This window comes from Rhodococcus qingshengii JCM 15477, from assembly GCF_023221595.1.
Classification (GTDB): domain Bacteria; phylum Actinomycetota; class Actinomycetes; order Mycobacteriales; family Mycobacteriaceae; genus Rhodococcus_F; species Rhodococcus_F qingshengii.
Genome location: NZ_CP096563.1, coordinates 4,681,030 through 4,792,173, shown reverse-complemented (window position 1 = coordinate 4,792,173; position 111,144 = coordinate 4,681,030). Strand labels below are relative to the sequence as shown.

The following is a 111,144-nucleotide window of genomic DNA, read 5'->3' as shown; positions in this document are numbered from 1 at the left end:
GGCGAAGACCCCCACCTCTCACGTCAGCTGTCCAACCGGCATATCCAGCTGATCGCCATCGGTGGTGCCATCGGCACCGGACTGTTCATGGGATCGGGCAAGACGATCTCGCTCGCCGGGCCTTCCGTGATCTTCGTGTACATGATCATCGGATTCATGCTCTTCTTCGTCATGCGGGCGATGGGGGAGCTGCTGCTCTCGAACATGGCGTACAAGTCGTTCTCCGACTTCGCCGCGGATCTGCTGGGCCCCTGGGCGGGATTCTTCACCGGCTGGACCTACTGGTTCTGCTGGATCGTCACCGGCATCGCGGACGTCATCGCGATTTCCGGGTACTTCAAGTACTGGTGGCCAGGGCTCGCGGCGTGGATTCCTGCTTTGCTGACGATCGCGGCGCTGCTGCTCCTCAATCTCCCGACCGTTCGCGCCTTCGGTGAAACCGAGTTCTGGTTCGCGCTGATCAAGATCATCGCCATCGTCAGCCTGATCGTCGTCGGCATCGTCATGGTCGTCTCCGGGTTCACGGCGCCGAACGGTGCCACCTCCGGTATCGACAACCTCTGGAACGACGGCGGGATGTTCCCGACCGGATTCATGGGCTTCGTCGCCGGCTTCCAGATCGCCGTGTTCGCCTTCGTGGGTATCGAGCTCGTCGGCACGACGGCAGCCGAGGCGAAAGACCCGGAGAAGAATCTGCCGAAGGCCATCAACTCCATCCCCATTCGTGTCCTGCTGTTCTACGTCGTTGCACTGACCGTGATCATCGCGGTGACTCCGTGGCGTGAAATCAGCGCAGACAAGAGTCCGTTCGTCGCCATGTTCACACTCGCCGGCCTCGGCATCGCTGCTTCTGTCATCAACTTCGTCGTGCTGACCTCCGCTGCATCTTCGGCCAACTCGGGTATCTACTCCACCTCGCGCATGGTGTTCGGCCTTGCGCAGGAGGGCGACGCACCGAGGGCCCTCGGCAAGCTGAACTCACGCAAGGTCCCCGCGAACGCCCTGATGTTCTCGTGCATCTTCCTGCTGGCGTCGTTGATCCTGCTGTTCTCGGGCGATTCCGTGATCGAGGCCTTCACCGTCGTCACGACCATTTCGGCGCTGCTGTTCATGTTCGTGTGGACGATCATCCTGGCGAGCTACATGGTGTACCGGAAGCGTCGTCCGCACCTGCACGAGGCGTCGAAGTTCAAGATGCCCGGCGGCATCGTGATGTGCTGGGTCGTGCTCGCGTTCTTCGTCTTCATCCTCTGGGCACTGACAACCAAGGACGACACCCTGCAGGCACTTCTCGTCACGCCGATCTGGTTCGTGGTTCTGGGCATCGCGTGGGCGATCATCCGGCGTCGACCCGCTCACCGGGCACGATACGACGCATTCAAGTCAGAACTGGACGCCAGCCGACAGAACGGCGAGAAATAATTTTGGTCAAGATCGGGTAACGGTGGCGGCCGCCTTGATCAAACTGTTACATTCTTCGGCAGACAGAGGAGCGGGCTTCATCAGAAGGACGCTGCACGCCGACGACTGACGGAGTACACACTGTGGGAAACCACCACCGCACGGGCAATGACGATGTTGTCTTCGAGATCGATCCCGAGGCAGCAAGCGGCCGCCACCGCACCCCGTCGGCTGGCCCTGGTGCCGGTGTCAAGGCAGGTGTCGTAGCTGCGGCTACCGGTGCACTCCTCGTCGGTGCAGGCCAGATGGGCGCAGGAACCGCTGCTGCGGCGCCGGCAACACAGACCATCGCCGGCATCGAAATCCCGCAGGGTCTGCTCCCCGAGGGCGTTGTCGTTCCGGCTGAATTGGCGGCACTTCCGGCTCTCGACATCCCCGAGCTTCCCGATTTTGCTGCCGACCTCAACACGCAGGCACAGCAGTTCCTCGCTGGGATCAACCCCGGCACCTCAGCTCGTACCGTGCAGCCGGTGTCCGGAACGCTGACCTCCACCTTCGGTTCGCGCTGGGGAGCACACCACGGTGGCCTCGACATCGCGGCTCCGATCGGTACGCCGATTCTGGCTGCAGCCGACGGCCAGGTCATCGACGCCGGCCCGGCGTCAGGTTTCGGCCTCTGGGTCCGCGTCCAGCACGACGACGGCACGGTCACCACGTACGGCCACGTCAACGACTACCAGGTCAACGTCGGCCAGCGCGTCAACGCCGGCCAGCAGATCGCCACCGTGGGTAACCGTGGCCAGTCCACCGGCCCGCACCTGCACTTCGAGGTTGCCGAGAACGGCGCAAAGGTCGATCCCGCAGCGTGGCTGCAGGCTCGCGGCGTAGCTGTCACCTGGGTCGACAACTCGTAGAAGAAACTTTCGGAGAACTGCGGTGGCGCCGGGAAATTCTTCCCGGTGCCACCGCAGTTCTCGTTTGTCGGTGACACCGGACGGATAGCCTTCAGTGACGTTGATCGTCGAAGGGGGAATGCGCAATGGGTGCAGAGGTCACGGCGCGAGAATTCACCAGAGCCGACCGTAGGCTCTTTCGTAAGAAGGTGCGCTCGTGCGTCGACGCCATGAAGCAGATGCTCGACGGTGGTGACTTCCGAGACGCCGTCGACAAGCCCGCTCCGCTGTTGGGCATGGAGATCGAGTTCAACCTCGTGACCGGCGAGATGACGCCCGCGATGTCCAACCGTGAAGTGCTCGAATCCATCGACGACTCTGCGGTTTTCCAAACCGAGCTCGGACAGTTCAACGTCGAGATGAACGTCGAGCCCGGCCCACTCACCGGTGATGCGACTTTCGAATTGGAGAAGAAACTGCGGGCGTCCCTCGACGTCGCAGACGCGCGAATCCACGCGCACGACGCCGAGATGGTGATGATCGGGATGCTGCCGACCCTGCAGCTCGAGCATCTCGATCGTGAGTGGATCACCGCCAACCAGCGCTACGAATTGCTCAACGAGCAAATTTTTGCCGCGCGAGGAGAGGACATCGAACTCGACGTCGAAGGTGTCGCGCTACCCGGTGGCGACGTGGAAATCCTTCGGGCCGACACCAATTCGGTGGTGCCGGAGGCGGCTTGTACGTCCATGCAGTTGCACCTGCGCGTCGCGCCGGAAGAATTCGCAGCGCACTGGAATGCCGCGCAGTGTCTGGCCGGAGTACAGGTGGCGCTTGCGGCCAATTCTCCTTTCCTGGCAGGGAAGGCGCTTTGGCACGAATCACGCATTCCGATCTTCGAACAGGCAACGGACACCCGAACTTTCGAGCTCAAGAACCAAGGTGTGCGACCGCGAGTGTGGTTCGGTGAGCGGTGGATCCATTCGGTTCTCGACCTGTTCGAGGAGAATTCACGGTACTTCCCGGCGCTGCTCCCTGATGTCTCGGACACCGATCCACTGGAAGTGCTCGCGGCGGGCGGGGTTCCGGAGTTGAGCGAGCTTCAGATGCACAACGGCACGGTCTATCGCTGGAATCGGCCTGTCTACGACTGCTCGGATGGCAAGCCGCACTTGCGTATCGAGAATCGGGTGCTGCCGGCCGGGCCGACCGTCGTCGACATCATGGCCAATGCGGCCTTCTACTACGGAACCGTTCGCGCATTGGTGAACGCGGAGCGGCCACTGTGGTCGCACCTGTCGTTCCATGCGGCCGAAGAGAACCTGCACATCGGCGCCAAGTACGGACTCGACGCCACCCTGTACTGGCCGGAGATCGGTTGGGTCGGTGCCGACGAGTTGGTCCTGCGAAGGCTGCTGCCGTTGGCGGACGAGGGTTTGGCCGACTTCGGATTGTCCGCCGCGGCCCGCGATCGGTACCTCGGCGTGATCGAAGGGCGGTGCATGAATCGGCAGACCGGTGCCGCCTGGCAACGCGAGCAAGTGGCGCACGCGGAGGCCTCGGGCGCGGACCGCTCGACTGCGCTCACCGGAATGCTCCGCGGTTACGTGGAGAACATGCGGACGGGAGATCCTGTTCACACCTGGTCCTGATTGCTCTGCTAATTCTCCTATCCGTCAACAGTTTCGGGGACCTAAGTCCCCGAAATGAAGAGGGGGCGACCCCAAAAAAGCCGGACAAGTGGGATGGTTAGAGTGAAAGTGGCTCGGTTACTTCTTCAGGAAGGTGGGCACATGAGTTCACGCGAACATAACAGTGTTGTTGTCGGAGTCGAGGGTTCGGACACTGCGTCCACAGCGCTCCGCGAGGCCGCGAAAATCGCCGCCCAGCGCGAATTGCGACTCGACATCATCCACGCTCTCGACTTCGCGCCTTACGGTTTCGGCGGACCGTACGTCGACGCGGGTGGGGTGTACGAATGGGTCGAAGAGGCCGGAAAAGCGATCTTGGCGGAGGCGGAACAGTTCGCCCGTGAGATCGATCCGAAACTCGAAGTTCACACCGAAATCGCCATCGGCAGCGCAACTCAGTGGCTGATCGAGAGTTCGGCACAAGCCAGGCGGGTAGTCGTCGGAGCGTCGGCGTCGGGCAAGGCGGCGACAGCAGTCCTCGGCAATACCGCGGTCGGTGTGGCCAGTCACGGCAAGTGTCCGGTCATCGTCGTTCGGGACCGCGATGGTGCGGTGCCCTCGGAAGGACCCGTAGTGGTCGGCGTCGACGGCAGCGCGTTGAGCGCCCAGGCCGTCGGTGCGGCTTTCGAGGAAGCGTCGTTCCGCGGAGTCGAGTTGGTGGCGTTGCACGTGTGGAGTGACCTCGGCAGTGCGGCATTCGAAGACCCGAGGGCCGCTGCGCTTGCCCCGCAGTCTCTCGAAGAGGAAGAGCACGCGGTACTCAGCGAGAGCTTGGCCGGATGGTCCGAGCAATACCCGGACGTGAAGGTCCGGCGCGAGGTATACCTCGACAACCCACGCGGACGGCTGTTGGACTGGTCGGCAAAAGCGCAGCTCGTAGTAGTCGGAAGCCGTGGTCGCGGTGGATTCCGCGGCATGTTGCTCGGCTCGACCAGCAACACCCTGATCGCTTCGGCCAAGTGCCCCGTCATGGTGGTTCGCCCCGAAGAATCCTGACCCTCGACAGGCTCTCCCACTACCCCGTTCATTTCGGTCATCGAATATGAACGGGGTAGTCACATGAATGCGGACTCAGGTTCCGTAGTGTTCGATGTGAGTAAGTGTTCGATGGGAGTACCACTGCTCGTGTGCGCATCGCACACGGCAGCAATCGTCAGGATTGGGGTTACAACGTGCGTATCGGTATGGGTTTGAACTACAGCGGCGGGTTCGCCGAAACCGTCGAAGAGGTCGGTGACCTGGAGAAGGCGGGCCTCGACATCGCCTTCGTCCCGGAGGCGTATTCCTTCGACGCCGTCAGCCAGCTCGGTTACCTGGCGGCCAAGACGTCGACCATCGAACTCGCTTCCGGAATCTTTCAGATCTACACCCGTACCCCTTCGTTGACCGCCATGACGGCGGCGGGCCTGGACTTCGTCTCCAACGGTCGCTTCGTGATGGGACTGGGCGCTTCCGGACCGCAGGTGATCGAGGGGTTCCACGGCGTCAAGTACGACGCTCCGCTGGGACGCACACGTGAGGTCGTCGAGATCTGCCGTCAGGTATGGCGCCGCGAGAAGGTCGAGTACCAGGGCAAGTACTACCAGGTTCCCCTCCCCGCCGAGAAGGGCACCGGACTCGGAAAGCCGCTCAAGCTGATCAATCATCCTGTGCGTGAGCGCATCCCGATCCTGATCGCTTCGCTCGGACCCAAGAACGTCGAGCTGACGGCGGAAATCGCCGAAGGCTGGGAACCTATCTTCTTCCATCCGGAGAAGGCAGCAAGCGTGTGGGGTGAGCCGATCGCCAAGGGCAAGGCCAAGCGCGATCCGAGCCTCGGTGAGCTTCAGGTGTACGCGTCGCCGGCACTGGCCATCGGTGACGACGTCGACCACATGCTCGACTGGGTACGCCCGAGCCTTGCGCTCTACATCGGTGGCATGGGCGCCAAGGGCAAGAACTTCTACAACGATCTCGCGGTGCGCTACGGCTACGAAGAGGCCGCCGAGAAGATCCAGGATCTCTACCTCGCGGGCAAGAAGGACGAAGCCGCAGCAGCAGTGCCGGACGAACTGGTTCGCGCAGTGTCGTTGATCGGTCCCGAGAGCTACGTCAAGGAACGCGTCGCAGCCTTCGCCGAAGCCGGTGTCACGACGCTCAACGTCACGCCGTTGGCGGCCGACCGCAACGGCCGAGTGCAGCTGATCGAGAAGTTCCGCAAGATTTGTGACTGACCCTGCTGTGCGCCTTTATTAACCGCCGGCGGTTAATAAAGGCGCACAGCAGAGCAGGTGGTTCAGGATCTCCTGCGTACGAAACCCGATTTTGGGCGCTTGTTGACAGGACTTTTTTCACTTCTGACCGGTCGGGTTCTTCACCTAACGTGGATCGAGTAGCCAGGGTTTGCGTGCGAATCCGGCACCGGTGGCCTCGTTGACGCCCGAAAGGGATGTTGGCGGGGCCGTTGCCGCAGTCCACCCGAACACCCAATGTCCGATTTGGGACTCGCGTCGGCTGATGAATCCTTTTTGCCGTCATTGGGCAATAGTGTGAGGGCGAAGAGATTCTGTGGTCGATTGTGGAGGGACGAACATGAGTGCAACCAAACCCGTCGTCGTAGCGGTAGACGGTTCGGAATCGGCGTCGTCGGCTGTCGTCTGGGCGGCGAGGACCGCGGTGGCGCTCGGTCGACCGCTCCACATCGCGACGGTGGTGCACATCCCAGCCTTCTACTACTCCGAGCCTTACCTCGCCGAGAGCTTCAAGGACGAACTGCGGCGCACTGCCACCGCTCGTCTGGACAGCGCACAGATCCTCGCGCGGCAAAGCATCGACGACGACCTCGAGATCGTCACCGAACTACTCGACGGCAGCGTCTCCGATCGCCTGATCGAATTGTCCAAGGGCGCGTACATCATTGCGCTCGGCCCTCGCGGGCACGGCGAATTCACCGGATTGGTCGTCGGTTCTGCGACGGTCTCGGTTGTCTCGCACGGCGAATCTCCGGTTGCAGTTGTCCGAGGACGGACGCTCGACGGTCGACCGCCGACCGAGGGCCCCGTCGTCGTCGGTGTCGATGGATCCGAAAGCAGCATCGAGGCAGTCGAGCACGCTTTCGAGCAGGCCTCCGCGCGGGGCGCCACCTTGATTGCCGTCAACGTGTGGAGCGACGTGAGTGTGCAGCCCTCGTTGGGCGCCACCCCCGACGACCCACTGTGGAGCAGCATCCAGACGGGTGAGGAAGTTGTCCTCGCCGAGCAATTGGCCGGATTCACCGAGCGTTACCCGGACGTCGTCGTCGAAAGAGTCGTCGCGCGTGACCGTCCGGTCCGAGTCCTGAGCGAATACGCGGAGACGGCGCAGTTGATAGTCGTCGGCAGTCGCGGGCGCGGCGGATTCGCAGGAATGCTCCTCGGATCGACCAGTCGGGCGCTCCTGCACACCGCGGATTGCCCGGTTCTCATCGTCCGGCACGTCAACAAGTGAAGAGAATGCATTCCATGAGTTCTGAGTCCACCGTCTCCGGTACCGTTCGACGTGAGATGTCTTTTGGAGGGGTTCGATGACAACGCGGATATTCCTGGTCGACGATCACGAGATCGTCAGACGCGGATTGTTCGACCTACTCGGTGGGGTCGAGGACTTCGTGGTGGTGGGCGAGGCGGCGTCCGTGGGGGAAGCGCTGGCTGCGGTACCGCAGAGCAACGCCGACGTCGCTGTTCTGGACGTACGCCTGCCTGACGGCAACGGCGTCGAACTGTGCCGAGAACTCCGCTCGATGCTTCCCGACCTCCGCTGCCTGATGCTCACGTCGTACGCCGACGACGAGGCGTTGCTCGACGCGATCATGGCGGGCGCCTCGGGATTCGTCCTTAAGCAGATTCTCGGAACCGACTTGGTCGCTGCAGTCCGCACAGTCGGGCGCGGCGGTTCACTGCTCGACAGTCGTGCAACCGAGGCGCTGATGCAGCGGATCCGCAGCGACCGTACAGCAGATCCGTTGGCCGAACTTTCCGATCAGGAGCGAGCAGTCTTCGACCTCATCGGAGAAGGGCTCACCAACCGGGAGATCGGCGCGCGATTGTTCCTCGCAGAGAAGACGGTCAAGAACTACGTGACGCGTCTGCTCTCGAAGCTGGGCATGCAGCGTCGTACTCAGGCTGCGGTGCTGGCGACCGAAATCCGTAGCGGCAGTCGCTAGGATCTAACGACCGGATTTCGGTCGATTCGAGTTGGTGCGACCGAGCGGTACTCGCCAGAGCAGGCGTGCACCGCTCGGATCGTGATTGACGATCGTGCACGTACCGCCGCAATGTTCGGCGCGGCGCTCCAGATTGTGCAGTCCACTCTTGTGGAAGTCGGAGGGGAGTCCGACGCCGTCGTCCTCGATCGTGATCGCAAATTCGACGTCCGCGGTGACAGCGATGGTGATGTGGCGTGCGTGTGCATGCCGAAGGACGTTGCTCAACCCCTCACGCAGCACGGCTTCGGCGTGCTGGTGGATCCCGGGATTCACCAGAGTGTCGATGGCGCCGGAGAATTGGACGCTCGGGGTCACAGCGGACTGTGCGGTGGCGTCGCCGATGACATCGAGGAGGCGCCGGCGCAGGCTCGACGAATCGGTGGCTGTGGGAGTCTGCAGATCGAAGATGGTTGTCCGAATCTCGCGGACTGTCTTGTCGAGCTGTTCGAGAGATCGTTTGACAATCGCGCGCGCCGACTCCGGGAGGGTCTCGTCCGGAAGCGTGCTCTGCAGGCTCATTCCGCTCGCGAACAGTCGCTGGATGACGTTGTCGTGCAGGTCTCGTGCGATGCGGTCGCGGTCGGCGAGAACGGACAACAGGCGTTGCGCCTTTTGTTTCTCGTCGAACTCGATTGCAACGGAGCCGAGTTCGGCCATCGACTCGATCCGGGTCAGTTCGTCGTGATCCCAGTGTGTGTTGGTGGAATTCGACGCCACGATGACCGCGCCGACTACACCCGAGGCGACGCACATCGGTGCCACGACCGCACTCCCAGCCGACGGCACCAGTTCGGTGAGTGCGCCTAAAGTGGTGAGTACCTGTAGCTTTCGAGTGCTCCGCACCACGTCGAACGGATAAGTGGTCGCCGGGATTCTGACTCCACGTGACGTGGTCCGGGCGCTGGCCGCGGCGTGAACCTGTGCGTAGCCGTTCTCGCAGATCACCACGATCACGTCGTCGACGCCGGTCAGGTCCCGAACGCGACTGGCAAGAAGTTGCAGGCCGTCCTCGAGCGAGTCACCGGCCAGCAACCGCGAGCGGATGGCAGATGTTGCGGTGAGCCATCTTTCACGAGTTCGTGACTGCTCGAACAGTCGGGCGTTTTCCACAGCGATACCGGCTGCGATGGCGAGGGCTTCGAGAATGACCTCGTCTTCCTGGGTGAACTCGGCCTGTCCCCGTTTCTCGGTCAGGTAGATGCTTCCGAACACCTTTCCCCGCATCATGATCGGCGCTCCGAGGAAGCTCTCCATCGGTGGATGATTTGCGGGGAATCCCACCGATTCGGGATGGTCGCCGAGATGGGCCACACGCAAAGTCTGCGGGTGATTCATCAGAACACCCAGCACGCCATGACCTTCGGGGAAATGTCCCATGGTCGCGCGTTGGGACCCGGAGATTCCCTCGTACACGAATTCCGAGAGCCCGCCCCCCGGCGCCGCGACCCCCAGGGCGCCGTAGCGGCAATCCAGAACCGTTGTCGCAGAGGTGATGATCCGTTGAAGCGTCAGGTCGAGGTCCAGGCCGGAGCCGACCACCAGGACCGCCTCGAGCAGGCGGTGGAGTGTCGGTATGTCGGCATTGGAATCGCCCAGGCGGTCGAGCAACTCGCCGAACGTACGTGCCGGACTGTGACCCGAAGCTTCGACCATGGTCGAAGCATATCGCCTCACCGAACGTCAGCTCTCCTGGCGGCGACCTTCCCACCACGACGACCAGTGATGCTTGATCTCGTCGAACTCGTCATCGCTCAGGTCGTAGGTGGTCAGCAGGATGGACATGCCTCCGTCGGGCCGCTGCGCCGTCACCGACTGGGTGGCGACAGACAGCAGGCCAGGGCCGAGATCCTCGACTGTCAACCCGAATTGGTGGTCGGTGACGTAGTCGACGACGCCTTCGAAATAGTCGCCGGGAGCGATTGTCACCGCGTACCGACTTCCCGCTTCCAATTCGATTTCGGTGAACCCGAGGACGCTTGCCACGTTCTCACCGGGGAGCAGAAGGCCGTCGAGATAAATGGTTTTACGCTCGGCCAGTCCGTGGTGCTCCACTGCGAATCGGAGCAGCTGGAGGAATGTCGTCCAGCCCTCGGTGATGTCGTCGTACCAGTCGTCGTCGGCAGATTTGGCCGGCCGATCGATGCGGACGACCGTCTTGCCGTCCTGTTCGCGAAGTGAGAAACGGTCACCGTTTCCGAGTTTCAGCGTCAACGCTTCGGGGTCGGCCTCAGCGGTGGAGTAGATCTGGTTGATTTCGTCGTCGAGTCCGTCGTACTCCCAGCCGAACCAACGTCGAATCAGCGACGGGTCGCGCAGCGCGGGCCAGAGTACGGACGGGGCTGCGACGACGGACACTTCGATCACGGTTTCGCTCACGCGGAAGACGCTACCGATTTCAGCCCTTCATGGCGACGGTCAGTAGAAATGCAACGTCTTCGAGCGCTTCGACGCTGTGCCGGTCGGCCGGGACGGTCAGGAAATCACCCGTGGATCCTTTCCACTGGTCGCTCCCACATACAAGATTCAGCTTCCCGCTCAGGACCAACAATGTGGCTTCGCCCGGACTGTCGTGTTCGGCGAGGCTCTTGCCGGCGCTCAGCGCGATCACCGTCTGTCGCAGGCTGCGCTGGTGGCCACCGTAGACGGTTTGTGAACTGCGACCGCTGGTCGCCGAGCCCGCCAGTTTCAACTGTTGGCGAGCGAGAGCGGTCAGTGACTTCTTGTCCATCGAAGACCTCTCGGAAGCGGTGAATGTCCTTCTTGGAGTATGACCGACTCACTCGCGAGGTGCCTCGTTATCGGCGGAAGTCGGTCAGCGCGTGTACTCCAACCAGCGGAAGCGCAGGCCGCTCTTCTCCGAGGTCTGCCAGGGCTCGTCGGATTTCAGGTTCCATTCGGGGCCGATCTCGGGAGCAAAAGCATCACCGGCGATGTCGAGGTCGATCTCGGTCACCAGTAGATGCGTTGCGAATGGCAGTGCAGCCGAATAAATTTGCCCGCCGCCGACGACGAAGACGTCACCGTCCGGCAACGCCAGGGCGTCGTCCAGCCTGTGGACTACCTCGGCGCCTTCGGCGTGCCATTGCGGATCGCGTGTGACGACGATGTTCCGACGCCCGCTGAACGGACGGAACTTCGATGGAATGGAGTCCCAGGTGCGCCGCCCCATGATTACCGGATGGCCCATGGTGACGCGTTTGAAGTAAGCCATGTCCTCGGACACGCGCCACGGGATCGAGTTGTCGGCGCCGATGACGCCGCCGTGGGCCTGCGCCCAGATGAGGGTGACTGTGCGATCGGTCATCGTCAGACCGCTACCGGGGCTTTGATCGCGGGGTGGTGCTGGTAGTCGACGATCTCCACGTCCTCGAAGGTGTAGTCGAAGATGGAGTCGCGCTTGTTCAGCTTCAGGGTCGGCAACGGCAGCGGTTCGCGGCCGAGCTGCTCGGTCACCTGGTCGACGTGATTGTCGTAGATGTGGCAGTCGCCGCCGGTCCAGACGAACTCGCCGACGTCGAGTCCGGCCTGCTGGGCCATCATGTGGGTGAGTAGCGCGTAGCTGGCGATGTTGAACGGAACGCCGAGGAACATGTCGGCGCTGCGCTGGTAGAGCTGGCAGGAGAGCTTGCCGTCGGCGACGTAGAACTGGAAGAAAGCGTGGCACGGCGCCAGGGCCATCTGCGGAATGTCGGCGACGTTCCACGCCGAAACGATGATCCGCCGCGAATCGGGGTTGGAGCGCAGAGTCTCGACGGTCTGCGCGATCTGGTCGATGTGCTCGCCCGAAGGGGTGGGCCAGCTACGCCACTGGACGCCGTAGACGGGGCCGAGTTCACCGTTCTCGTCGGCCCACTCGTCCCAGATGGAGACGCCGTGCTCGTGCAGCCACGCCACGTTGGAGTCGCCGCGCAGGAACCACAGGAGTTCGTTGACTATCGACTTGAGGTGGACCTTCTTGGTGGTGACGAGCGGAAAGCCGTCGGCAAGATCGAAACGCATCTGGTGACCGAAGATGCTGCGGGTGCCGGTTCCGGTTCGATCGGATTTGGCGGTACCCGTCTCCATGACGAGCCGGAGGAGGTCTTCGTAAGCAGTGGAGACAGTCACGGGAATCAGTCTAGGGCCTGCCCTGCTGTGCGCCTTTATTAACCTCCGGCGGTTAATAAGGGCGCACGGCAATATAGCCTCGGCACATGCGCGAACTCTTGGTGATCGGTATCGGTGCTGGTGATCCCGACCAGGTGACGGTTCAGGCGATCAAGGCTATGAACAGGGCCGATACCTTCTTCATCATCGGAAAGGGTGACGAGAAGCAGGCCCTGGTCGACTTGCGCACCGGCATTCTCGACGAGCACGTTCACCTCGACTACAAGGTGGTCGAGATCACGGACCCGCCGCGGGACCGAACCCCCACCGATTACGAGGGGGTTGTCGAGGACTGGCACGAGCGTCGGGCCGCGAAATTCGAAGCGGAATTCGCGGCCGAACCTGGCGTCGGCGCGATTCTCGTCTGGGGTGACCCTTCCCTCTACGACAGCACTCTGCGGATCGTCGAGCGTGTGCTCGCTCGCGGGAGAGTTTCGTTCGACTACTCCGTCATCCCGGGAATCACCAGCGTGCAGTCGCTGGCTGCACAACACCGGATCGTCCTGAACCGAATCGGCGAACCCATCCACATCACGACCGGCCGCAAACTGGCCGAGGGATTGCCCGACGGCGTGGACAATGCCGTCGTGATGCTCGACGCGCATTGCACCTTCACTCAGGTAAGCGAAAACGACGCCGAGATCTGGTGGGGCGCGTACCTCGGGACCCCGGACGAGGAGTTGATTTCCGGCAAACTGCGTGACGTCGAAGATCAGATCGTCGCTCGCCGGGCGGAGTTGCGTGAGAAGCACGGTTGGATCATGGATACGTACCTCGTTCGGCGCTGACAACCGACCCTGAATTTGCCGCCTCGATCCTGCCCTCTTGATCCCGAACGACGGTCTGCGCACCTATGATCTGCGCATGACATCGTTCGGGCAGGACCGACTGCAGTCGATTCTGCCCGCGCCGCGTGGCCGTGAAAAATCAGCTGTGAAGTCGGCTTTCGACCTTCTGGTTCAGTGGTATCGGCGTCCTGATCAATTCGACAGTTTCAATCGATACCTCGCCACGAAGGGCCTGGAGCTAGCTGTCCGATTGCTGGTCATCGGCTCGCTGACGACGGTCATCATTGCGATGACTCTGCTGCGCTTCAGCGACGCGGGCGTGCACAACCACGTCACCAGCGTCGTCAACGCCGTTATCATCGCCGTCACGATTGCGGTGATCGTGCTCTTCTGCCTTCTGCCCGAAATCACGCGTCGGTGGTCGTACTTCTTTGTCGCCTACTGCGAGGTCGGCGTATTCGTCGGTGTGTTCTTGAACAACGACCCTTTCATCGGGTTGATCCAGTGTGTGCTCTTCGTACTGATCGGTGGTTACATCGCGTACTTTCACAACGCGAGACTCCAGGCGGTTCACATCGCGCTGTCCATCGTGGTTCTGGCAGTGGTCGGCCGAAAGGTCGCGGTCTACGCGGATCCTGCGTTGGCCACCGCACTGTGTCTGATCATCGCCACCGGGATCGTGGTCATCCCGTTCGCCTGCCAGTTCGTCCTCTCACTTCTCGGCTCCGACGCGGACAGTTCGGATGTGGATCCGTTGACAGGGCTTCTGAATCGGCGCGGGCTGCAGCGAGCTGTTGTCGAAATGGGGGCGACGGGGCATGCGTCGAGCAAGTCGTCGTATGTCGTCGCGATTGTCGATGTCGATTCGTTCAAGAGCGTCAACGACTCACAGGGGCACGAGGAAGGCGATCTCGTACTTCGCCAGATTGCTGATCGACTGCGGTGGTGCGGCGGCGAGAAGGCGCTCTTCGCCAGATTCGGTGGGGACGAGTTCGTGTTGGTAGACACGATAGACGTCGGCGCAGCGCCTGCGTTCGAAGACAATCTGCGAAGGCACTTGCGAATCGACGATCGTGATCCGGTAGTGACCACCAGCGTCGGAGTCGCGATCACCTCTGCCGAATGGTCGTCGATTATTTCCGACGAGGAGTTGACGGAACTGTTTCGAGTAGCCGATGCCTCGATGTACCGCGCGAAGGCCGCCGGCGGCGATCAGGTTGTGATGTGGGACGGCAAACAGTGAAAATTGTCTGATTGCGGGGAGTTGACTGGATTATTCTGACCCTATGGAATCTGCCGAGAGTGTTGAGCGTTCGGACGCCGTGGCGTCTCGACGACCGCTCTCGGGTCCCGCGTTCCGGCTGATCTCTTCTCAACTTGTCGATTGGTATCGGCGTCCGGACCAATTCGACACCTTCAATCGCTATCTCGCGGACAAAGGGTTGACCGTCGCCTCGCGGTTTCTCGTCGTCTGCTCGTTGGTGCTGGTCACCGTGATCATGTTCCTCACTCGCTTCAGTCCACAGGGACCGACCACTGCGCACGCGCGCACCGCGAACGCAGTCATCATGGTCATAACCGTGATGATGGCCGTCGCCCTCTCGACGAGGCGCAATCTCTCCCGTTCCTGGTCTTACGCCTTTGTGCTCTACTCGGAAGTGGGAATAGCGGCCGCAATGCTGCTGTACTCCAATCCACTTGCAGCACTGGCACACGCCGTGATGTTCTCGGTGATCGGCGGATACATCGCGTTCTTCCACAATGCTCGAATGCAGAGCCTTCACATGTTGTGGGTATTCGTCGTGGTCATCGGCATCGTGACACGTACGGCCGTGGTCGAAAACGATGTGGATGTTCCGGTTCTGGTCGCGTTGGTAGTACTGGTCGGCGCGGCAATCTACGTGATTCCCTTTGCCTGTCAGTTCATTTTCTCGATCCTCGGCACCGACGCGTTGAACTCGCAATTGGACCCACTGACGGGACTGCTCAACAGGAGGGGACTGGCCGACGAAGTACGACTGTTGCTGGAGCGGTCGTACACGCACTCGGCGCTCTTGGTAGTCGCCGCCGTCGACATCAATCGATTCAAGGCCATCAACGACGAGTACGGACATACCGTCGGTGACGCTGTGATCGAAAAAGTCGGATCGAGGCTGGTCGAATGCGCCGGCCCGGCGGCCTTGATCGCACGGATAGGCGGCGACGAGTTCGTCATCGTCGATTCGGTCGATCAACACTCGTTCCATCGACTCGAACATGAGCTACTCCGTTCGACGATCACCTCGCCCGATCATCCCGAGGTGGCGACGAGCGTCGGAATCGCGAAGATTGCAGGGCCTTTCGAATCAGCGGATGATGCGCTGGTCGCCTACCCGACTCTGCTGCGGCGAGCGGATCGGGCGATGTACTCCGCGAAGGCACGCGGTGGGCATTCGGTGGTGCTGCAGACGGAAACGGACTGAGCGCGCTGTGAGTGTCCGTGGTCGGCGTTAGTCTGTTGCCATGCCTGAACTACCCGAGGTGGAAGCGCTGGCAGGGTTCCTTCGTCAGCACGCGGTCGGCGCAGTGGTGGGACGCGTCGACATCGCTGCATTGAGTGTGCTCAAGACCTTCGATCCGCCGATCACTGCTCTGCAGGGGCGTGACGTCACGGGCGCCGCCCGCTTCGGGAAGCATCTGGCTCTGGATTGCGACGGGTTGTGGTTGGTCACGCATCTCTCCCGTGCCGGCTGGATGCGCTGGCTGGACAATCCATCGGCGACGCCGCCGAAGCCGGGGAAGGGGCCGTTGGCGCTGCGCGTTCATTTCTTCACACCCGAAGGGTTGACGCCGGCATTCGATCTCACCGAAGCCGGTACCAAGAAACGCCTCGCCGTCTGGGTCGTGAACGATCCGCAGGAGGTTCCGGGCATCGCCCGGTTGGGGCCGGACGCGATGGCTGTGACCGAAGCCGAGTTCGCACAGATTCTGGGCGGAACGTCGGCGCGGATCAAGAACTCGATAGTCGAGCAGTCGTTGATCGCCGGTATCGGGAACGCCTACTCGGACGAGATCCTCCACACCGCGAAACTCTCGCCTTTCGCGACCTCGTCGCGGCTGACGCCGGATCAGATTTCGACGCTGTATGCCGTGATGCGATCCACGCTGGCCGACGCGATCGAGCGTTCGGAAGGTCAGGACGCGGCCCGGCTCAAGGGTGAGAAACGCTCGGGGATGCGAGTGCATGCTCGTACCGGACTTCCGTGCCCGGTATGCGGTGACGTCGTACGCGAAGTGTCGTTCGCGGAGCGCTCTTTTCAATACTGCGCGACGTGCCAGACCGGCGGTAAACCGTTGGCGGACAGGCGAATGTCGAAACTGCTCAAGTAGCGAACTGCGCTGCGAGTAGTTCGACGAACTCGCGGGCGAGCGCCGACGAATGGGTGGGTTCGGTGATTGCGTGGACGATCCGATGCGGCGCATCGGTGATCGGAATACAGACCAATTCGGGGTGCAGGGCGCTCATGGACTGGGGGAGCAAACCTACGCCCAGGCCGTTGGCGGTCAGTGAACAGATCAGGTCTACCGAGTTGGCTTCAAGTGTTTTTCCCCGAGGGACCTGTGATTCGGCGAAGGCTTGGTCGGTTTGGACACGGGCCTCGCTGCCGGAGGCGAAGTCCACGAGAGTGTGATCGCGTAGGTCTTCGAGCCTGATCGACGAAGCCTGGGCAAAGGGATGGTCAGGAGCAACGAACGCTGCGGTGGGTTCACTCCACAGCGGTGCGGCGGCAAAGCTCTTGGGTAGGCGACCTGCGGCCAATCCGACAATGCCGACGTCGATTGCACCGGACCGGACTCCCTCGATAACTACTTCACTGCCGTACGGTCGCGCGGTGATGTTGATTGCAGGGTGGCGCCGTGTCAGATCTGCCAGCGCGCGGCCGACGTCGACGCGCCCCGCCGAGGTGATGGTGCCGACCGTCAACCGCACTTGCTCGTTGCTCCGTGCGGAGACATCACTGACGAGTCTCGACACGGCGCCGAGTACCTCGCGGGAGCGGGCGACAAAAACCTCGCCTGCAGCAGTCAGGCCGACGTTTCGGCTGTTCCGGTTGAACAATTCGACTCCCAGTTCCTTTTCGAGGTCTCTGATCTGGGCACTCAAGGCGGACTGGGAAACGTGCAACCGCGACGCTGCTCGGCTGAAGTGTCTGTCTTCCGCGACTGCCAGGGCGTAGCGGATGTGGCGTAGTTCCATTGCACCAATCTATCGTTTCTGGAGATAGATTATGCATATCTATCTATTGGACGCGCGTCGGTGTAGGCGGTCATGCTTGACGACATGATTTCAAGCGACGCGCGTCCGAGGCTCGGACTACCGATAGTGCTGCTGATGGCTGCGGCGACGGGCCTGTGCGCGGGCGGTAACTATTTCAACCAGCCACTCCTCGATTCCATCGCAGATCACCTGAATGTGTCGGCCTCCGCAGCGGCCGCGACGGTGACCATCGCGCAGGTCGCGTATGCACTCGGATTGATACTTCTGGTTCCGGTGGGCGACATGGTGGACCGACGCAAGCTGACGGTAGGGCTCATGCTGCTGGCGGCGACCGGTCAAGCGGTCAGCGGATTTGCGCCCAACTTTGCCACGCTGGCAGTGGGAATCGCTGTCGCTGGAGTCTTTTCGGTCGCCGCCCAGGTGCTCATTCCGTTTGCCGCCTCACTGGCCGAACCTGAGAGGTCCGGTCAGGTGGTCGGCACGATCATGAGCGGACTGCTGATCGGAATCCTGCTGGCGCGCAGCGTTGCCGGCGTCCTCTCCGGACTGGGAGGTTGGTCGACGGTATACAAGGTTGCGGCGGTACTGATGGTGGTGATGGCCGTGGCATTGTGGCGATCTCTGCCTTCCGATTCCGCAGATCGCCCGAAGGCAAGCTACCGCGCAACGCTCGCTTCGGTAGGGAAGTTGGCTGCGACCTTGCCGCGCCTGAGAACCCGATCGGCCATGGGCGGACTGGCTTTTGCTGCTGTCAGCACCGTCTTCACGACAATGGCCTTTCTTCTGTCCGGCGAATTCGGCTACAGCGACACTCAAATCGGCTTGGTCGGACTACTCGGTGTGGCGGGAGCTTTGATGGCGACGGTGGCGGGCAGGCTGGCCGATCGGGGATTGGGTCAGCTGGCGACCGGCGGCGCCATCGCGATTCTCTTGGTGTCGTGGCTTCCCTTTGTCGCCGGTGCCACCCACGTGGTGTGGTTTCTCGTTGCCATCGTCCTTGCCGACCTCGCGCTGCAGGGAGTGCACGTCAGCAACCAGAACGTGATCTACGCCCTTGTCCCCGAAGCGCGTTCGCGTGTGAATTCCGTGTACATGACCACCTACTTCGTCGGTGCTGCCGTGGGCTCGGCGGTGGGGTCAGTGGTGTGGAAGTCGTACGGCTGGAACGGAGTATGCATCGCCGGGTTGGTCTTCTCCGTTGCAACGGCGATGGTGTGGGTGCATGATCGCCGACTGGAGACGGCTGAACTGCGAATCCCGGAATCCCCTGTTGCAGTGGGGTAGGCACCCACACCTTCTCGGCTCCAGCACCTTTCAGATTTCGGCACCGTCCACCAGGATCTTGCCGACGCGTTCGGGATAGAACGACACGTGGTCGTCGATCCCGGACGCTTCGGCGGTAGTGAACGGATAGAACCACGCCAGATCCTCGATCGGAGCGAGTTCGGTTGTGCCGGTGAACGACAGATACGACGCAGTGCCCTTGTAGGGGCAGGCCGTGGTGGTCGGGGACAGCGCAAAGTACTCGCTGTGAACGTCGATTCTCGGAATGTAGTACCGCGTGGGCAGTCCGGTTTCGAAGAGCAGTCTGGGTCGTCTCGTCTCGGCGACCAGTACGTCGCCGACAAAAACCCGGACGTGGCGGGACGAGGGGAGTGCGTCGATACGTACGTATGGATCGCGGGCGTGGACAAAGACCTGTTGATCCTCCTCGTACCAGGCGTCCATGCGATCCCAATAGAATGCGACGTACTCACTCAGATCCAGGGAACCGTCGAACTGTTCAGGGTAGGTCCAGACGGCGTCCTCGGCCCGGCGATCCCCGATCTCGATCGTCCAATAGGTGGCGTCACCTTTCCACGGGCAATGGGTGGTCGTCGACGTCGGGACGAGGAATTCGGTACGAACGTCCGCGAGGGGGATGTAGTACATCGGCAGGCGGCCGCGTTCGAAAAGGTATACCGAACGAGTGGTGTCTGCGACGGCGTGACCAGCGAAGAAGGCTCGAATTCGGCGGGGGTTCGGCTCCAGTGCGATCCGCCCGTTGGAAGCTGTGATCTGTGTGTCTTCTGCGTGAGTCAGTGCTGTGGACATTCGCGAATGCTCCTGAGCTCGGCAGGGTGGTCCTTCCCATCCTGCGCCCGGCAGCAGTTATTTGACAGGTTGGAGTCGAAATACGCGGATCTGGCGCCCGAATGCTCGATCGGCGTAGGTTTCGTACGGCGGCCACGTGGTGGTCGCGAGCTCCCACAGCTTCTTACGCGTGGCGCCCTCCGCCAGACTCGCACCGACCGGTATTTCGACGCCCTTCACTGTCACGATCGCGGTGGGGTTTGCCATCAAATTGAGTGTCCATGCTGGATGCGTATCCTGCCCCCAGTTCGAACCGACGACGACAAACGCATCGCCGTCGGGTGCGTACAGGAGTGGCGTGGTTCGAGAACGGCCGGTCTTACGGCCCGTCGTGGTGAGCAGTAGCTGAGTCACGGTGTTCTCTCCGACCAGCGAGAGCTTGCCTCCCGACACTCTCTGCACTGCTCGATCGAGCGGAACCAGATCCTTGCCGAGATCCGAGAACCATTGTGTACGGCCGACATTGCGCATCAATGACCGGTAGATATTGCGCATCGGACCCCTCGCATTCTCGGCACTGTTTCGAGGCTGGTGCACCTCGACTCGAAAGAGTCTGCCACGTCTGGTCACAGATACCTGAGTCCCAAGGTCCCGAAAGGAATGAAGCGGTCAGCCGAATTCGGTTTTGGTGGAGTAGAATTGGGGCATACCGCCGAAACCGTTCGTTTGTGCGCGTTGGACGGTCGTTGGAAGATCAACCCTCCGAGGTCAAGACATCAGGCTCTAGCCACTCGACGCCGAGCAGTTCGGACAGCGACCGCAGACCGGATCGATCACCACCTTTCAGACCTGTGACCGAATTGAGATTGCGCAACATGACCGTGGCGACGTCCTCTTCCTTGGTGCCCACGCCGAAGGGTATGACCCACGGGCACGTCTGGTAGTCGCGATGCGACCGACCGAACGTCTGTTCTGCCGCGATCCCTGAGTATCGCGGTTGATGAAAGATTCCCGTCCGTGGCAACGGGGACGCGTGAGTGCCGTCCGGGAGTGCTTCGTTGGCATGGAGCGAGATCGAGGTCGTGACATTGAAGACGATGACCGGTGCGTCCCCGCGTTGAAACCGCAGACGTTGACCCTCCTTGTCCGGCACCGCACCGAACAGTTTTGCCACCGAGATCCCGGCGTCTTCGATCATCTCGACCAGTGGATCACCTGCCGTGGAGACGAATTCGACGGCCACCAACACCTGCTTGCCTGCCTTGACCTGCGCCTGCGCCCACTGGGCCGTCGACTCGGCGCGGATCATGCCCGCTTTCTGTCGGTAGCGCAGAACCAGCGCACGGCCGCGCGCGATGTTGCGACTCTTGCGGGCCAATCCCATTTCGTAGGCGTACTCGGCCCACTCCGTCTCGTACTCGGCGCGCTGGGCATGGGTGAGGTCGATCGGCATACCGTCGAGCGGAACAGGTCCCCACGGAGTCGGTCGATGAATCATCAAGGGCGGTTTGCTGTTCGACATCCACCCACGCACGGTCTCGAGCGCGCGAGATTGCAGCGTAGGTGATTCCTTCGCCTCTGCGCTCCACGTCCACTTCCCGTAGGACTTGTCCAGCGGAAGGCCGGACTCGACCAGCCTGGCGCCCAGGTCGGACCAGTACTCCGAAGGTTCTGAATGCAGCTGCGCGAAAAGCGGTGCCAGGTAACGCTGGTCGGCCGGCGTGTGTCCCGGTGTTGCCGTCACGGACAGGACGAACGGCGCTTGCTCGTGAGCATTCGAAAAGCGCGCGACCTTCTCGAATGCCGCCGTGCGCTGTGTGTCGTTGCTGTACAGCTGGGCCTCGTCGGCAATCACCACACCGAACGTGTACTTGGGGCGGCCGTTTCGCGCGATCAGCTTCTTCAATTGGTCAGGCGACATGATCAACCAGCGGAATCCACCGTCGCCCACCGAGGCGATGGAATAGCGCCAATGCGGAATGGTGATCTGTGCGGGTCGATCGACGAGGACGAGGATGTTGGTTTCGCCGCGCTCCTCGGCAATCGTCTTGGCAGACATCACTGCGATCAGCGTCTTACCCAGGCCTGCATTGTCTGCCAACAGAAATCCGCGTTTGCCGGCGCGAGCGGCATCGACGACGGCTGCAGCCCCCGAAACCTGCTCGGGCCGAGGAATTTTGGGTGCAGCAACGGGACGTTCACCGGTGCTGTCATTGATGTCGTCCTCTACCCACTGCTGATAAGAGAAGGGGAGTGCCTTGAATGGAGCGAGTTCTACGGGCAACTCCGTACCGACCCACGCGTAGCTCTTCCATTTCTTGACGAACTGCGCACCAGGCGCCGGCGTCCGAAAGGGAACGTCGAGGAGCCAGACTCTCTCACCAGGGCCGGCAGTCGGCACATCCGGCATCGTCGCGCGTGAGCTCTTCTTTGCGACAGTCTTCTTCGGGGCGGTCTTTCTGGTCGTGTTCCTCTTGGGTGCAGCCTTCTTTGCGGCAGCCTTGCGTGCCGTGGTTGCTTTGCGTGGTGGCATCAGGCGGTTTCTGCTGTGAGGAATTCACGCAGCGTGAGCGCAGGCCGGCCGACAAGGTCCTCCACGGTGCCCGTGATCAGCGCCAATTCACCCTGCGCGATTGCGGTGTACGTCGACACCCATGCGTCGAGTTCCCAAGCGGGTGCGTTGTACGACGCCCGCGATTCGTAAGCTTCCTCGAGCGTTTCCTCGACGTACGTGGTTCGCTTGCCGGTGACTTCGGTGATGATGCTCGCGGCCTCGGAGAGCGTCAGTGCCTCCCGTCCGGTCAGGTTGTACGTCTGTCCGACATGAGAATCCAGATCCTGCAGAACCGACACAGCGACGGCAGCAATGTCGGAGCGCGCTACCGCGCCGACGAGACCGTCCCCTGCGGGTCCGCGGATCACACCGTCTTCACCGGCGAGAGCGGGTAGGAAATCGAGGTAGAAGCTGTCGCGCAGGAAGGTGAATGCGAGCCCGGAAGCGCGGATATGTTCTTCGGTGACCCAGTGATCGCGAGCGAGCGTGAACGTCGCGTCCGGAGCAGCGCCGAGGAAAGACGTGTACACGATGTGCCTGACCCCGGCCTCCGCTGCGGCGTCGATGAAGGTGCGGTGCTGATCCAGACGATCTGCGCTTTCGGCCGCCGAGACCATGAAGAGGGTGTCGATTCCGGCCAGAGCCGCGAGAGCGCGCTTCTGATCCCCGTACGTGGTCTCGGCCGAATCGGCACCGGGGAGCTGCGGTAATCGGTTGACCGACCGTGCGATCAGCCGCTGTGGGACACCGGCGTCGGCCAACGACCGGGCCACCAGTCCGCCGATATGACCGGTCGCGCCGGTGACGGCGATCCTCGCAGACCGTGAATCTACGGACATGGTGCCCCTCCTTCGGTCGGTGTGCATCCCATCTTGCCGGAACCCACTCCCACGTCAGGTCACGACGCGACGATTACACCGCGAGCCACCGACAGAGCGTCGGACAAAGCTGTCCTGGTGTTGTCGTCGAGGGACAGCAGGGGCCGGCGGGGAAGGCCGGCGTCGATGCCGAGAGATTCCAACCCGGCTTTGACCGTCGACGGCAGTCCGCGACTGACGAGGACCTTCAGTAGCGGCTCGATCTGTTCGAACACAGCGGCGGCACCCGACCGATCACCGGATTCGAGTAGACGCCAGAAGTGCACCACCTGTTCGGGGGCCAGACACGGGGCTGCCGTGCACCATCCGCTTGCACCGGCAGAGAAAGATTGCAGTGCAAGAGGATTGCTGCCGTTGAAGAAGGGGATCGTGCCACCGCTCAGTTCGTTGATGCGGTTCATCCGGGTGATGTCGCCGGTGGATTCCTTGATCATCGTGACGCCGTCGACGGTGGAGACGAGATCGACGAGAAATTCCGGCGACATGTCGATCCCGGTGGTGGCCGGATTGTTGTAGATCATCGTGGGAATGTCGACGGAATCGGCCACCGCGGTGACGTGTTCACGAATCTCCTGCTCACCCAGATGCCAGTACGACGTGGGGAGGATCATCATTGCGTCGGCTCCGGCGTCTGCCGCGATCGATGCTCGGCGGAGTGCTCCCGCCGTCGTCAGATCCGACACTCCGACGACGGTGGGGACTCGGCGGTCGACGTAGTCGACAGTCTCCCGAGCGACCGTCTCCCACTCTGCATCGTCGAGATAGGCGCTCTCGCCGGTACTGCCGAGTGGGGCTATCGCGTCGACACCACTGCTGATCATGCTGTCGAGGAGCGTGTGTAGCGGCTTGGGGTCGAATGCTCCGGTGTCCCGGTCGAACGGGGTGATGGGATAGGCGACGATTCCCTTGATGGTGCTGCTCATGAGGCTCTCAGTTCTGTTGGTGGGAAACAAAAGTCAGTTGGTCAGTGTGTCGGGATGATTGCGGAGAGCGCGACGGGCGTAGTAAGCGAAGTTCGCCTCGCTGCGCCGAGGAGTCAGTGTCCAATCGTGTGCCTCCTTCGCCAGGCGAGGCGGTAGCGGCTTGATGTCTCCGGCAGCCATCGCCAGCAACTGCAGTCTGGCCGCTCGCTCGATCAGATGCCCGAGAGAGCATGCCTCTTCGACCGTGTTGCCGACGACGAGTTGGCCGTGGTGGGCGAGCAGAATTGCCCGCTTGTCGCCGAGTGCAGCCGAAATGATCTCGCCCTCCTCGTTTCCCACGGGAACCCCGGGCCAGTCGGCGAGAAATGCGCAGTCGTCGTAGAGCGGCGCGATGTCCATTTGGGAGACGACGAGGGGAATCTCGAGCATCGACAGCGCCGTCGCATGTAGTGGGTGTGTGTGGACGATGCAGTTGACGTCGGGTCGTGCGCGGTAGATCCAACTGTGGAACCTGTTGGCGGGGTTCGGCATGCCCTCCCCGTCGAGGACTTCGAGATCCTCGTTGACGAGCAGGAGGTTGTCCTCGGTGATCTCGTCGAACCCGAGGCCGAGTCGCTGTGTGACAAACGTTCCTGGCTGCCCACCGCGGGCGGAGATCTGTCCGGCAAGGCCGGAGTCGTGGCCGGCGTCCGACAGTGCCCGGCAGGTCAGTGCGATCTTCTGTCGAAGAGTCCAACTACCTGTCGTTACTTCGGTGAGCATCTTCGTCTCGGCGGTGGCCATGAGTTCCTGCTTGCTCGCATGCATCGTGTCGGTCATGGGGTGTGCCTTTCTCGGGACCCGGAAATCAATGACATTCAGTCACCTATAAGACACAAAGTGTCATATAGGACGGAAATGCGCAACCCTCGATTCCTGCATCGCTGATCGCCGCAGGTCAATGTATTGGTAGGGTGATGACACAAAGTCTCGTGAGGGGAACCGAATGGCAGCGTTTTTGCGAACACATCGGCGTCGCGCCGGTCTGACGCTCGAGGGCCTGGCCGAGCAGACCGGTCTGACGAAGAGCTATCTCTCCAAGGTCGAGCGGGGTATCAGTACCCCGTCGATCGCGGTGGCACTCAAGATTGCGCGTGTGCTCGACGCCGATGTGGGGCAACTGTTCTCGGACAGTATGGAGGGAAATGCCATGACGATCGTGCGCGCGAAGGACCGCGTGATCGACCCGGCCAACTCCGTGCAGTCTTCCGTCTACGATCCGATCGCGCCCTCACTGGTCGGAAAGGCCATGCAGCCGTTCGTGGTTCATCCGGCCTCGGTGATGGGTCCCAAGTTCATGGACCACACGGGAGAGGAGTTCGTGTTCGTGCATTCCGGATCCGTAGAATTCGAAATCCCCGGGCAGACGATGCACCTCGATGCCGGCGACAGCTTGTACTTCGACGCGAATACGCCGCACCGGATGCGGTCGGTGTCGGCGGATCGTGCGGTGGTGCTGGTTGTCGTCTACGACAAGCCTTCGGCTGGATCACCCAGCGGTGACTCGCTGGAAACGCACTGCGGGGTGGGCAGATGACGCTGGGGATCGACACGACACTGACGCTTCTCGCGGCCGGTCTGATCTTCCTTCTCTCCCTGTGCCTGGGAATCTGGAAATACCGACAGATGGCCACTTCGGACAATCACCTCGCCCATCCGTATGTCGACATCGCACACCGCGCTGCCCTGATGTACTCGTTTGCGACGCTGCTGATCGCGGTGTTCGTCGAACTCAGTGCGTGGCCGACGTGGATCAACCTGACCAGTGCCGCAGTGGTCGTGTTCTTCTTTCTCGCAGCGATATTCAGCTACATCGCTCACGGTGCGATGAAGGACACCGACAATCAGTTCGAGTCCGCCGGTCCGCCCCTGCACCTCGGGATGTTTCTGCTGATCCTCGGTGAGGTGGGCGGATTTGCCGTCCTACTCGCAGGTTTCGTGAAAGGTCAGTTCTTCTGATCGGGCTTCAGCGCCTGTGCTCGTAGCCGATCCAAGCCCGTCGACGCTCACCCATCGGGTCGTTCTCCACTCGGGACGTCTCGTCGAAGATCATTGTTTGCCGCTCCGGTACGGAGTAGGCGGGCCAATCCCGGTCCGGCACTCCGTGGCGGGCGAAATGGATCCAGTGGCGCTGCATGGTGGAGGTCACCGCAGTCAGTCCGCGGCGCCCACCGACCGCGGTCAAGGCCGCGGTGAGTGCATCCGAACGCCCGAAGACCGCAAGCAATTCGGTGGCGTGGGTAGCGCCCATGCCGACGAGTCTGAGCAGGCGAGGCGCAAAATCGTAGCGGTAACTGTAGGTAGGAGCTACCTGGCAATGACCCTGTGCGCAGAGTATCGCGGGCTCCCAGAACGTGATGTCGCCGCCGAGATCTGCGGCAGCAAACCGGTGCGGATACGTGGGATACGCCGCGAGCGCACGTGCTTTCACTTCAGGGGTGGTGTGGGAGAACATCTTCTCGATCCGAACCGGGTCGGTAGGCAAGATGTCGAGAACGCGCGGGAAGATTCTTCCCTCGTGGAGATTCGAACCGACGAGCAGCGGAACGGGGTGGGCGCGTCCGGCGGCGAACACGTCGAGCGGGTGTTCGGGAAGGACGTCGTCACCCACCACGGGGGCAAATGCCCGCGTTCCGGGTTCTTCGTCCGCGCCGCGGCGCGCAAGTTCTTCGCCGGCAGCGACCAGGTCCTTCACCGAAGCGGAGCGCAGCCACGATCCCGGATCGGTATCCGGAGCCTGTGCGATCTCGAGGAACTCGCGTGCCCAACGGTGCGCTCGCTCTTTTCCGTATGCCGAAGCAGCCGGCGGACTTTGAGCGATGGCCCGGGCGAACAGCCCTCGTGCCGCCGGCGTTGCCATCAGAGTGGTGACCGCGTTGGCGCCGGACGATTCACCGAAGACGGTGACGGCGTTCGGGTCGCCGCCGAAAGCGGCGATGTTGCGTTGGACCCACGTCATCGCGGCGATCTGATCGCGCAATCCGAGGTTCGTCTCGAATGATCTTTCCGCAGTGGAATATTCACTGAAATCGAGGTAGCCCAACGCGCCGAGGCGATATTGGATCGAGACGTAGACGATGTCGCCACGTTCGACCAGGCTCGTTCCGCGGTACATGGGCGTCGACGGATTCCCGCCGTTGTACGCGCCGCCGTGAATGAAAACCATGACCGGTCGCAACGAATCCGACGGTACCTGCGGGGCCACGACATTGACGAAGAGTGAGTTCTCGTCGAAATTGCTCTTGCGCTGCGGAGACGGAGAGCCGAATGCTTCCGCCGGGCGGACACCATTCCAAGCCTCGACCGGCTGCGGTGCGCGAAATCTCCGAGGACCGGTCGGGGCCGCCGCGTAGGGGATTGCTCGCCAGGTGCGCAGTCCTCGATCGAGGCGCCCGCGTACGACCCCGGAATCGAGAGTGATCTCGAGGGGGCTCGTCACGGTAGGGAGATGTCGGTGCCGTGGCTACGGTAACCGCTGTATCCCGCCCAGGCCAAGCGTTGTTCACGTCTGGGATCGTTCTCGACGCGGACGATCTCGTCGAAGATCATGGTCCGACGCTCCTGCCCCTCGTAGCGCGGCCACGATCCGCGCGGCGAGCCGTGCTCGGCGAAGTGAAGCCAGTGTCCCTGAACAGATTCGGTGACTGCGCGCAGTCCGCGTCGACCGCCGGGAAGGGTGAGGCCGCGCCCGACAAGGGTGTCACCGATGCCGAAGACTGCAAACATCTCGAATCCGTGTGTGGCGTCGAGGCCGAGCCAGCGCATCATCGTCGGCGCGAAGTCGAATCGGTAGGCGTACGTCGGCGCCGATTGTGCGTGCGCTTGCATCAACTCCACGGACGGGTGCCAGAACGTGACGTCTCCGCCGACGTCGATCGCGGACTGCTCGTCCGGGTAGCCGGGATAGGTTGCGAGGATGCGCTTCCCGGCCTCGGGATCGGTGAGGGCAAACATGGTGTCGATGCGCGACGGGTTGGTCGGAAGTGCGTCGAGCACCTTCGGGAACAGCGTCCCCTCCCGTCTGTTGGTGCCGATGATCATCGGCACCTGGTGTGCCGATCCTTCTTTGAATGCGTCCAAGGGGGAGCGGGGGAGGAAGTCGCCGTCGACGACCGGTCCGAAGGGATGTAGTCCAGGTGTGTTCGCGAGTACCTCGGCGCCCAGTCTGCTTCCGGCTCTGCCCAATTCGACGGCTGTCGCCGAGGTCAGGGCCTTCGCGGGTGGTAGGCCTGAATTGAGGATCTCGACGAAACGCGCGCCCCAGGCATGCGATCGCTGCGTGCTCGAGACCAGATCCGGAGCCGAACTCTCGGCGATAGCGCGGGCAAAGAGTCCCTTGGCGGCCGGAGTCGCCATCAGGGTGGTGACGGCGGTGGCTCCGGCGGATTCACCGAAAATCGTGACTTTTTCAGGATCCCCACCGAAGGCGGCGATGTTGCGTTGCACCCACTGCAGGGCCGCGACCTGATCGCGCAGTCCGAGGTTGGAGTCGAATACGCGCTCGGATGTGGAGAACGGGGTGAAATCGAGGTAGCCCAGAGCGCCGAGTCGGTAGTTGATCGAGACGTAGACGACGTCGCCGCGTTCGACGAGGGACACGCCCGAGTACAAGCCGGTGGCCGAGGTCCCGATGGTGTTTGCCCCACCGTGGATGAAAACCATGACGGGACGCGGAGTATTGCCGGTGTTCGCGGGGGCGAGCACGTTGAGCGTCAGGCAGTCCTCGCTGCTCGGCTGGTACTTCCCGGGCGCGAGCAACAGCCCCTTCTTGTGTTGGACAGACGCGTCGCCGAACCTGGTCGCGTCGCGTTCTCCGATCCACGGCGTGACCGGCTGTGGTCGCGTCAGACGCAGTGTTCCGACCGGCGGCCGGGCGTAGGGAATTCCGCGCCAGGCACGAAGTTTTCCCACCCGGCGGCCGCGCAGGGTGCCGTCGGCCGTGGTCACAAGTATGTCGGACGCCATGTCGCGACTATACGTACTTCGGGAGCGCGTCAGCGGCGAGCCTCCAGCAATCGAAGCCAGACTTCACTGACCGTCGGATACGAGGGCACCGCATGCCAGAGAGTTTCCAGTGGTACGGCGCCGACGACCGCGATTGTCGCCGCATGCACCAGCTCGGATACTTCGGGCCCGGCGAAGGTAGCGCCGAGGATCACGTCGGTGGCCTTGTCGATCACCAACTTCGCGCGCCCCGAGTAGTCGTCGCGCAGCAGCGAAGATCCCGCGACGGCGAGTTCGATCTCCACGACTTCGACGTCGTAGCCGTCGTCGCGAGCTTTCTTCTCGGTGCGTCCCACCCAGGCGATTTCGGGTGAGGTGAACACCACCTGGGGGACCTGTCCGTTGTCCGCCGACGCCGTGTACCGAGGTCCCCTGAGTCCGCGGCTCTCGGCCCGCGCGGCGATGACGTCTCCGCAGACTCTCGCCTGATACTTGCCCATGTGGGTGAGGGGAGAACGACCGTTGATGTCGCCGACGGCGTAGAGCCACTCACCTTGGGCACAGAGGTGATCGTCAGTGGTGACGTACTTGCCGTCCTCGAGGCCGATGACGGACAAGCCGAGATCGGCCGATGTCGGCCCGCGGCCCGCCGCGACGATGACCTCGTCGACTTCGATCACGCCGGACGATGTCTCGATGCTGACGGGTCCACCGTGGATGTGACCTTCGCCGGTGTCCTTGGCATCGGGGCGTGAGACCGAGTTGACGGCAGTGCTCAGTCGAACGTCCACACCGCGGGCGCCGAGTGCTTCGGCCACCATCGTTCCGGCAAACGGTTCTGCTGATTTCAACAGAGCATCGCCCCTCACGAGCAACGTCACGTGAGCGCCGAACGACGACAACCACGTTGCGCACTCCGTTGCGACCACTCCGCCGCCGATGACCGCCACTCGCGACGGAACCTCGTGCAGGTTGGTGGCGTCGCGCGAGGTCCACGGGAGTGCCTCGCGCAATCCCGGTGTCTTCGGGACGGTGGCGGTCGTTCCCGTGGCGAGTACGACGGCCTGGCGGGCACGGAGCTTACGGGTCCCGTCGACGGTCACTGCTCGCTCGCCGTCGATGACCCCGTGGCCTTTGATCACGGTGATGCCCGCGGAGGTTGCCCAGTCGACCTGGGACGAGTCGTCGTGGTTGTGGGTGAACGAGTCGCGCCGTTTCAGAATGGCATCGACGTCCAGCGGTCCGGCCGGGATCCCGGGCAAGGCGTCGGCCGCCTCGAGGACCTGCCCCGGGCGCAGTAGTGCCTTGCTGGGCATACAGGCCCAATACGAGCATTCACCGCCGACCAGTTCGTGTTCCACGATTGCGGCGGTGCGATTACTTCCGGCGATGGCGTACGCGGCGGCGTTCTCGCCGGCGGGCCCACCGCCGATCACGATGACATCGAATTCGTCGGTCATGCCTCCACGGTATGTCGGATCGGTCCGAGTTCGCTCGGTTACCGCCGGGTACGAGAACTCGATGATGGTTACAGTTGCACCCATGACGCGGCAGAAGATTTTGATCACCGGTGCGAGTTCGGGTCTGGGTGAGGAGATGGCCAGGAGATTCGCCGCGGCCGGTCGCGACCTCGCGTTGTGTGCCCGGCGGACGGATCGTCTCGACACGCTGCGTGGGGAGCTGGTGGCGCAGTACCCGTCGATCAGCGTCGCCGTGCGCGAACTCGATGTGACCGAACACGATTCCGTCGTCCGGGTTTTCGGTGAGCTGCGCGACGAGTTGGGTGGCCTGGACCGGGTGATCGTCAACGCCGGGCTCGGCAAGGGCGCGAAGATCGGAACCGGAAAAGCGCACGCGAATCTCGCAACAGCGCAGACGAATTTTGTCGGTGCGCTGTCGCAGTGTGAAGCTGCGCTCGAGATCTTTCGCGCGCAGGACGCCGGACACCTGGTTCTCGTGTCTTCGATCAGCGCGGATCGGGGGCTACCCGGGCCCAAGGCGGCCTATTCGGCGAGCAAGGCGGGAGTAGCGGCGCTGGGTGAGGCGCTCAGTATCGAGTTGGCGCGCACACCTATTCGGGTCACCACGCTGCTGCCGGGCTTCATCAAGACCGACATGTCCGCCGGCGCCGGCGACGACGCAGCGCTCATGGCCAGTTTGGACGAAGGCGTCAGTGCCATGGTCGACGCCATCGAGAAGGAAACCACCCGAGCGGCGCTACCCGGCCTCAAGTGGCAAGGGATAGATGCGGCCCAACGATTCCTGCCCAACTCCGTGACAGCGAGGTTTGTCTGATGAGCATCCACATCTCGAACGGTAAGCCCCGCGTAGTGATCGTCGGTGGCGGCTTCGGTGGACTGTACGCAGCGAGACGGCTCAAGAAGGCCGACGTCGAGGTGGTTCTGATCGACCGAGGGACCAGCCACGTCTTCCAGCCCCTGCTCTACCAGTGCGCCACGGGTCTGCTCTCCGAAGGGCAGATCGCAAGTCCGCTGCGGCATCTGCTCGAGGACAACAAGAACACGAACGTCGTTCTGGGCGAGGCCAAGTCGGTGGACGCGGACGCCGGGATACTGACTGCCAGTCGCTTCGACGGGTCGACCTTCGAACTGCCGTACGACTACCTGATCGTGGCGGCCGGAATGCGCCAGTCCTACCACGGCCAGGACGAGTTCATCAAATGGGCGCCCGGCATGAAAACCCTCGACGACGCTTTGGCGATCAGGCGCAGTCTCATTGCTGCGTTCGAGATGGCCGAATCGCTCCCGACTGCGGAAGAACGTCGACCGTGGCTGACATTCGCCGTGGCGGGCGGCGGACCCACCGGCGTCGAATTAGCCGGACAGATCCGCGAATTGGCGATGCACGCGCTCACCAACGAGTTCCGGTCCATCGACCCGGACGAGGCAAGGGTACTGCTCTTCCACGGCGACGATCGGGTGCTCCCTTCGTTCAGTCGCAAGCTCTCGGCCGCCGCCAAACGTACTCTCGACGGGATCGGCGTCGAGACTCACCTCGGCGTGCACGTCACCGACGTGTGCGAGACCAGCATCGAGACGACGGACAAGAAGACAAAAGAGAAGCGGCAGTACGAGACCCGCACGATTCTGTGGACCGCGGGCGTCGAAGCGGTGCCGTTCGCCGAGGCACTGGCCACGGCGCTGGGTGTGAAGCAGGTCGGCGGTGGCCGCATCGAGGTGGAAGCCGATCTGACCGTTCCCGGCCACCCGAACGTCTACGTGGTGGGCGACCTCATGTCGCGGGACAAACTTGCCGGGGTGGCCGAGGTCGCGATGCAGGGTGGTCGGCACGCCGGTGCCCGGATCGCTGCAACCGTGGAAAACGGAGTGCCCAGCCGAAAACCGTTCAAGTACCGCGATCTTGGAACCGCGGCCTACATTTCGCGACGCCACGCGTTGCTTCAGGCAGGGCCGGTCCAGTTGTCCGGGTTCATCGGATGGGTGTCCTGGGGAATCATCCACATCGCGTTCCTCGCCGGTTTCCGCAACCGCGCCAGCACGGTGCTCAACTGGGGCGCAACCCTGGCGTCGAAAACGCGTCGGGAACGGGCAATCACGTACGGCGACCCCGAAACCGCGCGGCAGCCGTACAACTGAGGGTTACTCAGTCTTGAACACGGGGTTTCCGGCGGCGTCGATCATCCACCACAGGCTGCCGACGCTCTGTCCGAGCATGTCTCCGGGAACCTTGTCGTCGAGGTACCGATAGACGGGCTTGCCGTTGACGGTGATCTGGAAAGATCCTTCAGGCCCGTCGACAGTGTCGATGACAGCGTCGATTCCTTCGACGATCGGCGAATCCGTGACCGAGGTGACCGCCGGCCAGTAACGCAGGCACGCTTCGTCGCACGACCCGGCTTGTGAGTTCTCCTCGTCCGGGTTGTAGACGTAGACGGTCATGCCTTCGCCGTCGACGGCGATCGTCCCGAGTGGGGAGTCGGCGGTCTTCAGCAGGGGTGCATCAGCGGCGGCGGGTGGCGACAGCGACGTCGCAATGGCAGTGACGTTGTCTGCGCTGTCCCCGGAATCGAGGGCGTCGGGCGAGCAACCGGTGAGGATCAGGGCGGTACTCGCAATCGTCGCGAACAACCACTGTCTGCGCATGACGTCTCCGTTCTGGGCGGGAGTGCTCGGGACAAGCAATCGGGGATACCCGTTGCGGACGAGCTGAAAACGCCGGGCGTCCGGATTCCTCGACAATAGCTCTGTTACAGAGCTATTGTGAGGTTGTGGATGGAAGCGGAGCAAATCTTGCGGATGACGTCCTGGAGACGCTCGGACAATTGCGCCGGGGCACGAGGAAGGCGTCGGGGCGGCCGTTTGCGGAACGACCGCTCGCCGGCGCCCAGATCGAACTCGTCAGGCTGCTACGACGCAACCCGGGTCTGTCGGTGGCCGAGGCTGCCGGGCGATTGGGTGTCGCGGCAAACACGGTGTCCACCTTGGTGCGGCAGCTCGTCGACGATGGAGTGATCGAACGCGTTGCCGACGAGGCCGACCGCCGCGTCGCGCGATTGGTGCTCGCGGACGAGGCGCGCGCCCGCGTCGAGGTGTGGCGTGATCGCCGGAGTGTGATTGTCGGTCAGGCATTGTCGACTCTGACCGCAGAGGACAGGGCAAGTATCGAGGCTGCTCTACCGGCCCTGTCTCGATTGGCGAGCGCTCTGGCAGCAGCCGGATCAGAAGGTGACGGGTAGTGAGATGCTGACACAGTGGTGGAAGAGCCGAGCGGCAGGTTCACCCGACCCCGGCGCACACGCGGTCGAGATCGACTCGGTTACATACAAGTTCGGCGACCACCGCGCGGTGGACAACCTGAGTCTGGTCATCAATGCGGGGGAGTGTTTCGGCCTGCTCGGTCCCAACGGCGCAGGAAAGACTACGACGATCAGGTTGCTCAACACGTTACTTCCTCTGCAAGACGGTGACATTCGGATTCTCGGTCGCTCAGTTCGTACCGAGGCGATGACCATTCGGCGCTACCTCGGGTACGTGCCACAACAGCTCTCGATCGAAAGCGCATTGACCGCACGCGAGAACGTGACCTGGTTCGCGCGACTGTACGACGTTCCGCGGTCCGAACGACGCGAGCGCGTCGACCAGGCGCTCGAGATGGTGGACCTACTCGATTCAGGTGATCGTCTGGCGTCGGGTTTCTCCGGCGGTATGGTGCGACGTCTCGAACTTGCGCAGGCGCTGGTGAACCGACCGTCGTTGCTGGTGCTCGACGAACCGACGGTGGGGCTGGATCCCATTGCCCGCGAATCCGTCTGGCAGCGAGTGGCGGAGATGCAGAAGCAGTACGGCATGACTGTGCTGCTCACGACGCACTACATGGAAGAAGCGGAGGAGTTGTGTGATCGTGTTGCGTTGATGCATCACGGTGAACTTCGTGCGGTGGGCGAGCCGAGCGCGTTGGCCGCCGAACTGGGGCCGGAGGTCACTCTCGAAGACGTGTTCCGTCACTACACCGGCGACGATCTCACCGGCGACAAGTCAGGAGGTCTCCACGATGTCCGCAGTGCCCGTCGCACAGCGCGCCGCTTGGGCTGATCCCACTACCAACAGTTTTGCTCGATTGCTCTCGAGAATTTACACATTCTGCCTCGTGGAAGTTCAGAAGTTGCGGCACGACCGATCTGAATTGGTCACGCGCGCAATCCAGCCGATCCTCTGGTTGGTGATCTTCGGTCAGACGTTCAGTCATATCCGAGCGATCCCGACTGGCGACGTACCGTATCTCGACTTTCTCGCGCCGGGCATCATTGCGCAGTCCGCGCTTTTTGTTGCGATCTTCTACGGAATCCAGATCATCTGGGAGCGTGACGCGGGAGTCCTCACCAAACTCATGGTGACGCCGACGCCACGAGCCGCGCTGGTCACCGGAAAGGCATTTGCGGCCGGTATCCGTGCGGTCGCCCAGGCCGTGGTCGTAGTCGTTGTAGCGGCGCTGCTGGGCGTGAGCATGACGTGGAACCCGATCAAGTTGCTCGGCGTCGTGGCTGTCGTTGTCCTCGGCTCGGCGTTCTTCGCCTGTCTGTCGGTTGCGATCGCGGGGATCGTGCTCAAACGAGATCGATTGATGGGCATCGGCCAGGCGATCACCATGCCGTTGTTCTTCGCGTCCAACGCTCTGTACCCGGTCGAACTCATGCCGACGTGGGTTCAGTGGCTCAGTCGCATCAATCCGCTGAGTTACGAGGTGTCAGCGCTGCGCGGTCTGCTGATCGGAATGCCGACCGACTACCTCGTCGACTTCGGCGTGCTGATCGGGGCCGCGCTGCTCGGAATCATCACAGCTTCGGCACTATTGGGCCGCTTGACTCGCTGATCTGACTCGCTGAACTTCGCTCCGGACTAGTCGCGAGTGAACGGTGGGGTGTAGGTGCTGCAATCCGGAGGGACGGCCGGGAGTCCTTCGGACGAGCGAAGTTTCTCCGCAATCGATGAGAGCAAGTCCTGCGATTCAGGGGAGAGATCGACCGCTTTTATGGCCAGAGAACGTAATTCGCTGTCGTGGAACTCCTCGACAACCGAACGGTCTTCTTCCGGAATCAGTTCGGGATCTTGGCGAGGTGTCGGGCCGAAGAAGTACTCTGCTGCCACGCCGAAGTAATCGGCCAATGCCAAAACGACTTGCTCCGATGGATTCGTGCGCACACCGCTCCGGAGTTGCGAGAGGTACGGTGTCGAAATCTTGCATCCACGTTGCGAAAGGGCTTCCACAACTTGTGCGTTGGTGAGTCTCGGTGCTGTGGCCGGGTACAAGGCGTTCAAACGGTCCTTGAATGAATCGGTCACAATTCCTCCCTCGAGCGTGACCCAGCGTCACAGCTACTTCGCAGTTTTCACATAGTAGACGACACGGTTATTCTGGACTCTGGTCGAAAGTCCTTTCACCTGCGGATATTTGGCGCAGAAAAATTCCAAAGACTTTGTAAAGTATGTGATTTTCGCCGCGTACTGACCGTTCGTTTTGCCAAGGTGTACGGCGGTAGCGTATAAGCCGAACGGTGGTGGTTACGCCATTGTGCTGCAGGTTCTTTCAGCCGGTCCTATCCATTTTGTGTCGATGCATTCCTGCTCGGTCTGTAACGTGCGAAGCGCTGCCGCCGGGCACCGGGCGTCGTCGTGCCGGCGGTTGGCGCGCCGCGTGTTCGGGACTTCTTCTCGGTGCTCTGCTCGACGCTCGCGCGCAGTGGTGGGCCCGTATTTTGCTGCACTCGAGAGTGAGCGCTCAGGTGTGTCCACCTGCGAAAGTGACGCGCATTGAAAGCGGCCGATTGGTATGTCATCGACGTTGGAACACAGTGCTTCTCGTCGGTCCCCATTTTTCATGCGGTGACATAAGGTTCATGCGGTGACATAGCGCCGCCCGGGCGTGTTGCTGCGGCGGACCGGGCTCGAAGCGCAGCCGGCCGGCCGGACATGTCGAGCGTCGACTCTGCGTCTTTCGGATCGGAATTGCCCGCTGCGCCAGTAGTAGTCGACGTCGTCGCAGTCAGGTGCATGTCAGAACCATGTGGAGGATTACACGTCTTGCACACGGAGGGCGACAGTCCAGGCGGCAATTCTGTCGCACAGATCTACCATCCAGTCCCCGCCGTGCGCTGCTCAACCTGCGGCATGTGTGCCTCGGCCTCGGAAGCGCTTTATGGCACGGGGGTTGCTGACCGGCGCATACTGGTTACAACACAGTGTGTTCGAAGGGCAGGACTGACATGGTCAGTGTCGAGAAGTGGGCGATGTGGGATTCCGCCGTGGAGGTGGACGTCACCGAGGGCGCTGCGCTGCCTACTGCGCACGCGTTGATCGCAGCTGCCATCGACGAAACCGAAGCGGTCTGCGACCTTCGCCGGGGAGACGCCGAGATTCACGCCGTCAACCTCGCTCAGGGAACTCCGGTCAAAGTGACACGACGTATGTCGGCTCTGCTGCGGTCGGCGCTGTGGGCTGCCCGTATGACCGGCGGTGCAGTCAATCCGCTTGCCGACAACTACTCCGAGGACGAATCCATCCCTCCGGTGCACCCGACCCCGACGTTCGAGGACGTACAGCTCGACGGAGACGTGGTGTACGCGCCCTGGGGTGCGTCGTTCGACATCACCGGAGTTGCCAAGGCCGACACCGTCGATCGCGCCGCGCAGATCGTCGCCGCCGAATTACAATGCGGCGTTGCTGTGCGGATCGGCGACGTGATCGCCACGGCCGGCCATGCACCGGCTGGTGGCTGGCAGATTCCGGTGCCGGACAGCGAAGAAGTCGAACTGATCAACGGAACCGCGATGGCGACGGCGCGGGCGCTGGAGCTGCCCTCCTGGGAGCCGAACCAGGAGCGGCCCTCCACGGAATGGGCACAGGTCTCGGTGATTGCTGACGACGCGGTGTGGGCGTACGCCGCGAGCGAAGCTGCGTTGATCCGGGGGATAAGCGCCATCAAATGGGTTGAACAGCAAGAGCTTCGGGCTCGGCTCGTCGACCGATCCGGACGCGTGTACACAACGGAAAGTTGGTTCGGCCCGGCGGCCGCGTGAGTCAGGCCCGTCCGCGCTCTCTGCGGTACCACTGCACCAGAGCATCTGTGGATGTGTCGCCGAGGTCGCCGGGTGCTGCTTCGGAAGAGAGCGCAGGCCCCAGTTCCATGGCTTGTGTCTTGCCGAGTTCGACGCCCCACTGATCGAACGGATTGACACCCCAGACAGCACCTTCGACAAATACCTGGTGCTCGTAAAGTGCGATCAGCTGACCGACGACCGAGGGGGTCAGCTCCTTCGCCAAGATAGTGCTCGACGGTCGGTTGCCTGGCATCACCTTGTGTGGCACCAGCTCCGGAGCAGTGCCCTCTGACGCGATTTCTTCGGCAGTCTTCCCGAACGCGAGAACCTTTGTCTGAGCGAAGAAGTTACTCATGAGCAGATCGTGCATTGATCCCGTGCCGTCCGCAGTAGGCAGATCGTCGGTGGATTCCGCGAACCCGATGAAATCGGCAGGCACCAGCCAGGTGCCCTGATGCAGGAGTTGGTAGAAGGCGTGTTGGCCGTTGGTTCCGGGCTCGCCCCAGAAGATCTCACCGGTGGACGTGGTCACCGGTGAGCCGTCGGCGCGAACCGATTTGCCGTTGGACTCCATGGTCAGCTGCTGCAGGTAGGCGGGAAAGCGCAGCAAGTCGTTGGAGTAGGGCAGAACTGCGCGGGACTGTGCGCCGAAGAAGTTGGAGTACCAGAGCCCGATGAGGCCGAGGAGGACCGGCGCGTTCTGCTCGAGCGGTTGGTTTCGGAAGTGCGTGTCGATCTGGTGGAAACCGTCGAGGAACTCCGCAAAGCGAACGGGTCCGACGGCACACATGACCGACAAGCCGATCGCCGAGTCGACGGAGTAGCGCCCGCCGACCCAATCCCAGAACCCGAACATGTTCGCGGTGTCGATGCCGAACTCCGCCACGCGGTCACCGTGGGTGGAGACTGCGACGAAATGCTTGGCTACGGCCGAGACGTCTTCGCTGCCCAGACCGGCGAACAGCCAACGCTTTGCCGCTGTCGCGTTGGTGAGGGTCTCGAGGGTGGAGAACGTCTTGGATGCGACGATGAAGAGCGTCGTCTCCGGATCGAGGTCGTCGAGCTGTCCGACCAGATCGACAGGGTCGATGTTGGAGACGAACCGGACGCTGATTCCGGCGTCGGCGTAATGCCGTAATGCGCGGTAGACCATCACCGGCCCGAGGTCGGAACCGCCGATGCCGATGTTGACGATGGTGCGGATGCGCTTGCCGGTAGCTCCGGTCCACTCGCCGCTGCGCACACGATCGGCAAAAGCGCCCATCGCGTCCAGAACTTCGTGAACGTCGGCGACGACGTCTTGACCGTCGACGGTCAGCGCAGAATCCTTGGGCAGACGCAGCGCTGTGTGTAGTACGGCGCGGTCTTCGGAAGTGTTGATGTGATCGCCCGCGAACATCGCGTCGCGTCGTGCCTCGACGCCGGCCTCGCGGGCCAGGTCGACGAGCAGCGCGAGAGTCTCGCGGCTGACGCGATGCTTGCTGTAGTCGATGTGAAGATCACCGGCGTCGATCGTCAGCTCTCGCCCGCGGGCTGGATCGTCCTGGAAGAGTTCTCGCAGGTGAACGCCTTCGATGTCGGCGTAATGAGCGCGCAGTTTCTGCCAGGCTGAGGTTCCGGTGATGTCAGTGCTCACGATCATCGACTTTAGTGGCACAAGCTGGAAACTTCCGCGTGAGTCTCGCTCGCGGGCAGACGGACGCGGCTCCGACGAGCATCATGGAACCCATGGACACATTCGAATTCATTCGATCAGTTCCCACCCAGTTGTTCGTCGGCGGTCGGTTCGTGCCCGCGGAGAACAACGCGACCTTCCCGGTGGCGGATCCGGCGACCGGGAAATCGTTGACCGATGTCGCCGATGCGAGCCCCGCGGACGCGCTGCGCGCTCTCGACGAAGCCGTCGCCGTCTCGTCGAAGTGGGCGAGCACACCTGCGCGCGAGCGTGGTGAAATCCTGCGAGCCGTTTTCGAGAAGATCACCGAGCGAGCCGAGGACGTGGCGCTGCTGATGACCCTCGAAATGGGCAAGGCACTCGCCGAAAGTCGCGCCGAGGTGAAGTACGGGGCGGAGTTCTTCCGGTGGTTCAGCGAGGAGGCCGTTCGCATCGGCGGGCGCTACACGCCGGCGCCGGCGGGCAACGGCCGGATCCTTGTCACCAAGGCGCCGGTCGGACCGTGTCTGGCCATCACTCCCTGGAATTTCCCGTTGGCGATGGGTACCCGCAAGATCGGCCCGGCGTTGGCCGCCGGCTGCACGATCATCGTCAAGCCCGCCTCGGAGACCCCGTTGACGATGTTGTTGCTTGCTCAGCTCATGGCCGAAGCCGGGTTGCCCGACGGAGTCCTCTCGGTGTTGCCGACATCGAAATCCGGTGAAGTGACCGGCCCTCTCATCGACGACCCTCGACTGCGCAAGCTCACCTTCACCGGGTCCACCGGCGTCGGCAAGATGCTGGTGGAGAAGTCCGCGAAGCGATTGCTCCGCACGTCGATGGAATTGGGTGGCAACGCACCCTTCGTGGTGTTCGACGACGCGGACGTCGACAAGGCAGTCGAGGGCGCGGTACTGGCGAAGCTTCGCAACGGAGGCGAAGCATGCACCGCCGCCAACCGGTTCCACGTCGCCAACGCCGTGCGTGAAGAGTTCACGACCAAGCTGACCGAGAAGATGGCGACTTTCACGATGGGACCCGGTACCGACCCGGAGACGAAGCTCGGCCCGCTGATCAACCAGAATCAACTCGACACGGTCGCGGAGTTGGTTGCAGATGCGGTGGATGCCGGGGCGAAGGTGCGACTGGGCGGCGAAGCGCCGGGTGGTGAAGGGTACTTCTATCCAGCCACGGTGTTGGCAGACGTTCCGGCCAGCGCGCGGATTCTGAAAGAAGAGGTGTTCGGACCCGTCGCCGCGATCACCGGCTTCGACACCGAAGCCGAGGGAATCGCAGCCGCCAACGACACCGAGTTCGGACTGGCCGCGTACATCTTCACAAGGGATCTCGACCGTGCGCTTCGGGTTTCCGATGCACTGGAATCAGGAATGATCGGCGTCAACCGCGGAGTGATCTCGGACGCGGCAGCGCCGTTCGGTGGCGTGAAGGAATCCGGATTCGGCCGCGAGGGCGGGACCGAGGGGATCGAGGAATACCTGAACACGAAGTACATCGCGCTCGAGAGCTGATACACACGCGAACGGCCACATCGGGACTGCCAGAGGCATCCGATGTGGCCGTTCGCAAGTGAACAGGTCGTGCGCTAGTGGCCCAGGCGTCCGCGGCCCAGGCGCAGGAGCAGCATCGCGAGGGTGTGGCCTTCCTGGCCCAGCTCGTTGAATCGTTCGAGGACCTTCATCTCGCGGCTGTGCACCAGACGCGGACCACCCGATGCCATCCGGGTACGGCCGATGATCTGGGAGACCTCGGAGCGACGTTTGATGGCCGCGAGGATCTCGGCGTCGAGACGGTCGATTTCTTTCCGTAGTTCGTCGATCTCCGCCTCACTCTGGGGGATCTCGACGTCTGTCGGAGCAGTTTTTACAGTATCGACAGTATTTCCATGGGGGGCTGCAGCCTGGGTGCTCATTGCTATTCGTCTCCTCTTCCTACTGCGTGGATCGTGGTCTCGGCTCGGGTCGTTACCGATCCAGGCACACTGACGAAAATGCCCCGGATCCGATTCGGACCAGGGGCGGGTGAGCTGTTCAGATCACGTGCACCGAGGTCCGGGGCACGTAAAGTAACGCCACAGCGGGCCGACGGGGTCGGCCGTGTTGTCGCGAACGGAAATGCTGAACATAGCGTCCAGTTTGCCATGCTCGACACAGGTAATCCAAGTGCCTCTACCAGCAGGTGGACGCACTGACGACCGTGTCGGTGGACGCCGGTAGCGTGGACAGGCGATGAACACGTACCCAGCACTCGGTGAGCACGACGGACATTCCCAGCACGACGGGGGCGGCGCGCGGGGACACGACGCGGGTTCGGACGCCCTCCTCGAGGGTCTCAACCCGCAACAGCGCGAGGCCGTGGTCCATGCCGGTTCGCCGTTGCTGATAGTCGCGGGAGCCGGCTCGGGCAAGACTGCAGTGCTGACGCGTCGCATCGCCTATCTGTTGGCCGAACGGGGTGTCACCCCCGGTCAGATCCTGGCCATCACGTTCACCAACAAGGCTGCGGCCGAGATGCGCGAGCGTGTGGCAGCTCTTGTCGGACCGCGTGCCAACGCCATGTGGGTATCGACGTTCCACTCCAGTTGCGTGCGGATCCTGCGAGCACAGGCGGCGCTCCTACCCGGTTTGAACTCGAATTTCTCGATCTACGATTCCGACGATTCGCGTCGACTGCTGACGATGATCTCGAAGGACCTCGAGCTCGACACCAAACGATTCTCCGCGCGCCTTCTCGCCACTCACATCTCCAACCTGAAGAACGAACTCGTCGGACCGGAAGAGGCGGTTGTCGCAGCCGATCAGGATCCGGCCGAACTTCCGCGACTGATCGCCAAGGTCTACGGCCACTACCAACAGCGGCTGCGTGCGGCGAACGCACTCGACTTCGACGATCTCATCGGTGAGACCGTCGCGCTTCTTCAGGCGTTTCCACAGATCGCCGAGTACTACCGCCGCCGCTTCCGTCACGTGCTCGTCGACGAGTACCAGGACACCAACCACGCGCAATACATGCTTGTGCGTGAACTGGTCGGTGGAGCCGGCGAGTCCGACCACGCCGTTGCCCCGGCCGAACTGTGCGTCGTCGGTGACGCCGATCAATCGATCTACGCATTCCGCGGAGCCACTATCCGCAACATCGAAGAGTTCGAACGCGACTACCCGGATGCTCGGACCATCCTTCTCGAACAGAACTACCGTTCGACGCAGAACATTCTGTCTGCGGCCAACTCCGTGATTTCCAAGAACACCGGTCGACGAGAAAAGCGTCTGTGGACCGATTCGGGTGAAGGCGAACTGATCGTCGGCTACGTTGCAGACAACGAGCACGACGAAGCATCGTTTGTCGCCTCGGAGATCGATCGGCTGGTGGACCAGGGCGAGACCAAGTTCGCCGACATCGCGGTGTTCTACCGGACCAACAACTCCTCGCGCGCGCTCGAGGAGATCTTCATTCGACTCGGAGTGCCGTACAAGGTGGTCGGCGGCGTTCGCTTCTACGAGCGCAAGGAAGTTCGGGACATCGTCGCGTATCTGCGCGTCCTCGCCAACGAGGACGACACCGTGAGCCTGCGACGCATTCTCAACACGCCCCGACGCGGTATCGGTGATCGAGCCGAAGCCTGCGTCGCCGTGCACTCCGAGCATCGCAACATCAGCTTCGCCGCCGCTCTCCGTGACGGCGCGGAAGGCAAAGTGGCGCTGCTCAATACGCGGTCACAGAAGGCCATCGCGTCGTTCCTCGAGATGATGGACGGGCTGCGGGCCCTGCTACCGACAGCGGCCGCCGACGAGGACGAACCGTTCGAGCTCGGTGACATCGGTGAGGTTGCCGAGGCGGTGCTCGAGCGCACCGGCTACCGCGCCGAGCTTGCGGCGAGCAGCGATCCGCAGGATGGCGCGCGACTCGACAACTTGAACGAACTCGTCAGCGTGGCAAGGGAATTCAGTTCCGACGCGCGAAACGCGGCCGGGCTGATCGATCCGGACGACGAGGAAACCGCAGCAATGCGTGAAGGTGAACCCGATCCGGGTTCGCTTGCCGCCTTCCTCGAACGGGTATCGCTTGTCGCCGACGCCGATCAACTGCCGGACTCCGACGACGGCGTCGTGACCATGATGACGCTTCACACCGCTAAGGGCCTCGAGTTCCCGGTCGTCTTCGTCACCGGTTGGGAGGACGGGCAGTTCCCGCACATGCGCGCCCTCGGCGATCCGGCGGAGCTGTCCGAAGAGCGTCGACTTGCTTACGTCGGCATCACCCGTGCCAGGCAGCGCCTGTACCTGACGCGCGCGATCATGCGTTCGGCGTGGGGGCAACCGATCCAGAACCCGGCGTCGCGGTTCATCCAGGAGATCCCGGAGGACCTGATCAACTGGCGCCGTGAGGATCCGGGCACCGGTGGCGGATTCGGAAGCGGCAGGCCGGGTTACGGCAGCGGAAGCCGCTACGGCAGCCAGGGCGGCCAGGGATACGGCGGCGGGCAGAACTACGGGGGAGGGTCCGGCAAGGCCGCGTCGACTCCCAGTTTCGGTGCCGCGCGTGGCCGCAACAACGTTCTGGTCCTCGCCACGGGTGACCGCGTCAGTCACGACAAGTACGGTCTGGGCACCGTGTTGGAAACCAAGGGCACTGGCCCCACCGCGACGGTCACCATCGACTTCGGTAGCGCGGGCAAGGTGCGGTTGATGCTCATCGGCGGTGTGCCGATGGTCAAGCTGTAGAAGACAGGCAAAAACTTCCGGCCCGTACCTGGAAAGGTGCGGGCCGGAAGTTTTTCATCAGAAGCGTTGGGCTTGCGATCAGTCCTGCTCGACGCCGAGGCTGATGCCGCGTGAGGCGAGCCAGGGGAGGGGATCGATCTTGTTCTCGCCGGCGAGATGAACCTCGAAGTGAAGGTGCGGGCCGGTGGAGAAGCCGCGGTTGCCGACAGTGGCGATCTGGTCGCCGGCCATGACCTGCTGACCAACCGTGACGGTGGACGTGTCGATGTGGCCGTAGACGGTGATCGTTCCGTCTGCGTGCTGTAGGCGTACCCACATGCCGAACCCGGAAGCCGGACCTGAATCGATGACCTTGCCGTCGGCGACGGCGACGATGGGCGTCCCGATCGGGGCGGCGATGTCGACGCCGGCGTGCAGGGTGCCCCAGCGGGTGCCGAAGTTGGACGTGAACGTGCCCACTGCCGGCAGGACGAACAGCGGGCGACGGGCAGCGGCTTCGCGTGCTGCGCGCTCGTCACTGAAACGCTGGCCCTTGGCAAGCAGGTTGCTGAACTGGGAGAGGTCGGTCGGCGCTGCGACGTTGAGGACCTGCGGAGCGTCGGCCTCGGTGGTGGCTGCCGTGGAGGTGGCCGGAGCGAACTGAGCGGCCTGCGGTTCTGCGGTGGTACCGATCGCGGAGGACTCGTTGGCGAGTGCAACTTCCGAGTGGTCGGCGGCAGAAGAGGAACCGTCGTTGACAACTGCCTGGCCCGCGGCGACAACCGCGCCGGCTGCAACTGCCAGAACGGCGGCGCGGCCCTTGAGAGCGGAGGGAGGGGTGGGGAGTCGGTGAGCACCGCTGCGGCGAACCGGAGATTCGACATCGACTGTCGGTGCGGAGGTGGCGTAAGTGGGGGTGCTGATCACGTCGGACTCGACGAACTCGTGAGAGTCGGAATCTGACGACGTGGAGGATGAATTTCGAGTGAACATATCGGTAGAGATCTCAGAACTTTTGGTCTCGGTGTAACGCCTGGCCGAGTGCGTTGGATAAGTGGTCGTGACCTCGTCTGGAGCTGAGTTCGAGAACCTACTAGCGGTGAACTGGCTGCGGTGATGCATATGCCGGTTCTCTCCTCGAGTTCGTGATCAGCCCGTGACTTAGACCGACTGACGGTAACGAAATGATTGCGATGGGCGCAAGCCGTAGCGGAAACCTGTCCGATTATGTGACGTGCCTCACAGCTTGACCTGGGAATATGTCGATCCGGGCAAAACGGACGAATCATCTCGTTTCGTGATCACGCGTGTCACAACCGGATCACCGGTCCATTCAGGCACTACCGTCGATCGAGTGTCCACAACACCTGGAACTACGTCGCAGGCGCGTTTCGACGACCCCGGAGTGAAGTCAGGGGCGCCACTCGCGGCGGTAATCGGACTGCTCGGTGCCGTCGGAGTGGCAGCCAGTCCCGTCGTCGGAGTCGGGAGTGGCCGCGGGGTCGACACGACGGGGGCTCTTGCTTCCGCCGCTCTCTTCGCTGCCGTCTGCACGATCGTCGTGCCGCTGGTTGCGGTGCTCACCTCAGGGCGCAGGCCCGCCTTCGCAGGCGGACTCCTGGCAGGTATCGGCGCGGTGTCCCTCGGCGCGGCGATCCTCGACGTTCAGTTGTTCGTCGACGCAATCGATGCAAACCGCTTGGACCTTTTCCGTCCGATTTCGGCGGGTTCGATCGATGCGGGTCCGGGCGCTTATCTCGCGCTCGCGGGCCACGGACTTCTTGTGGCGTCTGGTGTCCTCGGCTTCATGGTCGTCCATCGTGAATCGGAGCGGGACGGATACGGCAGCGCTCGCGCCGCGGAATTCGACGGGCGATCGGTTGGCGGGCGGATCGGTGGGTGGCCGACAGCGCTGCTGATTCTGGCCGCGGTGGTGTTCGTGCTCTCCCTGTTCGGTCCTTCCTTCAGTTCGCAGGATCCGATCTTTCTGGTCAAACCGCTCGTCGACTCGGCGGCGGCCACCGCCGTCGGTACGGGATTGGTCGGCGTCGCGGTACTCGTTGCGGTCGCGGCGGCATTGACGTCCATCTCGCTACCGGTGGGCTGCGGCGCCCTGATCGGTGTCGGTCTCGGCGCACTCGCAGTCAGTGGAACCAGGGTGATGGCTGGGTTCGCGGCCGGCGATCGGATCGGCGTCGGTTCGGGATCGGTGGTCGGGGCACTGGCCGCCGTGGTCATCGCCGTGATCGGAGTTTCAGCTCCCTACCTCGCTTCCAGGCGTGAAACAGATGCGATTCCCGCTGAAAGTGTGGTTCGCGCACCCGCGAAGACGACAAAGGGTGCGCTGAAAGCGGCGATGGTGGCTCAGTCCCGGGCGGCGCAAGCGCGGGTGAACAGACTTCACCGCGTTGCCGGTATCGGCGCAGTTGTCACCGCAGCAGTGGCAGCCCTGGGGGTGGCACTTCCGGTCCTGTCGTTGCCGGAGAACATCCCCGAACCGTCCATGCTCTCGTCTCGAGTTGTCCTGCTCGCGGCTGCTGTACTGCTGGTCGCCGGTCTGGGCTTGTTCGCCCCGGGCCGCGCCGCGGTGGTGCGGCCGGCCGTCGGCGTGTTGTGGACCACGGTCGTGATGGGAGTCGCCGCTGTCATGCAGTCGGCTGTCATCGCCACGGACGTACCGGGCGTCGGGTTGGGGGCCGGCGCCTTCGTGCTCTGCGGCGCGGCTTTCCTCGCTGCGGCGACGGGACTGCTCGTCTGGCTGGCGGGAAGCGCCGAGCGTGAGGATGTCGACACGTCGGTAGGTGGCGGTTCGAGAGGGCTGGTGCTTCTCGTCGGTGGGATCGGCGCCGTCGCTGTCCTGATCGGAACCGCGCTTCCCCTCTATCAGGGCGACGCCTATGCGGCGGCCTCAGTTCTGGAGTGGCCGTGGGGAATTGACGTCTGGGGTCAACTGCTCGTCGGCGTCACCGTCGTGATCGCCGCTGTGATCGCAGCGTCCGCGCGGCCGTCGCGGGGCGCGGCATTGCTGATCGGATCTGCCGTGGCAGCTCTGGTGTACGTCGGTGAGTGGCCACTCACGTCATCGCGCATATCGGACGCAACCGTGGGGGTGGGTGCGATCACAGCGGCCACGGGCATAGTGTTGCTTCTCGTTGCAGCGTTCTCGAGCGCAAGAATCAGTGAGACTGATGCTTGACAAATTCGGTGTGGCCACCTTGCCGAATCGGTGAGGCGTGCCTCATCGGGCAATTGCGCGTGACTTGGGCCACATAGCATCAATGCGGGCGCAAACCGAACGCGGCAACTGGTTAAAGTCCAGAACAGACCCGCTCCTACCCCTCGAGCGGGTGACAACGCAGACGAGACGGTGAGCAGATGGATCTCTTCGAATACCAGGCGAAGGAACTCTTCGCCAAGCACGGAGTGCCGACTTCGGCTGGACGTGTTACAGACACAGTCGCCGGCGCACGCGAGATTGCCGAAGAAATCGGTAAGCCCGTGATGGTGAAGGCACAGGTCAAGGTAGGCGGCCGCGGCAAGGCCGGTGGCGTCAAGTACTCGCCCGACGTGGATGCCGCAGTGGCAAACGCCGAGGCAATCCTGGGCCTGGACATCAAGGGCCATGTCGTCAAGAAGCTGCTGGTCGCAGAGGCAAGTGACATTGCCGAGGAGTACTACATCTCCTTCCTGCTCGACCGCACCAACCGCACCTACCTGGCCATGTGCTCGGTAGAGGGTGGCGTCGAGATCGAGGTCACCGCCGAGGAGAACCCCGACGCTCTCGCCAAGATCCCCGTCGACGCAGTCAAGGGCGTCGACCTCGCGTTCGCGCGCAGCATCGCCGAGGCAGGAAAGCTGCCCGCAGAGGTGCTCGACGCAGCGGCCGTGACGATCCAGAAGCTGTGGGAGGTCTTCATCGGCGAAGACGCACTCCTCGTCGAGGTCAACCCCCTCGTTCGTACGCCTGACGATCAGATCCTCGCCCTCGACGGCAAGGTCACCCTCGACGAGAACGCAGCGTTCCGTCAGCCCGGCCACGAGGCATTCGAGGATCGCGACGCTACCGATCCCCTCGAGCTCAAGGCCAAGGAAAACGACCTCAACTACGTCAAGCTCGACGGTGAGGTCGGAATCATCGGCAACGGCGCAGGCCTGGTCATGTCCACGCTGGACGTCGTCGCATACGCCGGCGAGAACCACGGTGGCGTCAAGCCCGCCAACTTCCTCGACATCGGCGGCGGAGCTTCCGCTGCAGTCATGGCTGCCGGCCTGGATGTCATCCTCAACGATGCACAGGTCAAGAGCGTGTTCGTCAACGTCTTCGGCGGCATCACCGCGTGTGACGCAGTTGCCAACGGCATCGTCGGCGCACTGAAGACCCTGGGTGACGAGGCCAACAAGCCGCTCGTCGTTCGCCTGGACGGAAACAACGTCGAAGAGGGTCGTCGCATCCTCGCCGAGGCCAACCACCCGCTGGTCACGGTCGTCGCAACCATGGACGAGGCCGCCGACAAGGCCGCCGAACTCGCTCACGCAGCGAAGTAAGGGACTCACAGAACAATGGCAATCTTCCTCACCAAGGATTCAAAGGTCATCGTCCAGGGCATCACCGGCGGCGAGGGCACCAAGCACACCGCTCTGATGCTCAAGGCCGGCACCCAGGTCGTCGGCGGCGTCAACGCTCGCAAGGCCGGCACCACGGTCTCGCACGTTGCAGCTGACGGTTCCCCTGTCGAGCTCCCCGTCTTCGCGACGGTCGAAGAGGCAATCAAGGAGACCGGCGCAGACGTCTCCATCGCATTCGTTCCCCCGGCCTTCTCGAAGGACGCCATCGTCGAGGCCATCGACGCGGAGATCCCGCTCCTCGTGGTCATCACCGAGGGCATCCCGGTTCAGGACTCCGCTTACGCTTGGGCGTACAACGAGTCCAAGGGCAAGAAGACGCGCATCATCGGACCGAACTGCCCCGGCATCATCACCCCGGGTGAGGCCCTCGTCGGCATCACGCCCGCCAACATTGCAGGCACCGGCCCCATCGGCCTGGTCTCCAAGTCGGGCACCCTGACCTACCAGATGATGTACGAACTCCGTGACTTCGGCTTCTCCACCGCCATCGGCATCGGCGGCGACCCGGTCATCGGAACCACCCACATCGACGCCATCGAGGCGTTCGAGAAGGATCCCGAGACCAAGGTCATCGTGATGATCGGTGAAATCGGTGGCGACGCGGAAGAGCGTGCAGCCGATTACATCAAGGCCAACGTCACCAAGCCGGTCGTCGGCTACGTGGCAGGCTTCACCGCTCCCGAAGGCAAGACCATGGGCCACGCCGGCGCCATCGTCTCCGGTTCCTCGGGAACTGCTCAGGCAAAGCAGGAAGCTCTCGAAGCTGCAGGCGTGAAGGTCGGCAAGACGCCGTCCGCCACCGCTGCTCTCGCTCGCGAGATTCTTCAGTCCCTGTAAGGGGCTTCGCACCCGTGCGTGGTTAGGGAGTCTCCGGACTCCTTAACCACGCACAGTGGTATCGACCCACATCGACCCGGCAGGTTCCAACTGCCCCGCACCGGATGTGATGGATGCGACGATCGAATCGAGATCGTCGGCGTCACCGGCGGCGAGCGTCATCACCGCCTTCGATCCATACGTAGTTCCGAGCACCGAGACGCCCCGCGCTCTCAGCTCCGCTTCCACCCGACCGGCCTCTGAGTGCCGGATCGCCAAAGTGCGCAGGATCTTTCTCTCCCTGGCCACAAGCTCGGCCGAATCGAGAGCCACCGAGACCGCTCCCGAATATGCGCGGACCAATCCACCGGCGCCGAGCTTGATTCCGCCGAAATAGCGCGTGACGACAACAATCACATCGACCAGATCTCGAGACTTGAGAACTTGAAGCATCGGCACCCCGGCAGTGCCGCCCGGTTCACCGTCGTCGTGTGCACGTTCGACGCGTGAGTTCGCCTCGTATCCGATCACGAAAGCCGAACAATGATGGCGCGCATCGGGATACAGCGATTTCTGCTCCGCGACGAACTCCGTGGCGGCTTCGGCGTCGTCTACTCGGTGAAGCGCGGCGATGAATCGTGAGTGCTTCACCTCGGTTTCGACGACGTGGTCGGCGCCGGGCGCGAGGGTGAAGGGCATCTGCCCATTGTCTCCTGTCGGTGTTAGCGTGCGAAGTCGAGACACATACGCTGGTAACCATCGAAGACCGTCTACGAGGAGAAGTCATGACGTTCACGCCGCAAGGGCCCAGCTTCGGGCCACCGAATCAGCCGGCAGCGGGCGGTGGAACCAAGAATCTCGGATTCATCCTGCTCATCGCCGTCGCGGCACTCGGCCTGATCAATTTCCTGCTCGGTTTTGCGCCCTTCACGTCGATCAGTGGAAGCAGCAGCGGCATCGGTAGCGGCCTGGATACCAGTTCGAGTTTCTTCGAATCGAGCATCTACGGCCTCGGATTCGTTTTCGCCGGCGGTGTGGTTGCAGGCGTCTCGCTGCTCCCGAAGCAGTCGTATGCAGGCATTGCCGCAGCGCTCACCCTCACGGGTTTCTTCGCTTTGGTGTTCGCCGCGTTCTCCGTCGGTACCAGCGACTACGTCGACATCAGCCTCGGTTGGGGCCTGATCATCGTGCTGATCCTCTCGTTCGTGCAGACCGTCGTCGCAGTCGCCGCGTTGTTGTTCGAGATCGGAATCCTGAAGGCGCCCGCGCCCCGACCGGTAGCTCAGCAGTACGGTCAGCAGCAGCCTTACGGCCAGGCGCCGGGGCAGGCGCCAGGTCAGCCACAGGGATACGGACAGGCTCAGTACGGCCAGCCTCAGCAGGCTCAGCAGCCGGGCCAGTACCAGCAGAATCCGCAGTACGGGCAGGCGCAGCAGCAGGGATACGGGGGAGCGCACGCCGCCCCCGTCGACCCGACCGCTTCGCAGCCGCCTTACGGCCAGACTGCGTCTCCCTACGGGCAGAACCCGGTGCAAAATCCCGGACAGACCGACTCGTCGGCCGCGACGACGTCGTCTTACTATCCGCTGACCTCTCAGCCCGGTGGCCAGCCGAACCCGAGTTACTCGTCGGATCAGTTCACCGCTCCACGCGGTTACGGCCAGCCGTACAACCAGCAGCAGACTGGCTCGACCGAGCAGCCGACGGGCTTCGAGCCGCCTACCTTCGAAGCGCCGACGCCGTCTGCGGAACCTGACCAGGGCAGCAGCGATTCCGCGGCCGAGACCAAGGTCTTCGGCTCGCAGAACCCCGACGAGCGTCAGCAGTAGTACTTCTTCGTTTCACGAACATGAATGTGGCCTCCGACCCGCTGCGGGTGGAGGCCACATTCCGTGAGCCCGACGGCGCGCCTGAGTGCGCGGCGCACTGTCGAGTGAAACCCTCGAGGGGATGAGTTCTTTGATTGATGGCACCCGGTCCCGTCCCACGTCCTCACGACCCGGACGTGGTCGTACTGGCAGCGGCCGCGTCGGCGGCGGTCGCCCGGGACCGAACCCGGACCTGGCGCGCAAGCTGCTGACCGTCGCCTTCCGACCGTCGGGCCTGACGCTGCTGCTGATCGCGGCTGTCGTCGTGGTCACTTTGGTATCGGCGAGCAGCGACCTGACCGGAACCTTCGGCGCCATTGCCACCACCTGGTTGGTCATCCACCAGGTGCCGGCGACTATCAGCGGCGTCCAACTCGGTGTACTGCCATTGCTTCCGACGGCCGTCATGATGTGGGTGGTCGCACGCCGATGCGCGTCGACTGCGGTGCACACCGACTCCCGTGACGACACCCTCCGCCTGGTGGGGGCGGCGGTAGCCGGGCCGTTGACTATCACGGCAATCGCTCTCGCCGTTGTCGCCGACGCCTCCGCGGCAATTCCGCTGTCGAGCCCCAACACGTTGGCCGCTTTCGGCTGGGTCGCCGGGATTCACCTGATCGCCGCGTCCGTCGGTGTTGCTGCTGCGCACTGGGATCGCGTCGTCGCCGAGATTCCGCCGTGGGCATCTGCCGCTGTTCGTCCGGCCGCGGCCGCGTCGGCAGCGCTGCTGGCTGCGGGCGCCGTGGCCGTCGTGGTGTCGCTACTCGTGTCGTGGTCGACGGTCGGTGACCTACTCGCACGCGGCAACGGGTTTGTCGGCGTACTGGGATTGACGGTGTTGTCGCTGCTCTACCTGCCGAACCTCGTGGTCGGTGCAGCCGCGGTGATGACGGGATCGACGGCCGATTTCGGAAACGTCTCCATCAGCGTGTTCGGCAACATCGGTGGAGATCTGCCACCCTTGCCCCTTCTCGGAGCGGTTCCGGAAGGCGTCGCCGGCGGAATCTGGCCGGTGCTGTTGATCGTTCCGGCTGCGGTGGGTGTGATGCTCGGCCGTGATTGCGCTCGACGCATCGCCGGGCAGGACAGTGTGCTCGCAGTGCTGACGGCAGCTGCCGGTGCCGGCGTCGTCATGGCTCTGCTTGCCCTTGCTGCGGGGGGAGACCTCGGGCAGTTCGGCACCGTCGAGGTCCTGTGGTGGGGCTTCGGTCTTCTGACTTTTGCGTGGCTGGGATTGTTCGGAACCGTCTCGGCGCTGTTCGCGATGTGGTTCTCACACCGCGGACACATGAAGGACGAGGTTGCGCCGCCGACGGCTGAACCGGCTCGAGAATCCGAGCCCGAACTTGCGATCACGGCCGCGGCCACAACGGATGGCGAGGACGACGAAAACGCCGACGAAGTGCTCGCCCAGGAATCTGCGGTGGTAGTGACCAAGGTCGTCGAAGCCGAAATTGTCGAAGAATCAGGCGAACCCGTGCAGGTAGTGACAGAGGAAACCGTCGAGATCGAAGTAGTCGACGCGGAGGTTGTCGCGGCACCCGAGGCGGACCCCACAGCCGGGGCCGAGCCGGAGACCGACCTGCCCTCGAAGCCGCAGGAGTCCAGCGACTAGGCTGTCATGCGGCCGATACTCCGGCCGCATCATCTTCCAGTTCTCAGGAGTAGTGCGCTGACTGCCTCGGCCGACAATCCGCAGCCGACAATGCCCGACAGGGTCCAATTTCGCGACTCTGTCGCGCGGGTAGTCGTACTCGCTTCCGGCGCGGGAACCCTGCTGACTTCGCTGATCGACGCTTCGCATGCCGAGGGATACCCCGCCGAGATCGTTGCCGTCGGTGTAGATCGTGACTGCCTCGCCGCCGAGCACGCTGCGGATTCGAAGATCCCGTCCTTCAAGGTCTCGATCAAGACCTACGAAAATCGTGCCGCCTGGGACGAGGCGCTGACAGCAGCAGTGGCCGAGTACGAACCCGATCTCGTGGTCAGTGCAGGCTTCATGAAAATCCTCGGCCCCAGCTTTCTCGAGCGTTTCGGCGGCCGAATCATCAACACTCATCCCGCGTTGCTGCCTGCCTTTCCCGGCGCGCACGCGGTTCCCGACGCTCTGGCGTACGGCGTGAAGGTCACCGGTTCCACGGTGCATCTCGTCGACGGCGGAGTTGATACCGGGCCGATCTTGGCGCAGGAAGCTGTGCCGGTGCATGACGACGACACCGAGTCTTCGTTGCATGAACGCATCAAAATTGTGGAGCGACGGTTGTTGGCGGACGTCATCGCCGCTGTTGCTACGCGCGGAGTGGTTTCCGATGGACGAAAGGCCGTGATCCCCAGTGAGTGAACGCAAGGCTGTGCGCCGTGCACTTGTCAGCGTCTACGACAAGAGTGGTCTGATCGAGCTGGCCACGGGCCTGCACGAGGCCGGTGTCGAGTTGGTCTCGACCGGTTCGACCGCGTCGAAGATCGCCGACGCCGGAATCCCCGTGACCCCGGTCGAGGCTCTGACCGGATTCCCGGAATGCCTCGAAGGCCGTGTGAAGACGCTGCATCCGCGCGTCCACGCCGGCGTTCTCGCCGATACCCGCAAGCCGGATCACCTCGCTCAGCTCGAGGAACTCGGCATCGCGACCTTCGAATTGGTTGTCGTGAACCTGTACCCCTTCACCGAGACGGTTGCCTCGGGCGCTAGCCCGGACGAGTGCGTCGAGCAGATCGACATCGGCGGCCCGTCGATGGTGCGTGCTGCAGCCAAGAACCATCCGTCGGTTGCCGTCGTGGTCGATCCGGCTCGGTACGCCGACGTCCTGACTGCCGTTGCCGGTGGCGGATTCACCTTGCGTGAGCGCACTGTGCTTGCGGCGCAGGCTTTCCAGCACACTGCGTCGTACGACGTCGCTGTTGCGAGCTGGATGACGAGCACGATCGCCGCTGACGAAGACGGTTCGCTGTTCCCGGCCTGGGTCGGTGCTACCTGGAACCGCAGCGCTGTTCTTCGCTACGGCGAGAACCCGCAGCAGGACGCTGCGCTGTACGAAAACCCGGCTGCGCCTGCAGGTTTGGCTCAGGCGGAGCAGTTGCACGGCAAGGAGATGTCGTACAACAACTACACGGACTCCGACGCAGCGTGGCGCGCAGCGTACGACTTCACTGATCCGGCCGTCGCAATCATCAAGCACGCCAACCCGTGTGGCATCGCCATCGGCACCGACATCGCCGACGCCCACCGCAAGGCGCATGCATGCGATCCGGTCAGTGCTTTCGGTGGTGTGATCGCTGCCAACCGCGAGGTCACCGTCGAACTGGCCGAGCAGATCGCCGACATCTTCACCGAGGTCGTCATCGCGCCCTCGTACGAAGACGGAGCTGTCGAGGTTCTGCAGCGTAAGAAGAACATTCGTGTTCTGAAGGCAGCCGCTCCGACCGCTACCGGAATCGAACTGCGTCCGATCTCCGGCGGTACGTTGCTCCAGCAGCGCGACGTCCTGGACGCCGACGGCGACAACCCGGCCAACTGGACCCTCGCCAACGGTGAGGCTGCCGATGCCGAGACTCTCGCTGACCTCGAATTTGCTTGGCGCGCCAGCCGTTCGGTGAAGTCCAACGCGATCCTGCTGGCCTCCGGCGGCGCGTCCGTCGGCGTCGGTATGGGCCAGGTCAACCGCGTCGATGCAGCGCATCTGGCTGTTCAGCGAGCCGGTGACCGCGTCGTAGGTTCGGTTGCAGCTTCGGACGCGTTCTTCCCGTTCCCTGACGGTCTGCAGGTGCTGCTCAATGCCGGCGTCAAGGCTGTTGTGCAGCCGGGTGGTTCGGTTCGCGACAACGAAGTGATTGCCGCAGCCAAGGAAGCCGGTGTCACTCTCTATCTGACCGGTGCGCGCCACTTCGCGCACTGACCCCTGCGTCGGTAGCGGGCCTCGACTCCTCAACGGGAGTTCGGGGCCCGTTCTGCATTCAGGCCGCCCGGGTCTTTCAGGCGGCGCTGCTGTGGGTGCCCTGGAGTTCGCGCGGTGAGCCGGTGATGACGACGCGTGAGGCTCCGCGACTGCGGATCTCGCTGATCAATGCGCCGAGGGTAGCTTCGTGGGCCGCATCGGAGTGTGAAAGATCCAGGGTGACGGCGTATCCGGTGAGGTCACCGGGCAGATCGACATACGGCGGCGCGATGGACAGTTGGTTGACTCGAAGTTTCATGTGGTGCTCCTGCGTGTGAAAGGTAAAAGAAAAGGCACCCGAGGCGTTTGCCCTGGGTGCCCGAGAACGAATCCGGTGAAACTGGGGATCATTCTCGGGGTACACCGCGCTTGTTGCCCATGTGCTTGGCCGACATTGCGGCCGAAAAAATGTGCTTGTCTGCGGTGCAGCTGCGCCACGAAGGTACGGATACGACGTGCGGGTGTAGCGACATGATGTCCGTTCCTTTCTGTGTGGCGTTGCTGGTTAATGGATGACCGTACAGCACGGATCGAGGGTTCGCACCAATAAAAAGCGCCGCGAACGTAAACTCCGGGTGACTTCTGTCCCCGGGCTCGCTGGATTGAAAGAGTCTGCGTTGCAGGTCAGGCGTAGAAAGCAGAATTCCCTCCGCGATGGTTCGCGGAGGGAACTTTCTACCTGAAAAAGAGGACGTTCGGTCTGTACGTGATCAGGAGAACGAACGGACCCACGCTGTGAAGGGCTCCGAGAACTCTGCCGAGTACGGAAGCGGCGCGACGTAGTCGGCACCGGTGGACTGTTCGTCGCCGATGTCCTTGAGTACGAAGTTGGCGTTGCGCATCCGCACGGAAGTCAGCGCTGTATGGGAGAGCGCGGCGTCGAGTGCCGCGACATCGGCGGGAATGACTTGGATGTCCTTGTCCGAGCAGCTCGTGAGAACGGGCATGCCCGCCGGTAGCGCCGCCACGAGCGCAACCGGGTCCAATGCGTCTTCCTCGGCGAGTGCCTTGGCATTGGCGTGTACGAGTCCCGCATTCTGCAGCGGCTCGGGCAGGTCATCCGGAACAGTGCCCTCGGATCGCAGCGACTCGACGGCATCGGCGAGCGCGACGCGCAGTTCGTCAGCCAGTTCGACCGGCAACTGACCGGCGCCGACGACGGCGTCGAGCTGGCGGTGAATCTGCGTCGTGAGTAGATCGAGAAGTCTGACGCTCAGTGGCTCGAGCAGTGCGAGGGCGCTGACTCTCGTGCCCTCTTTCGCGGTGGCGAGAGCCAGTGCGACTACGGCGCCGTCGCTGTGTCCCACCACGAACAAGCGCTCGGGATCGACGCCGGGTTGCCCGGCGAGGTAGTCCAGTCCGTCGGAGGCGGCGTCGACAAAAGTGTTGAAGCCGAGATCGGCGATGTCCTCGATGTCGTAGTCACCGAGGGCGGTTTCGCCACTGCCGAGCTTGTCGTAACGCAGGCTTGAAATCCCTTGTTTTTCAAGAAGATCCGCGATGAACCGCAGAGTTCCGATGTCGCCTTCGAGGAGGGCGCTGTCGCCGTTGCGATCGGTGGGGCCGCTGCCGGCCAGAATCAGCGCGGCCGGGGCAGGGGCGTCGGGTGAGGCGGCCAGGCGAAGACTCCCGTACAGGGTGACGTCGCCGGATTGGAACGAGATCTCGGTGTCGGACATGACGACTTGTCTACCAGGTCGGTGCGGTCAGGCGGTGCGCAGACTCCGGACACGACGCCAGCCACGCCAGCTGAACCACAAGAGCGCGGCGAGCAGGGGAATGATCAGGAGCGGCAAGATCATCGCGATCAAGGAGGTGAAGAAAGTCAGCACATCCTCGATGACGGAAACGACGGGATTTGCCAGCCCACCGGTAGTGGCCGTACTGACCGCGCGAGTGCCGGTCTGCGCGGCGCTGAACGTCAACGCCGTCGGCGCTCCGACGATGATGCCCGCCAACGCGGCCATCGCAGGGTCGAGATGGCTGAAGGCCGCCCAGGCCGCGATCACTCCGGCGATCGGTCCGGTGACGTTCCCGATCACCGAGAGTGCGTTGTCCACGAACGGAATGAGGTCGGCACCCAGTTCGACCACCGCGGCGATTGCCAATGCGACCAGCGCGCCGGTCGATCCGATCCACCGCATCGACTCGCCGACGGTGATCCCGAACAGCTCGAAGTGGACGGCAGCGCTGAGCATCAGCAGCGGCAGGAAGGTTCGCATTCCGGACGCTGCGGCGAGTCCGAGGCCGAGCATGGCCGGCAACACCCAGGTATCCATGGGTGGAGTTTAGGTCTACTGTGCGCCTTTATTAACCGCCGGCGGTTAATAAAGGCGCACAGCAAAGTCTCGGAAAGGACCTTTCATGGCGACAAACCCGCAGCCGATGTTCTTCCTCAACCTGCCCGTCAAGGACCTCGGCAAGGCCACCACCTTCTACGAGGGCCTCGGATACTCCAAGAACACGCAGTTCTCCGACGAGAATGCGTCGTCGATGGTCATCAGTGACACCATCGTTGTGATGCTGTTGGCCGAGCCCTTCTTCAAGACCTTCACCACCAAGGGCATCGCCGACACCTCGACGTCGACGGAAGCGCTGCTCGGTCTCTCGGCCGAGACCCGTGAGGCCGTCGACGCCCTCGTCGACAAGGCGCTCGAGACCGGCGGTTCCGAAGGTAACGCGACTCAGGATCACGGCTTCATGTACAGCCGCAGCTTCCAGGATCCCGACGGCCACATCTGGGAAATCATCTGGATGAATCCCGAGAACATCGAAGGCTGAGCGACCGAACTTCCTCGGCGAGAGGCGAAACCCCGAAAACACTCGTAGCGTGGAGTGGTGACTGTCGCAAAAACCCTCGGAGAGCTACGCGCCTCCGGACACGTACAGCGAAGTGTCAAGGAAGAACTACGAGAGAATCTTCTCGCCGCGTTGCGGGACGGCCGTGACCCCTGGCCCGGGATAGTCGGGTTCGAGGACACGGTCGCCCCGCAACTCGAGCGGGCGCTGATCGCCGGCCACGACGTGGTTCTGCTCGGCGAACGAGGTCAGGGAAAGACGAGGCTGCTTCGCACTCTCGGGCTCCTGCTCGACGAGTGGACGCCCGTCATCGAAGGCTCGGAACTGGGGGAGCACCCGTACGAGCCGATCACCCCGGCTTCGATACGTCGAGCCAAGGAACTGGGCGACGACCTCCCGATCGCCTGGCGCCACCGCAGCGAGCGGTACTCCGAGAAGTTGGCGACGCCGGATACCTCGGTCGCCGACCTGATCGGCGACGTCGATCCGGTCAAGGTTGCCGAAGGCCGGAGCCTCGGCGATCCGGAGACCATTCACTTCGGCCTCGTGCCTCGCGCGCATCGCGGAATCGTGGCCATCAACGAGCTCCCCGACCTCGCCGAACGCATCCAGGTCTCTTTGCTCAACGTGATGGAAGAGCGGGACATCCAGGTCCGCGGGTACACGCTTCGGCTTCCGTTGGACGTTCTTCTGGTCGCGAGCGCCAACCCCGAGGACTACACCAACCGCGGGCGCATCATCACACCACTCAAGGACCGCTTCGGCGCCGAGATCCGCACTCACTACCCCGTCGAGCTGGCGGGCGAGATCGCGGTGATCGAGCAGGAGGCGCACGTGGCCGCGGAGGTGCCCGACTACCTTCTCGAAATTCTTGCCAGATTCACTCGCCTGCTCCGCGAATCCACCTCGGTGGACCAGCGATCGGGTGTGTCGGCACGCTTTGCCGTCGCCGGCGCGGAAACCGTCAGTGCCGCCGCGGTACGACGGGCAGCGGTGCTCGGCGAAGCCGATCCTGTTGCACGGCCCGTCGATCTCGAGTCCGTGGTCGAGGTTCTTCGCGGCAAGGTCGAGTTCGAATCCGGTGAAGAGGGACGGGAACTGGAGGTGCTCGAGCACCTGCTGCGTCGCGCGACCGCCGATACGGTTCGGGTACGTCTCGGCGGGATCGACCTGGGGATGCTGGTTGCTGCGGTGGAGATGGGCAACACGATCGTCACCGGTGAATCTGTCACGGCCAAGGCATTTCTCGACGAGCTTCCGGACCTCGAGGTCCTGGACGAAGTAGCCGAACGTCTCGGTGCGCAATCCGACGGCGAGCGTGCCGCCGGTGCCGAACTTGCCCTCGAAGGGCTTTACCTCGCGCGCCGGATCTCCAAAGATCAAGGCCCGGGCGGCCGCTCGGTATATTCGTAAGGGGCAGTGATGATCCACAATCCGCGGTACGGGCCTTACGACGGTGGTCCCGATCCGCTCGCGCCTCCCGTGGATCTGCGCGAGGCCCTGGCAGCAATCGGCGACGACGTGTTGTCGGGCACGTCGCCGCGCCATGCCCTCCGAGAGCTCCTGCGCCGAGGCAACCGGGACATGCGCGGGCTCGACGACCTTGCTGCCCAGGCGAACCGGCGCCGACGTGAGTTGCTACGCCGCAACAATCTCGACGGAACGCTCGACGAGGTTCGTAAGCTTCTCGACAAGGCGGTGCTCGAAGAGCGCAAAGAACTGGCACGTGCTCTCGACGACGACGCACGATTCAACGAAATGCGGATCGAGGAGTTACCGCCGTCGACAGCTCAGGCCGTGCAAGATCTGGCCGACTACAACTGGCGCAGCGAACAGGCTCGCGCGGATTACGAGAAGATTCGTGATCTGCTCGGACGTGAGGTTCTCGATCAACGCTTCTCGGGAATGAAGCAGGCACTCGAGGGCGCCACCGACGAGGATCGTGAGCAGATACGCCAGATGCTGGCTGATCTGAATCAACTGCTCGACGCGCACTCTCGCGGCGTCGACACTGCGGAGCAGTTCGCGGAGTTCATGGACAAGCACGGGCAGTATTTCCCGGACAACCCGCGCAACGTCGAGGAACTTCTGGATTCTTTGGCGCAGCGCGCGGCGGCTGCACAACGATTGCGGAACTCGCTCTCGCAGGAGCAGCGTGACGAGTTGGATGCGTTGGCGCAGCAGGCGTTCGGTGATCCGAGCCTGATGAGTGAGCTGAGTCAACTCGACCAGTTCCTTCAGGCGGCTCGGCCGGGTGAGGACTGGGAAGGTTCGCAACAGTTCCGCGGCGACAACGGAATGGGGTTGGGTGAGGGGACCGGTGCCCTGCAGGACATCGCCGAGCTGGAATCCTTGGCGGATCAACTGTCGCAGCAATACGCGGGCGCGGCGCTCGACGACATCGACCCCGAGCTACTCGCGCGGCAACTCGGCGACGAAGCCGCCGCTGATGCTCGCACCCTGGCCGATCTCGAAAAGGCTTTGCAGGAACAGGGTTTCTTCGATCGTGCACCGGATGGTCAATGGCGCTTGTCGCCCAAAGCCATGCGACAGCTCGGACAGACTGCTCTGCGCGATGTCGCCGGGCAACTGTCGTCACGAACCGGTCAACGCGATACGCGTCGGGCCGGTGCGATGGGTGAACCGACCGGAGCGTCCCGCGAATGGGAATTCGGGGACACGGAACCGTGGGACGTCACGAGAACCATCACCAACGCCGTCCTGCGTGACCCGGGCCGAATGCCGGTGCGGCTGAGCGTCGTCGATGTCGAGGTGGCCGAAACCGAACAGCGCAGTCAGGCTGCGGTTGCTCTCCTGGTGGACACGTCGTTCTCGATGGTGATGGAAGATCGCTGGGTGCCGATGAAGCGCACCGCTCTGGCACTCAATCATCTGGTGAGTACGCGATTTCGCAGCGACGAACTCCAGTTGATCGCCTTCGGACGCCACGCGCACGTGCTGAGCCCGTCGGAGCTCGCTGGTTTGGACGGCGCGTGGGACCAGGGAACCAACCTGCACCACGCACTGTTGTTGGCGGCCAGGCATCTTCGACGCCACTCCAACGCACAGCCGGTGGTACTGATCGTCACCGACGGTGAGCCGACGGCTCATCTCGAAGCGGACGGAGAAGCCAGGTTCGACTACCCGCCGAGTGCGCGAACCCTCGGTTTGACGGTTCGAGCACTCGACGCGGTGGCCAGGCTGGGCGCCAAGGTCACGTTCTTCCGCCTCGGTGAGGATCCAGGTCTGGCCAGGGTGGTCGACCGGATGGCGCACCGGGTGGGTGGACGCGTCATCGCGCCGGACCTGGACGGCCTCGGCGCCGCGGTCGTGAGTGACTACATGCGAGGTCGCCGCTAATTCTGCCGCCGTCAGTCTTGTTCAGCGGGCTGGTGCTGGGTGATGCAGTGGATGCCGCCGCCACGTTCGAACAGCGGTCTGGCGTCGACGGTGACGACGGTGCGCCCGGGGTAGGCGGCCGCAAGGATCCGGGCCGCTTCGGCGTCGGCCGGATCGTCGAAGCTGCAGGCGATCACTCCGCGATTGACCACGAGATGGTTGATGTAGCTGTAGTCGACGAATCCCTCGTCGTCGCGCAGGATCTCGGGCGCAGGTACCCGAATGACCTTCCACGGCCGACCGCCGACGTCCGTCGAGCTTTCGAACAACTCGATGATCGTCTTGCTGACGGCGTAGTCGGGGTGCACCGGATTGCGTTGGTCATGGACGAGTACAACTCCGGGGGAAGAGATGGCAGCGACGATGTCGACGTGTCCGCGCGTTCCGTACGTCTCCTGATCGCGAGTCAATCCGCGGGGAAGCCAGATCACGTGCTTGGCGCCGATGGTGCGGGCGAGTTCGGCCTCGATGTCGGCCTTCGTCAGGTCGGGGTTTCGTCCCGGATCGAGTTGGACGGTGTCGGTGACCAAGACGGTGCCGAGACCGTCGACCGCAATACCGCCGCCCTCGTTGACGATTGGTGAGTCGATCAACTGGGCACCGGATTGTTCGACGACAAATGCGCCGATCTTCGAGTCCTTGTCCCACTGCGCCCAATCCTGTGCACCCCAGCCGTTGAACACCCAGTCGACTCCGCCGAGACGGCCTTCGTCGGACAGGACGAACGTCGGCCCGATGTCGCGCATCCACGCGTCGTTGAGAGGTGCCTCGACGATGTCGACCTTCTCGGACAGGTACTTTCGTGCTTCTTCGACTTCGGCGGGATCGACGACGACGGTGACCGGCTCGAATTCGGCGACGGCGTGGGCGACGGCCGCCCACGTCGAGCGCGCTTCGTGCTGCTCTTCCGCAGTGTCCCCGAGAGAGTATCCGGCGCTCGGGTACGCCATCCAGGTACGTTCGTGCGGCTCACTTTCCGCGGGCATGCGCCAGGTCATCGGTTGGCTCCTGCAGTGTTCACCGGTGCGGTCAGGGCCGAGTAGGTGTCGGGTCGGCGAGTGGCCAGGAACGGGAACAGCGCAAGCCAGTCTTCACGGTGCTGCAGGTCGAGATCTGCGACCAGGACGGCTGATTCGTCGCGCGGAGCCTGAACGAGGATGCGTCCGTACGGGTCCGAGATGAACGACGAACCGTAGAAGGTGATGAGACCTTCACTGCCGTGGCGATTGGGGACAACCATGAAAGTGCCGTTGGCGACACCGTTTCCGACGATCACTTGCTGCCACAGCGGTTGGGTGTCGAAGTTCGGGTGATCGGGTTCCGAGCCGATCGCCGTCGGGTACACCAGGACCTGGGCACCGGCGAGGGAGTATGCACGTGCGACCTCGGGGAACCACTCGTCCCAGCATGTCGGGAGTCCGAACTTGGCGCCGAGTGCCTCGTGAACGGGGTATGCGTCCTCGGACGGACCGCCGCGAAAGTACGTGTCCTCGTAGTACCCGGCCGTCACCGGAATGTGGAGCTTGCGGGTACGACCGAGAAGTTCACCCCCGGGCGAGACCAGGATCGCGGTGTTGAAGCCCAGGCCGTCCTCGGCGTCGCTGCGCTCGTACAACGACGCGTGAACGAGAACCTGGTTCTCCGCGGCGGCCTTGGTGGCGAAGGCGAAAGTGGGTCCGGTGAGCAGGTCTTCCGCCGCGCGTCCGGGATTGTCGCCGGCCGGGGTGGAGGCGGGGTAGCGGCTGAGCGTCAGCTCCGGAAGAAAGACCACGGAAGCGCCCAGCTTCGCTGCGGACGCAATGCCTTCGCTCAATTCAGCGTGGAGGTCGTCTTGGTCCTCGTGCCAGCGATGTTGGACGAGACCCACACGCAGAGGGGTGGACGTGGACGGCGAAGTCGCGGCCGGTGACTCGGGTGGGGTGAGGGCGGTGATCGTCAGCATGGGGTTTCCTCGGTGCTCGGGTATTCGACGTTCAACGTAAAACGAATGTGATTCGTTAAGTATGGTGGGTGAGCGCTGATTGATCAAGGACTTTCGAGGAATTGTTTTTTGCAGCGCCCCGAACGGTGTGGATCACTACAGGAGGACATATGCCGCGGCCATCGCAACGACTGCTCTCACCGGCGATCATCACCGAGGCAGCGATCGAGTCGGTGGACGAATCCGGCGACTTCACCATGCCGGGACTCGCCGCAAGACTGAAGGTTCGACCGTCCTCGCTCTACAACCACGTTTCCGGACGAGCCGAGATCGTCGAACTGATGAGGGCTAAGCTGATGGCAGGAATCGACGTCGAGTCGGCCTCGGGGACCTGGAGTGAGACCGTCGCGGCGCTGGCAGCCGAGTACCGGCGAAGCTACGCCGCGCATCCTCGTCTGATTCCGCTCTTCACGGCCCAGACGGTGCAGGCCGGTGTGGCGTTCACTCTGTACAACGCATTGGCGCAGGCATTTGACGATGGTGGCTTCGACCCGACCGAAACACTGCACGCGATCACGACCGTCGACAGTTTTGTTCTCGGTTCGGCCTTGGACCTGGCGGCGCCGGACGTCCAGTGGGCGTCGGGACCCGAAGCCAACGACGCGATGAAGGCGGCGTTGGCAACGTCCGGGAAAAATCCCGAACGTGCCGACGCCGCCTTCGAATTCGGCTTGCGCGTGTTGATGGCGGGCCTGATCGCGCAGGCCCCCGAATCTACTGTCTCCTAGGACACGCTGAGGTCGTTCTCGTCGCGCAGAGCCTCCGTGTCGCGGTTGAGGGTCTTGCCCTCGAAGAACTCGGGATTGCGCACTCGCATGACCATCATCAGGACCGCGCCGAGGATGAGGATTCCGAAGCCGAGGAAGAAGACCAGGCCGATTCCGCCGATGGATGCTCCGCTGGCATTGTCCGGATTCATACTCTCCTGGACCGAAATGACGAACACCGCAAGCAGCATGAGGCCACCGATGAGTGGGAACGCGAGCCGGAAGACGAAGTTTCGTACGCTCTCGAAAAGCGTCTTGCGGAAGTACCACACGCACGCGAATGCGGTGATGCCGTAATACCAGCAGATCATGATGCCGAGTGCGGCGATCGTGTCGAGCAGAGCACTTTCGGACAGGAACGTGACGACGCTGTAGAACACTGCGGTTACCGCGCCGGCCACGACGGTCGCGTACGACGGCACCAGGAACCGAGGCGAGACCTCGGCGAGCTTCTTGGGGAAAGCTCCGTATGCACCCATGGCGAGCATGGTTCGTGCCGCGGGCAGGAACGTGGTCTGCAGGCTGGCGACTGAAGAGACGAAGACCGCGAGGAACAGAAGCATTCCGCCCCAGTTGCCCAGGACCGGGTCGGCCAGAGCGCCGAAGACGTTCTCGGAGTTGTCGGGATTGCCGAGGCCGAGGCCTTCCTCGCCGACGCCGGCGTACATCATCGCGGCAACGGCGACCAGCAGGTAGGTCAGGAGAATGGTTGCGACACAGAGCAAACCGGCGCGGCCGGGGGTCTTCTTGGGGTTCTTCGACTCCTCGCCCAGCGTGAGACAGGTATCCCAGCCCCAGAACGCGAAGATCGATCCGGTGAGTCCGATGACAAACGCACCGATGGCGAGTCCGCTGAACGGGTTGAACCAACTCAGGTCGAAGGACAATCCGGCCGGGGCGTCGCCGGCGCCGACGTGAACCAGTGCAACGACGGCGAAGACGACCAGCAGCACCATCTGGAAGCCGACGAGCGCGAACTGTACGCGCTCGCTGGTCGTGATTCCCCGACTGGCAATCCAGGTGGCCAACGCGATGAATACCAGCGTGGTGCCGACGTTGACGAATTTATTGCCCGGCAGATCGGCGATCGACGGATTGTCGACCACCCGCGCGATGAACAGATAGAAGAAGTCGACGGCAATCGCAGCGAGGTTCGAGAGCACGATGATCGTGGCGATCACCATGCCCCAGCCGCACATCCAGCCGACGTACGGTCCGAATGCCTTGGTGGACCACGTGAATGACGCGCCGCAGTCAGGTGTGTCGGAGTTCAGTTCGCGGTACGCGTACGCGGTGAGGAACATCGGGATGAAGCCGGCGATGAAGATGGCGGGCATCTTGAGACCGACCGCAGCGACGATCAATCCGATGCTGGCCGTCAGGGTGTAACCCGGTGCCACGGAGGAGATTCCGAGCACCGCGCCGGAGATCATGCCGATCTTGCCGGTGGCGAGGCCTTTGGAACTCAGTTCGGTGCTGGTCATGACAGTGCCTCCGGCTGGGTGAATTCGTGCTTTGGCACTACGACCATGGGTACGGGCAGTACGCGCAGCATCTTGGCGGCGGTCGAGCCCAGGAACAGTTTGCGGGGCTGCGCGAGACGGCTGGAACCGACCATCACGAGGTCGCCGTCCTGCCAGTCCAGTTGACGCACTGCCGATTCCACGGTAGATCCGTCGGCAATGATGACCTCGATGGGGAACTCCGCGGGGAGCGCGGCTCTTGCGACGTCGAGTGTGTCCTGAGCGTGATTTCGTGCACGCTCCCTGGCCGACTCGGCGGTGTCGCGATGATCGCGCAGATCGTTCTGGGGGTCGAGCGCTACCAGTGAGACCAGTCGCAACGGAACCTGCATCAGTTCGCTGGCGCGCACGGCGGTGTTCAAGACGATGTCGGCGCCGACACGGGTGCCGAGTGCACAGGTGACCTCTCGTATCGCAGTGGCCGCCGAGTTCCGCGTTCCGCGAGGCGCCAGTGCTACCGGGACATGGGCGGAGTGAAGCAGTTCGGTCGAGACCGAACCTATCGCGTGACGGCCGAGCAAACCGTCGCCGGAAGCTCCCACCACGATCGCGAGCGCATTCAGTCGGTCCACTTCGTCGAGCAGGCCCTGAGCGAACGACTCGTGGAAGCTCAGGTGTACTTCCACCTGGATGTCCTCGGGCACCGACGCTTTCGCCTCGGCGAGCCAGTCGTGTGCACGCGCGGCGAGGATGTCGTCGTAGCCGGCTTCCGAGGGAACCTTGGCCGGCAGTGTCCGATCCGGTGGGAGGACCATGCAGATGTCGAGTTGCGCGCCGAGACTGCGCGCGAGCTGGGCCCCGAGGACCAGCCCGTCTTTACCGCTGGGTGTGGCGAGGTATCCGACGATAAGGCGCATGGTGGCTCTTTTCCGGATTGGAGGAATCTGCTGTGCGCCTTTATTAACCGCGGGGGGTTGATAAAGGCGCACAGCAGGAGGGGCGGCGACTCAGTCGTGCGAACTCATGACGTGCTTGAGACGGGTGTAGTCCTCGACTCCGTAGGCCGAGAGATCCTTGCCGTAACCGGAATACTTGAAGCCGCCGTGCGGCATTTCGGCGACGAGCGGGATGTGGCAGTTGATCCACACCGCACCGAAGTCGAGAGCAGCGGAGACGCGTTGCGTGACACCGTGATCCTTGGTCCAGATGCTCGAGGCCAGGCCGAACCGAACGTCGTTGGCAAGCGTGATCGCCTCCTTCTCGTCGGAGAAGCTCTGGACTGTGAGGATAGGACCGAAAGTCTCTTCCTGCACGATGTCGTCCGATTGCGCGACGCCGGTGATGACGGTCGGCTCGAAGAAGAATCCGGTTTCGCCCGAACGCTTTCCGCCGGTAACGATCTTGGCCGACGCCGGCAGGTTCGCGATCTTGTCGCTCACGGCGTTGAAGTGATTGATGTTGTTGAGCGGGCCGTAGAAGGCATCAGGATCGGAAGGCGCTCCGGGGCGCAGCTTCTCGGCGTTCCGGACGAGGGCTTCGACGAGCTGATCGTGGATGGACTCGTGAACGATCACGCGAGTGGCCGCGGTGCAATCCTGGCCGCCGTTGAAGAACGCTGCCTCGGCGATGCCGGTGGCGGTCTTCTCGATGTCGACGTCGCCGAAGACGATCGCCGGCGCTTTGCCGCCCAGTTCGAGGTGCGCGCGCTTGAGTTGCTGTGCTGCGGACACGGCGACAGCGATGCCCGCCCGCACCGAACCGGTGATCGAGACGAGACCGAGGGCCGGGTTCTCCACCAACGTCGCTCCGGTTCCGCCGTTGCCGAGCACGACGTTGAACACGCCGTCCGGCAGGATGCCCTTCGAGAGCTTCGCCAGGACCAGCGTGCTGCCCGGTGTGGTGTCGCTGGGCTTGAGGACGATCGTGTTGCCGGCCGCGAGGGCGGGCCCGATCTTCCACAGCGCCATCATGAACGGGTAGTTCCAGGGCGTGACCTGACCGACGACGCCGATCGGCTCACGACGGACGTAGGAGGTGAAACCCTCCATGTACTCTCCGGCCGCCTTGCCCTCGAGAAGTCGTGCGGCTCCGGCGAAGAACCGCATCTGATCGGCTCCGACCTTGACCTCTTCGTCGGCGATCATCTGGTGGGCCTGGCCGGTGTTGGCGCTTTCGGCTGCGACGATTTCGTCGCTGTGCGCTTCGATGGCGTCGGCGAGCTTGAGGAGTGCAGCCTGCCGCACGCTCGGCGTCGTCTTGCCCCAGGTCTCGAATGCTCTCTGTGCGGCTTCGACGGCGGCGTCGACGTCTTCCTTCGTGGAGACCGGCGTACGCCCGACCACACTCTCGTCCACGGGGTTGATCAGGTCGAGTGTTTCCGTCGCGGCTGAGGCGACGAATTCACCGTTGATGTAGTTCTCGAGTACGACGATCGACATCGGTACCGGTTCCTCTCGAGGTCGAACGAGTTCCGGCCGAGGTGATCAGCACGGAACTCGCACTTTGGGGCGTGTGTGAGCAAGTGTGCGCTGACTCACAAGTAAAGGCAGCTGCCAAAAAGGTGAAATCTTTGATCCCCGACGCGCCGAGTTGTACAGTCCAGCCCATGACGATCGCTGTGCGGTGGATGTTGGCGCAGCCGGACCTCGCGCTGGAACTCAAAGGCGGCGCCCAGGGCGTCGGTCGCGAAATCACATTTGCGCACGCCACGGAGTTGCTCGACCCTTTCCGATGGTTGACCGGCGGCGAATTCATCCTCACCACCGGCATCCGATTGCCGTCCACTCAGCAAAAGCGCGGCCGTTATCTCCGAATGCTCGACGCGGCAGGTGTGGCGGCGGTCGGGTTCGGGACCGGACTCTCGTATCCCGAGGTTCCGGCCGATCTGGTGGCTGTCGCCGACGAGATCGGACTCCCGCTCATCGAGGTGCCGTTGCCGACGCCTTTTGCTGCCGTCGTCAAGCGCGTAATGAGCCGGTTGGCAGAGCAGGAATACGAAGCTGTCCTCCGGGCGTCGCGGGCGCAACCGCGGATGACGCGTGCCGTCATTTCCGGCGGAACTGCCGCAACCGTGCGTGAACTGGCGATCGCAACCTCGGCGACGGTGCTTCTTCTCGACGTCGCCGGAAGAGTTCTCGAGAGCTCACCTCAACTGCCGACGGACGACGTGATCGACGAACTGCGAGCAACTCTCGGTGGCGGTGCCTCCAGTAGCGTGACGCTCGCAAGGTCTGGAGCGTCGATCGCGGTGCAGCAGATCAGCGTCGGGCGAACGCCGTACGGATACCTGGCGGTGATCAGTGCTTCGGCGCTCAGCTACGTCGATCAGATACTGCTCGGTCACGCGAACTCGTTGTTGGCGTTGGACTTCGAGAAACCTGCGCGCCTGCGTGCTACTCAGGATCAGTTGAATTCGCACGCCCTCGGGCTGCTGCTCACCGAGGATCGCGACCCGGCGCCGGCATGGCAACAGATCAGGCAGGCCGCCGACGGCGAGGGAATGATCCGAGGATTGACAGTTCTTGCCGACACGTCCGACGTAGCGGGACGCCTCGGAGCCGAGATTGCCGAGTTCATGAACAAGGCAGGGCGGCAGTTGTTCTCGCGGATCAACGACACTCGCGTCACGGTGCTGCTGCGTGGAACCGACGACGTCGAGTTCGCCCGAGAGTTGCTCGGCGGGGTATCGAGGTCGGATCTTCGCGCGCTTCGTGTCGGCTTGAGCGCGCGACGGGTGGTCGCTGCGCTGGCGGTCGCCGTCGAACAGTCCCAGCTGTGTGCGTCGGCGGCGGAAATCGGTGGCGAACCTTTGGAATTCGCGGCGCTGACCGGAAGTGTGCTGCTGTCTTTCGATTCGACGCGTGAAGTGCTCAACACGCTGGCGGAAACGATGATCACACCGATCGAGGACTACGACCGTGACAACGGCACCGAACTGCTGGCGTCGCTGCGGGCATTTCTCGAGGCCAACGGACACTGGGAAGCGGCCGCCATCACGATGGGCGTCCACCGGCACACGCTGCGAAGCCGAATGGCGAAGGTGGAGAGCCTAATCGACTGTCGGCTGGAAGTGGCCAGGGTTCGGGCGGAACTACTGCTCTCGATCATTGCCCGGCAATCGTGACTGCCGGGCAATGATCGAGACTTGGCAAAGCGGCCGTCAGGCCTTGCTGCGAGCGATGATGTCGGCTGCGGTTCGCTGACCCATCCGAACGGCACCGTCGACGTGCTGGTACCCCTCGGCCGCAATGTCGGAGCACGAGAAGTGAATCGGGCCGACGGGCGTGCGGGAATCCGCGCCGTAGCGGTGCAGGCCTCCGAGGTCGAAGCTCGCTGCGTACGCACCGCGGGTCCATTCCTCCGAGCCCCAGTCGGATTCGTAGTACACAACCGGCTCTTCGGCCTTCGGGCCGAGATAGCGGGCAAGTGAGGCCAGAATCGTGGCCTTACGCTCCTCGACGGAAAGCTCGAACATCGCGTCGGCCTTCTCGTCGGAGACGAAAGCGACCAGGGTGCCGCGATCGTCCTCGTGGTTGGTGTTGTCGTACACCTCCTGCACTACCTCGGACGCGCCGAAGCCGGTGCCGGAGAGGCCGTCTTCGCGCCAGAAAGGCGTCTCGTACACCGCGTGAACCTTGATGACGAGGCCGAGGGACTGGTGCTGGTGCATCTGGTGCTGACGACGCGGCAGCGGGGGATCGTACGAGATCCGGGAGTAGAGGTTGGGCGGTACGGCCAGGATCACTCGGCTTGCCTCGACGCGAACATCGCCGTCCGCCAACACCGTTGCACCGGATTCGTTCCACTGCACCGTACGCACGGGTGCGTTGAGGAAGACGTCGTCGCCGAGGGCCTCTGCCATGCGGATCGATACCTGCTGCATTCCGCCGATCACTCGCTTGTCGAGGATGAAGTCCTCGTCGACGAGATGGGAGAACGAGCCTGCGGAAGCGGCCATGAGTACGGCCTGCAGGGCAGAGAACGAGTGGGCGGGCTTGGTGAGCATGCCACCGGCGATGAAGAGACCGATGTTGTCACGTGCCTCGGCGTCGTCGGACTGATTGATCAGCCACTGCTTGAAGGAGACTGTGTCGAGATCGCGGGCGAGGGGATGTGCCCACGGTTCCTCGGCGCCGATCTGCGCTGCGAGATCGTCCATCTCGTCGATGAGACGGTCCATCTCCTTCTTCGTGGTGTCGTTCGTGGGGAAGGAATCGCCCGTGTACTGCGTCCGCTCACCTGCCGACGAGATGTAGACGGACTCGCCCTCGCGGTAGCGCTCGAAAGTTTTCAGGCCGAGTTCGTCGAGCAAGGAGATCAGCGCGGTCTGGTCGGGGGAGACCCACTGGCCGCCGATTTCCAGAACTGCTCCGTCGATGGTGTCGGTCCACGTGCGGCCGCCGACGCGGTCGCGCGCTTCGATCACAGCGACGGTCAAACCGGCCTTGCGCAGCGCGGTTGCAGCTGCCAGGCCAGAGGGGCCGGCGCCGACGATTGCAACGTCTCTCTGGAGAGTAGGCACTTGCGAGCTCCTTCATGTTGAGCACCGCTCGAGTCGAAAGATGCCGACGAGCGAGTGAACGGGTGTCGGTTTTCAGTCTGTCCCGAGGAGACGCACACCACACCTGACGAAACGGAGTGTTCGATCGGTGATCTTGTGCCGTTTAGGCGCGGCTAGCCGTTGACGACGTGGCGATCGCCGAGCGGTCGGCTCAGCGGAACGTCCAGGCTGCCGAACACGGCAACCAAGATGCACATCTTGTCCGCGGCCTCCGGCAATGCTCCGGTTCGGAGCGTGACGATCACCGTCGTATCAGTCTCTTCGACGGTTGCGTACGCGCCGTAGCACTCCGGAGTACCGGTCACGAAGTGGACTGCCACCGTGTGATCGTCGACCTCGGACCACGATTCGAACATGGTGGCCGTCGCACCCACGATGTCGGTGCGGCTGTCGAACTCCGTGCCCATCTCGCTGTCGTCGACCTCGTCGGGAACGGGGGTTCCGAGCGACCAGTCGGCGGGACTTGCTTCGTTGGCCGCCATCGGATTCGGTGCGGCAACCGGCCCCGTGGTCTGGGCCCCGACGGAGCATCCGGCCACAGCAAGGCAGGCCAGAACGGCGAGGGTTAGTACACGCATGAATCCACCGTAACCCTGCTCAAGCGAGTAGCGCTGTGACCAGCGCAATTGCGGGAATTGACGCCAAAGTGGTGACAAAGGCACTGTCTCGGGCGAGGACCATTCCGCGCCGATAGCGGCTTGCATAGATGAAGACGTTCTGCGCCGTCGGCAACGTCGAGACGACCACGATGGCGAACAACTGATGACCGTCGATGCCGAGGAGGAAATGCGCCATCAGATAGGCCAGCACAGGTTGGACCACGATCTTGAGCGTCGATGCCAGCGCGACGTCGCGGCGTGGACTCGAGCCCTTCTCCAGCACCCGCACGCCGTAGAGCGAGAGCCCGAATGCCAACAGCGCACCGGGTACGGACGTCGCGCCGATCAATTCGAAAGGCTGCATCAGCGGCCGGGGCGGTACCCAACCGATCAACGCGACGATCAACCCCGCAGCGCCCGCGAGCACGATCGGATTCTTGAACGGGGCGGTGACGGTGTCGATCAACGAGAGCTTCTCGGCATCCGCGCCGCGAAGGGCCGTCAGATCGAGGATCGTCAAGGCGATCGGGGAGTACACGACGATCTGAAAGAGCAGGAGCGGCGCGACGAACGTGGCATCGCCGAGCACGAACACCGCGATCGGGATTCCGAGGTTGGCCGAATTCACGTACGAAGCCGACAGCGCGCCGATGGTCAGTTCGGGTAGCGGCCGGTTGAGCCAGATCTTTGCGACGACGACGTACAGAGCGCCGACGGCAAAGGCAGTAGCCGACGCAACGGCGAGCGTCGGCGAGAAGATCACCGAAAGATCGGACGACGCGAGGGTGGTGAACAGCAGGGCAGGCGTCGCGACGAAGAAGACGAGTCGACCGAGAACGAACTGTCCTTGGCTACCGAGGGTGCCGAGACGGCCGAGGAGATACCCGACCGCGATGACAACAAAAATTACGGTGAAACCCGCAACAACTCCCGACACGCTGCGGGCACCTCTCGACTGGAATGAACGACTTCGGGAAAATCTTAGTCAGGGCAACAAAAAGGCCGCGCAGTCGAGTGACTGCGCGACCTCTTCGGTACTTCTACGTGTGACTACCGAGCACGTATGACTACCGGGCGGCGGTGAAGGGGAGCAACGCCATTTCGCGTGCGTTCTTCACTGCAACGGCGACCTGACGCTGCTGCTGCGGGGTCAGGCCCGTGACGCGACGGCTGCGGATCTTGCCGCGGTCCGAGATGAACGTGCGAAGCAAGTTGATGTCCTTGTAATCGACATGCGTGATCTTCGCTGCGAACAACGGGTTCTTCTTGGGCTTACGACCCTCTACGGGGCGTGGCTTCTTCGACGGTGAACGCTTGACTGCCATCCGACTTCCTTACCAGCTCGACTTGTGTACGCCAGGCAGTTCCCCACGGTGCGCCATTTCTCGCACGCGAATCCGGGAGAGCCCGAACTTCCGCAGGTGGCCGCGCGGACGTCCATCCGCAGCGTCTCGATTGCGCAATCGTACCGGACTGGCGTCGCGTGGTAGACGTTGCAGGGTCGCTTGGGCCTTCGCGCGCTCCTCTGCCGAGCTTTTCGGGGAGCGGATCGTCTCCTTGAGAGCGGACCGCTGCTCCGCGTACCGCTCGACGACGACCCGTCGCTGGTTGTTCTTCGCGATCTTCGACTTCTTGGCCATGCCTACTTCTCTTCTCGGAAATCGACGTGCTTTCGCAGCACCGGGTCGTACTTCTTCAGTACGAGTCGATCGGGGTCGTTACGACGGTTCTTGCGGGTCACGTACGTGTACCCGGTGCCCGCGGTGGACTTGAGTTTCACGATCGGGCGGATCTCGTTGCGTGCCATCTGCTCAGACCTTCTCGCCGCGCGCGCGGATCCGGGCGACGACGGATTCGATGCCGTCGCGGTCGATCGTCTTGATGCCCTTGGTCGAGAGCGTGAGTGTGATGCGACGCCCCTCGCTGGGCAGGAGGTAGGTCTTGCGCTGGATGTTCGGGTTCCAGCGACGGTTCGAACGCTTGTGAGAGTGCGAGACGGATTTTCCGAACCCCGGCACACGTCCGGTCACTTGGCAGTGAGCCGACATGGGTGTTCCTTTCAACTTGCAGATGACAATCATTTTCGACAATGCGGTGAGATCAATGTACCGTTCAACCTCGGTAATGACAATCATTCCCAGAAAGGCCCGCTGTGAACACGATCTTGGACGGCAGGACTCCGCTGGTCCTGGTCGCCGGCATGAGCGAATCCACCCCACACACCGCACGAGCGTTGCTGCGAACCGGAACTGTTCTGGTCCACCACGACCTGAGCCACGTCCGTGAAGGGGTGGTCCGGCGGACGGTCACCTCGATGACCGGGAGTGCCGGGTCTGCCGGCGCTGTGTCCGAGCGCGAGACGATCCTCGAGCTCGCGCACGGCTGCGTCTCCTGCACCCTGCGCGAAGACTTGCTGCCGCTCCTGCGCCGGCTTCACTCGCACAGTTCGGTGCAGCGGATCGTGTTGCTGTTGGACCGGCAACTCGAGCCCGAGGCGCTGTGCTGGGCGATCGAGCACGTCGTCGTGACCGGCGTCGTCGGCCAACTGGACGGACCGGCGCAGCGGGACGTCCGCGTCGATGCCGTCGTGACGTGCATCGACGCGGCGACCTGGCTGGCAGACGCCACCGGCGACGAAGCTCTCGACGACGACCGCACCCTGGCTCAGGTCGTCGTCGGGCAGGTCGACTTCGCCGACGCGCTCGTCCTACGCGGGTCCGATGCGCTCGACGGCTGGCAGCGGTCCCGCTTGAACGCGGTTCTCGCGCGCATCGCTCCACGGGTACCCGTCTTCGATGAGGGAGACGACATCGAGGCACTGCTCCTCGAGGTGCCTGCGGATGCGCGACGCGGTGAACTGGCCGACGCTCACTCACCGCTGTTGCGTCGCCAGCCGCCGCTCGACGACGACGGCGGAGTGATGCTCGTCGAGTTCACCGCGAACCGGCCGTTCCACCCCGGTCGTCTGCACGAGGCGATCGACGTCCTGCTCGAAGGCGTCGTGTACTCCCGCGGACGAGTCTGGGTGGCGACGCAACCGGGTGAAGCGCTCTGGCTCGAATCGGCCGGCGGTGGCCTGCGAGTTGCCAGCGCGGACACCTGGCTTGCCGCGATGACGCCGGAGGAACGAGACCGCGTTCCAGCTGAACGCCGTGCACTCGCGGCCCTGAAATGGGACGAGCGTTTCGGTGATCGCGACACCTCGATGGTCGTTCTGACGTGCGGTGCGAACCCGCTCGAGATCGACCGAACACTGCAGCACGCCTTGGTCACCGACGACGAATTGGCGGACGAAGCGTCGTGGGCAACGTGGGAAGACCCGTTCGGCGAGTTTCACGAAGACCCGTGTGACGAATCCGAATCACCTTATGCCGAAACCGAATCAACGCGAGAGGGAAACGAATGAAGAAGCAGATGCACCCCGACTACCACCCGGTGGTCTTCCAGGACGCCAGCACCGGCAAGAGCTTCCTGACCCGATCGACCGTGACGAGTGAGCGCACCGTCGAATGGGAAGATGGTGGCACGTACCCGCTGCTGGTCGTCGACGTCACGAGCGACTCTCACCCGTTCTGGACCGGAGCGCAACGTGTGATGGACACCGCCGGACGCGTCGAGAAGTTCGAGCGGCGCTACGGAAAGCGCAAGGCACTCTGATGGCCGTTCCCAAGCGGAAGATGTCCCGTTCCAACACGCGCAGCCGTCGTGCCCAGTGGAAGGCGACGGCGCCCGATCTGGTCGAGGTCACAGCCTTCGGCCAGACCCACCGAGTCCCTCGGCGACTGGTCAAAGCAGTTCGACTCGGGGTGATCGACCCGAGCCGCATCTGACCGTGCGATCCTTGGCCGGTGCTGCTGAGGATCCTCGAACTGGTGGGCATCGTGGCGTTCGCGGCCTCGGGTGCCCTGGTGGGCGTCACCAAGCGACTCGACATCTTCGGGGTGTGCTCGGTGGGTGTGTTCACCGGCATCGGCGGCGGTATCGTCCGCGACGTTCTCCTCGGCGTCCATCCGCCCAGCTCTCTGAGCAGTTGGCCGTACTTCGGAACGGCCGCCGCCACCTCACTCGCCGTGTTCTACCTCCACGAGCCGCTCAATCGACTGCGTCGTGAAATCCTGGCGCTCGACGCACTGGGGATGGGCTTGTTCGCGAGCACCGGCGCCGTCATCGCGCTGGACAACAACGCCAGTTCGCTGGCGGCGACCTTGATCGGTGCGACCGCGGCGATCGGCGGCGGCGTGATCCGCGACGTTCTCGTCAACGAGGTGCCACTGCTCCTGCACAAGGACCTGTACGCGGTTCCCGCACTGCTCGGCGCTGCGTTGGTGGTCACAGTCTCGCAAGCCGGACTGTCCACCAACGCCGCGCTGGTGTGCGGCACAGCGTTCGCCGCGGTGTTCAGACTGCTTGCGTTATGGCGTCATTGGAGCCTGCCCGGGCCGAGGCGAACCCGGGACTGACCGCGACACGCCGGAGGCCGGAATCGGACCCTCTCAGCCGCATCTCAGCACTTCAGTCCAAACTGTCGGTATGCGTATTTTGGTGGTCGACGACGACCGGGCGGTTCGCGAGTCGCTTCGGCGGTCGCTCAGCTTCAACGGCTACACGGTCGAGCTCGCGGTCGACGGGCTCGACGCACTCGAGAAGATCCTCGCCAACCGGCCCGACGCCGTCGTGCTCGACGTCATGATGCCGCGACTCGACGGACTCGAAGTGTGCCGTCGTCTTCGCAGTGCCGGCGACGACCTGCCCATCCTCGTGCTCACCGCCCGCGATTCGGTCAGCGAGCGAGTGGCCGGTCTCGATGCCGGAGCGGACGACTACCTGCCCAAGCCCTTCGCTTTGGAAGAGTTGCTTGCCAGGTTGCGTGCACTACTTCGCCGCACCGCGCCCGATCTGGACGCCGATTCCGAAATGATGGCGTTCGAGGACCTCACCCTCGACCCGGTCACCCGTGAGGTCAAGCGCGGCGAACGATCGATCAGCCTGACGCGCACCGAGTTCTCCCTCCTCGAAATGCTCATGGCCAACCCACGCCGCGTGCTGACCCGTGGACGCATTCTCGAAGAAGTGTGGGGATACGACTTCCCGACGTCCGGCAATGCCCTCGAGGTGTATGTCGGCTACCTGCGTCGCAAGACGGAAGCCGACGGCGAACCGAGGTTGATCCACACCGTCCGCGGAGTCGGATACGTCCTGCGGGAGACGCCTCCGTGATCACCGCTCCGTTCGGCAAGAACGCCGAACCGAAGAAATCCTCCACCACCCAAGCGTCCGTCGAAATGCGCCCGCCGATGCCGCTGACCCGTTCGGTGTCATTGCGTTGGCGTGTGACGCTGCTCGCCGCGTCGGTGGTGGCCATTGCCGTCGCAGTCATGGCGATCGCTGCCTACGCGGTGGTTTCGCGTGCGCTCTACGCGGACGTCGATCACCAGTTGCGTACCAGGGCAGCGGTGCTGATCGACAGCAATGTCGTGCGATTCGATCCTCGCTACATCTCCGGTGCGACGCTGTACACCACTGACATCAGTGTGGCCCTGATCTTCTCGGACCTGAGCACGTACCAGCCGCCCGGTTCCGACGTGCCGATCGGTGAAGCCGAAGACGCCGTAGCGCGTGGCGAATCGGATTCCTCGCTGCGAACCGTCGACGGTCAGCGAGTGCTGGCTCAACGAACCCATGACGGAAGCACTTTGGTGATCGGTCAGCGGCTCGCGCCGACCGTTGCAGTACTGGACCGACTGGCCTGGGTGCTCTTCGTGGTCGGCGGGTGTGGCGTCATACTTGCGGCAGTGGCGGGTACTACCGTGGGCCGCACCGGTTTACGACCCATTGCCAGGCTGACTGCTGCCACCGAACGAGTCGCTCGGACCGACGATCTGACGCAGATCCCCGTAACCGGCAGCGACGAATTGGCGCGCCTGACAGAGAGTTTCAACACGATGCTGCGGGCGCTCGCCGAGTCCCGCGAGCGTCAGTCGCGCCTCGTCGCGGACGCCGGACACGAGTTGCGGACGCCGTTGACTTCGTTGCGCACCAACATGGAATTGCTGATCGCGTCCAGTCGCCCCGGTGCGCCGCAGATTCCCGACGAGGACATGGCAGAACTGCGTGCCGACGTCGTCGCGCAGATCGAGGAACTCTCGACTCTGGTCGGCGACCTCGTCGACCTGGCCCGTGAAGACGCACCCGAAACCGTGTACGAGCGCGTCGACGTCAGCGACGTCGTCGAGCGTGCGCTCGAACGAGCGCGGCGCAGGCGCAACGAAATCGAGTTCGAGGCGGTCACCACTCCGTGGTACGTCTACGGAGATCAAGCGGGCCTGTCGCGTGCCGTGCTGAACGTCCTCGACAACGCTGCGAAGTGGAGTCCGAAGGGCGAACAGGTACGCGTCGAAATGCGACCGGTGGGTCAAGGATTGTTGGAATTGACCGTAAGTGATGCGGGACCTGGCATTCCGGAGGAGGATCGGGAGTTGGTGTTCGATCGTTTCTACCGGTCGACTGCGGCACGTTCGATGCCGGGATCGGGTCTGGGACTTGCGATTGTGCGTCAGGTCGTCGTCAAGCACGGCGGCACCATCGCGATCGACGAATCCGATCGTGGGGGAGCGCTTGTTCGTATCGTGCTTCCCGGTGAACCGGGGCCGAGTGCCGAGTAGCGTGTTCTGTAGACCCGTTGGTCCCGCGCTTCGGTGACTGACGTCACGGCTTAATGCGTTCGGCCCGAAAGTCTTTCGGGCCGAACCGACAACACCGGTTTTTCACGTCGAACTCTGGGTAAAGTGACAGGCACGTCTCAGCGCCTTCTCAGCAGCGCAAGGCAGCATTGTCGGCAGAACAGTTGTGACTGCCCGTCCGGTGGTCACCGTAGACGAAAGCGAGCCGATGACCGAGGACCGTAACGTCGGGCCGACCCGGCCCGAGCAGCCCAACAGCGAACCCACCACCCAGGCGCAGCCGACAGCACCTCAAGCACAGCCGACGGCACCTCAGGCACAGCCCCCCGTGCCGCCGCAGCAGCCTCAGGGGCAGGCGCCTCAGCAGCCGTACCAGCCGACCGAGTCGTTCGCCCGACCCGCCGAAGCCTTCGGGCAGGCACAGCAGCAGCCCACGCAGGCTTTCGGCCACCCGCACGGTGCCCATGAGGCCGCGTACCAGCAGAGCGCCCCGTACGGCGCACCCAACCCTGGTGGCCCCGGCGGCCCGAACGGCCCGGGCGGCGGCCACAATCAGATCCCCGCACCGCTGCAGGGGCCGAACTCCGGTTCGACCACCACCAAGCCGAAGTCGGGACGCATGGCGCTGGTTGCCGGCGCTCTCGCCCTGGTCCTGGTCAGTGGTGGTGTCGGTGGCGTGGTCGGCGCCGTCGTCGCGGACCGCAACGGTGGAACCGCGACGGTCACCAACTCTCTGAACGCTCCGAAGCCCACTGCGACCAACACGTCCAACGCTCCCGCCGGCTCGGTTCAGGCCGTTGCCTCGAAGGTCGTGCCCAGCGTCGTGCAGATCGAGGTAGCCACCGCGCAGGGACAGGGCGGTGAGGGCTCCGGTGTCATCCTGTCCTCCGACGGTCTGATCCTGACCAACAACCACGTTGCCGGCGCACAGGGAGCGCAACTTCGCGTTGCGTTCTCCGACGGAACCAAGGCCTCGGCCACTCTGGTCGGTGCCGACCCCGTCTCCGACATCGCCGTCATCAAGGTCGACGGTCGCAACGACCTCACGCCCATCGATCTCGGCAACTCCGGCGACGTCCAGGTCGGACAGCAGGTGGTTGCCGTCGGGTCCCCACTCGGCCTGGCCGGCACGGTCACCGAAGGCATCATCTCCGCACTCGATCGCCCGGTCTCCACGAGCGGCGAGTCCGGCAACCAGAACACCGTCATCGACGCTCTGCAGACCGACGCAGCGATCAACCCCGGCAACTCCGGTGGCGCCCTCGTCAACATGGACGGCCAGCTGATCGGCATCAACACGGCGATCGCCTCGCTCGGAGCGTCGTCGGGTACCCAAGGCGGTTCGATCGGACTTGGTTTCGCCATCCCGATCGATCAGGCACGCCGCGTCGCCGACGAACTGATCAAGACCGGCAAGGCGACTCAGGCCATGATCGGCGTGACCGTGCCGTCGCAGGACAACGCCGACGGCGCAACCGTCATGGATGTCACTGCTGACGGGCCGGCCGCCAAGGCCGGTATCCCGAAGGGTGCAGTCATCACCAAGGTCGACGATCGTGTTGTCGCAGATGGTGATTCGCTGATCGCGGCAGTGCGTTCACATGCTCCCGGCGACAAGGTCTCGATCACGTACAGCGACGGCGGGCAGACCAAGACCGTCGACGTCACGTTGGGAACCGCGGCAGCGCAGGGCGGTCGATGATGTTCGGCGATCAGCAGACGATCGACCCGATCTTCGGCCAGATCGCAACGGCGTCGGGATCGGACACTACGGTAGGAGTCATGGAACTCGAAGCCACATCGGCCGGCCGCGCTCTGGTCGTCATCGTCGACGATCGCACAGCCCACGGCGACAACACCGACTCCATCGGTCCACTGGTCACGGAACTGCTGAACGAAGCGGGTTTTCTCGTCGATGCGACAGTCGCCGTCGCCGCCGACGAAGTGGAGATCCGCAACGCTCTCAACACCGCAGTCATCGGTGGCGTCGACCTCGTCATCTCGGTCGGCGGTACCGGGGTATCCCCGCGTGACGTCACTCCTGACGTGACCGCTGAGGTTCTCGATCGCGAGATCCCGGGAATTGCCGAAGCACTTCGTGCTTCCGGTCTTTCGGCCGGATCGCTCGAAGCAGGCTTGTCCCGCGGCCTCGTCGGAGTTTCGGGAAGCACCGTGGTCGCCAATCTGGCGTCGACCAGGCCGGCAATTCGCGACGGCATGGCAACCCTGACGGCTTTGGCGAGTCACGTGATCGCCGAGCTCTCCAGCCTCGAGGGCTGAGACAGCTTGTCGGAGCAACGCGATACCCCGAAGAAGCCGTCAGTCGACAAGAAGCGCCTGGCGCGCATCTTCGGGGACGTCTTTCCCGAGACGACGTCGGACGAGCGGGGTCCCGAGGGATCCTCGCGGTCCTCGGACGACGACTGGCTGCGCAGTCAGCGGCCCCCGCACCACGGGGGTTGAGAAGTAAATCAGGCCCCCGGACAATTGTCCGAGGGCCTGATTTGATCTGTGGGCACTGCCTATTCGAGAGTCTTGGCGTGCGCTCCCGTGTCGGCGCCACCGGCATTGGCCGAGAGGATGTCGCGGATCTGGATGAGCAGATCGGTTTCGCTGGCTTCCTTGTCCTCGGGCTCGGAGACGAACTTCTTCTTCGCCGCATTCGCAGGGACGATCAGCACGAAGTAGACGACCGCTGCGATGATGATGAAGTTGATGATCGCGGTGACGACCGCACCGAAGTTCAGGAACGTCTCAGCGGAGTCACCCGTCAGCTGAATGCCCCACCCGTATTCGTTGGCTCCGCCAATCGAAGCGACAAGTGGGTTGATGATATTGCTGGTGAAGGCAGTCACGATGGCGGTGAAGGCCGCGCCGATGACCACTGCGACGGCCAGGTCGAGCACGTTTCCGCGAAGCAGGAAGTCCTTGAATCCCTTGAGCATGTCGGTGTCCCCTCGAGTCTCCGATGGCAAGTGCCAGATGGTCCGTTGATACCGAACCGACTGGAAAAATCCTAGAGGAGCTTCGGACGCTTTGTGCGCTCAGCGGAATGTCACGGTGATCGCATTGGACAGAGATGCCGCGGCTACGACGTTGGCTGCTGGTGTCGGCAGGGCCAGCAAAATCACCTGTTCCTGCTGGGTACGTGTACTTTCCGACGTGGTGACCAACGCGACTACCGCTCCTGCCGCAAGAATTTGTGGGGCCTTGTCTGCAACTGATTCGTTGGGTGTGTCGGGGTGGGGTGTGTCTGGGCGGGATGTGTCAGGGCCGACGGTCAGGACGTCGACGACGTCCCCGCTGCGCAACATGTCCGCGACGGCCGCATCGGCCAATCGGACGGGGACGATGCGGGCGTCGTCGGTTCCTACCGACAACCCGGCCAGCCGTGGGCTGAGAACGCGCACGTCGGTGACGGTTTCTCCGGAGCGAATCGGGCCGGCAACGGTTCTCCCGACTACCAGGTCGGTATCGGAGACAACTCCTTCGGGAAGTTGTTTCGAGTCGATCTCTCGCATCTCGACATCCGAATCCGCAATCACCTGCCCCGGAGTGAGATCGCGGCTCGAGACAACTACGGCGACGGTGTCGGTCGCGGGATCGCCTCGAAAGAAGAGAACAACGCCGAGTGTGGCCAGGACAACGGCTGCGATCTTACGGACTGTCGCCGTGCGGAATCGTGTGCCGCGTGTCAGTTCGACGACGCGATCGAAGGTGCTCGGGCTGAGATCGAGTTGGGCGCGCAGTGGATCGGAGCGCCTCGGCGAGCGAGAACGTGCTGACGGCATTCATGCACGTTAGGGCCGGAAGCGGTGCTTCCGGCCCTAACCATGTGAAACTGTGGACAACCCGGAGGTTGTGGAAATCAGCTCGCGGCAGCCTTTGCGGGCGCCGGCGTGCTGGTCGACGAACTCGATGTCGAAGAGGAGTCCGACTTGGACTCGGACTTCGTAGCGGGTGCCGAATCACTCTTGGCGGGCTCGCTCGCAGTCCCGGAGCCGCCGCGGCTGTCGGTGCGGTAGAAGCCGCTGCCCTTGAACACGATGCCAACAGAGTTGAACAGCTTGCGGAGCTTGCCTGAGCAAGCTGGGCAGACCGTCAGCGAATCTTCGCTGAAGGACTGGACGATGTCGAAACGGTTGTCACATTCCGTACATGCGTATGAGTAGGTGGGCACCGGGCTTCCTCCGCACTGTGATGTTCGAGCAGCCGCGTATTTACACCGCAGCCTTTAGCACTCTACAAGTGACAGTGCCAACAGCGCTAATCAGGGATCTATTCCCGCAGATCAATCGCCTTGGAGCGGCGTGAGACCGCCGCTTGGCGTCAATGCCCAGCCCATGGGAATGTCGTGGTCGTCGGCAGGCAAGGCCTCGACGAGTTCGGAGTCTCTGACAATTGCCACGAGCCGAGTCTGTGGTCCGACCGACCCGAGCGTCCGGTCGTAGAAGCCTGCGCCACGGCCGAGGCGTGTTCCGCGAAGATCCACCGCGAGAGCAGGGACAAGCATGCATTCCACGTCGGACAGGGTTTCCGGTGGTAGGACGGGTCCGACAGGCTCTCGAATGCCGTACTTCGCGGGGCGCAAACCGTCCGCGCCGCTGTACTCGACCCAGGACAACGGTCCCGGCTCCCCGGTGATCGGAAGTAGTACACGCTGAGCGATCTCGGCAACGGCGTCGAGCAAATCGGTGGATCCTGGTTCGGTGCGGGTGGGGACGTACGCACAGACGACCGAGCCGTCGACAATCACTGAACGTATGTGCGTGATCAACGCCGCAGTTTCCGTGTTTCGAGTGTGCTCGGAGACTGCATCACGTGCTGCGAGTGTGATTTGTCGCCATTGTGCTTTTGTCTGAGGTGTCACCCCGCAACGATATTCGTCGTGCTGACCGAGCGGTAACAAGCGGCGGCTAAGGTGTTGGCATGACAGACGTTGTCGCTAGCAGCACGAGGGCCTTCCGTACGGCCGTGGTTCCCGCAGCCGGACTTGGTACGCGTTTCCTGCCTGCCACCAAGACGGTTCCGAAAGAATTGCTGCCGGTCGTGGACACACCGGGTATCGAACTGGTGGCAGGTGAAGCTGCGGACTCGGGAGCCGAGCGGCTCGTCATCGTGACGTCCCCGGGCAAAGACGGCGTGGTTGCCCACTTCGTCGAGGATCTCGTGCTCGAAAGCAAGCTGGAAGCAAGCGGAAAACTCGCTGCCCTGGCGAAGGTGCGCAAAGCGCCGGGTTTGCTCGAAGTCGACTCCGTGATTCAGGAGCAGCCCCTCGGCCTCGGGCATGCAGTCGGTTGCGTCGAGTCGGTTCTCGACGACGACGAAGATGCCATCGCGGTCCTTCTGCCCGATGATCTCGTACTACCGCGTGGCGTCCTGGAGATCATGGCGCGAGTTCGGGCCAAGCGCGGCGGATCCGTTCTCTGTGCAATCGACGTCCCGAAAGACGCAGTCAGCGCTTACGGCGTCTTCGACGTCGAGATCGTTCCCGACGCGGTCAATCCCGACGTCCTCAAGGTCGTCGGCATGGTCGAGAAGCCGGCTGTGGAAGACGCGCCGTCGACCTTTGCCGCTGCAGGTCGCTATCTGCTCGATCGTGCGATCTTCGACGCACTTCGTCGCATCGAGCCGGGAGCCGGCGGTGAGTTGCAACTCACCGACGCCATCGCTCTCCTGATTTCCGAGGGCCATCCGGTTCACGTGGTGGTGCACCGCGGAACGCGTCATGACCTGGGCAACCCCGGCGGGTACCTCCGCGCTTCGGTGGACCTGGCGCTCGACAGTGACGATTACGGCCCGTCCTTGCGTAAGTGGCTCGCGGATCGGCTCGACCGCTGAGCGTGTCGCCACGGTGGTTGATCGCCCGATAACGCAGTATCAATGTGCTTGTCCCTTTTCGGCGGCAAGGCATCATGAGCTGACGGATATCACCGAATTTCCAGACACAGGAGGACGCGGACCAGATGCGGTCGGTTGAGGAGCAGCAGACCAGGGTTACCGCTGCTGCAGTGGCACCCCGTCCGGTTCGGGTCGCCATCTCGGAGGCGCAGGGACTGCTGTGTGCCGAGGAAGTGGTGACCGAACGCCCATTGCCGGGATTCGATCAAGCTGCCATCGACGGTTACGCGGTTCGCAGTGTCGATGTCGCCGGAGCTGGAGCCGACCTCCGAGGCGAGGACGGCGAGCCTACGGACCTCAGCTTGCCGGTGGTCGGCGAGGTGACGGCGGGCTCACGCCAACCGATCCGCTTGCAACCGCGTCAGGCCGTTCGAGTCGACACGGGCGCGCCGCTGCCCACGCTGGCCGACGCCGTGCTCCCGCTCGAAAACACCGACGGTGGTCGCGCTCGCGTTCGGATCTTCGAGCCGGTGCGTTCGGGCGATTACGTTCGCCGTGCAGGCGACGACGTCCAGCCGGGCGACGTGGCCGTTCGGGCAGGCACCATCATCGGAGCCGCACAGGTCGGGTTGCTTGCCGCGGTCGGCCGCGACAAAGTACTCGTCCATCCGCGTCCGCGCCTCTCCGTCATCAGCGTCGGCGGAGAACTCGTCGACGTGGATCGCACGCCGGGACCTGGTCAGGTTTACGACGTCAATTCGTATGCCCTCGCCGCCGCAGCGCGCGATGCCGGCGCCGACGTCAACCGTGTGGGAATCGCAGGCAACGACTCGCGTCGTCTTCGCGAAGTAGTCGAGGGACAGCTGATTCGCTCGGAAATCGTTGTCATCGCCGGTGCCGTGGGCGGCGGAGCGTCCGACGAGGTTCGTGAGGCGCTTGCCGACCTGGGGACACTCGAGGTGGAGCGCGTTGCCATGCATCCGGGATCGGTGCAAGGCTTCGGAAAGCTGGGAAGGGACGAGGTTCCGACCTTTCTCCTACCGTCCAACCCGGTCAGCGCACTGGTGGTATTCGAAGTCATGGTTCGCCCGCTGATCAGAATCGCGCTCGGACGCCGCCAGCCGATGCGGCGAGTAGTGAAGGCGCGGACAGTGGGAACGATCACGTCGATTGCCGATCGCAAGGGTTTTCTGCGTGGTCAGCTGATGCGTGACGAAGCGACAGGGGAGTACCTGGTGCAGGCCCTCGGGGGTGCGCCCGGTGCGTCCTCACATCTCCTCGCGACCTTGGCGGAAGCCAATTGCTTGGTTCTGGTCGATCGAGACGTCACCGAAGTGCACATCGGTGAAGAAGTCGACGTAGCTTTTCTCGCCCAACGTGGGTAACGCCGACCCGAGTGGGGTGTGATGTCAGTCCATCCAGGATGGCCGGAAGATCTCGGCCCGCTGCGAGTGCCCGCGGGAGTGGTGACCGTCCGCCCCGTGAAGCTCCGTGACGCTGCTGTGTGGAGTCGTCTCCGCATTCGCGATCGCGAGCACCTCGAGCCGTGGGAGCCCACCGGAGAATCGCCCTGGGATGCTCGCCACCACATCACCGTCTGGCCGTCCCTGTGCGGAAACCTTCGCTCCGAAGCGCGCAAGGGCAGGATCCTTCCCCTGGTGATCGAACTCGACGGGAAGTACTGCGGGCAGGTCACCATCGGAAATGTGGTGCGCGGCGCTCTGCGGTCCGCCTGGGTGGGCTATTGGGTCGCCTCGCACGTGACCGGTGGGGGCGTAGCCACAGCTGCCGTTGCACTCACACTCGATCACGCATTCTCGAAGGTCGGTCTGCATCGAGTGGAGGCCACTGTTCGGCCGGAGAACGCGTCGAGTCGCGCAGTCCTACGAAATGTGGGGTTCCGGGAGGAAGGTCTTCTCAAGCGCTACCTCGATGTCGACGGCCAATGGCGTGATCATCTTCTGGTCGGAATGACCATCGAGGAAGTACCCACCACCGTCGTCGACAGATTGGTGCGGTCCGGACGTGCTTCGTGGGTGTGACGAAGACGGCGCCAGAAGCGTGAGAAACGCGAGCTAAACAGCAGTTACCGCTGAGTAGTCCTACTTTCGGGCGGGAAAATGTGGTTTTTGATTCAACCAGAACTTGAGACTTTTGGGACTGAACCGGAAGTTCAGTTCGGTACGCGTGTGACACATGAGTATGGTGGGGTTCGGCGCGTCGGCAACGATGCGAGGGCGTCGGCCGTTAACCTTGACTCGTCAACGGCTGGCATAGGTGCTGGTAGGTGATCGGGAGGAGGCCGCGGCATGCCTAGCTCATTCGTGTGGATCGGGCTGGTGGCCGTGTGGCTGTTCGTCCTGGTGCCGATGCTTGTCAACAAGCGCCCCAGGATCCGGCAGACGAGTGACGCGGCACTCGCGACTCGAGTACTCCACCGCGGCGACAGCAACCCTGTTCAGCGCGGGCCGGCAGCAGGACATCGAAGCGATCCGAACTGGCAACCAGAACCAGTGCGCAGCAGCTACGACGCGGAGGACCAGATGGACACTCACGCAGAAGACGACTACGCCGGCGGTCGTGCACCGGTCGGAGAATTTGTTCCGGTTCGGCGCGGCCGAGGCGGATTCGACCCCGAAGCGGATGCCATCGCCCGGGAGGCGCGGTATGCATTCCGTCAGCGGACATTGCTGGGACTTGCGTTCGTCGCGATTCTCTCGGGCGCTCTCGCATTGATCATCTCGCCGATGGTGTGGTGGTTGTTTGCGCTGACCGTGTGCGGCCTCGGCGGGTACATGGCGTACTTGCGTCGGCAGGTTCGGATCGAGCAAGAGATTCGCCGCCGTCGTACCGAACGCCTCAACCGATCGCGACTCGGAGTCGAATCGCACACCGACGAAGAGCTTCGCCTGATTCCGGCGCGACTGCGTCGGCCAGGAGCGGTTGTCCTCGAGGTCGACGACGAAGATCCGGTGTTCGATCACCTGGATCACTACGAAGAAGAGATCAGGCACACCGAGATGCGTCGCGCGTCCGGTCAGTGATCTTCTGGGCCGATCTTGTCGGGCCGAAAGTTCGTGTCGGGTGATTCCAACGGGAGTATTCGTTCCTGTTAGAGTTGCCGAGCACCGCTGAGGCGGTGGCACGGGGCTGTGGCGCAGTTGGTAGCGCGCTTCGTTCGCATCGAAGAGGTCAGGGGTTCGATTCCCCTCAGCTCCACCAAGAAGTACCAGCGAAAAGGGTCTTTCAACGAAAGTTGAACGACCCTTTCCTGCATTTTCAGGGCCTGCCCGAATTGCGAAGATTCGATCTGAGTGTGCGCCGTTTCATACGATTGCGACCGCTGATCCGGACCGTTGAGCTTCCAAGTGAGGGATGATCCTTGGGCGGATACATGTTTGCCGGAAATGTAACGAGGGTGTGTCCGGTGCGATAGGCACGGTGAGTCTGCCGCAGTTTTCCGCAGGTCGGACGTATGTGTCGGGGAGGAATGTCGATGAGCCAGCCACGACGGCTAGCGATGATGCTTGTTGCTGTGATGTGCCTGATGGGTATCGGCGTCCTTGCCGTATCGGTCTTCCCCGCCATCGTCGCCGCCCAACCTGGCGGCAACAGCGGTGGTGGCAACAACGGCAATGGAAACGGCAATTACGGCAACAACGGCGGCAATAACAACGGCAACGGCGGCAATAACAACGGCAACGGCGGCAATAACAACGGCAACGGTGGCGGTCACAACGGCAACGGTGGCGGCAACAACGGCAACGGCAACTATGGCTGGCATTGTCACCGTCACAACTGCGGCACGACCGTAATTCCGACACCGACCACGACGACTGAGCCGACGACGACTGAGCCGACCACGACGACTGAGCCGACCACGACGACTGAGCCGACGACGACTGAGCCGACGACGACTGAGCCGACCACGACGACTGAGCCGACCACGACGACTGAGCCGACGACGACTGAGCCCACGACGACTGAGCCCACGACGACTGATCCCACGACCACGACTGAGCCCACGACCAACCCTTCGGCGTCGCAACGTCCGAGCAGCAGCGCTTCCCCCGCGACCAACGCAACTTCTGCGACCAACGCAACTTCGCAGACCGAGAGTCCTTCGAGCCAAGCACCCTCCGAGACACAGTCTCCTTCCGAATCGCAGCCGAGTTCCGAGCAGTCGTCCGCGGTAGCGGCTCCGCCGGCTGGACCGTCTGATCCGCAGGGACCGTCAGCGGGCGGCGGAGCGCCTGCACCCTCTGCCGGTGGACCGCCTGCACCCTCTGCCGGTGGACCGGCAAACGCTGCGCCGGGCGCAGTCGCAGCCCCTTCCGCACCCGAGGTTCTGGCCGCACCCGCACCCGTAGCTCCGCAGGTACCGTCGAACGTTCCGAACGTCGCGGCTCCGACTGACAACCCGCAGGCGTTTCCGACGGCGTTCACTCAAGGGCTTCCGCCGATTCTCAACGCCGCCGCCGTCGCCGGCGGTGTAGGCGGAATGGCAGTGGTAGCGGCCGGTGCGGGAGCACTGACTTTCCGCGGAGCATCGCTGCAGAAGGCACGATTGGCTGCCGCGCGTGCCGAATTCCTGGCACCCGGATCACAGGGAGGTGCGTGAGTCGTGCCGGACAGACGTTCACATCGCCGCGTTCTGGCCGCGGTGGATGCCGTATGCGACGCAGCAGCGTCGTCGGAGGCAGTGTCACTGCTGACGGTGGTGCAGACAGTCGCCCGCGAGCGTGGGCGCCCGATCGAGATCGATCTGGAAACCCCTCTCGCCACCGGAGTGTGCGGTCAGCGCCGGGCCTACGACGACCACGACGTCATCGTTTTGGCTCCCGGACTACCCAATGTCGAGCGGACTCTGGCACATGAGTTGGGGCACATAGTGTTTCGCCACGAGGGTGCCGAGATCGCCGAGGCGACGCTCGAGGTCAGTGACGATTTGATCGCCTACATGTTGAGTCAACGTTCTCTGCGGCGCAACGAACCCGTGCCGATGGACGACATCGCGGAGTGGGAAGCCGAGACGTTCGCGTCGATGTTGATCATGCGTCTGCGAACGATGAGTGGCCGTGGGACACCGCTGTCGGTGTTGCGGTACGACGAGGCGATCGGATGATCTTTTGGGCTGTGGCCCTTCTCGTCTGGGTTGCAGCCGGCGCGAGACTGGGTCGAGTTGTCGCGCGCACCGCGACGCCGTTGCGAATGTCGATGGTCTTTGCAGGCTTCTCGGTCGCATTGTCGTCGACGGTCATGGTGCCGGCGGTATGGGACATCGTCGATCGCATTGCGCCGGAGCAGCATGCCGCCGCGATGATCGTCATCGTCTTGTGGACAGCGTTGTCTGCGGCCAGTGCAGTCGGCGCCGTGTCTGCGTGGCCGGTGATGTCACGTCCGGCTATGCGCGGCCTCGCCACCGTGCTGTACTCGGTGGGGCTCCTGGTGGCGATCGCGGTTCTCTTCGGCTACCCGGCGCCGGCTCTGATCTTTATCATCGTCGCTCTGTCCCTTGTCATTTCGACGGGGCTACGGCACGTTGCGTGGGCGCCGTTGGGGCGCGGAATCGCGTTGATCGTGACCGGTTCGTCGATCCTGCTCGTCGTGGTCGTCGTGATGCTTGTCGAATCGATCGGTGGCACCGGCGCACTCGAATCGGATATCTGGACGGGCCCAGGGGTGTGGTTCATCGCTGCCTCGAGTGTTCTGATTGCGCTGGGCATCACGTGGGTGCTTCTCGAGACCTGGTTACGTGCGCGACGAGATCTGTACCGGCTGCGGCGGATGCACGCGCTTCTCGTCAAGCGATTCCCCGAGGTAGTCGACGCGGACAGCGCCGGGAGTACGTCTGTGCTGCGGGCATCGGACATGATCGCGCAGATCATGGATGCGATGTACATCCAGTCCGGCGCCGGGATGTTCGACGTCGGTGGTCAGGAACCGCCGCGGGCCGTCACTGCACACGCGGGGATTTTGGCGGGGTGGATCGCCGATCCCTTGGCCTCGGATGTGTTGGACACCAGGTGGATTGCGCCTCCTGAGAAGATGTCGGCGCGCCGCTGGGTGTTGTTGTTGGCGAAAGAACTCGATGAAACGACAAAAGTAGGTCGACGTTCGTAGTCGACCTACTCCATGTCATTGCAGTGCTCGAGATCGAGTCAGTGCTTCAGCACGGTCACATCAGCGTGACGCGTCAGGCGGAACCTCTGGCAAACCTTCACTCGCGCGGAGCTTTTCAGCCATCGTGGTGAGTAGATTCTGCGATTCTTCCGAGAGGTCGAATGCACGGCTCGAGAGGCGGCGAAGCCCGTAGCCTTGGAGCTGTGAGAGCAGTTCGAGATCGTGATCGATCTTGGCTGCGTAGATGTCGTTGAAGAAGTAGTCGGGCTTCACCTTGAAGAACCGGGCGAAGGCTGCGACTGTCTCGTCTGAGGGGTTGGTGCGCTGTCCCGAGCGGAGCTGCGAGATGTACGGCTTGGAGATCTGATGGCCGTCTTCGATGAGCGCTGCCGCAACCTCGGCGTTGGTATGGGGTTTGCGCCCCGGAGGATGAACACTGTCGAACAGTTTGTTCAATCGTTCTGCAAAGTCAGCCATTGTGAACCGCCCCGTAATCCTCTCTAGCTAGCAATTGTCCGTTCAGTGAATCCTACGGTATCACGCGGATAACCGATCGGTAGCTCACCGTAGTCTGTTTAGTGGACTAGTTGTCAAATGTGTCCGAGATTCGGTTCGTCCGCCCAATGAGTGCTCAGCTATGTCTCAGCGCACATTGAGTTTCCGTCACACGGAAATGTGCAGCTACGACTGCGCTATTCGAACCTTCCAGTACTTGGCCAATCCGCCCAATATCAAACCTTTTACCCGTTTTGGCGATATTAGCTATGCGTTAGCCTGGTTTTTCACAACTATTTCGATTGAAAAACTGCAGTTCAAGCGATGTTTGAAGGTTTAGGGTCGCGATCAGGGTGGCTGGTTGCGATGTCATGCGGATCACCTCCGGGTTGAACCTTGAACGGTTTGCCGGATTGCGATCTGTGCTAGCTAAACCCTCCGGGTGGGTGCAGAATTGTGACATGAAACACACGATGAGCGATGATGAATTGCGCCGCGCAATCCGTGAAATTCAGGATCGAGCCCACGACGCACGCAAGCGTGGGGACGATGTAGCGGCGGAAGAACTCGACCGTACGGTCAAGGGCTATCAAGAGCAGATGATGCAGCGTCTCTAGTGCTCGCTGCGGTCGTCTCTGTGCGGTGTTTGCGCGGAGTACGGCCGTGCCCCGCAGGTCGTCCTGCGTGTTTCAGGGCGGCCGCACCGTGCGTGCGTAGACTTTCCCGCATGTCCACAGTACGAGTGCGGGGGAGTGTTCATCCATGTCTGTAAGGTCGCTCGACGGCAAGAAATGCCTGATCACCGGCGCCGGTAGTGGAATTGGACGTGCAACTGCGCTGCGTGCATCAGAAGTCGGCGCCGAATTGTTTCTCACCGATATCAACAGCGTCGGATTGGAAGAGACGGTCGCGATGGTCGGCGCCGGCGGCGGCACGGTCAGCATGGCGAAGGCACTCGATATCTCGGACTACGACGAGGTCGTGAAATTCGGTACCGAGATTCACACTCAATTTTCTTCGATGGATGTCGTCATGAATATCGCCGGCATTTCAGCGTGGGGAACTATCGAGAACCTCGAACATCGGCATTGGAAGTCCATGGTGGACGTCAACCTGATGGGGCCGATCCATGTCATGGAGACGTTTGTTCCACCCATGATTCGTGCCGGCAAGGGTGGACACCTGGTCAACGTGTCTTCGGCTGCCGGACTTTTGGCCCTGCCGTGGCACGCCGCCTACAGTGCGAGCAAGTTCGGCCTTCGCGGGGTGTCCGAGGTGCTGCGATTCGATCTGAAGCGGCACGGAATCGGGGTCAGTCTGGTTGTGCCGGGTGGGGTGAAGACGCCATTGGTGGGAACCGTGGAAATAGCGGGTATCGACAGGAACGACCCGCGGGTCGAAAAACTCACGCACCGGTTCGAGGCGCGTGCTGTCTCCCCGGAGAAGGTGGCGTCGTGCATTCTGCGGGGAATCGAGAAGAATACGTACCTCGTATATACGTCCAATGACATCCGATTCGGATACTGGTGGGCGCGCAAATTCGCCCTGCCTTACGAGTTCGTGATGCAAAAAGCGAACGACCAGTTCAGTAAATTGCTCAAGCGATGAGCGTTAACTCCGCCGGGACTTTTATCTAGTCGAATAGGGACCAAAGTCATGCCGAAGAGTTTTCACTTCGATATCGAATTCAAATATCCGATCGACGACGTGCATCGAACTTTGACCGACCCGAATTATTGGAAAGGCAGACTCGGAGACCTTTATGCCACCTCGGACATCGAAGTTCGAGACGGATCGATCGAAGTATCCGTGTCCGAGGAAATCGACTCCGCCTCCCTCCCGAGCCTGGTCGCCAAGGTTGCGCCGAGTCGGCTCGGTCTGAAACGGGTCGATCGGTGGGGACCTCTGTCGGACGGGCGTGCAGCAGGGTCGGTCACCGGAATCGCGCGGGGACTGCCGATCCGAATCGAGACGACGCTCGATCTCACCGCCGCCGAGTCCTGCACGCGGTTGGTCGTCGACGGAACGGCTGAGGTGAAGATGCCGATCATCGGCGGCCAGATCGAGAAGTTGCTGAAGAAGACCGTCGAGGACTTGCTGGGGCGCGATCGGGACGCCGTCGAGTCATTTCTCGCCTGAGCCTGCACCGAAATCTACTTCCAGAACGCGCGCACCCGGGCCGGCGGATGCGAGTTGATCGTGCGGGTTGGCGAGGGCGCACCCCTCCAACGAGAGGCACCCGCAACCGATGCAACCGGTGAGGTTGTCCCGTAGACGTTCCAGTTGCTCGATGCGTAGATCGAGGTGGCGCCGCCACCCGGTCGACAATCTTTCCCAATCTGCGCGGTTCGGGGTACGGCCTTCAGGAAGTGTGCCGAGGGCCTCTCTGATTTCCGACAGCGGAATGCCGACGCGTTGCGAGATTCTGATGAAGGCGACGCGTCGAAGCGTGTCTCGTTGGTATCGGCGCTGGTTTCCGCTGGTCCGGCGACTGACGATGAGGCCTTCTCGTTCGTAGAAATGCAGGGCCGAGACGGCGACACCGCTGCGCTCGGAGAGCTGGCCGGGCGTGAGTTCCTTTGCCTTCCACGACGGCATCTCCATGGCGACTACCGGTCCGTCGCGCGGTGGAGGGTGGCGTGGAGATGATGCGTCAGCGGGGTGTCGCCGTGCGCCATCCACAGGTCGTATGTCAGCGTGTCGCCCTGAACGCGCATGACTCGCCGAACGTCGTGAACCGGTTTTGCGTCGGGTGATGCTGCGAGCGTGAGACGGGTCAAGGCGAGAGTGCCTTCGGAGTCGAGGGTGCCGCGATGGATCTCGACGAATCCGGTGGGCTGGCTGACCAGCAATTCGAGCTCACCACCCGGTGTTGGGCGCAGGTATCCCGATTCCATGTGAAGCGGTCGTCCGTCGGGGAGCCCACGAGTGCGCGACGAGTAGGTGAGAAACGGTTTCGGGGTGGGCGCGAACTCGATCTCCTCGGAGTACTCGAAGTCGTCGATGGTGGGGAAATGTCCGGCTCCAGCGCCGACCCAGCGACCGGTGAACCTCTCGATTCCGGCGCCGTTCAGCGCCGCCTGATCCGTACTACTCATTGCCTGGTCCTCTCGCCTGCGTCGGATCAGACGTTACGCGGACCGGTACGACAGCTGCTTGTCCCTGCTGGGTGGGGCCTACGGGATTAGTGTTCACTCATGAACGCTTCTGGCTCCGTCCCCCTCGGTGTCGATTCCGAGGTGGGCCGATTGCGATCGGTCATTCTTCATCGTCCTGGCGACGAGTTGAAACGATTGACTCCGCGCAACAACGACGAGCTGCTGTTCGACGCGTTGCCGTGGGTGGACCGCGCGCAGGAAGAACACGATCAGTTTGCGACCGTCCTTCGTGAGCGCGGCGTCGAGGTACTGCTTTTGTCCGATCTCCTCACCGAGGCGCTCGAGGTCAGTGGCGCAGCGAGGATCCAGGGAATCGCGGCCGCCGTCGACGCACGCAAGATCGGCCACGCGCTCGGGCAACACCTGGCCGCCTACCTGCGAAAGGTGGAGCCGAAGGAGCTTTCGTCGATCCTTACTGCAGGAATGACGTTCGACGAATTGCCGATCGATGCCGACTCGACCTCGTTGGTGCGCAGGATGCATCACGGCGGTGACTTCGTGATCGACCCGTTGCCCAACTTGCTCTTCACCCGTGATTCGTCGTTCTGGGTCGGGCCACGGGTCATCATCACGTCCTTGGCGTTGTCAGCGCGAGCTCGCGAATCCTCGATAACGGATCTCGTCTACGCGCATCACCCTCGATTCAAAGGCGTGCGCCGCGCGTACGAGTCGCACACGGCTCCTGTCGAGGGAGGTGACGTGCTGCTTCTCGCGCCGGGGGTGATCGCAATCGGTGTCGGTGAACGTACGTCACCCGCCGGAGCAGAAGCATTGGCGCGTAGCGTGTTCGACGACGGCCTCGCCCACACGGTGTTGGTTGTTCCGATCGAGCAACGCCGAGCGTCGATGCATCTCGACACGGTCTGCACCATGGTCGAGGCCGACGCGGTCGTCATGTATCCGGCCATTCAGGACACCCTGGCGGCGTTCACTCTGCGCAAGGAAGACGACGGGGTGAGTATTCGCGGTGCGACGCCGTTCCTCGAAGCGGCGGCCGACGCCATGGGAATCGGAAAACTGCGTGTGATCGACACCGGACTCGACACGGTGACTGCCGAGCGTGAGCAGTGGGACGACGGAAACAACACCCTCGCCGTCGAGCCTGGCGTCGTCGTCGCTTACGAGCGCAACGTCGAAACGAACGCCAGGCTGGAGGCCTCGGGTATCGAGGTTTTGCGAATCGCGGGTTCGGAACTGGGGTCCGGCCGAGGTGGTCCTCGGTGCATGTCCTGCCCGATCGCCCGCGATCCGCTGTAAGCCGTCGACGCTGTCAGAGAATTTCTTCCACCTTGGCTGCAGGCCGCGCGAGGACGGTGCCTTTGTCAGTGACCACGAACGGGCGTTCGATCAGAATTGGGTGCTCGATCATCGCGTCGAGGATCTCGGATTCGGATGCGTCGGCGAGCCCGAGTTCCTTGTACTGCGTTTCGCGCTTGCGAACGGCTTGGCTGGGCTCGAGGCCGGCGTCGGCGAGGAGTTTTTCCAGCTCGGATCGGGTAGGCGGAGTATCGAGGTACTTCACAATGGTCGGTTCGATGCCGGCGTCGCGGATAAGTCCGAGAACAGTCCGCGACGTGTTGCACCGTTGATTGTGGAAGATGGTTGCAGATGCCATGTCCGTCATTCTGCCTCTGTGTCCGAACTCGTGGGACAAACAGGGGAACAACGGACACCTCCGGCGCGCTGCACTTGAAGTACCGACTTGTGAGGAGAAAACGATGACGGAACATCGAAGTGTGGACGAACGGCGCGTGGTCATTGCCGGTGGGCACGGCAAGATCGCGCAGCACCTGACGTACCTGCTGGCAGGACATGGTGATCGGCCGGTAGCGCTGATCCGCAACTCCGCGCACGAGGGTGCGGTCCGCACACTCGGCGCGTTCCCCGTGGTGATCGATCTGGAATCCTCCACGGTCGAGGAAGTTGCGAAGGTACTCGACGGTGCCGACGTCGCGGTCTTCGCCGCGGGCGCCGGACCTGGTAGCTCGATCGAGCGGAAGGACTCCGTAGACCGAGCTGCGGCGGTGCTGTTGGCCGATGCCGCCGAGAAAGCGGGAGTGCGTCGGTTCATACAGATCAGCGCCATGGGTGCTGGTGACGAAATACCGGAGAACACCGACGAGGTTTTTGCCGCCTACCTGCGGGCGAAGACTGCAGCAGAGGAAGACCTGAAGACAAGGACTTCGCTGGATTGGACGATTCTTCGGCCAGGCCTTCTGACAGACGACGACCCCACCGGTGAAGTCCTTCTTGCAGAGCCACCCGTCGATCGAGGCTCTGTGCCTCGTGCAGATGTCGCCGCAGTGATCGAAGCGCTCATCGACGCGCCGTCCAGTGTCGGCAAGATATTGGTTCTGACCTCCGGCCCGCATACGATCCGCGAAGCGATCGAGGGTTTGTGAGAGAGAAGATGCTGTGACCGAGAAGATACGACGAGGGTGACGATGAAGATCGCGATCGAACACGATTCCTCCACAGCTCCGTACGACCAACTGCGGCAACAGATTATCGAGCAGGTTCACGGCGGCGGATTGATTGCGGGAACCAAGATCCCGACGGTGCGTGCATTGGCCTCGGAGCTGGGATTGGCGGCCAACACCGTCGCGAAGGCTTATCGCGCGCTCAGCGATCAGGGCGTGATCGAGACGAGGGGAAAGCAAGGGACGTTCATCGCTTCGGGGACCGATCCGGTGCAGGCGCAGGCGGAGCAGGCGGCGACCGCGTTTGCGCATAAGGTCCGCTCGCTCGGGTACTCCGACACTGAGATCGTCGCCATGGTGGAGTCGGCATTGAGAGGTGCGTGACACATTGATTAAGTTGACGCTTCAACTTAAAGCTGTCAGTCTTGGCTCATGAATTCGTCGATTGCTCGTGACCTCGGACTCCTCATCGCCCGTGTCGGCCTCGGGATCATCTTCATCGCCCACGGTTGGCAGAAGTTCTTCACCTACAAGATCGCCGGAACGCAGGCCGCATTCGAAGGGATGGGCGCCCCGCTCCCCAAGATTTCTGCAGTTCTGGCAGCATCCATCGAACTCGGTGGCGGCATCCTGCTCATCGCGGGTCTGCTGACCCCGCTCGTCGGCGCACTGCTGTTCCTCGACATGGTCGGCGCGTTCTTCATCGTGCACGCCGACAAGGGCGTCTTCATAGACAACGGCGGCTATGAACTCGTCGTCGCACTCGGTGTCGGTTCGCTCTTGATCGCTGTTATCGGCGCAGGACGCATCAGCATCGACGGATTGATCGGCAAGGGCAACGGTTGGGTTAAAACCCCAGCTTGATCGGGGTGAGAAGGCGGGTTCAACGGCTGTTGAGCCCGCCTTCCAGCTTGCTTTTGGCCCACAAAGTGACGAACGTAGTCATCTATGGTGACGAAATCTGATCGATCCGAACAAGATTCCGGGGCCAACGAAGAGCGCCCGGAGACGGGCTTCACTCGGGTAGGCGTTCGGACCGACTACGTGGTGTTTTCCGTGGCGGCCGCAGCGGTGCTGGCTATTGTCGTGTGGGGTCTCGTAGCTCCCGACAACCTGAACTCGGTAACCGGAAGTGTTCTCGGCTGGTTGGTGACGAACATCGGCTGGCTCTTCGTACTCGCAGCTTCGGCTTTCGTGCTGTTTTCCATCTACCTCGCTGTCAGTCGATTCGGCGACATTCCGCTGGGCAAAGACGGTGAGAAGCCAGAGTTCCGAACCGTCAGCTGGATCGCCATGATGTTCAGCGCCGGCATGGGCATCGGCCTGATGTTCTTCGGTGTCGCGGAACCGCTTGCGCACTACGTGACTCCGCCTCCCGGTACCGACGGTGGCGTCGGAACTGCCATGGCTACCACCATGTTTCACTGGGGTCTTCATCCTTGGGCGATGTATGCCGTTGTGGGCCTTGCCATTGCGTACGGGTCGTATCGCCGAGGACGCAAGCAACTGTTCAGTTCGGCCTTCATCCCGTTGCTCGGTCGCAAAGCCGAAGGGCCGATCGGCAAGGTCATCGACATCCTGGCAATCTTTGCGACGCTTTTCGGCACCGCAGCATCCTTGGGGCTCGGCGCACTTCAGATCGGCTCCGGTTTCGAGGTAGTCGGCTGGATGGAAGAAGCCGGCGTATTCCTGCTCGTGGCCATCGTTGCGGTGCTGACCCTGGCGTTCGTCGCTTCGGCAGTTTCCGGTGTGGCCAAGGGAATTCAGTGGCTCTCCAACATCAACATGGTGCTCGCGCTGATCTTGGCCCTGTTCGTGTTCGTTCTCGGGCCGACCGTACTGATTCTCAATCTGCTCCCGACGACCATTGGTGCATACGTTTCCGACCTCGCCCAGATGTCGGCCCGCACGGGTGCATCGTCGAATCCTGAAACCGGCGCGTGGCTTTCGTCGTGGACGATCTTCTACTGGGCATGGTGGGTGTCGTGGACGCCGTTCGTCGGCATGTTCCTGGCCCGCATCAGCCGCGGCCGCACGATCCGCCAGTTCATCGTCGGCGTCATCGCCGTTCCCACGACTGTCAGCTTGCTCTGGTTCGCGATCTTCGGCGGCGCAGGCATCGGCGAGGAACGCGACGGAATCGGCTTGTCCGGCCGAGGCTCGGAAGAGGCTCAACTGTTCGGCATGCTCGACAATCTGCCGTTGGCCGGAGTGACGACTGTCCTCGTCATGCTGCTCGTCGCAGTGTTCTTCGTCTCCGGCGCCGACGCTGCGTCGATGGTGATGGGGACGCTCTCGCAGCGCGGAACGCTCGAACCGAGTCGCTGGGTCGTGGTGTTCTGGGGCATGTTGACCGGTGGCGTCGCGGCGCTTCTGCTGTGGACCGGTGGTTCCGAAGCGCTCGACGGCTTGCAGACCATGACGATCATCGCTGCGGCGCCGTTCGTGCTGGTCATGATCGGACTGTGCTTCTCGCTGTACAAGGATCTTTCGCACGACCCGATCATCATTGCGGCGAAGGAGCAGAAACGTGCTCTCCTACGCCCGCGCCGAGGACGCCGTGTGGGTAAGTCAGTGGAGTAGGACTTGAGCGGAGTAGGACTTGAACTGTGAAGGGGCACCGAACTGCGGTTCGGTGCCCCTTTGTCGTCCGGTTATTTCCAGCTGGGCAACCACAGATGGTTCTGCCACGATTCCGGCGTGATCGGCATGGCGGTGAGTATCGGCCAGAGGTAGACGAAGTTGGCCACGACCAGACCGATGTACAGACTGACTGCCAGAAGTCCGGTGGTACGACGCTCGACGGACGCGCTCGCCTTGCCCAGTACATCGCCGAGGACCAGCGCAAATCCCATGACCATGAACGGGGCGAGTGCAACTGCGTAGAAGTAGTACATCTGGCGGTCGAGCGTCGCGAACCACGGGAGGTAAGCGGCACCGTAGCCCGTCAGGACCACGGCGTATCGCCAGTCCCTGCGCACGAACGTCTGCCAGATCGCCCACGCCAACATCGGTAGGGCCAGCCACCACATCGCCGGTGTGCCGATCAGCATCACGGCCTTGACGCAGCTGGCGGCCCCGCAACCGGTGACCTGCTCGCCGTCGGCGTAGTAGTAGAGCATCGGTCGTAGCCCCATCGGCCACGTCCACGGTTTCGACTCCCACGGGTGGTGGTTTCCGGCGGAGTTGGTCAGACCGGCGTGGAACTGGAGAACGTTTCCGCTGTAGTACCAGAGTGAGCGCAGCGCGGAGGGAATGAAGCTCCATGTGCCGCCCTCACCGATCTCGTTACCGACGGCGTGACGGTCGACGCCGGTCTCGCTGGTGAACCAGGCCCAGTAGCTCGCGAGGTACACACCGAGCGGAATGATCACCAACGCATACAGAGCCGGCCCGATGTCGCGAACTGCAGTGCCGACCCATGGGCGCTGCACGCGGTAGGCGCGGCGCGCTGACAGGTCGAAGGCAACACTGAGCAATCCGAAGAACAGAATGAAGTACATGCCGGACCACTTGGTTCCGCAGGCCAGGCCGAGCAGGATGCCGGCGCCGAACCTCCACCACCGGAAACCCAGCCGCGGACCCCAGGCAGAGTCGCCGATTCGGCCCTCTTCGTATACCTTCGCCATCCGTTCGCGGACTTGGTCGCGATCGACCACCAGGCATCCGAGAGCAGCGAGGACGAAGAAAGCCAGGAAGATGTCGAGCATCCCCAGGCGTGAGGAGACGAAGGTGACGCCGTCGACGATGAGCAGGATTCCGGCAATCGCGCCGATCAGCGTGGAGCGCGTCATGCGGCGCACGATCCGGATGATCAGCAAGACCATCAGTGTCCCGACCAGGGCCGACGAGAATCGCCACCCCCAACCGTTGTAACCGAAGAGTGCTTCGCCGATCGCGATCATCTGCTTACCGATGGGCGGGTGTACCACCAATCCGTAACCGGGATTGTCTTCGATGCCGCCACCGGTCAGAACTTGCCAGCCCTGCGGAACGTAGTGCTTCTCGTCGAAGACAGGTGTGCCGGCGTCGGTCGGGTAGGCGAGCATCGTGAAGCGTGTGATCGCCGCGATAGCGGTGACGAAAGCGGTGACGATCCAGCCGCGCAATCTGTCGGTCGGGCCGAAATCAGGATCCGGTACCAGCGGGCCGGGACTACGCATTACCCGATCGCTCGTGGCGGGCGTTGGCCGCTCGTCCGTCTGCACAGTCACCTGGCAATCGTAGGCTGTCAGGTATGACTGGTCGCTTGGTACTCGCCGCAACACCCATGGGAGATGTCGGTGACGCGTCTCCGCGTCTTCGGTCTGCTCTCGCAACCGCCGACGTCGTTGCTGCGGAGGACACACGACGCACCAAGTCTCTGGCGTCCGCGCTCGAGGTAACCATCACCGGGAAGATCGTCAGTTTCTACGATCAGGTCGAGATTTCCCGGCTGCCCGCGCTGGTCGCCGACGTCGCCGAAGGCAAGACCGTCCTGCTGGTCACGGACGCGGGCATGCCGTCGGTCAGCGATCCCGGATATCGCCTTGTCGCCGCCTGCGTAGCCGAGAACCTCGCCGTCACGTGCTTGCCCGGTCCGTCGGCGGTGACGACGGCGCTGGCACTCTCCGGATTGCCCGTCGAGCGGTTCTGCTTCGACGGGTTCCCGCCGCGTAAGCAGGGGCAGCGCAAGACGTGGCTCTCTGCCTTGGCAACCGAGCAGCGAGCGTGTGTGTTCTTCGAAGCGCCTCATCGCCTTGCCGACTGCCTCGCAGATGCGGTGGAAGTGCTCGGGCCGAATCGCCGCGCAGCCGTGTGCCGGGAATTGACCAAGACCTACGAGGAAGTGAAGCGCGGCACTCTCGGGGAGTTAGCTGCTTGGGCCGCCGAGGGCGTTCGCGGTGAGATCACGGTGGTGCTCGAAGGCGCAGTGCTGGTGGCATCTGATCCTGCCGATCTGGTCGACGAGGTGGAAAGGCTGGTCGAGGGGGGAGCACGATTGAAGGACGCGTGTGCTCTGGTCGCAACGGCCGGAGTCTCCAAGCGTGAGTTGTACGAGACGGTCCTGGCCGCTCGAAAGGACTAGCGGGAGCGGTTCACGGCGGGTGCGCCGGGACGCAGGTTGGCGTCGTCGGCTGCAGCCTGGCCGGCGTGCCAGCCTTCGGCGTCCACGGACCGTCCGCGAGTCTTGCGGGTTGTCGGGAACAATCGATCGAATTCGGCGTCGACGGCCTCGGATGTGGTGGCGAGGATCGGCAGAAGATCCGCGACGTCCATCGATGCCGCGTCGGCCGCTTCGGCGGTGGCTTTGGTGCCGGCGTCACGCAGGCGGTGTCCGATGCGGCTGGCGAACCCGGCCAGGAATCCCTTGCGGAACGAGGTGGTGCGTGAGCCGCCGCGATTGCTCGAGTCGGCGAATTGCATTGCACGGGTTGCCTGTACGAGCAGGGAAGTGAACAGCATGTCGACTTGCTGAAGGTCGACCGGAGTGCCGACGACGGTCGCGAGTGCAATGTCGCTGAACCAGACAGTCCTGACTCGATTCGATTCGCCGATCTCGGTCAGGAGGTGAACCTTTTCCTTCACGTACGGGTTCTCGATGTGAATGCGTCGGGCATTGACGGATGTGTCGGTGACCCCGGCGCGACTGTGGAGCAGTGCGGAGTCGATGGCGTACCGGGTCATCAACTCCTGGGCCTTCGCGGTGAAAATCTCGGCTTCTTCCGCGAAGTTGGTTGCTTCCGCTTTGGCGAGTAGTCCACGAATTCGCTTGAGTACCTTGGCGTCGACCTCGGTATCGCCGACGCCGGCATAGCTGGTATCGGTGCGTTGCGACGGCCAGGTGGATGGTGGCGCGAGCAACACCGTCCACTGAGGTAGGCGCATCCACGATCGCGCGACGTCGACGATCTGCGAAACGAGGAAGTAGGGATCCTGGAACAGAAGGCCGGCCGCGAGGGAGCGAAAAACGTCGTCGTCCACGGTGATTCGAGAAGCGATGTGCCGAGACTTCGGATACTGCTCGCCGATCGTCTGCAACTGCCCCACCCATTCGAGCGGAGCGCGATCGGAGGCGCGCGACGCCTTCGCGTCGAACAGGATGGTGGTGGCAGCGAGATCGGCGTCGGACGCGTCTTTGCTTCGGCGTGCCAGATGGATCAGATCCGCCGGTTGCCATCCGCGTTCGTAGGCGGCCGTCAGTTCGCTGACGAGACCCTGCGCCGCAGAGACGGATTGAGGGCTGACCTCCTGAGTGGACACCCGCGCTCCGTTCCATGGCAGTGTCTGCGCCGAAGCGCTGGTTCGAATGTATGTTCTATTCGTCGTCATGGCTGGAGTGTGCACGTGGGGTCCGACACATCCGCCTGTAACCGGATATCTCGGACCCCACGTGCGGCACTCTCGCTTAGCTCATTCCTCGACGAAGCGGGGGAAAACTGGCGCCGGAGCAGGCAGTTTCCGGTTCGCGTCGATGCGAACCGCAATGTCGGCGAACTGCCGGTTCTCTTCGCTCTGGCCAAGCAGATCGAGGATGCGTGACGCCGCGTCGGGCATCACCGGCTGAACGAGAAGCCCGACGATACGGACCACTTCGAGCGTCACGTACAGAACCGTCGCCATGCGTGCCGGATCCGTCTTGCGCAGAACCCACGGTTCCTGCTTGGAGAAGTACCGGTTGGTCTCGCCGAGAACGCCCCAGATGGCTTCCAACGCGAGATGCAGCGCCTGCACGTCGAACTCGCTGCGACACTTGGCAAGCAAGGCATCCGCCGACGCCAGCATCGCCAGGTCGTCCTCGGTGAACTCACCGGGGGTGGGGACCTGGGCATCGCAGTTCTTCGCGACCATCGTCAGTGAACGCTGCGCGAGGTTGCCCAGTTCGTTGGACAGGTCGGCGTTCATGCGAGTCACGATTGCTTCGTGGCTGTAGCTGCCGTCCTGGCCGTACGAGATCTCGCGGAGCAGGAAGAAGCGGACCGCGTCGAGGCCGTACTGATCGACCATCGCGATCGGATCGACCACGTTGCCGACCGACTTCGACATCTTCTCGCCCTTGTTGTACAAGAACCCGTGGACGAAGACTCGTTCCGGCAGTTCGATGCCGGCAGACATGAGGAACGCCGGCCAGTACACGGTGTGGAACCGTGTGATGTCCTTGCCGATGATGTGCAGGCTCGCGGGCCAGAACTTCTCGAACTCCGCCGAGTCGACGTTCGGATAGCCCACGCCGGTCAGGTAGTTGGTGAGTGCGTCGACCCAGACGTACATGACGTGGTCGGGGTCTCCGGGAACCTCGACGCCCCAGTCGAACGTGGTGCGCGAGATCGACAGGTCCTTGAGGCCGCCCTTGACGAAGCTGACGATCTCGTTGCGACGTGTCGCGGGGGCAATGAACTCGGGATGCTCTTCGTACAGAGCGAGCAAACGGTCCTCGTAGGCCGAGAGACGGAAGGTGTAGTTGGACTCCTCGGTCCACTCCACCGGAGTGCCGGTCTCCGTCGACTGACGGGTGCCGTCGTCCAGAAGAGTGGTCTCGGCTTCGGTGTAGAAGGCCTCGTCACGAACCGAATACCACCCCGAGTAGGTGTCGAGGTAGATGTCGCCCGATGCGGCCATCTTTTCCCAGATCGCCTTGCTGGCGACCTGATGGTCGGCGTCGGTGGTGCGGATGAACCGGTCGTACGAGATGTTCAGGACCTTGTCGAGGTTCTGGAACACGTCGGAGTTCCGAGCCGCGAGTTCGCGGACGTCGATGCCCTCTTTGATTGCTGTCTGCTGCATCTTCAGACCGTGCTCGTCGGTGCCGGTCATGAAGAACACTTCATGACCGTCCAACCGCTTGAAGCGGGCGAGCGCGTCCGAGGAGATGTACTCGTACGCGTGGCCGATGTGCGGAGCGCCGTTGGGATACGCGATCGCTGTCGTGATGTAGAACGGCGATCGTTCCGCGCCTTCCGGGGCAGCGGAGTCCGGGCGCGGGGTCTGGGAGGGTGAGGCAGGCACAGTCATGGTGGGCTTACTCTATCGGGCGTGAGCAAAGACCGTCCCGCCCCCGATGCCCCTGAGCCCTTGTCGCCTCTGATCGACGCACATACGCACCTCGACGCCTGTGGTGCGCACGACGCTGCGACCGTGGCCGAAATTGTCGATCGGGCCGAAGCCGTCGGCGTCGGACGGGTCGTCACGGTGGCCGACGACCTTGATGCCGCACGCTTTGCCGTCGACGCTGCGAACTGGGATTCGAGGGTTTACGCAGCCGTCGCAATCCATCCGACCAGGGCGAACGTCCTCGATGTCGACACCAGAGCCGAGATAGAACGGTTGGCGTCCGATCCGCGGGTCGTCGCGGTGGGGGAGACCGGGCTGGATCTCTACTGGCCAGGCAAGCTCGAAGGGTGCGCCACCATCGAGGAGCAGGTCGACGGTTTCCGGTGGCACATCGACCTCGCGAAGCGTCTCGGCAAGACGCTGATGATTCACAATCGCGAAGCCGATGAGGACCTGCTGCGGGTGCTGCACGAGGAAGGTGCGCCGGAGACCGTGGTGTTCCATTGCTTCTCCTCGGATTCGGAGATGGCCCGTGCGTGCATCGACGCGGGCTACGTGTTGAGTTTCTCGGGAACCGTGAGTTTCAAGAATGCGAAGGCGCTGCGTGAGGCCGCGCTGTTGGTGCCCTCGGATCAGCTGATCGTCGAGACGGATGCGCCGTTCTTGACGCCGCACCCGTTCCGCGGTGCGCCCAACGAGTCGTACTGCCTGCCGTACACGGTGCGCGCGCTCGCAGACATCCGCGGTGAGGATCCGCAGGCGCTGGCAGCAGCGTCCACGGCGACAGCGGAGCGCGTCTACAAGCTCTGACGCTATGGTGGTCTGACAGGTAACTCCGCGCCCGGGACCGTCGTGTCCCGGTTCGTCTACTGCGCGGAGTATTCAGATGAATGACTACAACGTGGTCACAGTCCGCATCGAAACGTGGGAATTCGAGTGCTGTGCACCGTTGCCGGTGGTCGGCGAAAAATCTGCGTGGGCTTTGCACCCCATACGTGAGTCGCTGTGGTTCGACGGGACGGTTCATGGAGGAATCTATCCCGACGACGTGGAACCTACGGCCGGGATCGTTCTCTCGATCCGACTCGAGCGCGGCGAGTTTGTCGAACAAGAACCCAGGCACTGGGTATTGGTACCTGGGAGCACCGATCACGTTCGAGTCGAGAAGGTCCCACGGTCTTTTCGCGGCATGTCGTCGCTGGTTGCCGGTCGTCGTGGCTGGATGGAGACGGCCGTTGTCGTCGAATTGGCCACCACCCGTGCGCCTTTCCGGTAATCCCCGCTACCAAAAAGGCGCACAGGGGGCTTGCCCCTAGAGAACCTTCGCCAGGAAGTCCTGGGTGCGCTGCTGCTGGGGGTTGCCGAACAGACTCTCCGGCTTACCTTCTTCGACGATGTATCCGTCGGCCATGAAGATGACTCGGTCGGAAACCTCACGGGCGAAGCCCATCTCGTGGGTCACGACGACCATGGTCATGCCCTGCTTGGCGAGGTCGCGCAGCACCTGCAGAACCTCACCCACCATTTCGGGGTCGAGGGCGCTGGTGGCCTCGTCGAAGAGCATGATGTCCGGACTCATCGCGAGTGCGCGGGCGATGGCAACGCGCTGCTTCTGCCCACCGGACAGGCTGGCGGGCTTGGCATCTGCCTTCTCCGCGAGACCGACCTGGCCGAGCAGTTTGACGGCGATCTCGCGAGCCTGCTCCTTGGTCGATCGCCCGGTCTGCACCGGAGCGAGCATCACGTTTTCGACGACGCTCATGTGGGGGAACAGGTTGAAGTGCTGGAACACCATCCCGATGTGCTGGCGCACCTTGTCGATGTCGACATCCTTGTTCGTGAGGTCGAACTGGTCGACGCGCACGGATCCGGCGGTGATGTCTTCGAGGCGGTTGAGGCAACGCAGGAAGGTCGACTTGCCGGAACCTGAAGGCCCGATGACGCAGACCACTTCACCGCTCTTGATGTCGACGTCCAGGCCCTTGAGGACCTCGTTGTCGCCGAACGACTTCTTCAGTCCCTTGACCGAAATCTTGACCTCGGTGGCGGACTTGCCCATGTTGACGGCTGTTTCGGTCACTTGTTGATCCTCTTCTCGAGGCGGTTCGACAGCTTGGTGAGCGCCATGATGATGATGAAGTACATGACGCCGATGATCAGCCACATGTTGAACGACTGGAAGTTGCGCGCGATGATGATGCGCCCTGTCTGAGTGAGCTCGGCGAGTCCGATGACCGACAGGATCGACGTGTCCTTGAGGGTGATCACGAACTGGTTGATGTACGACGGGATCATCGTGCGAATTGCCTGCGGCATGATGACTTTTCGCATCGACTTCATGTAGCTGATGCCCAGGCTTCGTGACGCCTCCATCTGTCCCTTGTCGACGGACAGGATGCCGCCGCGGACGATTTCAGCCATGTACGCGCCGGCGTTGAGCGAGAGCGTGATGATGCCTGCGGTGAAGGCGGACATCTGGAAATGCAGGGCTGCCGGGATGCCGAAGTAGATGAAGAATGCCTGCACCAACAGCGGTGTGCCGCGGAAGATGTCGACGTAGGTTGTGCCTATACCTCGGACGAACATGTTGGTGGACACGCGGCAGAGACCGAAGATCGCGCCTAGGACCAGAGCGATCGCGATCGAGACGACGGAGAGAACGATCGTCAACCACAGGCCCTTGAGAAGCTGCGGGTAGGTGCTCTTGATCAAGCCGATGATGGAGTTGTCCGACGTCGACGCGCCCTGACCGAGGTAGGTCGAGACGATTTCGTCGTACTGGCCGTCGTCGCGCAGGTTCTGCAGTCCGGCGTTGAACATCTGGAGCAGTTCGGCGTTCTGGCCCTTGTTGACTGCGAAGCCGTAGCTCGCGCCCACCTCTTTTTCGGTGACCGTCTTGAGGCCGTTGCCCTGTGTGATGCCGTAGGCGAGGACGGGGTAGTCGTCGAAGACTGCGACGGAGTTCCCGGTGCGGACCTCGTCGTACATGCTGGCGGAGTCGGCGAAATAGACTGTGGTGAAGCCGTATTGGTCCTTGATGGACTCGGCGAAGCTGGCGCCCTCGGTGCCGTTCTTGACGGCGACGCGCTTGCCCCTCAGATCCTCGTACGACTTCACGTCGTTGTCGGTCTCGAGGACCGCCATCTGCACGCCCGACTCGAAGTACGGGTCGGAGAAGTCGAACACCTGCTTGCGGGCGTCGGTGATGGACATGCCCGCGATGACGCCGTCCGCCTGCCCGGCCTGCACGGCCTGAAGGGCCGCGTCGAAGCCGAGCTGCTTGATGTCGACCTTGAAGCCTTGGTCCTCGGCGATCGCATTGAGCAGGTCGATGTCGATGCCGACGAGTTTGCCGTCTTCGTTCTCGAATTCGAACGGGGCGAATGTCAGATCGGTGGCGATCGTGTAGGTGCGGCCGGGTTGCGCGCTCGCGATTCCGGGGGCGAACAGCGCTGCGATCAGCGCCAGCAGGATGGCCAGGATCGGCCACCTGGCATTACGTGGTCTGTCGAATCTTCTTCGCACTATCGCCCAGCTTTCTTCTGTCGCGCCCGGGATCGCCGGACTGCTTTGAACCAGACGAGAACATACTGCGCCCAGAGCTGAATCGATACACGGGTATCGGAGCCGGAAAGTGTAGAACACACGACACGCCGTTGCCGTTCCGTGACAAAAGTCGCATTTCGTTGTGATTTGGTTGCCGATACAACGCTCGGTCGTTACCGTATTGTGATCGAACGTCGTCTGCCTTGGGATTTCCTGTGTCGCCTTTTGCCAAGATCAACTCCACGAAGTCACCACTTCTCTATTCAGTGGTGGGTGCGTTGCTTCTGACGCTCATCGTCGGGGGTGCGCTCGCCGTGGTTCGGCACAAGACGATCACCCTCGACGTCGACGGCGACATGATTTCGCTGTCCACGATGTCGAGCAGCGTCGGTACCGCTCTCGAGGACGCCGGATACCCGGTCGATCCCAAGGACGCGCTCGCACCCAGTGCCGATTCCTCCCTGTCCGATGGCGATACCGTCGTACTACGCCGTGCCCGTGAGTTGGCTCTGACCGTCGACGGTCAGCCGACCACCATCTGGACCACCGCATTGACGGTCGACGAGGCATTGAAGCAGGTAGATGTTTCCGACGACTTCGCAGTCTCGGCTTCGCGCTCGCATCGTCTGCCGCTCGAACGGACCGAGCTCGACGTCGTCAGCCCGAAGACCGTCAGCGTCAGCGACGGTGGCGCTCCCGCGGCGGAGGTCAAGCTCGCCGCCGTGACCGTCGGCGATCTTCTCGCGGCCAAGAATACGCCGCTCGAGCAGGCCGACTCGGTGGTTCCCACCGCCGAGACACCCGTTACCAACGGCCTGACCATCCAGGTCACTCGCGACCGCACGGACACTCGCGTCGAGACGCAGCCGATCGCGCCGCCGGAGAACAAGGTCGAGGATCCCGAGCTGGAGAAGGACAAGACCGTCGTCGAGAACCCGGGTGTTCCGGGTGAGCGCACGGCCACCGTCGAGGTCAAGACCGTCAACGGCGTCGAGGCCGGACGAACCGAACTGTCCGCGACCGTGATCAAGGAACCGGTCGCAGCAGTGGTGAAGGTCGGTACCAAGCAGGCTTCCGCTCCCGCTGTGTCCAACGCGTCGACGTGGGATGCCATTGCTCAGTGCGAGGCGACCGGAAACTGGGCCATCAACACCGGCAACGGTTTCTACGGAGGACTTCAGTTCACCCAGAGCACCTGGGAAGCATTCGGCGGCGGTCAGTACGCAGCTCGCGCCGACCTCGCATCACGTGAACAGCAGATCGCGATCGGCGAGAAGGTCCGCGCCGGTCAGGGCTGGGGTGCTTGGCCGTCCTGCACCAGCAAATTGGGCCTGCGCTGACGCGCTCACACCTCACAGAACACAGGAACCGATGTCACCGTTCGCCAAAATCAACTCGACCAGGTCGCCGTTGTTGTACTCGGCGATCGCCGCTCTTCTCCTGACGGTTCTCGTGGGTGGTGTTCTGGCCGTCGTCCGGCACAAGACCATCACTCTCGATGTCGACGGTGAGCAGATTCGCCTGAGCACCATGTCGACCAACGTCGACGGCGCTCTCGAGGACGCGGGTTACCCGATCGGTGACAAGGATGCAGTTGCTCCCGCGGCCGACGCTTCGCTGTCCGACGGCGACACCGTGGTGCTCCGTCGTGCCCGTGAGATCACGCTGACGGTCGACGGTCAGCCGCAGAAGCTCTGGACCACAGCCTTGACCGTCGACGACGCGTTGAAGCAGTTGGACGTCGCGGCGGATGTGCACGTGTCGGCTTCGCGCTCGCAGCGTCTTCCGCTGGACGGCGCCGCGCTCGACGTGCTGACACCGGTCGTCGCAAAACTGGTCGACGGCGCAAACGCGGCAGCAGACGTGCGTATCGCGGCGCCGACGGTCGGGGAGTTCCTTACCGCCAACGGCACTCCGCTCGAGCAGTCGGACACGGTGGTTCCCGCCGCCGACGCTCCACTGACCGAGGGCCTGGAGGTCACGGTGACGCGCAACCGCACCGAGAGCAAGGTCGAGACCTTGCCGCTCGATCCGCCGGATCAGCGCATCGAGGATCCGACGATGAACCAGAGCCGCACGATCGTCGAGAACCCGGGCGTGCCCGGCGTGCGTGACGTGACGTTCGCCGTGAATCTCGTCAACGGTGTCGAAGCCGGACGTACCCAGGTCGCGGAGACGATCACCACACCGGCGCAGCCGAAGGTCGTGCGTGTCGGAACGAAGCCGGGCACCGAGGTGCCGCCCGTGGAGAACGGTTCGACGTGGGATGCGCTCGCACAGTGCGAGGCCACCGGTAACTGGGCCATCAACACCGGCAACGGTTTCTACGGCGGCGTGCAGTTCGATCAGAACACCTGGGAACGACAGGGCGGGTTGAAGTATGCGCCCCGCGCCGACCTCGCCACCCGTGAAGAACAGATCGCGATTGCGACACAGACCCAGCGCACTCAGGGCTGGGGCGCATGGCCGTCGTGCTCGGGTCGCCTCGGACTGGGATAAGTTCTACTGGTGTCAGACGCCGAACAATCGAACGAACCCATCGCTACTCCGCGCGGGCAGGCAGCCCTGCTCGGTCCGGTCGAGGTGCGCGCTCTTGCCGAGGAATTCGGTGTCCGGCCCACGAAACAGTTGGGGCAGAACTTCGTTCACGACGCCAATACCGTGAGGCGCATCGTCACCACGGCAGGCGTGACACGTGACGACGTCGTTCTCGAGGTAGGGCCTGGTCTCGGTTCGCTGACGATGGCGCTGATGGACGTGGTCGATCGGGTCATCGCGGTCGAGATCGATCCCAACCTCGCGGCTCGCCTGCCGAAGACGGTGGCCGAGCGAGCGCCGGAACTGGCCGATCGCCTGACCGTCGTCGAAGCCGACGCGATGCGTGTGCTGCCTTCGCAGATTCCCGGCGAGCCGACCGCGCTTGTCGCGAACCTGCCGTACAACGTCGCGGTGCCGGTGCTGTTGCACCTGTTCGCGTCGCTTCCGAGTCTGCGGACCGCACTCGTGATGGTGCAAGCCGAGGTTGCCGACCGCCTGGCGGCTGATCCGGGAAGCAAGATCTACGGCGTTCCCAGCGTCAAGGCCAACTTCTTCGGCGAGGTTCGCCGCGCCGGTGCCGTCGGACGCAACGTGTTCTGGCCGGTGCCGAAGGTGGAATCAGGTCTGGTTCGTATCGACCGGTATGCGGAGCCGCCGTGGCCGATGGACGAGAAGCACCGCAAGCAGGTTTTTGCGGCGATCGACGCCGCATTCGCGCAGCGCCGCAAGACTTTGCGTGCCGCGC

Annotated in this window: 115 protein-coding genes and 1 tRNA gene (2 of these 116 cut by a window edge); 64 read left to right on the top strand and 52 right to left on the bottom strand. The window is 63.0% G+C overall.

The window, feature by feature from the left end; all coding sequences use genetic code 11:
• The 7 genes from cycA to M0639_RS21775 all read left to right on the top strand — a co-directional run.
• Positions 1 to 1,422: the 3' portion of a D-serine/D-alanine/glycine transporter gene (cycA, locus tag M0639_RS21805; protein WP_030534902.1), read on the top strand. The gene continues 42 nt to the left of window position 1, outside the view; only the last 1,422 of its 1,464 coding nucleotides appear in the window; its start codon lies off the left edge, out of view; its stop codon occupies positions 1,420 to 1,422.
• 122 nt (positions 1,423 to 1,544) lie between these two features.
• Positions 1,545 to 2,315 (top strand): M23 family metallopeptidase, encoded by a 771-nt coding sequence (locus M0639_RS21800; protein WP_003946431.1) that lies wholly within the window; start codon positions 1,545 to 1,547, stop codon positions 2,313 to 2,315.
• 125 nt (positions 2,316 to 2,440) lie between these two features.
• A complete protein-coding gene (locus M0639_RS21795) occupies positions 2,441 to 3,946 on the top strand; it encodes a glutamate-cysteine ligase family protein (RefSeq protein WP_064074014.1) in 1,506 nt (501 codons plus the stop codon).
• 141 nt (positions 3,947 to 4,087) lie between these two features.
• Positions 4,088 to 4,981 carry a universal stress protein gene (locus tag M0639_RS21790; RefSeq protein ID WP_007727672.1) on the top strand — a complete coding sequence of 298 codons (894 nt, stop codon included), beginning with the start codon at positions 4,088 to 4,090 and terminating at the stop codon, positions 4,979 to 4,981.
• A 176-nt stretch (positions 4,982 to 5,157) separates the two neighbouring features.
• Entirely contained in the window at positions 5,158 to 6,198 is a 1,041-nt protein-coding gene (locus tag M0639_RS21785; RefSeq protein ID WP_007727670.1) for an LLM class F420-dependent oxidoreductase, read from the top strand.
• A 358-nt stretch (positions 6,199 to 6,556) separates the two neighbouring features.
• Positions 6,557 to 7,450: a universal stress protein gene (locus tag M0639_RS21780; RefSeq protein WP_003946389.1), complete on the top strand. Its 894-nt coding sequence runs from the start codon at positions 6,557 to 6,559 to the stop codon at positions 7,448 to 7,450.
• Between the two features lie 76 nt (positions 7,451 to 7,526).
• Positions 7,527 to 8,165, top strand: coding sequence for a response regulator (locus M0639_RS21775; protein WP_003946380.1), 639 nt, complete (start codon positions 7,527 to 7,529; stop codon positions 8,163 to 8,165).
• Positions 8,166 to 8,168: 3 nt separating this feature from the next.
• Here M0639_RS21775 and M0639_RS21770 read toward each other — a convergent pair whose 3' ends face one another.
• The 5 genes from M0639_RS21770 to M0639_RS21750 form a co-directional block, all read right to left on the bottom strand.
• A complete protein-coding gene (locus M0639_RS21770) occupies positions 8,169 to 9,860 on the bottom strand; it encodes a sensor histidine kinase (protein WP_042921348.1) in 1,692 nt (563 codons plus the stop codon).
• 27 nt (positions 9,861 to 9,887) lie between these two features.
• The gene (locus M0639_RS21765) at positions 9,888 to 10,583 is read right to left on the bottom strand and encodes a hypothetical protein (RefSeq protein WP_064074015.1); all 696 of its coding nucleotides are present in this window, start codon (positions 10,581 to 10,583) and stop codon (positions 9,888 to 9,890) included.
• Between the two features lie 19 nt (positions 10,584 to 10,602).
• Entirely contained in the window at positions 10,603 to 10,935 is a 333-nt protein-coding gene (locus tag M0639_RS21760; RefSeq protein WP_003946336.1) for a cupin domain-containing protein, read from the bottom strand.
• 84 nt (positions 10,936 to 11,019) lie between these two features.
• Positions 11,020 to 11,511 (bottom strand): dihydrofolate reductase, encoded by a 492-nt coding sequence (locus tag M0639_RS21755; RefSeq protein WP_047272583.1) that lies wholly within the window; start codon positions 11,509 to 11,511, stop codon positions 11,020 to 11,022.
• A 2-nt stretch (positions 11,512 to 11,513) separates the two neighbouring features.
• On the bottom strand, positions 11,514 to 12,314 hold the full coding sequence (locus M0639_RS21750) for a thymidylate synthase (RefSeq protein WP_007727661.1): 801 nt from the start codon (positions 12,312 to 12,314) through the stop codon (positions 11,514 to 11,516).
• Positions 12,315 to 12,400: 86 nt separating this feature from the next.
• Between M0639_RS21750 and cobF the strand changes: the two genes are divergently transcribed.
• The 4 genes from cobF (at position 12,401) to M0639_RS21730 (ending at position 16,510) form a co-directional block, all read left to right on the top strand.
• The gene (gene cobF / locus M0639_RS21745) at positions 12,401 to 13,141 is read left to right on the top strand and encodes a precorrin-6A synthase (deacetylating) (protein WP_042921340.1); all 741 of its coding nucleotides are present in this window, start codon (positions 12,401 to 12,403) and stop codon (positions 13,139 to 13,141) included.
• A gap of 76 nt (positions 13,142 to 13,217) precedes the next feature.
• The gene (locus tag M0639_RS21740) at positions 13,218 to 14,384 is read left to right on the top strand and encodes a GGDEF domain-containing protein (protein WP_223304416.1); all 1,167 of its coding nucleotides are present in this window, start codon (positions 13,218 to 13,220) and stop codon (positions 14,382 to 14,384) included.
• 43 nt (positions 14,385 to 14,427) lie between these two features.
• Positions 14,428 to 15,603 (top strand): GGDEF domain-containing protein, encoded by a 1,176-nt coding sequence (locus M0639_RS21735; RefSeq protein ID WP_064074016.1) that lies wholly within the window; start codon positions 14,428 to 14,430, stop codon positions 15,601 to 15,603.
• 40 nt (positions 15,604 to 15,643) lie between these two features.
• Entirely contained in the window at positions 15,644 to 16,510 is an 867-nt protein-coding gene (locus tag M0639_RS21730; RefSeq protein WP_007727653.1) for an Fpg/Nei family DNA glycosylase, read from the top strand.
• On the opposite strand, the gene M0639_RS21725 is transcribed toward M0639_RS21730, so the two are convergent.
• On the bottom strand, positions 16,503 to 17,378 hold the full coding sequence (locus tag M0639_RS21725; protein WP_007727651.1) for a LysR family transcriptional regulator: 876 nt from the start codon (positions 17,376 to 17,378) through the stop codon (positions 16,503 to 16,505). The two genes, M0639_RS21730 and M0639_RS21725, sit on opposite strands and share 8 nt — an antisense overlap.
• Before the next feature lie 72 nt (positions 17,379 to 17,450).
• Here M0639_RS21725 and M0639_RS21720 point away from each other — a divergent pair, with 72 nt between their 5' ends.
• Positions 17,451 to 18,683: an MFS transporter gene (locus tag M0639_RS21720; RefSeq protein ID WP_042921334.1), complete on the top strand. Its 1,233-nt coding sequence runs from the start codon at positions 17,451 to 17,453 to the stop codon at positions 18,681 to 18,683.
• Positions 18,684 to 18,713: 30 nt separating this feature from the next.
• Here M0639_RS21720 and M0639_RS21715 read toward each other — a convergent pair whose 3' ends face one another.
• The 6 genes from M0639_RS21715 to M0639_RS21690 all read right to left on the bottom strand — a co-directional run bounded on the left by M0639_RS21715 (position 18,714) and on the right by M0639_RS21690 (position 24,646).
• On the bottom strand, positions 18,714 to 19,493 hold the full coding sequence (locus M0639_RS21715; protein WP_064074017.1) for a DUF427 domain-containing protein: 780 nt from the start codon (positions 19,491 to 19,493) through the stop codon (positions 18,714 to 18,716).
• 57 nt (positions 19,494 to 19,550) lie between these two features.
• Positions 19,551 to 20,027: a nitroreductase/quinone reductase family protein gene (locus M0639_RS21710; protein WP_064074018.1), complete on the bottom strand. Its 477-nt coding sequence runs from the start codon at positions 20,025 to 20,027 to the stop codon at positions 19,551 to 19,553.
• 199 nt (positions 20,028 to 20,226) lie between these two features.
• Entirely contained in the window at positions 20,227 to 22,005 is a 1,779-nt protein-coding gene (locus tag M0639_RS21705; protein WP_064074019.1) for a DEAD/DEAH box helicase family protein, read from the bottom strand.
• Positions 22,005 to 22,865, bottom strand: coding sequence for an SDR family oxidoreductase (locus tag M0639_RS21700; RefSeq protein ID WP_054188823.1), 861 nt, complete (start codon positions 22,863 to 22,865; stop codon positions 22,005 to 22,007). The genes M0639_RS21705 and M0639_RS21700 overlap by 1 nt, the downstream gene beginning before the upstream one ends.
• A 59-nt stretch (positions 22,866 to 22,924) precedes the next feature.
• A complete protein-coding gene (locus M0639_RS21695; RefSeq protein WP_007727643.1) occupies positions 22,925 to 23,827 on the bottom strand; it encodes a dihydrodipicolinate synthase family protein in 903 nt (300 codons plus the stop codon).
• 33 nt (positions 23,828 to 23,860) lie between these two features.
• On the bottom strand, positions 23,861 to 24,646 hold the full coding sequence (locus M0639_RS21690) for an aldolase (RefSeq protein ID WP_030534888.1): 786 nt from the start codon (positions 24,644 to 24,646) through the stop codon (positions 23,861 to 23,863).
• 166 nt (positions 24,647 to 24,812) lie between these two features.
• Between M0639_RS21690 and M0639_RS21685 the strand changes: the two genes are divergently transcribed.
• Together M0639_RS21685 and M0639_RS21680 are read left to right on the top strand one after the other, a co-directional pair.
• On the top strand, positions 24,813 to 25,403 hold the full coding sequence (locus M0639_RS21685) for a helix-turn-helix domain-containing protein (protein WP_003946400.1): 591 nt from the start codon (positions 24,813 to 24,815) through the stop codon (positions 25,401 to 25,403).
• Positions 25,400 to 25,825 carry a hypothetical protein gene (locus tag M0639_RS21680; protein ID WP_003946354.1) on the top strand — a complete coding sequence of 142 codons (426 nt, stop codon included), beginning with the start codon at positions 25,400 to 25,402 and terminating at the stop codon, positions 25,823 to 25,825. Before M0639_RS21685 ends, M0639_RS21680 begins: the two co-directional genes overlap by 4 nt.
• Before the next feature lie 7 nt (positions 25,826 to 25,832).
• Here the strand turns inward: M0639_RS21680 and M0639_RS21675 are convergent, their stop codons facing one another.
• From M0639_RS21675 to M0639_RS21665, 3 genes are read right to left on the bottom strand one after another with little or no spacing between them, the layout of a single operon-like run.
• Positions 25,833 to 27,305 (bottom strand): carboxylesterase/lipase family protein, encoded by a 1,473-nt coding sequence (locus tag M0639_RS21675; RefSeq protein ID WP_007727639.1) that lies wholly within the window; start codon positions 27,303 to 27,305, stop codon positions 25,833 to 25,835.
• Complete coding sequence (locus M0639_RS21670; RefSeq protein WP_064074020.1) at positions 27,302 to 28,831, bottom strand: carboxylesterase/lipase family protein; 1,530 nt, start codon at positions 28,829 to 28,831, stop codon at positions 27,302 to 27,304. The genes M0639_RS21675 and M0639_RS21670 overlap by 4 nt, the downstream gene beginning before the upstream one ends.
• Positions 28,832 to 28,860: 29 nt before the next feature.
• The gene (locus tag M0639_RS21665) at positions 28,861 to 30,270 is read right to left on the bottom strand and encodes a dihydrolipoyl dehydrogenase family protein (protein ID WP_042449247.1); all 1,410 of its coding nucleotides are present in this window, start codon (positions 30,268 to 30,270) and stop codon (positions 28,861 to 28,863) included.
• An 82-nt stretch (positions 30,271 to 30,352) separates the two neighbouring features.
• On the opposite strand from M0639_RS21665, the gene M0639_RS21660 reads away from it, so the two are divergent.
• A complete protein-coding gene (locus M0639_RS21660) occupies positions 30,353 to 31,105 on the top strand; it encodes an SDR family oxidoreductase (RefSeq protein ID WP_064074021.1) in 753 nt (250 codons plus the stop codon).
• Entirely contained in the window at positions 31,105 to 32,427 is a 1,323-nt protein-coding gene (locus M0639_RS21655; protein WP_003946361.1) for an NAD(P)/FAD-dependent oxidoreductase, read from the top strand. The genes M0639_RS21660 and M0639_RS21655 overlap by 1 nt, the downstream gene beginning before the upstream one ends.
• 3 nt (positions 32,428 to 32,430) lie before the next feature.
• Here the strand turns inward: M0639_RS21655 and M0639_RS21650 are convergent, their stop codons facing one another.
• Positions 32,431 to 32,934: a COG4315 family predicted lipoprotein gene (locus tag M0639_RS21650; RefSeq protein WP_064074022.1), complete on the bottom strand. Its 504-nt coding sequence runs from the start codon at positions 32,932 to 32,934 to the stop codon at positions 32,431 to 32,433.
• 125 nt (positions 32,935 to 33,059) lie between these two features.
• Between M0639_RS21650 and M0639_RS21645 the strand changes: the two genes are divergently transcribed.
• From M0639_RS21645 to M0639_RS21635, 3 genes are read left to right on the top strand one after another with little or no spacing between them, the layout of a single operon-like run.
• Positions 33,060 to 33,527, top strand: coding sequence for a MarR family winged helix-turn-helix transcriptional regulator (locus M0639_RS21645; protein WP_064074023.1), 468 nt, complete (start codon positions 33,060 to 33,062; stop codon positions 33,525 to 33,527).
• 4 nt (positions 33,528 to 33,531) lie between these two features.
• A complete protein-coding gene (locus M0639_RS21640) occupies positions 33,532 to 34,383 on the top strand; it encodes an ABC transporter ATP-binding protein (RefSeq protein WP_042921332.1) in 852 nt (283 codons plus the stop codon).
• Positions 34,343 to 35,161, top strand: coding sequence for an ABC transporter permease (locus M0639_RS21635; RefSeq protein ID WP_064074024.1), 819 nt, complete (start codon positions 34,343 to 34,345; stop codon positions 35,159 to 35,161). Before M0639_RS21640 ends, M0639_RS21635 begins: the two co-directional genes overlap by 41 nt.
• 26 nt (positions 35,162 to 35,187) lie before the next feature.
• Here M0639_RS21635 and M0639_RS21630 read toward each other — a convergent pair whose 3' ends face one another.
• Positions 35,188 to 35,631, bottom strand: a complete 444-nt coding sequence (locus tag M0639_RS21630; protein WP_003946341.1) for a helix-turn-helix domain-containing protein — start codon at positions 35,629 to 35,631, stop codon at positions 35,188 to 35,190.
• 533 nt (positions 35,632 to 36,164) lie between these two features.
• Positions 36,165 to 36,341 (bottom strand): hypothetical protein, encoded by a 177-nt coding sequence (locus M0639_RS21625; protein ID WP_156511732.1) that lies wholly within the window; start codon positions 36,339 to 36,341, stop codon positions 36,165 to 36,167.
• Positions 36,342 to 36,551: 210 nt separating this feature from the next.
• On the opposite strand from M0639_RS21625, the gene M0639_RS21620 reads away from it, so the two are divergent.
• Positions 36,552 to 37,364 carry an FAD:protein FMN transferase gene (locus tag M0639_RS21620; RefSeq protein WP_007727618.1) on the top strand — a complete coding sequence of 271 codons (813 nt, stop codon included), beginning with the start codon at positions 36,552 to 36,554 and terminating at the stop codon, positions 37,362 to 37,364.
• 1 nt (position 37,365) lies between these two features.
• On the opposite strand, the gene pgi is transcribed toward M0639_RS21620, so the two are convergent.
• Entirely contained in the window at positions 37,366 to 39,021 is a 1,656-nt protein-coding gene (gene pgi / locus M0639_RS21615; RefSeq protein WP_007727615.1) for a glucose-6-phosphate isomerase, read from the bottom strand.
• A 92-nt stretch (positions 39,022 to 39,113) separates the two neighbouring features.
• Between pgi and M0639_RS21610 the strand changes: the two genes are divergently transcribed.
• Positions 39,114 to 40,568: an NAD-dependent succinate-semialdehyde dehydrogenase gene (locus M0639_RS21610; RefSeq protein ID WP_007727613.1), complete on the top strand. Its 1,455-nt coding sequence runs from the start codon at positions 39,114 to 39,116 to the stop codon at positions 40,566 to 40,568.
• Positions 40,569 to 40,642: 74 nt separating this feature from the next.
• On the opposite strand, the gene M0639_RS21605 is transcribed toward M0639_RS21610, so the two are convergent.
• On the bottom strand, positions 40,643 to 40,969 hold the full coding sequence (locus M0639_RS21605; RefSeq protein WP_003946362.1) for a chorismate mutase: 327 nt from the start codon (positions 40,967 to 40,969) through the stop codon (positions 40,643 to 40,645).
• A 316-nt stretch (positions 40,970 to 41,285) separates the two neighbouring features.
• Between M0639_RS21605 and pcrA the strand changes: the two genes are divergently transcribed.
• The gene (pcrA, locus tag M0639_RS21600; protein ID WP_003946394.1) at positions 41,286 to 43,778 is read left to right on the top strand and encodes a DNA helicase PcrA; all 2,493 of its coding nucleotides are present in this window, start codon (positions 41,286 to 41,288) and stop codon (positions 43,776 to 43,778) included.
• Positions 43,779 to 43,856: 78 nt separating this feature from the next.
• Here pcrA and M0639_RS21595 read toward each other — a convergent pair whose 3' ends face one another.
• The gene (locus M0639_RS21595; protein WP_054828357.1) at positions 43,857 to 44,879 is read right to left on the bottom strand and encodes a M23 family metallopeptidase; all 1,023 of its coding nucleotides are present in this window, start codon (positions 44,877 to 44,879) and stop codon (positions 43,857 to 43,859) included.
• 232 nt (positions 44,880 to 45,111) lie between these two features.
• On the opposite strand from M0639_RS21595, the gene M0639_RS21590 reads away from it, so the two are divergent.
• From M0639_RS21590 to sucD, 3 genes are all read left to right on the top strand, one after another.
• Complete coding sequence (locus M0639_RS21590; RefSeq protein WP_231915111.1) at positions 45,112 to 46,953, top strand: hypothetical protein; 1,842 nt, start codon at positions 45,112 to 45,114, stop codon at positions 46,951 to 46,953.
• 179 nt (positions 46,954 to 47,132) lie between these two features.
• Complete coding sequence (gene sucC / locus M0639_RS21585; RefSeq protein WP_003946426.1) at positions 47,133 to 48,302, top strand: ADP-forming succinate--CoA ligase subunit beta; 1,170 nt, start codon at positions 47,133 to 47,135, stop codon at positions 48,300 to 48,302.
• A 15-nt stretch (positions 48,303 to 48,317) separates the two neighbouring features.
• Positions 48,318 to 49,220, top strand: coding sequence for a succinate--CoA ligase subunit alpha (gene sucD / locus M0639_RS21580; RefSeq protein ID WP_003946432.1), 903 nt, complete (start codon positions 48,318 to 48,320; stop codon positions 49,218 to 49,220).
• A gap of 42 nt (positions 49,221 to 49,262) precedes the next feature.
• Here the strand turns inward: sucD and M0639_RS21575 are convergent, their stop codons facing one another.
• Complete coding sequence (locus tag M0639_RS21575; protein WP_058037877.1) at positions 49,263 to 49,898, bottom strand: IMPACT family protein; 636 nt, start codon at positions 49,896 to 49,898, stop codon at positions 49,263 to 49,265.
• 86 nt (positions 49,899 to 49,984) lie between these two features.
• On the opposite strand from M0639_RS21575, the gene M0639_RS21570 reads away from it, so the two are divergent.
• From M0639_RS21570 to purH, 4 genes are all read left to right on the top strand, one after another.
• Positions 49,985 to 51,028, top strand: a complete 1,044-nt coding sequence (locus tag M0639_RS21570; protein ID WP_064074026.1) for a DUF5336 domain-containing protein — start codon at positions 49,985 to 49,987, stop codon at positions 51,026 to 51,028.
• Positions 51,029 to 51,149: 121 nt separating this feature from the next.
• A complete protein-coding gene (locus tag M0639_RS21565; RefSeq protein WP_064074027.1) occupies positions 51,150 to 52,682 on the top strand; it encodes a cell division protein PerM in 1,533 nt (510 codons plus the stop codon).
• Between the two features lie 6 nt (positions 52,683 to 52,688).
• On the top strand, positions 52,689 to 53,408 hold the full coding sequence (gene purN, locus M0639_RS21560) for a phosphoribosylglycinamide formyltransferase (RefSeq protein WP_030534875.1): 720 nt from the start codon (positions 52,689 to 52,691) through the stop codon (positions 53,406 to 53,408).
• Positions 53,401 to 54,960: a bifunctional phosphoribosylaminoimidazolecarboxamide formyltransferase/IMP cyclohydrolase gene (gene purH / locus M0639_RS21555; protein ID WP_064074028.1), complete on the top strand. Its 1,560-nt coding sequence runs from the start codon at positions 53,401 to 53,403 to the stop codon at positions 54,958 to 54,960. The genes purN and purH overlap by 8 nt, the downstream gene beginning before the upstream one ends.
• A gap of 76 nt (positions 54,961 to 55,036) precedes the next feature.
• Here purH and M0639_RS21550 read toward each other — a convergent pair whose 3' ends face one another.
• From M0639_RS21550 to M0639_RS21540, 3 genes are all read right to left on the bottom strand, one after another.
• Entirely contained in the window at positions 55,037 to 55,258 is a 222-nt protein-coding gene (locus M0639_RS21550) for a hypothetical protein (RefSeq protein ID WP_003946391.1), read from the bottom strand.
• Between the two features lie 451 nt (positions 55,259 to 55,709).
• Entirely contained in the window at positions 55,710 to 56,678 is a 969-nt protein-coding gene (locus tag M0639_RS21545; protein WP_054828129.1) for an alpha/beta hydrolase family protein, read from the bottom strand.
• 27 nt (positions 56,679 to 56,705) lie between these two features.
• A complete protein-coding gene (locus M0639_RS21540; RefSeq protein ID WP_007727593.1) occupies positions 56,706 to 57,278 on the bottom strand; it encodes a DUF4126 domain-containing protein in 573 nt (190 codons plus the stop codon).
• 85 nt (positions 57,279 to 57,363) lie between these two features.
• Here M0639_RS21540 and M0639_RS21535 point away from each other — a divergent pair, with 85 nt between their 5' ends.
• From M0639_RS21535 to M0639_RS21525, 3 genes are read left to right on the top strand one after another with little or no spacing between them, the layout of a single operon-like run.
• Positions 57,364 to 57,780, top strand: a complete 417-nt coding sequence (locus tag M0639_RS21535) for a VOC family protein (protein WP_003946398.1) — start codon at positions 57,364 to 57,366, stop codon at positions 57,778 to 57,780.
• 54 nt (positions 57,781 to 57,834) lie between these two features.
• Positions 57,835 to 59,211, top strand: a complete 1,377-nt coding sequence (locus M0639_RS21530; protein WP_156525016.1) for an ATP-binding protein — start codon at positions 57,835 to 57,837, stop codon at positions 59,209 to 59,211.
• Between the two features lie 9 nt (positions 59,212 to 59,220).
• Positions 59,221 to 61,158 (top strand): VWA domain-containing protein, encoded by a 1,938-nt coding sequence (locus tag M0639_RS21525; protein WP_058226066.1) that lies wholly within the window; start codon positions 59,221 to 59,223, stop codon positions 61,156 to 61,158.
• Positions 61,159 to 61,169: 11 nt separating this feature from the next.
• Here the strand turns inward: M0639_RS21525 and M0639_RS21520 are convergent, their stop codons facing one another.
• Positions 61,170 to 62,195: an agmatine deiminase family protein gene (locus tag M0639_RS21520; RefSeq protein ID WP_042921315.1), complete on the bottom strand. Its 1,026-nt coding sequence runs from the start codon at positions 62,193 to 62,195 to the stop codon at positions 61,170 to 61,172.
• Entirely contained in the window at positions 62,192 to 63,139 is a 948-nt protein-coding gene (locus M0639_RS21515) for a nitrilase-related carbon-nitrogen hydrolase (RefSeq protein WP_003946411.1), read from the bottom strand. Before M0639_RS21515 ends, M0639_RS21520 begins: the two co-directional genes overlap by 4 nt.
• A gap of 149 nt (positions 63,140 to 63,288) precedes the next feature.
• Between M0639_RS21515 and M0639_RS21510 the strand changes: the two genes are divergently transcribed.
• Entirely contained in the window at positions 63,289 to 63,906 is a 618-nt protein-coding gene (locus tag M0639_RS21510; RefSeq protein WP_064074029.1) for a TetR/AcrR family transcriptional regulator C-terminal domain-containing protein, read from the top strand.
• Here the strand turns inward: M0639_RS21510 and M0639_RS21505 are convergent.
• From M0639_RS21505 to M0639_RS21495, 3 genes are all read right to left on the bottom strand, one after another.
• Positions 63,903 to 65,429 (bottom strand): APC family permease, encoded by a 1,527-nt coding sequence (locus M0639_RS21505; protein WP_007727566.1) that lies wholly within the window; start codon positions 65,427 to 65,429, stop codon positions 63,903 to 63,905. The genes M0639_RS21510 and M0639_RS21505 overlap by 4 nt on opposite strands.
• A complete protein-coding gene (locus M0639_RS21500) occupies positions 65,426 to 66,325 on the bottom strand; it encodes a universal stress protein (protein ID WP_064074030.1) in 900 nt (299 codons plus the stop codon). Before M0639_RS21500 ends, M0639_RS21505 begins: the two co-directional genes overlap by 4 nt.
• Before the next feature lie 90 nt (positions 66,326 to 66,415).
• Complete coding sequence (locus M0639_RS21495) at positions 66,416 to 67,846, bottom strand: gamma-aminobutyraldehyde dehydrogenase (RefSeq protein ID WP_003946421.1); 1,431 nt, start codon at positions 67,844 to 67,846, stop codon at positions 66,416 to 66,418.
• 167 nt (positions 67,847 to 68,013) lie between these two features.
• Here M0639_RS21495 and M0639_RS21490 point away from each other — a divergent pair, with 167 nt between their 5' ends.
• Entirely contained in the window at positions 68,014 to 69,531 is a 1,518-nt protein-coding gene (locus tag M0639_RS21490) for a PucR family transcriptional regulator (RefSeq protein ID WP_064074031.1), read from the top strand.
• A 36-nt stretch (positions 69,532 to 69,567) separates the two neighbouring features.
• Here the strand turns inward: M0639_RS21490 and M0639_RS21485 are convergent, their stop codons facing one another.
• From M0639_RS21485 to rpmB, 7 genes are all read right to left on the bottom strand, one after another.
• Positions 69,568 to 70,929 (bottom strand): flavin monoamine oxidase family protein, encoded by a 1,362-nt coding sequence (locus M0639_RS21485; protein ID WP_050656887.1) that lies wholly within the window; start codon positions 70,927 to 70,929, stop codon positions 69,568 to 69,570.
• A gap of 152 nt (positions 70,930 to 71,081) precedes the next feature.
• On the bottom strand, positions 71,082 to 71,546 hold the full coding sequence (locus M0639_RS21480) for a hypothetical protein (protein WP_037132827.1): 465 nt from the start codon (positions 71,544 to 71,546) through the stop codon (positions 71,082 to 71,084).
• Between the two features lie 19 nt (positions 71,547 to 71,565).
• Positions 71,566 to 72,504, bottom strand: coding sequence for an AEC family transporter (locus M0639_RS21475; RefSeq protein WP_003946401.1), 939 nt, complete (start codon positions 72,502 to 72,504; stop codon positions 71,566 to 71,568).
• Positions 72,505 to 72,634: 130 nt separating this feature from the next.
• A complete protein-coding gene (rpsR, locus tag M0639_RS21470) occupies positions 72,635 to 72,892 on the bottom strand; it encodes a 30S ribosomal protein S18 (protein ID WP_003946414.1) in 258 nt (85 codons plus the stop codon).
• 9 nt (positions 72,893 to 72,901) lie between these two features.
• Complete coding sequence (rpsN, locus tag M0639_RS21465; RefSeq protein ID WP_003946379.1) at positions 72,902 to 73,207, bottom strand: 30S ribosomal protein S14; 306 nt, start codon at positions 73,205 to 73,207, stop codon at positions 72,902 to 72,904.
• Positions 73,208 to 73,209: 2 nt separating this feature from the next.
• Complete coding sequence (rpmG, locus tag M0639_RS21460; protein ID WP_003946358.1) at positions 73,210 to 73,374, bottom strand: 50S ribosomal protein L33; 165 nt, start codon at positions 73,372 to 73,374, stop codon at positions 73,210 to 73,212.
• A gap of 4 nt (positions 73,375 to 73,378) precedes the next feature.
• Positions 73,379 to 73,615 (bottom strand): 50S ribosomal protein L28, encoded by a 237-nt coding sequence (gene rpmB / locus M0639_RS21455; protein ID WP_003946346.1) that lies wholly within the window; start codon positions 73,613 to 73,615, stop codon positions 73,379 to 73,381.
• A 104-nt stretch (positions 73,616 to 73,719) separates the two neighbouring features.
• Between rpmB and mrf the strand changes: the two genes are divergently transcribed.
• From mrf to M0639_RS21410, 9 genes are all read left to right on the top strand, one after another.
• Positions 73,720 to 74,973, top strand: coding sequence for a ribosome hibernation factor-recruiting GTPase MRF (gene mrf, locus M0639_RS21450; protein ID WP_082893146.1), 1,254 nt, complete (start codon positions 73,720 to 73,722; stop codon positions 74,971 to 74,973).
• Complete coding sequence (locus M0639_RS21445; protein WP_003946367.1) at positions 74,970 to 75,224, top strand: type B 50S ribosomal protein L31; 255 nt, start codon at positions 74,970 to 74,972, stop codon at positions 75,222 to 75,224. The genes mrf and M0639_RS21445 overlap by 4 nt, the downstream gene beginning before the upstream one ends.
• Positions 75,224 to 75,397 (top strand): 50S ribosomal protein L32, encoded by a 174-nt coding sequence (gene rpmF / locus M0639_RS21440; protein WP_007727540.1) that lies wholly within the window; start codon positions 75,224 to 75,226, stop codon positions 75,395 to 75,397. The genes M0639_RS21445 and rpmF overlap by 1 nt, the downstream gene beginning before the upstream one ends.
• Positions 75,398 to 75,415: 18 nt before the next feature.
• Positions 75,416 to 76,027, top strand: a complete 612-nt coding sequence (locus M0639_RS21435; protein ID WP_003946409.1) for a trimeric intracellular cation channel family protein — start codon at positions 75,416 to 75,418, stop codon at positions 76,025 to 76,027.
• 70 nt (positions 76,028 to 76,097) lie between these two features.
• On the top strand, positions 76,098 to 76,784 hold the full coding sequence (locus tag M0639_RS21430; protein ID WP_003946387.1) for a response regulator transcription factor: 687 nt from the start codon (positions 76,098 to 76,100) through the stop codon (positions 76,782 to 76,784).
• 65 nt (positions 76,785 to 76,849) lie between these two features.
• Positions 76,850 to 78,229: a HAMP domain-containing sensor histidine kinase gene (locus tag M0639_RS21425; RefSeq protein ID WP_020908630.1), complete on the top strand. Its 1,380-nt coding sequence runs from the start codon at positions 76,850 to 76,852 to the stop codon at positions 78,227 to 78,229.
• Between the two features lie 226 nt (positions 78,230 to 78,455).
• Positions 78,456 to 79,949, top strand: a complete 1,494-nt coding sequence (locus tag M0639_RS21420) for a S1C family serine protease (protein WP_228401224.1) — start codon at positions 78,456 to 78,458, stop codon at positions 79,947 to 79,949.
• An 80-nt stretch (positions 79,950 to 80,029) separates the two neighbouring features.
• On the top strand, positions 80,030 to 80,527 hold the full coding sequence (locus M0639_RS21415; protein ID WP_176720912.1) for a MogA/MoaB family molybdenum cofactor biosynthesis protein: 498 nt from the start codon (positions 80,030 to 80,032) through the stop codon (positions 80,525 to 80,527).
• 6 nt (positions 80,528 to 80,533) lie between these two features.
• Positions 80,534 to 80,710 carry a hypothetical protein gene (locus tag M0639_RS21410; protein WP_165639126.1) on the top strand — a complete coding sequence of 59 codons (177 nt, stop codon included), beginning with the start codon at positions 80,534 to 80,536 and terminating at the stop codon, positions 80,708 to 80,710.
• Positions 80,711 to 80,769: 59 nt separating this feature from the next.
• On the opposite strand, the gene mscL is transcribed toward M0639_RS21410, so the two are convergent.
• The 4 genes from mscL to M0639_RS21390 form a co-directional block, all read right to left on the bottom strand.
• Entirely contained in the window at positions 80,770 to 81,192 is a 423-nt protein-coding gene (gene mscL / locus M0639_RS21405; protein ID WP_030536328.1) for a large conductance mechanosensitive channel protein MscL, read from the bottom strand.
• A 99-nt stretch (positions 81,193 to 81,291) separates the two neighbouring features.
• Positions 81,292 to 82,038: an SAF domain-containing protein gene (locus tag M0639_RS21400; RefSeq protein WP_064074032.1), complete on the bottom strand. Its 747-nt coding sequence runs from the start codon at positions 82,036 to 82,038 to the stop codon at positions 81,292 to 81,294.
• Between the two features lie 77 nt (positions 82,039 to 82,115).
• A complete protein-coding gene (locus tag M0639_RS21395) occupies positions 82,116 to 82,427 on the bottom strand; it encodes an FmdB family zinc ribbon protein (RefSeq protein ID WP_042921300.1) in 312 nt (103 codons plus the stop codon).
• Between the two features lie 111 nt (positions 82,428 to 82,538).
• Positions 82,539 to 83,117 carry a 5-formyltetrahydrofolate cyclo-ligase gene (locus tag M0639_RS21390; RefSeq protein WP_064074033.1) on the bottom strand — a complete coding sequence of 193 codons (579 nt, stop codon included), beginning with the start codon at positions 83,115 to 83,117 and terminating at the stop codon, positions 82,539 to 82,541.
• 59 nt (positions 83,118 to 83,176) lie between these two features.
• Between M0639_RS21390 and M0639_RS21385 the strand changes: the two genes are divergently transcribed.
• The 5 genes from M0639_RS21385 (at position 83,177) to M0639_RS21365 (ending at position 87,310) form a co-directional block, all read left to right on the top strand.
• The gene (locus tag M0639_RS21385; RefSeq protein ID WP_003946415.1) at positions 83,177 to 84,088 is read left to right on the top strand and encodes a UTP--glucose-1-phosphate uridylyltransferase; all 912 of its coding nucleotides are present in this window, start codon (positions 83,177 to 83,179) and stop codon (positions 84,086 to 84,088) included.
• A gap of 125 nt (positions 84,089 to 84,213) precedes the next feature.
• Complete coding sequence (glp, locus tag M0639_RS21380; RefSeq protein WP_003946353.1) at positions 84,214 to 85,473, top strand: molybdotransferase-like divisome protein Glp; 1,260 nt, start codon at positions 84,214 to 84,216, stop codon at positions 85,471 to 85,473.
• Between the two features lie 21 nt (positions 85,474 to 85,494).
• Entirely contained in the window at positions 85,495 to 86,130 is a 636-nt protein-coding gene (locus M0639_RS21375; RefSeq protein WP_007727523.1) for a GNAT family N-acetyltransferase, read from the top strand.
• A gap of 267 nt (positions 86,131 to 86,397) precedes the next feature.
• Positions 86,398 to 87,132, top strand: coding sequence for a divisome protein SepX/GlpR (gene sepX, locus M0639_RS21370; RefSeq protein WP_007727521.1), 735 nt, complete (start codon positions 86,398 to 86,400; stop codon positions 87,130 to 87,132).
• A 102-nt stretch (positions 87,133 to 87,234) separates the two neighbouring features.
• A tRNA-Ala gene (locus M0639_RS21365) sits at positions 87,235 to 87,310 on the top strand.
• A 292-nt stretch (positions 87,311 to 87,602) separates the two neighbouring features.
• On the opposite strand, the gene M0639_RS21360 is transcribed toward M0639_RS21365, so the two are convergent.
• Both M0639_RS21360 and M0639_RS21355 read right to left on the bottom strand, forming a co-directional pair.
• Positions 87,603 to 87,878: a hypothetical protein gene (locus M0639_RS21360; RefSeq protein ID WP_156667370.1), complete on the bottom strand. Its 276-nt coding sequence runs from the start codon at positions 87,876 to 87,878 to the stop codon at positions 87,603 to 87,605.
• A 2-nt stretch (positions 87,879 to 87,880) separates the two neighbouring features.
• Complete coding sequence (locus M0639_RS21355) at positions 87,881 to 88,534, bottom strand: hypothetical protein (RefSeq protein ID WP_248671212.1); 654 nt, start codon at positions 88,532 to 88,534, stop codon at positions 87,881 to 87,883.
• Positions 88,535 to 88,712: 178 nt separating this feature from the next.
• On the opposite strand from M0639_RS21355, the gene M0639_RS21350 reads away from it, so the two are divergent.
• Entirely contained in the window at positions 88,713 to 89,213 is a 501-nt protein-coding gene (locus tag M0639_RS21350) for an ImmA/IrrE family metallo-endopeptidase (protein WP_003946241.1), read from the top strand.
• Entirely contained in the window at positions 89,210 to 90,211 is a 1,002-nt protein-coding gene (locus M0639_RS21345; RefSeq protein ID WP_064074035.1) for a hypothetical protein, read from the top strand. Before M0639_RS21350 ends, M0639_RS21345 begins: the two co-directional genes overlap by 4 nt.
• 60 nt (positions 90,212 to 90,271) lie before the next feature.
• Here the strand turns inward: M0639_RS21345 and M0639_RS21340 are convergent, their stop codons facing one another.
• Complete coding sequence (locus M0639_RS21340) at positions 90,272 to 90,688, bottom strand: helix-turn-helix domain-containing protein (RefSeq protein ID WP_003946231.1); 417 nt, start codon at positions 90,686 to 90,688, stop codon at positions 90,272 to 90,274.
• Positions 90,689 to 91,167: 479 nt separating this feature from the next.
• Between M0639_RS21340 and M0639_RS21335 the strand changes: the two genes are divergently transcribed.
• The 3 genes from M0639_RS21335 (at position 91,168) to M0639_RS21325 (ending at position 92,845) form a co-directional block, all read left to right on the top strand.
• Positions 91,168 to 91,323: a hypothetical protein gene (locus tag M0639_RS21335; protein ID WP_003946253.1), complete on the top strand. Its 156-nt coding sequence runs from the start codon at positions 91,168 to 91,170 to the stop codon at positions 91,321 to 91,323.
• Positions 91,324 to 91,468: 145 nt separating this feature from the next.
• The gene (locus M0639_RS21330; RefSeq protein ID WP_007729029.1) at positions 91,469 to 92,314 is read left to right on the top strand and encodes an SDR family oxidoreductase; all 846 of its coding nucleotides are present in this window, start codon (positions 91,469 to 91,471) and stop codon (positions 92,312 to 92,314) included.
• Between the two features lie 48 nt (positions 92,315 to 92,362).
• Entirely contained in the window at positions 92,363 to 92,845 is a 483-nt protein-coding gene (locus M0639_RS21325; RefSeq protein ID WP_030536322.1) for a DUF2505 domain-containing protein, read from the top strand.
• On the opposite strand, the gene soxR is transcribed toward M0639_RS21325, so the two are convergent.
• Together soxR and M0639_RS21315 are read right to left on the bottom strand one after the other, a co-directional pair.
• Complete coding sequence (gene soxR / locus M0639_RS21320) at positions 92,831 to 93,310, bottom strand: redox-sensitive transcriptional activator SoxR (protein WP_003946250.1); 480 nt, start codon at positions 93,308 to 93,310, stop codon at positions 92,831 to 92,833. The genes M0639_RS21325 and soxR overlap by 15 nt on opposite strands.
• Positions 93,311 to 93,315: 5 nt before the next feature.
• Positions 93,316 to 93,804, bottom strand: a complete 489-nt coding sequence (locus tag M0639_RS21315; protein WP_003946270.1) for a heme-binding beta-barrel domain-containing protein — start codon at positions 93,802 to 93,804, stop codon at positions 93,316 to 93,318.
• 99 nt (positions 93,805 to 93,903) lie between these two features.
• Here M0639_RS21315 and arcA point away from each other — a divergent pair, with 99 nt between their 5' ends.
• Positions 93,904 to 95,121: an arginine deiminase gene (gene arcA, locus M0639_RS21310; RefSeq protein ID WP_003946210.1), complete on the top strand. Its 1,218-nt coding sequence runs from the start codon at positions 93,904 to 93,906 to the stop codon at positions 95,119 to 95,121.
• Between the two features lie 13 nt (positions 95,122 to 95,134).
• Here arcA and arsC read toward each other — a convergent pair whose 3' ends face one another.
• A complete protein-coding gene (arsC, locus tag M0639_RS21305) occupies positions 95,135 to 95,488 on the bottom strand; it encodes an arsenate reductase (glutaredoxin) (protein ID WP_003946209.1) in 354 nt (117 codons plus the stop codon).
• Positions 95,489 to 95,582: 94 nt separating this feature from the next.
• Here arsC and M0639_RS21300 point away from each other — a divergent pair, with 94 nt between their 5' ends.
• The 4 genes from M0639_RS21300 to M0639_RS21285 all read left to right on the top strand — a co-directional run bounded on the left by M0639_RS21300 (position 95,583) and on the right by M0639_RS21285 (position 98,867).
• Positions 95,583 to 96,266: an SDR family oxidoreductase gene (locus M0639_RS21300; RefSeq protein WP_003946268.1), complete on the top strand. Its 684-nt coding sequence runs from the start codon at positions 95,583 to 95,585 to the stop codon at positions 96,264 to 96,266.
• Positions 96,267 to 96,308: 42 nt separating this feature from the next.
• Complete coding sequence (locus M0639_RS21295) at positions 96,309 to 96,668, top strand: GntR family transcriptional regulator (protein WP_003946225.1); 360 nt, start codon at positions 96,309 to 96,311, stop codon at positions 96,666 to 96,668.
• A 48-nt stretch (positions 96,669 to 96,716) separates the two neighbouring features.
• Positions 96,717 to 97,148 (top strand): DoxX family protein, encoded by a 432-nt coding sequence (locus M0639_RS21290; protein WP_003946228.1) that lies wholly within the window; start codon positions 96,717 to 96,719, stop codon positions 97,146 to 97,148.
• Positions 97,149 to 97,232: 84 nt separating this feature from the next.
• Positions 97,233 to 98,867, top strand: coding sequence for a BCCT family transporter (locus M0639_RS21285; protein WP_003946258.1), 1,635 nt, complete (start codon positions 97,233 to 97,235; stop codon positions 98,865 to 98,867).
• Between the two features lie 71 nt (positions 98,868 to 98,938).
• On the opposite strand, the gene M0639_RS21280 is transcribed toward M0639_RS21285, so the two are convergent.
• On the bottom strand, positions 98,939 to 100,447 hold the full coding sequence (locus M0639_RS21280; RefSeq protein WP_003946230.1) for a dolichyl-phosphate-mannose--protein mannosyltransferase: 1,509 nt from the start codon (positions 100,445 to 100,447) through the stop codon (positions 98,939 to 98,941).
• A gap of 74 nt (positions 100,448 to 100,521) precedes the next feature.
• Here M0639_RS21280 and rsmI point away from each other — a divergent pair, with 74 nt between their 5' ends.
• A complete protein-coding gene (gene rsmI / locus M0639_RS21275) occupies positions 100,522 to 101,352 on the top strand; it encodes a 16S rRNA (cytidine(1402)-2'-O)-methyltransferase (protein ID WP_003946264.1) in 831 nt (276 codons plus the stop codon).
• Here the strand turns inward: rsmI and M0639_RS21270 are convergent.
• The gene (locus tag M0639_RS21270) at positions 101,349 to 102,596 is read right to left on the bottom strand and encodes a DUF2786 domain-containing protein (protein ID WP_231915161.1); all 1,248 of its coding nucleotides are present in this window, start codon (positions 102,594 to 102,596) and stop codon (positions 101,349 to 101,351) included. The two genes, rsmI and M0639_RS21270, sit on opposite strands and share 4 nt — an antisense overlap.
• An 81-nt stretch (positions 102,597 to 102,677) precedes the next feature.
• Positions 102,678 to 104,276 carry a methionine--tRNA ligase gene (gene metG, locus M0639_RS21265; RefSeq protein WP_003946248.1) on the bottom strand — a complete coding sequence of 533 codons (1,599 nt, stop codon included), beginning with the start codon at positions 104,274 to 104,276 and terminating at the stop codon, positions 102,678 to 102,680.
• 21 nt (positions 104,277 to 104,297) lie between these two features.
• Between metG and M0639_RS21260 the strand changes: the two genes are divergently transcribed.
• Positions 104,298 to 105,125, top strand: a complete 828-nt coding sequence (locus tag M0639_RS21260; RefSeq protein ID WP_030536315.1) for a TatD family hydrolase — start codon at positions 104,298 to 104,300, stop codon at positions 105,123 to 105,125.
• A gap of 76 nt (positions 105,126 to 105,201) precedes the next feature.
• Entirely contained in the window at positions 105,202 to 105,591 is a 390-nt protein-coding gene (locus tag M0639_RS21255) for a DUF6578 domain-containing protein (protein ID WP_058037034.1), read from the top strand.
• A gap of 36 nt (positions 105,592 to 105,627) precedes the next feature.
• On the opposite strand, the gene M0639_RS21250 is transcribed toward M0639_RS21255, so the two are convergent.
• Positions 105,628 to 106,395, bottom strand: coding sequence for an amino acid ABC transporter ATP-binding protein (locus M0639_RS21250; protein WP_003946239.1), 768 nt, complete (start codon positions 106,393 to 106,395; stop codon positions 105,628 to 105,630).
• A complete protein-coding gene (locus M0639_RS21245; RefSeq protein ID WP_003946214.1) occupies positions 106,392 to 107,840 on the bottom strand; it encodes an amino acid ABC transporter substrate-binding protein/permease in 1,449 nt (482 codons plus the stop codon). The genes M0639_RS21250 and M0639_RS21245 overlap by 4 nt, the downstream gene beginning before the upstream one ends.
• 236 nt (positions 107,841 to 108,076) lie before the next feature.
• Here M0639_RS21245 and M0639_RS21240 point away from each other — a divergent pair, with 236 nt between their 5' ends.
• The 3 genes in view from M0639_RS21240 to rsmA are tightly spaced (at most 31 nt apart) and all read left to right on the top strand, a layout consistent with a single transcriptional unit that may run on beyond the window.
• On the top strand, positions 108,077 to 109,201 hold the full coding sequence (locus M0639_RS21240) for a resuscitation-promoting factor (RefSeq protein WP_063316774.1): 1,125 nt from the start codon (positions 108,077 to 108,079) through the stop codon (positions 109,199 to 109,201).
• Positions 109,202 to 109,232: 31 nt separating this feature from the next.
• Entirely contained in the window at positions 109,233 to 110,360 is a 1,128-nt protein-coding gene (locus M0639_RS21235) for a resuscitation-promoting factor (protein ID WP_064074037.1), read from the top strand.
• Between the two features lie 9 nt (positions 110,361 to 110,369).
• Positions 110,370 to 111,144: the 5' portion of a 16S rRNA (adenine(1518)-N(6)/adenine(1519)-N(6))-dimethyltransferase RsmA gene (gene rsmA / locus M0639_RS21230; RefSeq protein WP_003946263.1), read on the top strand. It continues 125 nt past the right edge of the window; only the first 775 of its 900 coding nucleotides appear in the window; the start codon lies at positions 110,370 to 110,372; the stop codon falls past the right edge of the window.

Excerpts from the sequence above, each read along its gene's own strand:
- M0639_RS21795 (WP_064074014.1), top strand. The coding sequence starts at position 2,441 with ATGGGTGCAGAGGTCACGGCGCGAGAATTCACCAGAGCCGACCGTAGG.
- M0639_RS21790 (WP_007727672.1), top strand. The coding sequence starts at position 4,088 with ATGAGTTCACGCGAACATAACAGTGTTGTTGTCGGAGTCGAGGGTTCG.
- M0639_RS21780 (WP_003946389.1), top strand. The coding sequence starts at position 6,557 with ATGAGTGCAACCAAACCCGTCGTCGTAGCGGTAGACGGTTCGGAATCG.
- M0639_RS21775 (WP_003946380.1), top strand. The coding sequence starts at position 7,527 with ATGACAACGCGGATATTCCTGGTCGACGATCACGAGATCGTCAGACGC.
- M0639_RS21770 (WP_042921348.1), bottom strand. The coding sequence starts at position 9,860 with ATGGTCGAAGCTTCGGGTCACAGTCCGGCACGTACGTTCGGCGAGTTG.
- M0639_RS21760 (WP_003946336.1), bottom strand. The coding sequence starts at position 10,935 with ATGGACAAGAAGTCACTGACCGCTCTCGCTCGCCAACAGTTGAAACTG.
- M0639_RS21755 (WP_047272583.1), bottom strand. The coding sequence starts at position 11,511 with ATGACCGATCGCACAGTCACCCTCATCTGGGCGCAGGCCCACGGCGGC.
- cobF (WP_042921340.1), top strand. The coding sequence starts at position 12,401 with ATGCGCGAACTCTTGGTGATCGGTATCGGTGCTGGTGATCCCGACCAG.
- M0639_RS21740 (WP_223304416.1), top strand. The coding sequence starts at position 13,218 with ATGACATCGTTCGGGCAGGACCGACTGCAGTCGATTCTGCCCGCGCCG.
- M0639_RS21735 (WP_064074016.1), top strand. The coding sequence starts at position 14,428 with ATGGAATCTGCCGAGAGTGTTGAGCGTTCGGACGCCGTGGCGTCTCGA.
- M0639_RS21730 (WP_007727653.1), top strand. The coding sequence starts at position 15,644 with ATGCCTGAACTACCCGAGGTGGAAGCGCTGGCAGGGTTCCTTCGTCAG.
- M0639_RS21725 (WP_007727651.1), bottom strand. The coding sequence starts at position 17,378 with ATGGAACTACGCCACATCCGCTACGCCCTGGCAGTCGCGGAAGACAGA.
- M0639_RS21720 (WP_042921334.1), top strand. The coding sequence starts at position 17,451 with ATGCTTGACGACATGATTTCAAGCGACGCGCGTCCGAGGCTCGGACTA.
- M0639_RS21715 (WP_064074017.1), bottom strand. The coding sequence starts at position 19,493 with ATGTCCACAGCACTGACTCACGCAGAAGACACACAGATCACAGCTTCC.
- M0639_RS21710 (WP_064074018.1), bottom strand. The coding sequence starts at position 20,027 with ATGCGCAATATCTACCGGTCATTGATGCGCAATGTCGGCCGTACACAA.
- M0639_RS21705 (WP_064074019.1), bottom strand. The coding sequence starts at position 22,005 with ATGCCACCACGCAAAGCAACCACGGCACGCAAGGCTGCCGCAAAGAAG.
- M0639_RS21700 (WP_054188823.1), bottom strand. The coding sequence starts at position 22,865 with ATGTCCGTAGATTCACGGTCTGCGAGGATCGCCGTCACCGGCGCGACC.
- M0639_RS21695 (WP_007727643.1), bottom strand. The coding sequence starts at position 23,827 with ATGAGCAGCACCATCAAGGGAATCGTCGCCTATCCCATCACCCCGTTC.
- M0639_RS21690 (WP_030534888.1), bottom strand. The coding sequence starts at position 24,646 with ATGACCGACACGATGCATGCGAGCAAGCAGGAACTCATGGCCACCGCC.
- M0639_RS21685 (WP_003946400.1), top strand. The coding sequence starts at position 24,813 with ATGGCAGCGTTTTTGCGAACACATCGGCGTCGCGCCGGTCTGACGCTC.
- M0639_RS21680 (WP_003946354.1), top strand. The coding sequence starts at position 25,400 with ATGACGCTGGGGATCGACACGACACTGACGCTTCTCGCGGCCGGTCTG.
- M0639_RS21670 (WP_064074020.1), bottom strand. The coding sequence starts at position 28,831 with ATGGCGTCCGACATACTTGTGACCACGGCCGACGGCACCCTGCGCGGC.
- M0639_RS21665 (WP_042449247.1), bottom strand. The coding sequence starts at position 30,270 with ATGACCGACGAATTCGATGTCATCGTGATCGGCGGTGGGCCCGCCGGC.
- M0639_RS21660 (WP_064074021.1), top strand. The coding sequence starts at position 30,353 with ATGACGCGGCAGAAGATTTTGATCACCGGTGCGAGTTCGGGTCTGGGT.
- M0639_RS21655 (WP_003946361.1), top strand. The coding sequence starts at position 31,105 with ATGAGCATCCACATCTCGAACGGTAAGCCCCGCGTAGTGATCGTCGGT.
- M0639_RS21650 (WP_064074022.1), bottom strand. The coding sequence starts at position 32,934 with ATGCGCAGACAGTGGTTGTTCGCGACGATTGCGAGTACCGCCCTGATC.
- M0639_RS21640 (WP_042921332.1), top strand. The coding sequence starts at position 33,532 with ATGCTGACACAGTGGTGGAAGAGCCGAGCGGCAGGTTCACCCGACCCC.
- M0639_RS21635 (WP_064074024.1), top strand. The coding sequence starts at position 34,343 with ATGTCCGCAGTGCCCGTCGCACAGCGCGCCGCTTGGGCTGATCCCACT.
- M0639_RS21625 (WP_156511732.1), bottom strand. The coding sequence starts at position 36,341 with ATGCACCTGACTGCGACGACGTCGACTACTACTGGCGCAGCGGGCAAT.
- M0639_RS21620 (WP_007727618.1), top strand. The coding sequence starts at position 36,552 with ATGGTCAGTGTCGAGAAGTGGGCGATGTGGGATTCCGCCGTGGAGGTG.
- M0639_RS21610 (WP_007727613.1), top strand. The coding sequence starts at position 39,114 with ATGGACACATTCGAATTCATTCGATCAGTTCCCACCCAGTTGTTCGTC.
- M0639_RS21605 (WP_003946362.1), bottom strand. The coding sequence starts at position 40,969 with ATGAGCACCCAGGCTGCAGCCCCCCATGGAAATACTGTCGATACTGTA.
- pcrA (WP_003946394.1), top strand. The coding sequence starts at position 41,286 with ATGAACACGTACCCAGCACTCGGTGAGCACGACGGACATTCCCAGCAC.
- M0639_RS21595 (WP_054828357.1), bottom strand. The coding sequence starts at position 44,879 with ATGCATCACCGCAGCCAGTTCACCGCTAGTAGGTTCTCGAACTCAGCT.
- sucC (WP_003946426.1), top strand. The coding sequence starts at position 47,133 with ATGGATCTCTTCGAATACCAGGCGAAGGAACTCTTCGCCAAGCACGGA.
- sucD (WP_003946432.1), top strand. The coding sequence starts at position 48,318 with ATGGCAATCTTCCTCACCAAGGATTCAAAGGTCATCGTCCAGGGCATC.
- M0639_RS21575 (WP_058037877.1), bottom strand. The coding sequence starts at position 49,898 with ATGCCCTTCACCCTCGCGCCCGGCGCCGACCACGTCGTCGAAACCGAG.
- M0639_RS21570 (WP_064074026.1), top strand. The coding sequence starts at position 49,985 with ATGACGTTCACGCCGCAAGGGCCCAGCTTCGGGCCACCGAATCAGCCG.
- M0639_RS21565 (WP_064074027.1), top strand. The coding sequence starts at position 51,150 with ATGAGTTCTTTGATTGATGGCACCCGGTCCCGTCCCACGTCCTCACGA.
- purN (WP_030534875.1), top strand. The coding sequence starts at position 52,689 with ATGCGGCCGATACTCCGGCCGCATCATCTTCCAGTTCTCAGGAGTAGT.
- M0639_RS21550 (WP_003946391.1), bottom strand. The coding sequence starts at position 55,258 with ATGAAACTTCGAGTCAACCAACTGTCCATCGCGCCGCCGTATGTCGAT.
- M0639_RS21545 (WP_054828129.1), bottom strand. The coding sequence starts at position 56,678 with ATGTCCGACACCGAGATCTCGTTCCAATCCGGCGACGTCACCCTGTAC.
- M0639_RS21540 (WP_007727593.1), bottom strand. The coding sequence starts at position 57,278 with ATGGATACCTGGGTGTTGCCGGCCATGCTCGGCCTCGGACTCGCCGCA.
- M0639_RS21535 (WP_003946398.1), top strand. The coding sequence starts at position 57,364 with ATGGCGACAAACCCGCAGCCGATGTTCTTCCTCAACCTGCCCGTCAAG.
- M0639_RS21525 (WP_058226066.1), top strand. The coding sequence starts at position 59,221 with ATGATCCACAATCCGCGGTACGGGCCTTACGACGGTGGTCCCGATCCG.
- M0639_RS21520 (WP_042921315.1), bottom strand. The coding sequence starts at position 62,195 with ATGACCTGGCGCATGCCCGCGGAAAGTGAGCCGCACGAACGTACCTGG.
- M0639_RS21515 (WP_003946411.1), bottom strand. The coding sequence starts at position 63,139 with ATGCTGACGATCACCGCCCTCACCCCACCCGAGTCACCGGCCGCGACT.
- M0639_RS21510 (WP_064074029.1), top strand. The coding sequence starts at position 63,289 with ATGCCGCGGCCATCGCAACGACTGCTCTCACCGGCGATCATCACCGAG.
- M0639_RS21505 (WP_007727566.1), bottom strand. The coding sequence starts at position 65,429 with ATGACCAGCACCGAACTGAGTTCCAAAGGCCTCGCCACCGGCAAGATC.
- M0639_RS21500 (WP_064074030.1), bottom strand. The coding sequence starts at position 66,325 with ATGCGCCTTATCGTCGGATACCTCGCCACACCCAGCGGTAAAGACGGG.
- M0639_RS21495 (WP_003946421.1), bottom strand. The coding sequence starts at position 67,846 with ATGTCGATCGTCGTACTCGAGAACTACATCAACGGTGAATTCGTCGCC.
- M0639_RS21490 (WP_064074031.1), top strand. The coding sequence starts at position 68,014 with ATGACGATCGCTGTGCGGTGGATGTTGGCGCAGCCGGACCTCGCGCTG.
- M0639_RS21480 (WP_037132827.1), bottom strand. The coding sequence starts at position 71,546 with ATGCGTGTACTAACCCTCGCCGTTCTGGCCTGCCTTGCTGTGGCCGGA.
- rpsR (WP_003946414.1), bottom strand. The coding sequence starts at position 72,892 with ATGGCAGTCAAGCGTTCACCGTCGAAGAAGCCACGCCCCGTAGAGGGT.
- rpsN (WP_003946379.1), bottom strand. The coding sequence starts at position 73,207 with ATGGCCAAGAAGTCGAAGATCGCGAAGAACAACCAGCGACGGGTCGTC.
- rpmG (WP_003946358.1), bottom strand. The coding sequence starts at position 73,374 with ATGGCACGCAACGAGATCCGCCCGATCGTGAAACTCAAGTCCACCGCG.
- rpmB (WP_003946346.1), bottom strand. The coding sequence starts at position 73,615 with ATGTCGGCTCACTGCCAAGTGACCGGACGTGTGCCGGGGTTCGGAAAA.
- M0639_RS21445 (WP_003946367.1), top strand. The coding sequence starts at position 74,970 with ATGAAGAAGCAGATGCACCCCGACTACCACCCGGTGGTCTTCCAGGAC.
- rpmF (WP_007727540.1), top strand. The coding sequence starts at position 75,224 with ATGGCCGTTCCCAAGCGGAAGATGTCCCGTTCCAACACGCGCAGCCGT.
- M0639_RS21430 (WP_003946387.1), top strand. The coding sequence starts at position 76,098 with ATGCGTATTTTGGTGGTCGACGACGACCGGGCGGTTCGCGAGTCGCTT.
- M0639_RS21425 (WP_020908630.1), top strand. The coding sequence starts at position 76,850 with ATGCGCCCGCCGATGCCGCTGACCCGTTCGGTGTCATTGCGTTGGCGT.
- M0639_RS21420 (WP_228401224.1), top strand. The coding sequence starts at position 78,456 with ATGACCGAGGACCGTAACGTCGGGCCGACCCGGCCCGAGCAGCCCAAC.
- M0639_RS21415 (WP_176720912.1), top strand. The coding sequence starts at position 80,030 with ATGGAACTCGAAGCCACATCGGCCGGCCGCGCTCTGGTCGTCATCGTC.
- mscL (WP_030536328.1), bottom strand. The coding sequence starts at position 81,192 with ATGCTCAAGGGATTCAAGGACTTCCTGCTTCGCGGAAACGTGCTCGAC.
- M0639_RS21400 (WP_064074032.1), bottom strand. The coding sequence starts at position 82,038 with ATGCCGTCAGCACGTTCTCGCTCGCCGAGGCGCTCCGATCCACTGCGC.
- M0639_RS21385 (WP_003946415.1), top strand. The coding sequence starts at position 83,177 with ATGACAGACGTTGTCGCTAGCAGCACGAGGGCCTTCCGTACGGCCGTG.
- glp (WP_003946353.1), top strand. The coding sequence starts at position 84,214 with ATGCGGTCGGTTGAGGAGCAGCAGACCAGGGTTACCGCTGCTGCAGTG.
- M0639_RS21375 (WP_007727523.1), top strand. The coding sequence starts at position 85,495 with ATGTCAGTCCATCCAGGATGGCCGGAAGATCTCGGCCCGCTGCGAGTG.
- sepX (WP_007727521.1), top strand. The coding sequence starts at position 86,398 with ATGCCTAGCTCATTCGTGTGGATCGGGCTGGTGGCCGTGTGGCTGTTC.
- M0639_RS21345 (WP_064074035.1), top strand. The coding sequence starts at position 89,210 with ATGATCTTTTGGGCTGTGGCCCTTCTCGTCTGGGTTGCAGCCGGCGCG.
- M0639_RS21340 (WP_003946231.1), bottom strand. The coding sequence starts at position 90,688 with ATGGCTGACTTTGCAGAACGATTGAACAAACTGTTCGACAGTGTTCAT.
- M0639_RS21335 (WP_003946253.1), top strand. The coding sequence starts at position 91,168 with ATGAAACACACGATGAGCGATGATGAATTGCGCCGCGCAATCCGTGAA.
- M0639_RS21330 (WP_007729029.1), top strand. The coding sequence starts at position 91,469 with ATGTCTGTAAGGTCGCTCGACGGCAAGAAATGCCTGATCACCGGCGCC.
- M0639_RS21325 (WP_030536322.1), top strand. The coding sequence starts at position 92,363 with ATGCCGAAGAGTTTTCACTTCGATATCGAATTCAAATATCCGATCGAC.
- soxR (WP_003946250.1), bottom strand. The coding sequence starts at position 93,310 with ATGGAGATGCCGTCGTGGAAGGCAAAGGAACTCACGCCCGGCCAGCTC.
- M0639_RS21315 (WP_003946270.1), bottom strand. The coding sequence starts at position 93,804 with ATGAGTAGTACGGATCAGGCGGCGCTGAACGGCGCCGGAATCGAGAGG.
- arcA (WP_003946210.1), top strand. The coding sequence starts at position 93,904 with ATGAACGCTTCTGGCTCCGTCCCCCTCGGTGTCGATTCCGAGGTGGGC.
- arsC (WP_003946209.1), bottom strand. The coding sequence starts at position 95,488 with ATGACGGACATGGCATCTGCAACCATCTTCCACAATCAACGGTGCAAC.
- M0639_RS21300 (WP_003946268.1), top strand. The coding sequence starts at position 95,583 with ATGACGGAACATCGAAGTGTGGACGAACGGCGCGTGGTCATTGCCGGT.
- M0639_RS21295 (WP_003946225.1), top strand. The coding sequence starts at position 96,309 with ATGAAGATCGCGATCGAACACGATTCCTCCACAGCTCCGTACGACCAA.
- M0639_RS21290 (WP_003946228.1), top strand. The coding sequence starts at position 96,717 with ATGAATTCGTCGATTGCTCGTGACCTCGGACTCCTCATCGCCCGTGTC.
- M0639_RS21285 (WP_003946258.1), top strand. The coding sequence starts at position 97,233 with ATGGTGACGAAATCTGATCGATCCGAACAAGATTCCGGGGCCAACGAA.
- M0639_RS21280 (WP_003946230.1), bottom strand. The coding sequence starts at position 100,447 with ATGCGTAGTCCCGGCCCGCTGGTACCGGATCCTGATTTCGGCCCGACC.
- rsmI (WP_003946264.1), top strand. The coding sequence starts at position 100,522 with ATGACTGGTCGCTTGGTACTCGCCGCAACACCCATGGGAGATGTCGGT.
- M0639_RS21270 (WP_231915161.1), bottom strand. The coding sequence starts at position 102,596 with ATGACGACGAATAGAACATACATTCGAACCAGCGCTTCGGCGCAGACA.
- metG (WP_003946248.1), bottom strand. The coding sequence starts at position 104,276 with ATGACTGTGCCTGCCTCACCCTCCCAGACCCCGCGCCCGGACTCCGCT.
- M0639_RS21255 (WP_058037034.1), top strand. The coding sequence starts at position 105,202 with ATGAATGACTACAACGTGGTCACAGTCCGCATCGAAACGTGGGAATTC.
- M0639_RS21235 (WP_064074037.1), top strand. The coding sequence starts at position 109,233 with ATGTCACCGTTCGCCAAAATCAACTCGACCAGGTCGCCGTTGTTGTAC.